This window comes from Bacillus paramobilis, from assembly GCF_038096195.1.
In the GTDB taxonomy this organism is placed as follows: Bacteria; Bacillota; Bacilli; order Bacillales; family Bacillaceae_G; genus Bacillus_A; species Bacillus_A mobilis.
In genome coordinates, this window is the sequence record NZ_CP151108.1 from 2,845,880 (window position 1) to 2,961,222 (window position 115,343).

Sequence of the window (115,343 nt, forward strand, 5' to 3'; positions counted from 1 at the left end):
ATACCCATACATTATGTAGGATTACACTACCTAACCCTAGGAAAATCGATAGAAAACCATACATAATACCAAATCCTCTGTCTTCAACCACTAATTTTTTCAATTCACGTAGTACCGATGGACGTACGAAAAGTATTCCCGATACAATAACCGTTACCCATCCCCAAAACAATCCTAAAAAAGTACTAGTTTCCATTATTAATTCACTCCCCTCAATTATTTATATTTCAGATATTCCCCCCTTTAGAACAATTCCAACATCTTTATATATAGGCGAAATTCTGCTCTTTTTTAATACAAATAGGGCATATTCTATGCCCATCCTTAATCACCTTATTTCTCTACGAAATGAAATTTTCACATCATTCTTCGTCATCATCTATCCGAATCAACCAAAGTCGCTTTGTACTATTACCACACACTTTTTCATAGCTTGGAGCTAACATGCACCGAAGCCAATATAATGATTTATTCGCCTTTTCACTAACCTCTAAAATTGTCCCCTCTTTAATAAAATGATCACCTTGATACAATGTATACTCGCTTGTCCCATGGAATCATCATTATTCCCCTCCCTATTAAAATAGCATTTTTGTTTCAAATGAGGCTCTCATTAATTCGGATGAATTCACCAGTATTTTCACCAAAAAATTCATGATATCTTTAATTAGTGGAGTACTTCATTACTTAACCATTATCTTCAAGAGCCCCATAGACAATCGGGGTTTCTTTTATTTAAATAAAAATTTTGTTTAAACTTTACAAAACTCACCTATATTAAAATATCTTCTAAAATCCCTATTGAACATTTATAATACTTTTAAATGGTTTAAATTCTACAATCAGTAATGGAGGCATTTTAATGGGAAACATCCCAAATGTATCATCACAACAATCAAATCCTAATATACCCTCACAGCAAGTGAACCCTAACACCCAACAAGGTAATAATAAAAAAACAAGACACCGTATTATAACTATTTTGGCTTTAATATTACCTATCATTTTTGTCCTTCAATATTCTCTTAATAACCAACAAGAAATGATTAAAGAAAAACAAATCACGCTTAATACGGAGCAACAAAAATTATCTTCTTTAAAGAAGGATGGTCATTCCCTTAAGAATGATGTTAAAGCTTTAACAGATAGTGAAGAAGAAATTTTAAAATTCGCAAGGAAACTGTATGGATTTTCCAAACCGAATGAAACTATTTTTAAAATAACTGAATAAAATTACACTGCATTACCCAAAAGGCGATTTGAAAATACTCGCCTTTTTATATTTAATTTCTAAAGGAATCATACTAATCTCTCTTTCTATCAAATAAAAATTTTGTTTAATTTACTAAAATACAACCGCTTGTCCATTTCACTTTGCTTTATCATTATTACTATTAGTAATACGATTTTTAGAGGTGATAAATAATGGACGAGTTTTTATCTTTTGCTGCACTTAATCCGGGGTCTATTGGACCTACACTTCCACCTGTTCAACCCTTTCAATTCCCTACTGGTCCCACCGGTTCTACAGGAGCTACGGGTTCAACCGGACCAACTGGTTCAACTGGACCAACTGGTTCAACTGGACTAACTGGATCAATTGGACCAACTGGATCAACTGGGTCAACTGGATCAACTGGACCAACTGGATTTAATCTTCCTGCTGGGCCTGCATCTATTACTTTGACTTCTAACGAAACCACGACATGTGTATCCACTCAAGGAAATAATACTTTATTTTTTTCGGGTCAAGTATTAGTAAACGGTAGTCCTACTCCAGGAGTAGTGGTCAGTTTTTCATTTAGTAATCCTTCTCTTGCTTTCATGGTTCCTCTTGCTGTCATTACAAATGCTTCAGGTAACTTTACCGCTGTATTTCTAGCCGCTAATGGGCCTGGAACAGTAACCGTTACTGCTTCACTTCTTGATTCTCCTGGAACAATGGCTAGCGTCACTATTACCATTGTGAATTGTCCGTAATGGTTTTATCTTTAAGTACTAAGCAATTTCTGATAAGATGAGCACTGATTTACAGTGCTCATCTTATCATTGGGATGTTCCTTTCAAATGAAATTTCGAAACACCCTACTAAAATAAAGCTTTTATTAAGAACTAATGACCTTTATATTTCTTAAACTTGTCATCACAAGTGATTTTTATAATTAGTTAAATTCTCAATATAGTTTATGTATATAATTCCATTCAAAGAAACATAATACCCACGTAACTATTTAAAAAGGAGCTACATAACATGGATAAAAAAAATCTATTAAGTCAACAACTTGATTATGTGTCATCGGATGCGCTGAATACTCCTAGTAAAGCCCAAGAGCAAATGCAAGAAACATCTCAGCAGGCACATGATTCAAACAAAAAGGACAGTACTCAAGCTTTACATGGCGACGATTTACCAATTTCAGATGTATATAGAACAACGAACAAGCAGTAAATTTGAAAGGGAAAAATCTTAAGAACGAGTGAACTTAATTCTTTTCCCTTTTCCTATTTAATTAACACTTTTATATGAAAACCGTACACATTTTTGACACATCCACTATCACAATCTCCTGAAAATTCGTGATAATATTAATTTGTCGAATACGCCAAATTTCGACATTGAACGACAATGATATCTCCTTTATTGAATCCCTGTCCCCCAGGGATTTCTCCTTTTATTCATTACTTTTTTCTTCACTAAATTTTCATTCTTAACAAAATTCAATTACTCCATTGGATAGATATGCAACAGTATCCTATTTTGATAAAAACTAAAAACAAACAGACATACTTAACACTAATAGTAGATTTTTTAACTTCAAATTTACTTTTTCTCTCTTATCTTTTTGTAAACATTAAAAATGAGCTCTATTTACATAGAGCTCATTCGTAATTTTATAGTTTGCTAGACTGTAACCCCTGAATAAACGGAACTATTTCAGGATTTACAAGTGATGATAAATCACCTAATTCTTTTCCTAAGTAAGCAGCTTTAATGACACGTCGCATCACTTTAGAATTACGTGTTTTCGGTAAATCCTCTACAACATGAATATCTTTTGGACATAATGCTTTTCCAATATGAGAGTTTACTAAACTCATTAACTCTTTCTTTAACTCTCCAGTGAATGTTACATTGTCCCTTAGTACTACAAAACAATGACAAACTTCACCTTTTACTTCATCAGGTACACCAATCGCAGCAGCTTCTATAACATCATTATGCTTTACAAGAATTGATTCGTATTCAGCAGGTCCAATACGTTTTCCAGCAATGTTTAACGTATCATCTGAGCGTCCTGTAATAATATATTGCTCACCATCATAAATCACCCAGTCACCATGAACCCATTTATTTTCAAAACGTGACCAATATGTGTTCACATAACGCTCATCGTCTTCCCAGAAACTTTTCGTCATACCAACCCAAGGCTTCTCTAAACATAATTCTCCAACTTCATCACGAATTGGATGACCTTGATCATCGAGCACAACTGCTGCCATTCCTGGTAAAGATGCATTAAAACTTATCGGTGCAATTGGTTTAATAAGTACGTTTCCGAAAATCCCACCAGAAATTTCAGTTCCGCCTGAATAGTTACAAATTGGTACATTACTTTTTCCAACTGTTTCAAATAGCCACATCCAAGGATCTGGATTCCAAGGTTCACCTGTTGATGCGAATACTTCTAAACTCTTGAGTGAATGTTTATTCACATATTCATCACCTTTTGCCATTAACGCGCGAATTAATGTTGGTGATATACCGAGATGTGTAATTTCATATTTATCAACTGTCTCCCATAACCGATCGGCTTCTGGGAAATCTGGAACACCTTCGTACATAACCATCGTTGCCCCATTAATAAGAGAACCGAATAGTAAAAATGGTCCCATCATCCAGCCCATATCAGTTACCCATAATACACGGTCACCTTGTTTGATGTTCATTCCAAATCCTGCATCAAATGCAGCTTTCAAAGGGAAACCAGCATGTGTATGTACCGTTCCTTTCGGTTTCCCAGTTGTACCTGATGTATAAATGAGCATTAAAGGATCATCACTATGCATTTCTTCAGCATGTACAAATGGCTTTTCTTTTTCTAACGTACTCCATGAGAAATCATAATTATGCGGTGTAAATTCATTTCCCGCGTGACGCACGATAACGACTTTTTCAACAGTTGGACAATGTTCACAAGCTTTATCTACTTCGTCTTTTAATGAAACAATTTTACCTCGGCGTGAAAAACCATCTGCAGTAATAATCATTTTCGATCCTGCCGCTTGCACACGTGTCATGACTGCATCAGACGCAAATCCTGAGAATATTGGTGAAATAATGGCTCCGATTTTCATAACAGCTAGCATCGCAACAACTGTTTCTGGAATCATCGGCATATAAATTGTTACTCGATCACCTTTTTCAATACCAGCATGTTTCAAACCGTTTGCAACGCGGCTTACCCAGTTATCAAGTTCTTCATATGTAAATGATTTTGAAGTCCCATTTTCTCCCTCATACTGAAGTGCTAGTTGTGTTCTTGTTTCATCATCTGCAAGCCAGCGTGATAAAACTGATTCTACAACGTTACATGTTCCGCCATTATACCACTGTGCAAACGGCGTACCATTCTCTAAGTCTAGCACGTCTGTATAAGGTTTCATCCATTGATAGCCTACCGATTTCTCAGCTTCTCCCCAAAACCAATCTGTTTCTTCGATCGACTTATTATAAAACGTTTCATAATCTTCATAGCCCAATGATTTCATCCAACCATATAAACGCGTTTTTTCTTTATACTCTTCTGTTGGAAACCAAACTGCTTGTTTCAATGTTTTCCCCTCCTTGACTTTTTGAGCAAGAAAGCCCTAAATAGGGCTTTTAAACTGGATAAACAGGGTGTTTACGATCCGTAAATACTTGATATTTACTCATATACATTTCGAATCGTCCTTTTAACTCTTCTCTTAAATTGTTTGGATGAACAATACCATCAATGACCATCTCTGATGCCAAATGGTAAATATCAATATCCTTCTTATACTCTTCGCGTTTTTCAGCAATGAAGCTATCACGCTCTTCTTCTGGTAAAGCTGCAATCTTATTTGCATATACAGCATTGACCGCAGCTTCAGGGCCCATTACGGCAATAGAAGCTGTCGGTAATGCAAGGCAGCAATCTGGTTCAAAGGCTGGACCTGCCATCGCATATAAACCAGCACCATATGCTTTACGAACAACGATAGAAATTTTCGGTACAGTTGCTTCACTCATTGCAGAAATCATTTTTGCACCGTGGCGAATAATGCCAGCACGCTCTACTTTTGTACCAATCATAAATCCAGGTACATCTGCAAGGAATAATAATGGAATATGATATGCATCGCATAAATTAATAAATTTCGCTGCTTTATCAGCTGAATCGTGGAATAATACGCCGCCTTTCATACGCGGTTGATTTGCAATAATACCAACTGGCTTACCATCAATACGTGCTAAGCCTGTAATTAGTTCTTGAGCAAATAATTTTTTCACTTCATAGAAAGAACCTTCATCAATAATTCTGTTAATGAGATCTTTCATATTGAAAGGAGCATTTTGATTTTCTGGAATGATTTGTTCTAACGTTTTTTCGAATTGTTTCGGTTCTTGAGGTGTAACCAATGGAGTCTTCTCTAAGTAGTTGTTTGGAAAATATGAAATGTATTGTCTTGCTTGTGTAATCGCATCTTCTTCGGTCTTACATAAAACATCTCCGCATCCTGATACTGAGCAATGCATACGAGCTCCGCCCATCTCTTCTAAAGTTACTTTCTCACCGATAACCATCTCAGCCATACGAGGAGATCCTAAATACATAGATGCGTTTCCTTCTACCATCATTACAACGTCACAAAAGGCTGGAATATATGCACCACCAGCTGCAGAAGGTCCAAATAATAAGCATACTTGAGGAACTTTACCTGATAATTTCACTTGATTGTAGAAGATTCTTCCTGCGCCACGGCGCCCTGGGAACATTTCTACTTGATCAGTGATACGCGCTCCAGCAGAGTCAACTAAATAAAATAACGGAACACGTAATTTTTCTGCCGTTTCTTGAATACGTAAAATCTTTTCAACTGTACGTGCGCCCCATGAACCCGCCTTTACTGTTGAATCATTTGCCATTACACATGCAGTGCGACCATGTATTTTACCCGTTGCCGTAATAACACCATCAGCAGGTAATCCTGCTTGTTCACAATTTGCAAATAATGCATCTTCTACATATTCACCATTATCAAATAAAAGAGCTAAGCGATCTCGAACGAATAGTTTTCCTTTCGCTTTATTTTGATCATGATATTTTGGTGCGCCGCCTTGTTTAATCGTTTCAACTCGTTCTTCAAATGTATTTGATTGTTGTTTTTGATCTAACATATTTACTCCCCCTTATACATTGGTGTGCGTTTTTCCTTGAATGCTTGTAATCCTTCTAATCTATCTTTCGTATGGATTACACCTTCATACGCTTGTTTTTCCATTTGTAATCCGGTATGTAAATCAACTTGAATACCGTTTGAAATTGCTTCTTTTGCTAATCGAACAGCAATAGGACCATTACTAGCAATTCTCTCTGCTATTTCAATCGCTTTCTCTTCAAGTAAATGAGCTGGTACAACAAATTCTACTAGACCATATTCTTTCGCTTCTTGCGCTGAAATACGTCTGCCTGTATAAATTAATTCTTTCGCTCTACCAACACCAATTAATCTTGGTAAACGCTGCGTACCACCTGCTCCTGGTATAATTGCAAGTGTAGTTTCAGTAAGACCAAAACTCGCAGTGTCAGAAGCAATTCTAAAATCACAAGCTAAACTTAATTCTGTACCACCACCAAGCGCGACTCCATTTACAGCAGCAATAACTGGCTGAGGTAATTGTTCAACCATTTCCATAGTAGCGCGAATCATACTAACAGCATGGCGAACTTGTTCCTCATTCATACCAGCGCGTTCTTTTAAATCAGCCCCAGCACAAAACGCTTTTTCACCAGCACCTGTTAGAATAACTACACGAGTATTGGACTCTTCATTTATTTGAGTTAATATGTTTTGTAACTCTTCTAATAACGCTAAAGATAAAGAGTTTGCTTGTCTTTCACGATATAACGAAATCTTTACAACGTGTGGTGTTACATAATCAACTGAAATGTTTTGTAATTGTAGCATCTTCTCACCTACTTATCGTTTTATGTTGAAGCGCTCTATACACATGACTCGGTAATTGGATATTTAATTTACTTTGAATAAATTGACTCGCTCTCAATAACTTCTCTTCATCAATATTCGTTTGAACGCCTAACTTATGGAGCATATGTACTAAGTCATCGGTTGCAACATTTCCTGATGCCCCTGGTGCATATGGACATCCACCAAGACCACCACAAGAACTATCAAATGTTTTAATACCATATTCCAATGTCTTAACTACATTCGCCAGAGCCATTCCATACGTATTATGGAAGTGCATTGCAAACTGTGAAGCATCATATTTCTTTAATAAATGTTCTAATACTCGCTCTACTTGTAACGGATTCGCTACACCAATCGTGTCACCAAGAGACACTTCATAAATACCATATGAGAATAGTTGATTACATAATTCGTCAACTGCTTCGACACTTATGTCCCCTTCATAAGGACAACCAAATACAGTAGAAACATAGCCTCTTACCTTTTTCCCTTCGAACGTTGCCTGTTTTGTTATATCTTCAATGACAACTAATGCTTCTTTAATTGATTTATTAATATTACTTTTATTATGAGATTCACTTGCTGATAAAAAAACATTCACCTCATCTACATTTTGCAAAAAAGCTCGTTCCAAACCATTTTGATTTGGAACAAGCGCTGCATATGTAACATTTGGATCCCTTTTCAGCTCAGAAAACACATCATTTGCATCTGCTAATGCAGGAACCCATTTAGGGTGAACGAATGAGGAAACTTCAACGTACGATAATCCCGCCTCTGTAAGTAGTTGAATCCATTTTACTTTATCTTTTGTGCCAACAATCTTTTTTTCATTCTGTAAGCCATCACGTGGCCCGACTTCTTTAATGACAGCAAAATTAGGTAGTTTCAATTCGCTTCCCCCTATATCTCCCTATTCAATTTCTAGTAATACATCTCCTTCATTTACAAAGTCGCCTTCTTGCACATTAATTTTCATAACTGTGCCAGCTTCTTCTGAAATGATTGGAATTTCCATTTTCATAGATTCCAAAATGACGACATCCTGCTCTTCCTCTACTGTATCTCCTACTCCTACAACAATCTTCCATACATTTCCTGCCATCGATGCATATACTTTCGTCATCATTTTTTCCCCCTTAATATTGTTAAACCTTATTTTTTAACAAGTTGTTTCGTTACAAAACCCGTTGTATAAATACCACCTTTGAACACATCATCTTCCAATACTTGAATTAGCATTGGCGTGTTCGTTTTAATACCTTCTACTTTTAATTCTTCTAAAGCATCATGTAATTTCGAAATTGCTTCTTCACGAGTTTCACCATGAGCGATGACTTTCGCAATCATTGGATCGTAGAAAGGTGTAATCGTTACTTGATTCTCTAAAAAGTGATCAATACGAACATTCGTTGGCAGCGTTAAATTTGTAATTTTCCCAGGTGATGGGAAGAAAGTTTTCGGATCTTCTGCATAAATACGCGCCTCAATGGCATGACCACTACGTTTTACATCATCTTGTGTAAACGATAATTTCTCACCACATGCAATTAGAAGTTGTTGTTCTACAAGATCTAAACCAGTAATTTCTTCTGTAACTGGATGCTCTACTTGTAATCTCGTATTCATCTCTAAGAAATAAAAGTTCTTCTGATCATCGACTAGAAACTCAACTGTACCAGCATTCGTATAACCAAGAGCTTTGGCAGCTTGTACAGCAACTTCTCCCATTGCTTTTCGCGTACCTTCATCTAAAAATGGTGAAGGTGCTTCTTCAATTACTTTCTGATTTCGGCGCTGCACGGAACATTCACGCTCCCATAAATACACTGTGTTACCGTGTGTATCTGCTAAAAGCTGAATTTCAATATGATGTGCATCTGCAATATAGCGCTCTAAATACATTTCTCCGTTACCGAAGAAGTTTTGTGCTCTTGTTTTGTTACTTTCAAATGCTTTGGTGAGCGTTTGCTCAGTTTCCATCAATTGCATTCCAATGCCTCCGCCGCCCGCGGATGCCTTCAGCATTAATGGATAACCAATTTGTTTTGCAATTTCAATCGCTTCTTCAGCAGTTTCAATATTTGTAGTAATACCTGGAACTACTGGGACATCTGCAGCTTGCATTGCAATACGAGATTCGATTTTACTTCCCATCTTCGTAATGATTTCTTCTGATGGACCGATAAATACAATCCCTTCTTCTCTACAGCGAACCGGAAATGACGGATTCTCTGATAATAATCCATATCCCGGATGAATTGCTTCAGCATTTGTCTTCTTAGCTACTTCAATAATTTTTTCAAGGTTTAAATAGCTTTCTTGGACACGCGGCCCACCTACTAAGTAAGCTTCATTTGCCATTTTTACATGAAGGGCATTTTCATCAGCCTCAGAATAAATAGCAACAGTACGAATACCAAGCTTTTGACAAGTTTTCATAATACGAACTGCGATTTCCCCGCGATTTGCAATTAATATTTTTTGAAACATAGTGATTCCTCCTTTTTATCTACATCCTAAATGTCTTGCAATTACGAGACGTTGAATTTCAGAAGTTCCTTCACCAATTTCTAATAGTTTTGCATCACGAATATGTCGTTCCACTTCATATTCACGCATATAGCCGTATCCACCGTGAATTTGTACCGCTTGATTTGCAATACGACTTGCTGCTTCAGATGCAAATAATTTCGCCATAGCCGCTTCTTTACCAAAAGGTTTATCGTTATCTTTTAACCAAGCTGCTTTATGTACTAAATTACGCGCAAGTTCTACTTCAGTCGCCATATCAGCTAATTTAAATTGAATCGCTTGGAAATTAGAGATTGACTTTCCAAATTGTTGACGTTCTTTCGCATATTGTAGCGCACGTTCAAATGCCGATTGTGCAATACCTACTGCTAATGCTGCGATTGAAATACGTCCTCCATCAAGTGTATATAAGAATTGTTTAAATCCTTTATTTACATCACCAAGAATATTTTCTTTCGGTACACGTACACCATCAAGTACGATTTCACATGTATTAGAAGCACGAACACCCATCTTATCGTAAGGACTTGAGATCGTTAACCCTTCACTTGTAGTCGGTACGATAAATGCCGAAATACGTTTTCTACCACTATCTTCAACACCGTTGATAGCGGTTACAATAATTGTATTTGCATACTCTGCATTTGTAATCCAACACTTTTCACCACTAATAACATACTCGTCCCCATCTAATACAGCTTTCGTTTGTGTGCCGCCTGCATCAGATCCAGCGTTCGGCTCAGTTAAACCGAAAGCACCTAATGTTTTACCTGATGCCATTGGAACTAAATATTTCTGTTTTTGTTCTTCTGTACCGAAATAATAAATTGGAGAAGCACCTAATGAAATTGTTGCAGCGTAACTTAATCCTGTCCCACCACAAGCACGACCAATTTCTTCAACTGCCAACGCGTACGATACAGTATCGCCACCTGAACCTCCATACTCTTCAGGGAATGGGATGCCTAATAATCCTAGTTCGCCCATTTTTTGAAATGTTTCATATGGAAATTCCGCAGTTTTGTCATAATACACAGCTTTCGGTGCGATTTCCTTTTCAGCAAAGTCACGTACCATTTCTTTAATCATTTGTTTTTCGCGAGTTAGAGTAAATTCCATTCCGCTACACACCCCTTATCGAATATTGAGTTTCGACAGCGTGCGAGTTTCTACTACAATCGTTACTACTTAAAGACAAGAATATTAGTTAGATAATTGTTATAATTCTGTCATAACTTAATTTTAAAACAGATTCTGTACTAATGCACAAAAAAATTCCTACATTGTTCTACAACAACATAGGAGTTTTCTTGTCGAAATATGTAATTTAATGTTTAATAATCTCTACCTTTACCCGAATCTGAAATCTCTACTAAGGCTTCAGGATATGGTTCGAAATATGTTTGTCTTAATAAATACTTTTCATCAAATCGAAGGGCCCATGATTTTAAAATTGCAAGTAAACTACTAAGCGGGATTTTCTTTTCTTTATACTTTTGTATCAAATCTAAAAAGTGATCTTTTTCTTGTTTTTTCAGCTTTGTTTTAAAATATCCGAAAATATGCTCACATACATTTACATTCGATGTATAGCGGGGTGTGCGCATAAATAATTCATATAAAGTCTTCTCATACTTATCAAATACCACTTCAATCTTTTCATTTTTTTGATTTGCAATAATACGCCCTAATTCCTTTTGTTTTACCTGATTGTATGCCATAAATAAATATTTATTTTCTGACTGAAACGATACAAGGTCTTTCATATTTTTATTATGTTTAATCATTTTGTAAAAGGCGATTGTAAATAACCTTGTAAAGAAATGTTCTCTAATAATGAAATTCGACAATCTACCTTCCTCTTCAATTGGAAGGTGCGAAAATTTTTTTATTACTGCTCCGCCAAATAAGCCAGATCCCTTTCCTTTTGCTGGCGCCTTTTCAAAACCAGAATAAATTTTCACATCACGCGTACCACAACTTGGTGAACGATTTTTTAAAATAAAACCATCCACGTCAGGTATCGTCTGTAAGAAATCATTTGAGAATTGCTCCATTTTCCCAGTGACATCTTCACGCGTCGACGGCTGTACAAGCTTATTCACACCATTTTCTTCTACAATTCGTATCGTTTCACGAGGAGTCCCCAATCCGATCTCGACTTCTGGACAAACAGGTATAAATGTAACAAATGGCTGCAAATTTCTTATTGTTACATCTGGAATCATCTCGCCATTATAACGACATGCATCAAATTCTAAACATTTACTTACAACAATTGTTGGTTTTGCAAATTGCCGCATTTCATTACCTCCATGGTATCAATCCATACAATCTAAATTGTACTGATATTAGTATCTTAAGCAAAGTCTGTTTATATTGATTATTTTTATAATAACTATAAATTTAATGCTATATCAACTGCAATTCAAATCTATTTCGTATATGTATTAACAAGTTCTTGTACAAACTTGTTAACACTTTTTTGTCTAAACACAATCCATCTTTACTAGCATAGTTACAGATTCTTTCCTTTCCTCTTTACATTTAAATTAAAATAAGCCTTAATATGAATTTTAATCCCAAGTTATTTAGAATATATTCTTTAAATTTGTACATTATAGACTGAGAAAGTATTACTTGTAGTTAGGGTGTTCCAAATGAGTTTTAGAAACCTACTTTCTTTATTACGGAACATTTTCAGAAGTATTTTTTCTTTGGTAAGAAATATTTCAAAAAATCCATTCAGTTTAAGGAGGCATATTAAAATGGGAGTATTAAGTGGTAATCCCCAAAATGAACCAATGCATTACGGAGAAGTCTTTGCAATTTGGAGTTATCTTGCAGGGGCACAAGGTGCAATTGCTGGTTACCAAGTTCTTGTCAATCATACTGGAGACGAGGACTTAAAAAAGTTTTTAGAAAATCTTATAGAAAATGATATCCAATCAGAAGTTGAAGAACTAAAAAACTTGTTAAAATCAAACGGTGTGGCATTACCACCAGCACCTCCAGAACGTCCAGTTGCATCTATTGAAACAATCCCTCCTGGTGCTCGTATTAATGACGCAGAAATTGCAGCTAAAGTTTCTATGGATCTTGCTGCTGGACTAGTAGCATGTAGCCAAGCGATGGGACAATCACTTCGAGAAGACGTAGGAATGATGTTTGGACAATTCCATATGAAAAAAGCACAAGCAGGTGCTACTTTACTACGGTTAAATAAGAAAAAAGGCTGGATTATTCCTCCCCCTTTACATGTTCTTCAATCTGATCAAGCATAACATGGCATAAGCGGTTAACTTTTGTTAACCGCTTCGTTGTATTTACCTGTACTTTTAATAATGGAGATTAAAGATAGTTCTAATAATTTTAACTTTATGATTTAGATACTGTGATACGAATAATGTACAAAAGCAATGGAAAAATTAATACATAAGAAAGGAGGGGAAATTTATGAAGAAAAAATTATCATCTATTTTAAGTGTTTTAGCACTATCTATTATGTTTTTAGGCACATCTGCCCAAGCTGAATACGATGGAAATCATATGAATAGAGTTAATAACACTGATATGTCAACTCGAGTTAATGACAATAACTTGAACAGAGTTAATGATAATAACTTGAACAGAGTTAATAATGATGTGAGAACTCGAAATGTAAATACGACAAATGATTTAAATAATAATCGTGATAGAAATAACAATTGGGCTTGGCTCGGTTTATTAGGTCTAGCAGGATTATTAGGTCTTAGAAGAAGAGACAAAGAAACACGCTAATTCAAAATATTTTTAGTAAACAAGTACTTATTTATCAAAATTGTATAATGAATATAAATCGCCTTTTTAAAGGCGATTTATTATTTGCTTAAAAATAGTATATGAAATTCACACATCAACATATTTTTACTTATGATTAAACCTATTAAATTACATTTATTTAAATACAAAAAATCAAACCCCTAAAATGTTGTTATAGTTAGATTCGTGGCGTTAATCCATACAATATAAATTGAATCGTATTTTCAATCTCCACTTCATCATCCCATTTTTCTTCAGGCAATAATAAAAACCTTGTTAATAGTAAACCTAATACAGCTGATAAAGTAAGACGTAATACAGAAGATGGAGGCATCTCAATAATTTCCCCTTCTTCTTGAAACTTTACAATCAACTTTTTAAAATGTGAAAGTAACTCTGTTTCTACTAAATGTTGTATTTCGTTTTTCAATTCTGGCTGAAATGGCACTTCTTGAATTAATATTTTTATCATTGGAAAATGCTTTTTTGCAAATTCAAATCTATTATGAATAACAACTCTTAGCAGCCCTTCATATGATTCATATTCCGATTTAAATATTTCCTTTGCGAAGGCTTGTACGAAAAATGGTGCAGCAAACTTTGTTAATGTCGGCATTACGACCGCTAACAATAAGTCTTTTTTCGTTTTATAGTAGCGGAAGATTGTTCCTTCCGCTACACCAGCACGCTTTGCAATTTCACTTGTTGATGTTGAAGCATATCCTTTTTCTCCAAACATATCAACAGCCGCCTCTAATATACGCATTTGACGTTCATTTCGTTTATCCGTATTTGTTGCGGCTATTAATTCTTCTAGCCAATCCTTCTTCATTTATAATGCCCCTTTGTATCATCATTATATTTTTCGATGTTTCTTTAATGCAAATACATTTCCTATTGCAAATAACAGAGAAAAAAGTAGCAATACAGTAAGATCTAATGCAATCTCTGTAAATCCTTGATTTCGAATCATCACTTGTCTCATTGCGTCAGCGCCATATGTAAGCGGGAATAATTTCCCTAACATTTGGAGCCACTTATTCATAGATTCAATTGGAAACAATCCAGAAAAGAAAATTTGTGGCACAATGACAAGCGGTATAAACTGAATCATTTGAAATTCATTATTTGCGTATGCCGATAAAAACGTCCCTAAAGTTAATGCCGTTAAAGAAAGCATGCATGTAATAAGTAGCGTTAGCCATATGGAGCCAGCTACATATAAGTCTAAAATATAGACTGAAAAACTTACGATTATAACGGATTGTATAAATGCAAAGATTCCAAAACCAACAATATATCCTACAACTATTTCCCATCTTCTTACCGGAGTTGATAATAATCTTTCTAGAGTACCACTTAAACGTTCTCTTACGAAAGACACTCCAGATAAAATGAATACAAAGAAAAATGTAAAGAAACCGATTAATACAGGACCGAGCCCATCAAACATTGTAAAATCTTTAGAACCATGTAAATAATTCACTTCAGGTTTCATAATCGATACATCGTTCTTCTCTGTACTCTTTTGTAAAACTTGAAGTACAGCACGATTTTTTGATGAATCACTTCCTTCTAATACAATATTCATTTTTCCACTTTCTAAATGAATGACTGCATCTATCTTTTGTTTTTCCAACTCAGACATTGCCTTTTCTTTACTATATTCATAAATTGTCACTTCCTGATTTCCCATCACTTTTACTACCTGGGCTGGCATATCAACAACTGCAATATGCGGTACATAGTCTTTTTGTGTAAATACTAGCGACAATAACCAAAGTAACAACATTGGTGCTCCAAACATCATAGCTAACGAACGCTTATCTCGAAAGAATTGGCGAATAATACGAATGATTACACCAGTAATTCTCATAATAGGGCCACCTCTTCCAGTAAAAAAACATCTTCAATCCGACCTGATGATACCCGCTTTTTCAATTCTTCAGGCGTTCCAGTTGCAACTAGCTTTCCTTCTCTAATCAATCCGAGACGCTCACAAAACTCAGCTTCATCCATAATGTGTGTTGTTACAATAATGGTAGTGCCTTTCTTTTTAAGATCATAAAATTTTTCCCATATCGTTTTTCTAAGAAGCGGATCTATCCCCACAGTTGGTTCATCTAAAATTAATATTTCAGGTTCATGAATGAGTGCTATCGCTAATGATAAACGCTTCTTCATACCACCTGAAAAATGCTGTACTTGCTTTCTCATATGTTGTGATAATTGTACAAGGTCAAAAACCTCTTCAATTCTTTCTTTTTTATGCTTTCCCTTTAACCCATACATCGTTGCAATAAAATCTGCATTTTCATATGCTGATAGTTCTTCGTATAATGCATCAGCCTGAGCCATATAACCAATTTTTTTCATTTCATTTAAATTAGGCATGTTCGTGTTGTAAACAAACACTTCACCTTTCGTTGCCTCATTAATACCTGCAATCAATTTAATAAGAGTCGTTTTTCCTGAACCTGAAGGCCCAACTAAACCAAATATCTCTGCTCTTTCAACTTGCAGTGAAAGATTGTGTAACACTTCTTTTTTCCCGAAACTTTTTGACACAGTTCGCAAAATAATGGAAGGTTGCTGCACGTTTTATTCCCCCTTTTCTATAAAATGAGTGAGTACTCACTTTTATTTTACTCTTGCGTAATTATATGTCAAACTTCATTAATTAGTATGTATTTTCAATCTTGAACAATGAAACAGAGTCGACATTAGAATATCATTTCTTAAAGTCGACTCTGTTTCATTTAAATTATATATTTTACTTTACGTTTTTAAATTCATATACTTTCTAATTCTAGCAACATCTAAAGAATATTCGATAACTAACTGCTGTAACGGTAAAATAACTGTGTCAGGATATAAATGTGCATATTGTAATGTTTCTGCATATTTTTCTAACCTTTTTTCTAAATACTTTATAATTTGATCAGGATGACTAACTAATAAACATTTACAATAATAATGTATTTGTTCCTCAATCGCCGTATATTCTTCAATTTCATATTCTTTATGCATGTGTACACCCCTTTAAGTTTTTTATGTGAATTACTTATCACAATTTTCACTCGAAATTTTTTAAGTTTTTTGATTATTTACACTATAACAAACTCTCCGGGTCAAATTTTGTTACTTTATGTAACGTAGAAAATTTTTAACAAAATTGTAATGTAAACTTGTATAAATTACATATGGCTTATTTTTTCTGCACAAAAAATCGTACAGTTCAATTTAACTGTACGACTACAAGTTCCGGCCTATTAAAAATTCTTTGTGGAATGATACTATTGCCTAATCCTCTACTTACTACCATAGACATATTTTGTTTTTCATATAAACCGGCTGTATATGTAGGGAAAATTCCTTGATTCGGAGCAACTAATCCTCCGATAAATGGCAATCTAACTTGTCCTCCATGAGCATGCCCCGATAACACTAAATCTATTTTCTCCTTAGCATACTCTGTCAAAAATTCCGGCCTATGGGATAGTAATACATTGTATGTATCTGGCTTCATTTCAAATTTCGCTTTTGAAATTTCATCTTTTACAACATCTCCTTCATCACGGTTTCCAGTTGTAAATTCCGGATCATCAATACCAAGTAAAGTTATTTTATGTTCTCCTTTTTGAATAGTTACATGTTCATTTTTTAAAACAATAACATGATGTTGCTTCAACTCTTTCTCTAAATCATTATATTTTCCTGACCATTTTTCATGATTTCCTGTCACAAAATAGACAGGATACTTCTTTACAAGTTCTCGGATTAGTTCCATACTAACTTCCGGATCGTATGATTTACTGTCAATTAGATCACCCGTAATAGCAATAATATTTGGATTTATGATTTTTACTTTTTGAATTAAAATTTCTTGACTGTCGCCAAATTTTTTATTATGTAAATCTGAAATTTGTAGAATTTTAAAACCTTTAAAAGAAGAGGGGATTTTATTAGATGTTATTTTAACTTCAGTTATACTTATTAAATTGTTCTGTAAATATAAAAAGATACTACTACCTACTAATGTAGCAATAAGTAATATGATTCTTTTAGCCTTCTTGTTCATATTTCCTCCTAAAATTTTGATCAGTACTACAATTCTCAATAAACATTCCGTGCCCTTCGAATTCAGAATAACTGAAACTTTTTAATTGATTTGAAGTATTTTCATAGTGTTATACGTCTCTAATGAACACTTAGCTGGTTTCCAATCCCATTCGTATTAACTGCTATAAAGTGGAGCTTTAATATCCTAGGTTTCCTTCATGAGTGTATGATATCATGCTCATTTTCTAGTGAATTTATAGCGAATCGCTGGAAGCTCTTCATCATATTATCATTTATCTTACTTAGTTTAATAACGATATAATGATAATTCCTATAGTTTTTTATAAAAAAATTGTGTATTTTTCTCGAAGTATATACGACATTTGCTTGCAAATATATTATTACCACTACGATTTTAATTTATTTAAAACGTACATAGAGAGAATTGAAACACTAAATTCACTTATGAAAAGTGATTATTACAATGTTAATCAGAAAATTGAAATAATATGTGTAGATAGATATCATTGTAAATGCATATATAATTGATTTTAATTTTCTGACATATTTTCACATAATTTTCAAACTAATTTTTGTGTAAATTATGAAATAAAATAATGCACCGTGTCAGTCTTTAAAAGATTATATATCATAACTTAAAAGGAGGAAGAAAACTATGAAGAAGAAAAGAAAAATCATGATGTCAACAGCACTTGCAGCTACATTAGCAACAGGTGCACTACCTACTACATCAGTGTTTGCTGCAGAAAAAGAGGCTTCTATCCAACAACAAGAGGCACTAATGAGTATTCAACCATTAGCACAAAATAATTTAGAAACAGCTGTTAATGCTGCCTTAAATGGTCCAGAAGTCAAAAAAATAAAAGTGTTTGAGCATGAATTTAACGTAAAAGAAATAGAAGTAGTAAATCTAGGTGCAGGAAAAAAATATGTTAAGGGACAAATTTCACATCATTTAAGTTTCCGTCCAGATGATCAATTTTATTATGAGTTTACTGTGCAAGATGGAAAAGTAGTAGATAAGCCTGTATTTAATATTGATAGAGGTGGTTGGACACCATTTGCTGCTCCACTTTTATCAATTCTTGCTGCGTATAATGGAATTCCAGTTAATCCAAATGATTTAAATACACTTGGTCAGCAGATTGGTAAAGTTATAGATGGAAGCTGGGAACATGCAGCCCAATCTATCGCAACTGTAGTTAGTCTAAGTTTTAATGAGTAAAATGTTTTAATTTTTATTAGCATTGTAGGGACCACTTTTCCTAAATAGCCTTGTTATAAGAAATTCCTGAAACAGCTATAAATAGATTTTTACCGCTCACTCACATTATCTTAATTTGTTAACCACCTTATCATTCATACTATGTCACAAAATAGAAGTCTTTTTAAGGCTTCTGTTTTGTTTGTATACAATACAGCAAAAAGCTTATTTTTACCTATCTATGCTTCAATTTTTTAAAAATCCGTTTGGCTATTAGATATAAATTATTACAATAAACTAATAATATCTTAAGTTAGCTCACTACCTCTTTTTAATTACAAAAATTCATTACATTAGGAATAAAAAACAATAAATATAGTAAAAAACCATCTTATTATAGCTATTGTTTAAAAGTCAGGAGAGATAAAATGAACAAAATAAAAATGAGAAATTTCTTTAAAATTAGCATCCTCACATGTTTTACACTAGCAAGTTTAAGTACACCATCTCCTATTTTAGCTGATAGTCATCCAGGTTATTCCTATGAATCCAATATAGGATATCAAAATCCATCGTGGATGTCGAAGGTAGCAGATTCAACAAAGTTAAGTGAAATATCTATTCCAGGTACTCACGGTACAATGGCTTTACATGGAGCAAGTTTTCTTGATGAAAATTTGACAAGAAATCAAACTATGAGTCTACCCCAACAATTAAATTCTGGAATTCGATATGTAGATATGCGTGTTAAACGTGTAAAAGATTCTTTTGCAATGTATCATGGGATTGTAAATCAAAAAGCAATGTTTGAAGATGTATTAAAAGAGGCAATTCAATTTTTAAAAGATCATCCTACAGAAACAATTTTAATGCGCTTAAAAGAAGAAACTACTCCTGAAAGCGGCTCACTATCATTTGAAGAAATACTTAAAAAATACAAAGACCTTAATTCCTCCTATTTTTGGGATTCAAGTTCTGTACCAACTTCAAAAAGAAATAATCCTACTCTAGGCGATATCCGAGGGCAAATTGTAATCTTACAAAACTTTACAGCCTCTCAGCAATATGGCATTAATTACGATAGCTTAAATATACAAGATACATTTGAAATTGAAAACGGACCAGACGGAATGTATGAAAAATGGAATGCGGTGAAAACCCACCTTCAAAATACAAATAATAATTTTAACAATGATAAAATCTATCTTAACCATTTTAGTGGCACAGGTGGTGCAGCCGCATTTTTAAATAATGTATATCCTTGGTTTGTTGCAAGTGGAAAAGAGAACAGAAATACTGATAGTAGTCCTAAGTTGATTCAAACGAATCTCACTAATGCGTGGAGTGATTTCCCCCGCGATAGAAATGGACAAGTATATTATGGTGGTATGAATACACTTGGGACCGAACTCTTGCAACAAGGTGGAATTAAACATTCTGGTATCATCGCAGCTGACTTTCCTGGGCCAGGTTTAATTGACAATATCATTAAATTAAATGGTATACATTTGAATGAAAAAGAAATATTAATTTCGCAGATTTCATCCGAATCTAGCCCTTTATCCGGACAAAAAAACCGATCCAGTCAAAACTTTAAAATTGATAGTTTACCTGTAGGTACTAAGGAATTAAAATGGGTTATTGAGCCTTCAGAAAAAGATCATCCTTCTACTATTTCTTTCAATGTAATGATTGATGTTTCCCTAGGTACAGATTCTACTCGTTGGAAAAATATTTCACATGGATCTAGGACTGAAGCTTACACGAATACTAAATATTATATTGCAAGTCCAATTGGTGCCACTAACAAATTTACAGTGAAAATATACGCTATTACAAATTAGAAAATAAAGAATCCCAATGGAATTCCATTGGGATTCTTTATTAATTTCATTTCGTATATGTTGAGATGGAGATTAAAAACTTCACCCCTGTTTCGGTATTGCACATAGAATTAGTGATAACTACCCTTCCCCGCTTATCATTTATTCAAAACTGGCTTCCAAAGCGATAGGGCAAAAATCCAATTTGAGTCGCCATTTCCTTGATGATTTTGAACCGCTTCATACACTTTTCCTTCATGTACTACTCTATCACCTTTAGTATATGCCTTTCTTGCATCCCATTTTTCATATGTGGAATCCTCTGACTTTGTCGTTACATTCAAAACATCACTTCTACTAGATTCATTTCCAGCTAAATCAACCGCCGTCACTACATACTTATACGATGTATTAGTCTTCAAATCTTTATCCATAAAGGATGTATTATCAGCTGCCCCAATTTTATTCATAACCCCAGCGCTTTCTCTATATACAATATAATGGTCAACACCTACATTATCTTCAGACGGACTCCACATCAAATCAACAGTTGTCGCTGTTTTACTCATACTATGTAATCCTTTCGGTTGAGTCGGAGCTTCTGTATCTGGAGTTTCATTTGTTGTCTTAACCTTTAGTTTTTCACTTTCTTTTGATATGTTTCCAGCAGAGTCTAATGCCTTTATAGTATAGGTATATTCCGCATTTGCTTTTAGTTTTTTATCAGTAAAAGTTGTACCTGGTACCGTATCAATTACTTCTCCATTGCGTAACACTTGATATTCTTTTACACCTATATTATCAGTAGAGGCCTTCCATGTTAGTGCAACACTATTGGCAGAAACTTTAGACGCATTTAATCCAGTTGGTTGACTTGGAGCTACTGTATCGGGAGTTTCATTATTTACTAGATTTACATCAATTACGTTATAAAACGCATTTGACGTATCTGCTACATCCCATACAGCTAAAATAACATGATAACCATTTCGATCAGTTGGTACATTAATTGTATGTGTTAAATTATTTGATGCGGCCGAACCGTCATGGTTCACAGTACCAATTGGTTCTAATTCAGCACGTGTTAATGGTTTATTAGGATCCCATCCCTTTTTTGTAATGTAATAATGCCATTTACTTGTAGAATGTGCCGCTGTGTATTTCCATGTAAATGTATTTGCTCCCCCCTTTATTGTGTTTTTGAACCAGCGATTTGATGTTTGTTGGTCAAGAATCCCTCCAAACAGTCCTCCTGCCGAAGCAATTTTCCCATCAATTGGTCCACCAGCTGGGAATCCTTTTGGTGCTTCTAGACTTTGAGGTTCGTACATTACATTTCCACAATTTAAATTTAATGCTCCATAATTCTGACTACATAAAGCAGCACGACTACTCGGCTTTTCAACAAACCCATGTGCATATGCACTTTGAGGAATCATTGTAATTGCCGTCACTCCTGCAGCTAAAACACAAGCACCAATTCCTTTTTTACTTTTTCTTAATCTTTCTAACTTAGATGTTAAATTCAAATTCATTCTTGTCCCCCCCCAATATATTATTGTTATCGCTAATATAATAGCAATATAAAGATAAACGAACAAATTACTAGTAAATATACTAATATCACTCATACATTGTTACATTTATTATTATTTTTAATCTCATATAAAAATAAAATAAATACAATAACTCTATTTTGTAACATTATGTATTAATAGAGGAATGAAAACCTCACTTAATTTCACAAAAAATTCAAATATTAATTTAAGGAATTATACCTTATTTAGAAAAAATACACTTTTAAAGTAAAAAAGTCTGGAAGGAACTGATAATATCAGTTTCTTCCAGACTTCACATTTCTATTATATAACTTGCAAATAAGTCATTTCCAAAGCTAAATTCACACATATTTTCTAAACCTTAAAAAACACAATAAATAATTTACTTATATTCACATGGTGAATGTACACAAATCCTTTTAATCTTATATTTCTTCCTATAAGATACCATAAGATATCCAACTTAACTTTATAGTACTGGTGAATAGTCATCTTCTACCCTGTAAATCCTTATTTTAAACAAATCATCTAGAGATTGATAATGTAAAAGAAAGGAATCGAAAACCCAATTTATTCCATAAAGTTTTATCAATTTATTATATTATTTTTACCTAATAAGGTACAGGAACAAACAAAAAAACTTCAGTTTGCTTGCAATTATTATAAATATAAACGTTTTTAGGGTGAAACGTTTAAAGGGTACTTTACTGAATTGTTATTAACTGCTCCTGTACCTAGTATTTAAATTAACTTATGTCAATATATTTTACAACACAAGTGTTAAACGTTACATATTTCTATATTTAATGATACATTTCATCAATATAGCCCCCTAATCTTTAGGCTAAATATAGAAATTTAGGCTCGTTAGGATTTAATTGTGGAATTCTCATCATTGCAAATGAATTGATTAGGCACATAACTGTCACAAATTAATTACTTATCTATTTTTTCAACTATGAAAATTTTATTACCACTTCAATATTTACTCTTAAACTAAAACACATTTATACCTACAATTAATTTATTATCTTTCAAAAGAGTCGATAGTTTTATATTTTTTATTTTTTTATTGTACATTTGTACATTTGATGTTAGGATTATGCCTATTAAAATTGAATCCTAACGATTCTTCTTTATAATTTCTATATTTTAAATACCAAATAAAAATATAGATTCTGAAACACGATCAAAATCAGAACAAAAATGTCGTTATTTTACAATGATGTCGTGGAATACCTTTAGAATGGAAAGATACATGCAACAACGTGTTAAGGGGTTACAGGGGGAACAAAAATGAGAGACTTTTTTGATGATAAGTATAAAAATATTGAATTAAAAAGGAGGTTAATAAATTTAATAAGTGACATTAGCGAGTTCAAAGGAAAATTAGCTGCTTATCAGGAACAAAACCCTGACATATTTAATAATTTAGAAAAAACTATACCACTACATTACATAAAAAATTTTACAACTATTTATGAAGATGTAAAAGTTCCTAATAAAAGATTAAAAGAGCTTATTTTAGATGATATAGTACCTCAAAATATTTCAGAAGATGCTATTTTTTGTTATTATCAAACACTTTCTTTTGTACATAAAAACTCCTGTACTTTATTAATTAATCCAGCAACTATACAGGAATTGCATTTTCAACTAATACATTACATTACCTCGGACAGTGCCAAATGGCGTGAAAAACCTTTTATTATTCCAGGAATTCCAGAACATGGAATGCACTTGAATAGTTACCGCATTCTTCCGCATGAACTTATTCCACAGTTTATGGAGCAATTATGTGATCAATACAACTCATTAAATACTAGTAAGGGGCTACATTCACTTTTATTAATAGCTCGTTTTATATTAAATTTTTATTGCATAGTCCCTTTCAATCAAGGTAATAACAGGCTGGCATTTATGTTAATGCAATTGCTGTTAATTAAGAGTGGACATACATTTGTAAAATATGTATGTTTGGATAAATATATTAAGAAACATGAATCTGATTATTACAATTCGATTTATAAATCTTCGGTGAATTGGTACTGCGAGGAACATAATAATAGCTTTTGGTTAAAAACGTTTTTAACAATTATATTAGAGGCTTACAAAGATCTTCATAACACAGTTCTAGATTCTATATGTAAACATACTAAAGTTGAGAGAATCCAGGATTTTATACTTAAACAAAAACAACCCTTTACTAAGGAAAGTATTCGTAACACTTATCCAGACATTGCAGAGAGTACAATCAGTAAGGCTTTAAATTCATTGCAATTATTTGGGCATATTAAGCTAGTTTCAAAAGGAAGAAACGCAAAATGGACTAAAGTTTGACTATACTTTTAAAACTCTTACAGTTCAAAAATTCAATGGTAACGTTATCAATAGTTTTCATGACTTTAGGTTCAAATTCATTGAATTTCATTTTAATTTTAGGCTATTATTACTACTTTAGTTATTTCTAATTCCTACAAAAAATTTATAGGAAAAGGTACGTTTCCCTCCACCTTTTCCTATAAAAATATTATATAAACACAAAAAAGTTGTCGAAAAAAGTCGCATTTTAATATTTTTTCTTTATTTTCTGGTTGTAAACGTTTCATTTTCATGTTACTATCTTAATCAAACAATAGAGGGTTATAAAAATGAAAATATTTCTTTCCCATAGAAACATATAAACGTACGGTAACATCAAGAAAATAAGGCCAAAGAAATATTTGATACCTACCAAAATAATCAATAGGAATTTTGCGCTTTAATCTTTCTGTCAATTCAGAAAAAACATTTTGTCCCTAAACAAAAATTGTTAGCATGCAAAGTTCAAATACACTAGAACACCCAAATAAATGTAATGTCCTTTTTAATCGAGCATTAAATTATAAAAAAGAATTCTTCCTACAAAATTCAGCTGATTAACTTAAAGACATCTAAATTACTACCTTAATTTCCCTCTATTGTTGACTACATATTTACCAACTATGAAAAAGAGCCTATCCAGGGCTCTTTTTTGTATAATCATTCAAATTCTATCTTGATACTTATATTTTCACACAAATTACCTCTACTTTTTTGCTCTTAATTATTAACTTCCATTCCCAATTTGTTTAAATTTGTGAATAAAATTCCATCATATAAAAATAATAAATACAACTAATCGTTATATATTAAAGAGGTGTCAATTTTGTCCTTAAATGAAGAGACCTTAGAAATTAAATCAGATAAAAACATTGAAAGGATCCAAACAAGTAACTTAGAAGAGCTTAAAAATACATTAGATAATATCTTTGATATTAGTGCAGATTTAATCGAACATCCTTTGCAATTAAAAACAAACACGAATATTTTACTATATTATTTTGAAGGCCTTACAGATGGTGTCGCTTTAAAAGGCAATGTTGTTACACCATTATTACAAAAAGTAAATGAGGACAGCCAAATATTTAATTCTAATATTATTGCTACTCATACCAAAATAGTATATACATGGAATGACATTAAAGAAGGATTACTTGAGGGTCAATGTGTTCTATTTATGGAAGGAGAAAAGCGCTCACTTCTAATAAATACAAAAGGCTGGGCAGAAAGAGCAATTCAAGAACCCATCTCAGAAGTTACTATTAAAGGCTCACATGATGGATTTATTGAGAATGCCACAAAAAATATAGGCTTAATTCGTCGATATCTTCCTTCAACAGAGTTAAAGATCAAAAAGCTGACAATTGGCGAACGAGCAACTTCAGTAGTCTATTTAATTTACTTAGGTGATGTAGCAAACGCAGATGTAGTCCAAGAAATAGAAACTAGAATCTGTAGAATTAATACGGATGCGGTATTGAGCATTGGAGAACTATCTAATTATACAAAAGATCAAAATTGGACTCCTTTTCCACAAGCTTATTTAAGCGAACGCCCAGATGCAATTTCAAATCATATTCTTGATGGGAAAGTAGCAGTGTTAATGGATAGATCCCCTGGTGCAATGATTGTTCCAATGAATTTAATTGGATTTTTTCAAACTCCAGATGATTATAATATCCATTGGCTCATTGCATCATTTTTTCGCTTATTACGATTTGCAGGATTTATTATAGCTATTTTTTTACCGGCATTTTATATTGCTATAGTCTCTTTTCACTTTGAAATCATTCCTATAGACTTATACACTTCTATTGCAACATCAAGAGTCAAAGTCCCTTTCTCCCCCTTATTGGAAGCTTTTATAATGGAAATTACACTAGAAATGCTACGTGAAGCTGGCATTCGCTTACCACAACCCATTGGACAAACCATAGGAATTGTTGGAGGGATTGTAATTGGACAGGCGGCTGTTCAAGCTGGTCTTGTAAGTAACGTTATGGTTATTATCGTATCTATTACAGCCATTGCATCATTTATTGTTTCTAATTATGATTTATCAAGTTCTATACGCCTTATTCGTTTTCCAATGATGTTATTGGCATACTTTTATGGGATTGTAGGGATTGTTAGTGGATTAATGCTCTTATTTGCTCATTTTGTTTCATTAACTTCCTATGGCTCACCATACGGATTGCCAATCGCGCCCTTTCGACTCAATGAATTAAAAGATTCTTTTGTAAGATTTCCTATTTCTATGATTACCACCCGCTCGAGTACAGGACAGCCGAAACAAAAAAAGAAAAAAGAAGGTGGTTCGCATGGGGAATCTTAAATTCCAAAACATAACTTTATTCGAATTTATTATTTTCATTCATTCACTGCAACTTGCATCAGGTATGTTAATTATGCCAAGCCCACTTGCTACTACGGCTGGCACAGATGGCTGGATTTCTATCATACTTGGATGGATAACTACTTCTATAATCGGCGTATTTATTATATTAATGTTACAAAAAAACCCTAACAAAAATTTCTCACAAATCTTAAAAACATACTTTGGTAAATGGATAGGGACAATTCTTTTTCTTTTATATGCCTTTTATCTATTCTTTGCTGGCTTTAATACTTTATTAAAGGCAACCGATATTGTAAAAGTGTGGATATTCCCTTCCACTCCTGCTTATCAAATCACCATATTATTACTATTGCCTTTTATTATTTTAGCCCTGAGTGGGTTAAGGGCTCTTACTAGTTATTCTATGCTTGTTTTCTTCTTCACTACTTGGATGCCACTATTTCTTCTTTTTTCACTACAGACTAACTACAACCCTTTACACCTACTACCTATTGTTAAAGATGGATTATACCCTATTGTAAAGGCAACAAAAGAAACCATCACTCCTTATGCTGGCTTAGAACTTGCATATTATATATACCCGTTTTTACAAAAAAAACAAAAAGCCATAAAAGGACTACTAATTGCGAATACCGGAACCATGTTTTTCTATCTATATGTGACTATTCTTTCTTATATATACTTTAGTCCAGAGGGGATAAAAGACGTAATCTGGCCAGTATTTCATCTGTTAAAAGGAGTTCGTTTTTCTTTCATAGAACGATTAGAAATTATATATATCGCTTACTATTTAATTGTATTCTCTACTACGATATATCCGTATTTATTTTTCAGTTTTGAATCTGTGACCATTTCACTTCAAAAAAACGCCCGCAATTGGGCGCTGCTTGCTTTTATGTTATTTATAGTTGGCCTATTTATTTTCCTAAATCCCGATGTGGATCAATATTTGTTTATATATTCTCTTATGGACATCTTAAATGTCGTTTTCTTTATTCTATTACCAATTTTATTTTTCGCTTACAGTATTCTTTTCACTTGGATTACTAGGAGGAAACAACTTTGATTCGAAAATGGATATGGATTGTGATTTGTTGTATATATATAATTGGTTGCAGTCAAAGAATTCCTCTTGAGAAGGTTTCATTAATACTGTTAATTGGCTTGGATAGAACCCCTAATGGAGACATAAAAGTTGGAACAAGTATACCACTCTTTCATCATAAACAGCCCAAAAGTACTATAGAACATTGGACACAAGCATCAACTGTATATACTGGATTCAGTAAGATAGATACGAAGTTAACGGGCTTTATGACAGCTTCCAAGGCTGAAATCATTTTAATTGGGAAAAAATTAGCGCAAGAAGCAAATTGGTTGCAGGAGCTTGATTCTTCTTACCGTGATCCTTACGCTACCATTAATGCTAAAGTAGTACTTGTAGATGGACCTGCAGAAGAAGTTTTTAAAATTCAGAAGCCTAGTAAACCATCACTTTCATCTTATATAAATGGTGTAATCGAATCGTCAATTCAAAATAACCAATCCGTCTCTTCTACAATTCAACAATTAATGAGAGAACAAAATGAAGAAGGAATGACGCAAACTGTTCCAATTATCAAAAAAACAAAGAATGAAATCGACACAGTAGGAATTGCATTTTTAAATCGAAAAGGGAAATATTTAACTCAAATTCCTAAAAAAGATGTTAAATTTTTCAATCTTATAAATAAGCAAAAAAGTAGCGGGCGAATGATACTACACCTTGCGCTTCCCCCTAAAAAGTCCAACAAAAAAATAAACACTTCTATCTTCGTACAGAACGCGACAAGAAAGGTAGATGTTAATTTTCAAAATGGAAAATTTGTATTTGATCTCGATATATATGCTAATGTAGCTTTAATAGAAAAAACCAATGCGAATTTAATTAAGGGTCACTATGATAATAAAAAAAATATAAATAGTTTAAAAAGGACTATTCAAAAAGAAATTAATAATAATTTACAAAATATAATAAATGAAATACAGCAGAACAAAATTGATCCAATCGGATTATCCCTATATGCTAGAGCCTTTCAATATAATGAGTGGAAAAAAGTAAAAGGAGATTGGTTGCAAGCGTTAGCAGAGGCTAAAATAAATGTAAAGACACACGTCAAAATAAAAGATACTGGGACCATTAGAAATTAGATTAGCCTATTCTTTTATTTGACAGCTTTTCTCAGTTGAATTTCCTTTCCTCAATAATTATTATGTAAAAGACGCTAACTCAAAGAAAAATTTTTCGGTTCTTTTAAAAGGGCAACAATTCAACTACGGTAATCAAGTACAAGTTTCTAATTTAAGGAACTGAAGAACTTATAATTCTGGTGCAGTATATATGCCAGATTCCATTCCAATTGCAACTCCATGACATAGCATCAAAGCCGAAGTTCCTAAATGAAGGAATTTCGGCTTTTTGAGGTCGTACGAATATCTTGGTTTTGGTTTTATATACCTTGATAGAATAGATACATATCAGCATATTTGTGCATAATGTTTTCGTTTAATGTGGCTTTAATAAATCATTTTTAGTTTAAATATCCTATACTAATAACAATGGAATTTTATTACTTATCCCTTTAAATTATTTCAAATCTCTTTCTTTTCTATATCAATAACTAATTATTATCAGATATCATATCCATAAAAAGCTACAAGAAATAATGATTTATTATTAAAAAGCAAAAAAATACTGCCCTTATGCCTTACTGTTGTCCCCTTTATTACGTATCAGATTTCTATCTATATGTGATGAGGGTTTTCATCTTTTTCAATAATCAACTTTATATAGAATATTTAACTGGGTTATTACTCTTAATGGATATCATGCTTTTTAAAGTTTCCACCTTTTACTTCCGCAACATCATATACAGTTACAAAGGCATTTTCATCAATTTCATGAATAAGTTCTTTCATTTTATTTTCTTCTAAACGACTGATAACACAGCTAACTTCTTTATAAGCTTCTTTCGAAGAGCCTCCATAAATTTCGTTATAGATTGCACTTCTTCCGAGACGTTCCCAGATTGCATCTATCATTAATTTAGGTTCTTTTGTAACAATTTTAAATGTTTTAGAACCACTTAATCCAACTTCAATAATATGAATTACTTTAGAAGCAATAAAGTAAGCTATCGCTGATAAAATTCCACCTTGAAGACCAAACACAGTTGACACAAAAATAAATACAAACATATTTAAAAACAAGATTAGATCACTTGTACCAAACGGTAATCTTCTAGACAACAATACCGCTAGCATATCAATGCCATCTAACGCTCCGCCATTACGAAGAGCCAACCCCATACCAAAGCCGATAATAACACCACCAACAACAGTAACTAACAATGTATCTCCTTCAATAATTGTAGGCACATTATGCATGACCACAGTACCTATTGCAAGTGATATAATACCAATAACTGAATAAATTGCAAATCCTCTACCAATTTGTTTATAACCTAGCCAAACAAATGGGATATTAATAAATCCAATTAAAAGACCTAATGGTAACCCAAATAGCTGAGAGCTAACGATACTTATACCTGTTACACCACCATCTGAGACATTATTAGGAATTAGTACAGCCTCTAATCCATACGCAGTTATAAATGCTCCAATAATAATCAATATTGCTTGCGAAAATTTTTTCAATTTATTTACATTTTTCTTTTTTCCACTTACCATTTCAATTCCTCATTTCACACATTTTTCTCTTTTTGTCTTTTCATAATTACATCAGATTCTATATTCTTTGTGTCGCACCTATTATGTAATTTCTCTCAAACTATAACTTCCTATACTAAATTAGAGGGTATTAACAAGCTAAACGGTATTTGTATCGACTGTTATAACTAGAATCTAATTATGAGCTGCACTATTAAATTCTTCTTTACCAACCACAAATATATAAATTCCTATAAGAATAATTGGTTAAATTAAAATCTTTTTTGTTTAGACTACTTTCCCCCAGCATAGAGGTTTACACTTCTTTTGGCTCTGATGCTAATGTAAAAACGTTTCTCTAAATGTAAATTTCCAATAGATTCTCCCAAAATCTAACTGCAAAACATGCTAAACCTAGAACTGTCGCTGCATTGAATATTTAACACTCTTCAGAAACTTATAAAATATCCATCATGTCGCCATTACATTTCAAAATCTACTACAAAAATATTTCCTCCTAATACGTCTTCACTTTACCATTTAAACACCATGAAATTATTGTTAATAAACCACACACAGAAACTACTGGATTTTCCCCCTGTTTATAGGATTCAGATCATTTTTAAGAAGTCAAACTCTGTCATTTCCTCAAAGCTCAAATTACTTCCGTTCATTCGTCAATTGTAAAATATCAAAACCATTGTTTGTGTAATCCTTTCCATAAACGTAGTGAGTATAATTTTATAAGTTTTAATCCAGTACTAACTGACCGATGTGCTCATTCGGTCAGTTATACTATACCTAAAACTAAAATAATATGCCATTCGATAATATTATTTCTTTCTATTAATTTCAGCTTCGTATTGTATGATTATTTAAGTATTTATAAAATAAGTAAGTTTTACAAATACCTGTGTTCTCAATGTTTTCATAAAGTGATAACTATTTATAACAACCTTGATCGAGGGTGCTTTTTTCTATTTATTCTCCCTCTTCTCCCTTGTATTTTATCTTCATTCGTGTATTATATGATGAAAGAATCTTCACAAGAAGAAAACTAGTATCAATGAGGTGTATCATATGGAGACAAAGAATAATGTTACAATTGGTTCTTACGTACAATTTCCCTATCGTAATAATTCCTCCTTACAATTAACAGGTTATGTAGTAAATATCTTACAGAACACGATTGTAGTTGATATTGCTGGAATTGCTGAAACACATGCTATAGACGAAACAAGGCAAGTTGTAAAACATGGTTATTACCACAAGATGCAGTAAAGTGATAACATATAAAAAGATCCTAGTACACACTAGGATCTTTTTATATGCCGTTGTTTTTATAGTATTTTAATTTACACCCAACATACTCTATTTTTAAATTTGATAATTATGTCGCGTCCTTCCATTCAGACTTTAATATTGAATATTGATATTCATCAATCCACTGCCCTTTTAGCATGTAATTCTGAAATAAATGACCTTCTCTCCTCATCCCCACACGTTCCAGCACAGAAATAGACTTGTTATTTCGAACATCCGAAAATGCAATCAATTTATGTTTCCATAATGAATGAAATATGTAATTCAATAAGGTGCAAACAGCTTCAGTTGCATAACCTTTCCCCTGATATTCTGGAGAAAGAGTAAATCTAATTTCTACGATGCGAGGCTCATTTAAACGCGTGTGAAGTGCACAATCTCCAATTATTTTGTTATTTTCAGCCAAAGCAATTGCGAACTGGAACCAAGTTCCTGGTTGATTAGGATTATTATTAAGTTGTTCATTTACAAACATTTTAGCCTCATGATATTGATAATTAACCCATGACTAAAATTTAGTCACTTCTGGATTAGAACGATAAAAATGAAAGTAGTTAGTTTCATCCGTACTAAACCTTCTCAAAATAAGACAATCTGTTTTCCAAAATACTTTATTGTCATTCTCCATAACTTTTTTCCCCTCTTTTCTACATTACATATAAGTTGCACTTCGTTTTTAGTTTTATTTTTATATTACATAGGGATAAATTTATAGATTTTGTGTTTTGTACTGATTTTTAAAAGAACAGAAATTCATTTTTGAAAAAGTTTAATATACATCTTATATTTAAAGATAATTTGATTAAGCTAACGAGGGTTTCTGTTTCTGTTAATAGCTGAATTTTAAATCTATTTTCCGGCACTATATTTCTTAAAAATCTTTAATCTTGTCCTTACATTTGTCAAAATCTTCTTATAGCTATACAAAAAATATATGCTATTATGATTTTAAGAAACTATGCGTTCCCTTACCCCTGTATGTTTACAGGGTCTTTGTTTATTTTATTTACTTTTATTTTACTTATAAGAGTTCATACACACCCAATTTCAATTAAAATCGTTTACATGTTAGTTAGGCTTTGAAATCATATATCTATAGGCTTTTTTGGCACATGAAATCTAAGATTGGACATATATAACCAACTTGGGGCTATTATTAGATTTCTAAATGTATACTGCACTAAACACCTATTAAAACTATACACATAGTGTTAACCATTTTAATTGAATATTAATAATAGTAAGTATAAACATTATAGATTTACTATATCTTACATTTATGTAAAAATAGATGTATGTTAAGCTTTTTCAAAATCTTTCCCCTAATAAAGATTTGAAGTAGCATTTCATGATTCTCCTTACAGTTAATATGCCTTGAAAAAGAACCCTATAGGGTTCTTTTTCTTCTTATTACATCTACAGCAGTTACTTATTTAACATACAAAAAGGACTGACAATTACTTGTAGTCCTTTTTGCACCTAAATATACACTTGTCTTAAGTACTTAATCCTTTATTTTATTATGCATTATTATTAACTAAACATGTCATTATCATTTAGAAATATAACACTTCCAAATTTAGAAGTACACAATAACAAATCTTTCCCAGCTTCCAGCTACATAACTATTAGCTGTTAAATCTCTACCACCATTTGCTGATATAAATCTACCATTACTTAGCGCTTGTAATACATATATCCTATTGTCTCCACCATTATATAAGATAAATTTTTCCCATGCCCCAATTGATGTACGATCTGCTACTACTCTACCATTTGGCTCAAACGAAACGTACTTTCCATTACTTTTCGCTTTTAAAGCAAACGTATATAATTCCCCAGTCGGAATTAATTCAAATTTCTCCCATTCATTAACTGCACTACGATTTGCTACTACATTTCCCGATGGCTCAGCAGACACATATTGTAAATTTGCAGCTTGTATAGCAACAGTCCAGCTTCCATTAAATAGACTCACACCTTTTAGTGAACTTGCATTTGATTGGTTGGCTGCCAATGCATCATTTGATGGGGTTATCATCATTATCATTAGAACCATTGGTAACACCATTAAAACTAACTTTTTAAAGATCTTATTACCATTTGCATGAGTTATGAACCTCTTCATTCCCATTCCTCCCTTAATATATAGCACTCATATATATCATACCAAATATGTAAAATATCGTAACAAGAGAGGGTCTTTATCAACAAATACCTTATTATTCTGTTTCTTTTTTCTCAAATCTATAGCACCTAAACATCATTCAGTCCTCAAACATATTTTTAAAATTAATTTCACTTTATATTAAATAAATGCCAAATAGCCGTTCATAATGAACGACTATTAAGCATCTAACTAAAAATTTGAATGTTTTTCATGTTAATCTATTTTGTTTAATCCCGTTGAAGTAACTTGATAGATTCTTTTTTTGCCTATATATTCTTGTTTATTATTCTCAAGGTTAGTAAGTGTAGCCCGTGTCTTTTCATTTACTGCTTCCCCTTCTATATGGGTAAACTCGATATAATCTCCCACTTTGACTGGCACAGTTTGGCTTTCAGCAGTTTGCTGTCTATTTCCTAATATTTCCTTTTTGTACACAACACTACCGGATGAATTCTGTACTTTGATACTCGCATACGTATTATTAAAATAAGAATGTGGTACGCCTGCTTCTAAATCCACCTGCATTTTCTCTGTTACCCTATTATAATTTACTTTTGTAATTTCTCTATCACTATATCCTTTTAAAGACCAACTAAATTGATTTCCGTCTAAAACCGTTGTTTCTGGCATTTTTTCTACTTTCTTCAGACCTTCTTTTGTAACTTTGTACATTGCTTTTTTTCCAAAGCTTTCTTGTTTACTATTATCTACATTTGTTAAAGTAGCTCTATGCACACCTTCTAGATGTGTTAACTCAATATAATCTCCTACTTTAACTGGGACTTTTTGCGATTCAGCATTTTGTTGTTTGTTTCCATAAATGTCTTTCTTGTATACTACTTTGCCTGATGCATTTTGTACTTTAATATTCGCATATGTTTCATTAAAATAATGATGCGGTACGCCTGCTTTTAAGTCCACTTGCATTTCTTCTGCTGACTTATTGAAATTGATTTTAGCAAACTCGAAATCACTAATTCCTTTTAGTGACCATGCAAATTGATTTCCATCTAAAATTGTTACTTCTGGCATTTTTTCTACTTTTTTCAAGCCTTCTTTTGTAACTTCGTATATTGCTTTTTTTCCAAAGCTTTCTTGTTTAATGTTATCTACATTTGTTAAAGTAGCTCTATGCACACCTTCTAGATGTGTTAACTCAATATAATCCCCTACTTTAACTGGAACTTTTTGCGATTCAGCATTTTGTTGTTTGTTTCCATAAATGTCTTTATTGTATACTACTTTTCCTGATGCATTTTGTACTTTAATACTCGCATATGTTTCATTAAAATAGTGATGCGGTATTCCTGCTTTTAAGTCCACTTGCATTTCTTCTGCTGACTTATTGAAATTGATTTTAGCAAACTCGAAATCACTAATCCCTTTCATTGACCATGCAAACTGTTTTCCTTCTAAAATATTATTTGCATTAGGCACATCTGGTTTAATCGGATTAGAATCCGTCCCCTTCCAAATCTCTGCTGTTAAAATTGGATATCCTAATGCAGCCACATTTTGAATGGTATCATTATTTGGACGTAATCCCCACTTCTCAAAGAAAGGCATCAAATTTTGTTTGGCTACTTTTGATGCTGAGATCATAAATAATTGTTTTTTATTTTCATCTGTTTGTGGAAGTTCATCAGAAGGCATATCTCTATACAATTGATGCAGTTTAGGATAGAAGTCTTCTCCATATGCTAATTGTAGTTGCCAAAGCATAACAAGCTTAACAAAAGCATCACTAATTTCATCATAATTTTTATTAGATTGTTCTAAGTATTGAAATGCCTTAGTATAAGCACCCTCTTGTTGCAATCTAAAAGGTTGATTAGATGTAAATGCTTTTTCTACAGAAAGGCTGTAAATATTATTTTGTACTTCTGTCATATTATAAAACTTCCAAGGTGATTGCTGTCTCAAATGCCCTGCCTCATGCCATGGACCCCAACCATCTTTTATAAATTTATTAATATCTAACACGTATTGGATTGCGTCTCCCACATATGCGGTTCGATAAGAAGTTGCATACATATAATAATCAGGAGAATGATTTTCTTCTACGTAATGAATATAATGTTTATCTGCTTGTTCTTCAGATAATCCAGCTACTTTGTCTTGAATTCGAGTAGCTTCATCCATCTTTTTTAAGAGTTGTACAGGATCTGTATTAGAACCTAACAAATATTTCTTAACACGTGCCGGGCTGGCCGTAATTAATACACGTTCTCCTTTTAACTCCACTGCATGTGCATTTGGATATTGGTCCAGCATGTTTATTAAATCTTGTTTCGTATGTTTGCCTAGTTCAAAGAAAGGAGTAGTCGCTCCACCCATTGTGACTGTTGTTCGAATAGTGCCACCTTGTTGTTTATTATAAAAATAAATCATCCCCCCATTTGGAGATTGGATTGTGTTTATACCAGGTTTTAATGTAAATGATTTTATTTTAGAATCTTCTCTCCAAGAAGCATCATACGAATACGTTCCAATGTATGCTTGAATATTTTGATTTCCTTCTACATTAATCGTTATTTGTTCATTTGGCTTTGCATATAAACCAGTGGGTTCATATGGACTAAATGCCATACTTTTTCTTTCCTGTTGTTTCAGTATCTCAACATCCCCTTTTCCTGGGACTGTATATATTCTGTTTTCTGATTTAACTGACTTTTCCTCTTGCAGTGATGTCGATATTTTTTTTTGCTGCTTTGTTTCCTCTGCAGTGATATCTGTTGTAGAAATCATTGCAGTTGCAAGCATAGTTACTGTAGCGGTGGCTGCAAGTATTTTTCTAGTTTTATATTTTGCGTTATTCCCCATATTATCTCCCTCATTTTCCTTTAGTACATGTAAGGACTATTATTTTATTTATCATGTTTTTACATCAAAAACTATTTACGCTATTTATGTTGTATCTAATACTCTATTTTTTCTCATAATAGTCTCCTTTTCTTTATTTCTAATTGTTTATAAATGTTATTTGATGACACATAAAATAACAACTTTACGATAAACTCATCAATAACAACCTATTATGTTTTGATTTAGTATTCTTAACTTGCATCTAATTGTATAAAAGTATTCAATTAGGAAAATAAGAATATAAAGCTCACTAATCATAGATTAGGTTTTACGGAAAAATTCATAAAAATCATTCACCTTAAAAATTCAAACTTGTATAACTACTTTCTACATATAGGATTGAATTGTAAAAATATTTCAATAAAACAAAAGACAGAGGCCTGATTATACCTCCGTCTTTTCAATTTATAAAGAACAAAAAATCATTTTATAAATGTATAAATGCCCTTGCAACAAATACCGTATTCCGCTATTTTTTTGAAGAAACAGGATCCATTTTTAATATTTTTATCCCTTCTTTTAATGTAAACGCATCCGCTCTCAATGTTTTCCAACTATCTTTCGCTGCATTCAAATTAGGTTTTAGGAATTTGAATTTATTTTGATCCGCTTTTTGGGATGCTTTATCAATATGACTAAGCACTCCCGAATATTGAGAATCTAAATCATGCCATTGTGCAGACATATAGGTAAGTGCATTAATAGCCGATCCAATCGCATTGTGCATTTCATTAATATTATTATACGCAACACCAACTACACGATTTAATGTTACTTTATAATCTATAGTCTGACGTAATTGTGCTAACAATGGCTCTAACGTACCTAAATTATTTCTTGCTACCCCTATCATTACACCACCAGCAATCCACGTAGGAATTGAGGGGATTGATACAGTTATTATTCCATCTGATTCTACTTGTTTAAAATGTCTTACTTGCTCTAAAACTTCATTTAGGCGCTTTTCATCTTCATCAATTCCAGCTGCTTGGTTTTTCAGAATCGAATGCAAAATATCTTTATGACCTCCAAATGCCCTAACATCTTCTCCAATACTATCTCTTAACTTAGCTAGTTCTTGTATTAAATTCTGTGTATATGCTTGATTTTGTTTAATCTCACCTTGTAAATCTGTAATGCCTTCTTTTAATGTGTCTGCATCCCCTTCATTAATCGCTTCTACTAATGTGTCATAATAATTGTCGAATTTAGTATCATACTCTACAATCCCCGTCAGTGTATCTAAAAGTTGTTTTTTTATGTGTGAATCCCATTTCGTAGCATGCTCTCTTGCATTCTTTTGATCTTGTAGAATTTGACTAGGTAGATTTGTATATCCTTTAATGTCAATTCCTTCAAAGTTAACATCTGGGTTTATAATTAACAAATAAGAGTAATCATTCATAGATTTTGCAAATACCCCAGCATCTTGCAAAGCTTTTTTCATCTTTTCGCTGTTTACAGAAAGATATATATCTTCGGTACTAGTTTGTACTATTTTGCTTTCACTTGCGAAGGCTGCCACTGGAGAAACTACAGTAGTTGTTGTCAGAGTTAAAAACGTCGATACAGCAAGTAGTTTATAAGGAAAGTTTTTATTCATTCTAATTCCTCCTATACATATATATTGATTTTCAATTTGTTTTTTCTTGTTTAAAAGCAATGTCTTTTGAAATGAATTCTGCATCCTTATGAATATCATTCCAACTTTGTTTTGCAGCCTTTAAATCATCAGGTATTAAAGAAAGTTTATGTTCTTGCATTTGGTCGATATTATCATATAGATCTTTATAATTCGCTCCCATCGTATTCCATTGTTGCTGAATATTCGTTAGAGACATGATTGCTTGATCCACTGTTTGATACAAATATGTCAACGTGTCTTTTGTATTAGTAAGTGAAATAACTGCTTGGTTAGCAAGATCGGCTTTCATACTTAATTCTCCGATTTTATTAGAAATTTCATTATAAGAGTTCATATGATTAGATGCCGCAACACCAGCTGCTGTTCCTAAACCGATACCAGCTGCCCCTAGAGCTGTTAGACCACCAACAACAGCTGGTGTCGCTGTGCCACCGGTCACAACAATTACTACCGCTCCTGCAATCGTTCCAATAACTAAAATAGCTGCTCCTAATCCACCACCAATTGACCAGGCTAATACATTATCAAAATGAGCTTTCTGCGTAGAACGTAAATTCTCAATTTCGGCCTGAAGTTGTGGGACTAGTGCTTGTTTCCCCGCTAATATAGCCGTTAATCCCCCTTGTCCATCTGGACTTCCAACATTATTTTTAAAATCTACAGTATTTGTATACAACTTTGTTTTGAAAGCTTCTAACATCTTAATAACTTCCGTAACTTCATTTGAATTTGTATGAATTGTACCGATTAAATCCCCTATTCCTTCTTTGAGGCCTGCCTTATCTTTCTTTTTTACAGTATCTACTAGTGTGTCGTAATAATTTTGAAATTGTTCATCATAATTTACAATATTACGTGCTGTCTTTTGAATGTTTGGCTTCGCTGTATCTAACCAGTAATTTGCATTGATTCGTGACAGTTCCTGATTCAGGTGAATGTTTTTGATTAATTCTCCCCCTCCTGAACCTAATTCAATGTTGGATAAATTTACATTCGGTTGCTTAATCATTGTTTTTGCGTACAAATCCATTACAAGAATATGAGAGCCTGTTTCAGCCAATACTTTCTTTAACCCTTCAGGTCCTAACGCATAACTTTCTATTTGCTGTTCTTGTGCTGTCTGTTCTTGTGCAAGTGCATGAATAGTACTACCATTCGTAGCAGTTATAACCGTTGCTAAAGTGGCCAAAGTTATGACCTTAAATGGAAATTTCATTATTTGATTCTCCTCCTTATTTTCAGTTGCATTATAATTTTTTGTTAAACCTGATTTCTTAATATTAAAATTTATCAACTTGTTCTTCGAGTTGATTTGTTACATTCTTTAGTCGTCTTAATGTATCTTTTTGAGACTGAGTGTTATTCGTATCAACTTCATTCGATAATTTTGTAATACTATTATTTATTAAATTCAAATCCTCTTTATAACGTTTCATTAGCTCAATCTCTCCATCTACTTGATTAGCAAATGTATGCAAATCATTTTGCATGAAAAGAATCATTGATTTTTGTAAATCTGCTACTGTTAATTTAGTTGTTAAGTCATATAATTTTTGATTTTGTTTCTCTAAATCATTTAAATATGCTCTTTGCTCTGCTGTTAGTTTATTAATTTCGGCAAAGGTACTATATGTTTTTTTAATTTTTTCAGGATCAATCACTTTCATAAGATCATACTCTTTCGTTTTTGTGACTGCAGCTGCAGCAATTTCACCTTTTTTACTTTTCTCTATCGCTTCACGTGCTTCTTTTTTGGCAGCTTCAATTTCTATAACTGATTTTCCCTTTTCTGTTGCTTCTTGCTCTGCTTTCTTCTCTGCTTCTACAATAGCATTGTTTATTTCTTTTCCTTTGTTATACGCCACTACTGCGGTTTGAGCAGCCGGTTCAATGATATCTTTTGATAGACTATAAATTTCTTGGAATACCTTTAGCCCTTGTTCATTTAAAGCTCCTGGTAATAATGCTATTTGCTGTAAATCATTTTGAATTGATTTTTTTGTATTTAGCATTTCATTTTTTAACTTGTCTATTTTTCCTGTTCCCTCTGAACTAAGTACACTCTGTGCTTTTACCACATCTGTATCAAGATTTTTCAGTTTCTTATCTACCTGTAGTTTAAGATCTGTTAACTCATTAATCTGACGTTGCACGTTTTCTTGGTTTGTTATAGTCATATCTTGAAGAACTTCCAGTCTATCTAAAAACCCTTCTTTATCTTCCTTATTATCTACAAACCCTTTTAATGTTGGATAATAGCTATTAAATTTGGTTGCAAATCCTTTGCTTTTTGAATTTAATAGAATTAATTTTGGATATAGTTCTGATGACCACTCTTTCATATCTTGTTTAATTAGAAATTGAGTTGTATTTAAAGATGGAACTTCTTCAAGTTGCACATTCGGACTTGCTAAGGCTCCGTCTATAAAGGTTTGTGTTAATTTGGAGTGTGCACCTATTTTTCGTAATGCTGAGGAAATATCTATATTTTCTTGTGTCGTTTCTGCCTGAACGGTTGGCGTTGCGAGAGTATTGATAGGAATAGTCGCTCCAGTAACGATTGATGTTATTAAAAATCCTGTCATAATTTTATTCTTCATTCCGTACACCTCTTCACTATTGTTTTTTACAGTTTTAATCGTAAATATTGTACAACCTAACGTTAAGATTTCTTCACACATACTTGAGGATAGAGATTTTTTCAAAAAAGTAATTCCATCTCGTTTTTTATTTATTTTTGAAAGAATATAAGGACCTTACTTCCCCCTCATTTTAAACACTATGTTTTTCATAAGTAAACCTGAAAATCACATTGATTAAATTTGATTTTTCAGATATTTATTATTCAAATTATAAAATATTATATTTAAAAAAGTTAAATCCCAATTTCATTTCATAAAGTGAAATAATTATACTATGATAATTAAACGTAAAAATCCTTTTATTCACCAAAACCTATATCAAGCCCTCACCCAAAAATAATTTCAATATAATTTAATAGTGATTGACACATATGTGTCTTTTAGATGGATATGTAAAATTACATATCCATCTAGGAGTAACTAGCATACATACGCCAATAAAATTATTATCGTATAAATAATATTATTGTTACTACGAACACCACAGGAGAAAACTCCCCTCATGCACTCTAGGGGATAGAATGTCTATCTAATAAAATTTTTCACTTATATACTTTCTATTCATTATAGAAATACAAAAAAGGGATTCTTTTCACATGAAAAGAATCCCTTTCTAGGTTCATATTTTCAATTACGTTACATAAAGAATTGAGAAATTATCATTTAAGAGCCTTAACTATAACTTCAGTTGCCTCTGCAATGAGTTGATTATCATAAGTAGCTTCTTTCTCATCTTTACTAGATAAAATTGCAATAATAATTGGTGCTCTATTTGGCGGGCAAATGATAGCAATATCATTTCGTGTCCCATAACTTCCAGCACCTGATTTATCTGCAACTATCCAGTCAGTTGGAACGCCTGCACGAATAAGTTTGTCTCCTGTAGCATTTCCTTTCATCCACTCTGTAAGAATGTTACGTTTATGAGCTGGAAGCGCATTTCCGACCGTTAAAGCTTTCAGATTCGTAGCAATTGCTTTCGCTGTACTAGTGTCACGAATATCTCCTGGAATAGCCTCGTTTAACTCTGTCTCAAAGCGATCAGCCATAGTAATCCGATCACCCATCTGTCTAAGCGCTTTTTCATATCCTTTAGGTCCACCTATTTTATTAAATAAAATGTTCCCTGCAGTATTATCACTGGTACGAACGGCGGCCTCAGCAATTTCTCCTAGTGTCATTCCGGTATCTACATGTTTCTCTGTAACAGGTGAATATTCCACTAAGTCGTCTTTCGTATAAGTGATAACTTCATTTAATTTATTAGTTGAGTTTTGCTGTAGTAATACCCCTGCCGCTAAAGCCTTGTAGGTTGATGCAAAGGCAAACCTTTCGTTAGGTCGATAAGAGATTGTTTGATTTGTACCAGTATCAATCGCAAATACACCTAATCGAGCATCAAATTTTTTTTCAAGTTGAGAGAATTCTTTATGCGTCGCCTGATGTTTATGTTTCACTTGTCCTTTCTTTTCTTTCGCTTCAACTTGCAGTGCCCCTCCTGTAAAAGCTTCTAGGGTTGTAAGGCTTAAACCTAATATACCAACGCATATACCTATTTTTAGCATCCTATTGTTTTTCAAAATCATCATTCCTTTCAAATTTTCAATACTGAAAACAAGTAGTAAATTCAATACAATGTATCTATTTGAATACCTGTTTTTATACGTACACATAATAGACCATCTAAGAAACAAGTTTGTTCCATAAATTTAAAACCTTTTTTAACTAGTAACCAAGATATTAACAAAAATAAGAGATAGCAACTATGATAGCTACTAACTCTTATTTCAAATCTTACTTTTTCTTTAACTTATAAAGGCTTTTATATAAACAGGAACTCTTCCCCTGAGAAAAGTACACAAATTATTAATGGTTTTGATTCGAACTCTCTGTACTAGCAGTTTCACCTTGTATACGTTGCTTTTTCAAATCAAAGTATACATCTAAAACTTCCTTTCCAATTATAGAATTAATACCATTTTTATCATCATGAAGCCATGGGACTACTACTGAGAATGCTACTTCTGGATTATCATATGGGGCGTATCCAACTAACGTTAAGTTGTAACATTCCATACGTTCCCCTTTCGCATTTCTACCAATTGGATCATCTCCACCATATACAGTTTGAGCTGTCCCTGTCTTTCCTGCTGGTTTATATGGAGCATTTTTGAAATATTTCACGCCAGTTCCATCACCTTCTTGGAATACCCATCTAAACCCTTCTTTTATTCGATTAATATGTTCTGTCTTCATATCAATTCGATTTAATACGACAGGCTCTATAGAGCGTATAACTTTGCCAACCTCTTCTTCTTTTATTGATTGCTCTCGTATTTCTTGTACAATTTGAGGTTGCATTCTATAACCTCCATTAGCAATCGTTGAAATATATTGCGCCAATTGCAACGGTGTATACGTATCATACTGCCCGATAGAAAAATCTAGTAAAAACCCAGGCTGACTATCTACTTTTCTAGTTTGTCCAATTATTTCATTCGGTAAATCAATACCTGTTGGGACACCTAAACCAAATTGCTTGAAATAATAACGCATCGTATCAAAGGCTCCTTGTTTAATATCCAATGAGCCATTTGGTACGTAATTAACTCCCGCAATTTTTAAAGCTGTCTGGAACATGTATACATTCGAAGATACTTGTAGAGCTCGTAAATCATTAATATTACCAAATCCGGATACATTCCACGATTTCTTAGCTTGTGTACCTTTAAATTTCATAGGTGCATCATAAAATTGATCTCCTGGATGTATTGCCCCTGTCTCATATCCAGTTAATAAAGTAGCACCTTTTACAGCTGACCCTAGCTCATACGAAGTTGTCATGTTGCCTAATGCCAAATCCTCAATCTCTATTTTCCCTTCTTTTTCTACAATCTTTTTGCCTGCCATAGACAAAATCTGGCCATTATTTGGATTCGTCATGACGACAAAAGCTCGGTCCAACAGTGGCTCTGAACTCTTAAAAGCTCTCAAGTTTTTCTCTATACTTTCTTCCACTTTCTTTTGTAATTCCATATCAATCGTTAATGTTAAACTATTTCCACTTTTCCCTTTAGAAATTACTTCTGTGTTTATAATGTTTCCTGATTTATCAGTAATGTTTTTCACTTCTTCTTTTGTACCGTGTAATACATCTTCATATCGTTGTTCAATATAACTTTTTCCGACACGATCATTACGGTTATATCCACGTACCAAATAAGAATCTAAATTTTCTTTTGGTAAACCTTCTTCGCTACTCGTAATATTTCCTAATACGGAACGAAATAAATTACCGTTTACATAATTACGTTCCCAATCAACTGTTGCATCTACCCCTGGAAACTCCGCAAGATTTTCACTTATTCGCGCATACTCTTGATCTGTTACATCTTTTTTTATAATTTGTGGTGTTAGTTGATAACCTGAACTCATTTTACTTTTAATAGCTAACACCTTTAAATCTTGTGTTGTTAATTCTGCCAATTCAGCTTCTGTAACGCGACTTCGTCTTAAGTCTTCAATTTTTTTATCTAACTCTTTTCCCTCTATTCTCTTATCTTTTAACTTTTCTATATCTTTTTTAGTAATCTTTGTATCAGCACGTTTCGTATTCAACTGCATCCAAAAATCTTTTTTATCGATATCTGTTAATTTATTTATATCTTGTTCGGGCATTTCAAGTACTTTCGCTAAATCTTTTGCTGTTTTTAAAATATCGTCACTCGTAACCCCCTTCACCCTTGTATACGTAATTGTGCGAAGAGACTTATTATTAACAACTGTTTTCCCTTCTCGATCTAGTATTTGTCCACGCGGAACTGGAATACTAGTTATTGCATTTTGACTGCTTTCCACTTGATTCTTATAAGCCTCTCCCTCTACGATTTGCACTTTTCCTAGCTGCATAATAATAACTGAGAATAGTAAAAATATGCAAAGGAACATTATATTTAATCGAATAGATATATACGTCTTGTTCTTTCCTTTTTGTTTTTCCATAAATCCTCCATTTAATTCCTTATATGTTACATACCGATGACCGATTATAAATATCGTTTCGACTTTTTTGCTAAATCCTTGTTAGCACCCATCCCTTTTCGTTTAGCTACGTAATTCATAACTCTCCTTTCCTGTTTTCTCTCTATTTTTTGTCGCTAGCATTAGAAATGCTAAACTATATAATGGCCCATATAAAACTTACACATAGATTTGCTAAAAACTTTTCATACTGATTATTCCTTTCTTCATGCTGTAATACTTAATAGACAACCTAAATAATAAAGTTGTTCCACATTTACAAAAAAAATAATTAACTATAAGATGAAATAAGCTAAAAAGGGAGGGTTTTATGTTACATACAAAAATAAAAAGATGGAGATTTATATCGATTCTTTCTATTGTAGGTTTGATATTAATAATTTTGTTAAAAAGCCATTTCTTTTCAATTACTATCGAAACTTCTTCGGCCGAAAGAGGACAAATACTTGATCGAAATGGTGTAATACTAGCTACAAATAAGAAAGTTAAGTCTCTATATTGTACTTTTAATGATGAGAAGCTATCGAAACAAGATACAGCGAACACATTAGCTTTTTTCAATCAATTTTCAAGCGAGTTTCAACATGACATTTCTACAGAGGACATAAAATCTCAATTACAACAATCTTGTAAAAAGCAGACTATGAATGATATACCGTTATACTCTGACATAACTGAGAATGAACTTGCATTCATAAACAAAAACAAACCCAATAATGTAATAATCAAAGATGAAGTGATTCGATATTATCCTAAACGTGAAATTGGTTCACAGGTAATTGGGTATGTAGAAAATGACCTTAATTCAAAGCATTTGGCTATTGGAAAAAACGGGATTGAACTGCAATATGAAAATGATTTAAAAGGAAAACCCGGAAAAACTCTTATTTTTAAAGTGAATAATAAAAAGTTCTTATGGAACATGCAAAAAGTACACAAAGGAAAAGATGTCCGGCTAGCTTTAGATTCTAAGTTGCAGCAAAAAACAGAGGAAGCATTAAGATCTCAAATTAAGAAAACACCTGATGCTAAAGCTGGTTATGCTGTAGTGAGCGATGTAAAAACTGGCGCAATTTTAACTATGGCCAACTCGGCAGTTTTTGATCCAAATATATTACATACACATGTATCACCTAAAAAAGAAAACATAAAATCACTTTCGCAAAATAAAGCAATTCAAAAATTAAAGTATGGTGAATCTTATGTAAATATGGCTTCTACTATAAAGCCACTTACTATTTTAATTGGATTAAACGAAAAGCTTTTTCAACCTGAAGATACTTATTTAGATAAGGGTACTTTTCAGTATGATAATCAAAATAACATTACGAATGCACCTGGAACGCCAACAGGTGAGATTACACCGAGGCAGGCTATCATTAATTCATCTAACACATTTATGACAGCAAAAGTAGCTTTGCCCTTATTCAACCAAAATAATGGGAATATAGAAAAAGTGGCACATATATGGACAGAGTATTTAAAGCAATTTGGCCTTCGTTCTAAAACTGGGATTGATTTACCCTTTGAAGAAGACGGACAATATGAATTCCATCCTTCTAATAAGTTTGAAAATGGAATCTCCGCCTTATTAAATGCCTCTTGGGGAGGAAATGAAGTACACACTCCTCTTCAACTTGCTCAATATGCAGCAACTTTAGCAAGTAAAGGTGATAAATATAAACCTCAAATCGTAAGTGCTATTATTGATCAAAATGGTAAGGAAACAAAAAAGTTTAAACCAATTTTAGAAAGTTCAAATCGTTACCCTGTGAAATTTTGGAGTGTCGTGCAAGGTGGAATGAGTCAAAATATAGAGGAAATTAAAAACTTACCCTTCCATGTCGCAGGTAAAACAGGCATAACAGGTGCTCCGAATGAGCAAGAAAGAATGATAAACCATTCTCTTTTCATTGCATATGCTCCTACCGAAGATCCACAAATTGCCGTTTCTGTCGTTATTCCTGGTAGTAATTCAGAAAAAAACATTGCTGCTCTCGTTACATCAGAAATTTTAGAGTATTGGAATACTCTTCAATAAGAGAATAAAAACAAAGAGGAAGGTTCATTAAAGTGAACCTTCCTCTTTACCATATAGAATCTATATTTATTATTTTCCATATACCTTCATTACTCTTTTCGAACATAAATGAATATTTAATATCAGTTAAAACATACTCTTTTTGTACATATCCAGTATTACCGTTAATAGTCGATATTTTTATATATCCATTATTCTGCACTTTTTCTGGAATCCAAGCTTTTACCATTTCATTAGATACTTCATATAAAACTTGTGATTCTCGCTTTGGTTCAGCTAAAATTTCCGTTTTATTTCCAGTAACCGTTGCATATATATAATGCGCTTGCTTTGGTTGGTTACTTTCTGTCAATCCACTTGGTACTTTGTATGATTGCTTTGTATCATTTGTAAACTCTCCCCCCATTGTAAGAGCAACTTGCAACTCATGAAAAATATCTTCATCAAATTTCAATTCATCCTTCTTATAACTCTTCCCTTTAAATAGAACTTCATCATTTAACGCTCTATACAAGTCATTTTCATTTTTTGAATTTGTACTTTGATATAATTCATTCATAAATTGTTTTAATGTTGGATCTTGAGCAGACTCATCTTTAGTTTTAGGCTTAATTTGTGTACTACTTTGGACAGGTGATTTATTATCATCAAGCCATGGTTGTTGAACGATAACAAATAACATTGTACAAACAAAAACAACTATAATAGGCAGACCTTTTTTACGAAACGGTCTTTTATGTTTTACAAGATCCACTTCATTATTTTCATATATAGACTGCTTTATTTTAAAAATAAATTCTTCTTCATCGTTACGATTCTCCATTGGACCTTTTTTTAATTTACTATACCAGTCAGGATTTTTTTTATTGTTCATCACTACTACCCTCCCCTATTAATTTTGAAACCTTACTTCTCGCTCGGCTTAATCTAGATTTAACAGTTCCAATGGATACCCCTAGTGTTTCAGCCATTTCTTCATAAGATAATTCATATTTTGCGTCTAAAATAATTATTTCACGGTGTTTTTTAGGTAGTTTTAAAACAACATCCCACACTTCATTCATTTCCTCTTGCTTAAAAAATTCTTTTTCTGCCGATGGAGATTGCTTATCATCACTAAAAAAACCTACTAATGATATCCTTTTAAAATAGGAGGATTTCAAATAGTTTATTGCTGTATTTCTTGTAATTTTTAATATCCACGTTTTAATAGATGACTCCTTTCGAAATGAATTCCAATTTTTAAATACCTTTATAAACACATCTTGCGTGATATCATCTGATAAGTGTGGATCTTTCGTAATAATAAATGAATAATTCCATACATCTTGCCAATAGTCTTTTATAACATAGTCAAGCTCATCATGAATACACTTTTCAATAAACGTCTCTTCCATTTCCACACCTCGAACTTATTTGAATAAAGATAAAACTGCCCTCACTTTTATTATGGTTTCAATATATAGACAAGATACAAGTTTCATTTGTTCCATTGTTTATCTTTTTTTGATAGAAAAATCCTCCTAAAAATGTAAAGGTGTCCAATTACTTTCATAAAATAATCATCTATATATTCTTTTACATGACAGGCTCCTAACAACAAGTAAAGCATACAATGTTAAAAATACACTCAAAAAAAAAATCTGATTATTATTTTTTCATTTCACGCAACACTCCACTTGTATCACCTTTTTTCTTAGAGCATACTTATTTGTGTGCTCTATTTATGTTTTACTAAATAACTGTTTTGTTACAGTTTAAAATTCCCCTCCCTTGTCCCTTTCAATTTGTTTTACTCTTCTATTTACTATTAGCAATACCAACCTTTCAAAAATGAAAACAAAGATGGGTTATCATCTTTATTCAGCCACAACGAAAAAGCATTCTCGATTAAGGAGAATGCTTTTTCGAAACTTAATTGTTCTTTGTATTGCTCACTTTACACCTCCGTGTTAAGCAAACAATGAATGTAGTAAAAAATTTCACCTTATAGTTACTTATTATTTCTGAAAAACATGTTTTACTTTTTCGCCTGGAACGTTACTCCCCCCTCTTCCTTTTACATCTTCGATCATCATGGTAACAATCATATCGGGCGCATTTGCATCAAAAGCTGCAAACCATCCAAGTTCTTTTCCGTCTGCTTCTTTCGACTCCTTCAGTTCTGCTGTACCGGTTTTACCAGCAAGAGTTATACCATCAACCTTAGCAATTCTCCCCGCGCCATCAGGGTCATTAATGACTTTTATTAATGCGCTCTTTAATATCTCTCGATTCTTTTTAGAAACCACATTTTCTTTCCAATTCCCCGCTACTTTTGTTTCTTTTAAAAGATGAGGCGACGGAATATTCCCTTCATTCACAATCGGTGCATATGTTAATGCTAAATGAAGTGGTGTCATTAATACTTGTCCTTGTCCATATCCCGTGTCTGCTAGTTGAATATCATTTTTTATCCCATCTCTTGCAATGATTGAAATAGGAAATTCGTATTCGATTGGTAATTTTTCATGAAATCCGTATTTCTTAAATTCATTTACATACTGATCTTTTCCCATTTTCAAAGCTTGTTGAGCAAAATAAATATTATCAGAGTATTTCATTGCCTTATCAAAATCAATTGGACTAGCTTCCTTCACACGTGTTACATAATAATTTCCCCAAGATGAATCTTTTGTCCACTTTAATCCTTGAATTTTAAATTCTTCCTTAGGGTTTATAGTGTTTGTTTCCAAACCAATTGCACCAGTAATCGTTTTAAATACGGAACCTGGTACAAATGCTTGTGTGAAACGATTCATCATTGGTAGTTTCGAGTCGTTATTCCATGCTTCTCGTTGGGCTTTTGATGCTCCTCTAACTATTGTATTTGGATTATAAGCAGGGCTACTTACAAGTGCAATTGTTTCACCCGTTTTCGGATTGACCGCTGCACTAGATCCTGCTTCATTTTTCATCTCATTAAAGATTTTTTCTTGAATTGCAGCATCAATTGTTAACGTAACATTTTCCCCAGCTTTTGCTTCTTTTTTTGCTATGTTTTTAATCTCTTTCCCGTTCTCATCTTCCATAAATACGCGTCCACCCTTTTCACCACGTAATTTATTCTCTAATACTTTCTCTAAACCGGTCTTACCTACTAAATCATCTGCATGATAACCTTTTTTTTGAAGCGATTTTAACTCCTCTGCATTCACCTTTCCTATATATCCTGTTAAGTGTGCCGCTGCTTCTCCTAATGGATACGTACGAATATTTACTGGACGAGATGAAACTCCTTCTAATTCAATATAATCATTCTGTCTAGTTCCCTCTTTTAATATACCAATTGGTACAAAGGAGTCTGGTTTTATCCATTTCGCTGAAAGCTTCTGATCGACCTCTTCTGTAGACATATCCAGTAACTGTGCTACTATTTCTTTTGTTTGTGCTGCCGTTTCGCCTAGTTTCTCCGGAATAATTCCAACCTCAGTCGCTTTACCATTCGTTGCTAGACCTTTCCCATTTCGATCGTATATTTCTCCACGTTTTCCTTGTTCTGTTTGCATACGTACTTTGTAATCTTTTTTCATACCTGGAAAAATGAAATCTGGTGTCCAATCTATTTTCCAAGATTCTTTTTCTTTCACAAGTTTTGCTTCATGGATAAATGAAGCTGTTCCTCCATCCGTATCCATCTTAACTTCAAAAAGAAAAAGTTCTTTATCTTTAGCATTCTCTCCTTTCGTTTTAATTTTTAAATCCTTAACTCCAATACCCTCATAGATTTTTTGATATTTCTCGGTGAATTCCTTTTTAGAAATCGTTTTTTGGGCATGTTCTGATAAATGATCATACATATTTGCGAATTTTTTATCATTCCATAAATTTATATATTCTTCAAATGCTTGTTTTGGCGGTTCGTTTTGATTACATCCTACCAACATAACTGCGAAACAAATGAAAAACAGCATCCATAATTTTTTCAATTCAATCTTCTCCCTTAATTAAAAATCATTATTCCTTTCTTAATTTATTAAATAAAAAATGTTTCAACGCTTAATAGACATTGTAAGTAATGACATTGTTCCATATTTACAAAAAAATTTAATTTATGATTAAGCTGCATTCGAAGGGGAAGATTTTAAAATTCTTACAAATAAAAAAGCGGACCTATTTAGCAATCGGTGTCATTATTAGTGCTGTTTTAACAATTTTATTTAAAATACCTTTTAGTTTGAGTTCTCCGCTCTTATCTTTTTTGTAGATATTTGAAACAAAAAAGACCCCTTATACTAAGGGTCCTACAATAGAAAATAACTAAGTATAAACAATAAAAAGAATTACTGAAAGTATAATTTATAGGCGCTTTATATCCTTCTATTTCGCATCAAAACCCCTGCGCTGTATGCGACAGGGGATTCGATGCCTTCATTCTAAAGCTTATTTAGAAGAGTCATGTACAGGCAAACTACTAAAAATCAATTCAGCAACTTTTACATATCCTTTTGAGTTTGGATGAATTAAATCCGTAGACCAAAGCGTATTATCATTTACTAAATGATGATTCCAAAAATCAACATGATGAAGCTTATACTCTCTACTCAATGAAAGAATAATTTCATTTGCCTCTAATAATTGTTCTTTTAACACTTGTTTTTTTTCAGAAGAAATAGGAAGCCGAACTGTAAAATCTGGAAGGTTTGCTATAATAATATCAGCATCTGTTTTACTTAATGTATCTATCATAAATTCCATTTCGTTCTTATATTCTTGATGATTCCAACGTCCTTTTAATACATCATTTGCACCTGCAATTAAACTAACCAAATCTGGATTAAACGTTAATGCCTTTTCCAATTGCTGTGAGCGAATTTCTTTAGTTACTAACCCACGCTTTGCAAAATTAGCATATTCTATATCGTTTACACAGAGTTGAACAAAGTGATCTACCCAGCTTTTTAATGCTATTCCCTCAACTTCATCCCCTATGCCCTCTGTAAAACTATCACCAATCGATACAAATCGCTTCCACATATGTAGTCCCCCTTTATTATTAACCATATCTATACTATACAATAGCTCACACCGTAATTGTTATTTCTAAGTGGTTTTTGATTTCAATTATATTCCACTTTACTATATTTACATTTAGAATCCAAAATTGACCGATTCCCAATATACTTAGGAATCGGTCATATTCGTATATTTACTAAAGAGATAAAATCTCTCTAGTCATTATACTTTTTTCAAAAAATTTGTTGTTCTTTGTTTTGCCCAGTTGATACATTTCTTTTCGATTAAATGATACGAAACTATAGAAAAAAGGAGTGTCATTGTAATGCACAAAGTAAGAAGGAATAAGATAGATATCTTTGTATACAAAAGTTTAAATAGTACCATCATGATTGGAAAATGACACAAATAGATACTGTATGAAATTTCTCCTAAATATACAAACACACTCTTATTTAAAAATGCTTTTACTTTTAGATTACTCATGGCCATTATAATAAATATACTAACACCCATTACGACACCCCAATCTTTTAATAAGAAAGTAGTATCATTACGGGAAATACCATAAATTAAAATGGAATATAAATATAAAATAACCCCTAGTGCAATAAGAAATCCTTTATTAATTTTTTTCATATTCCTATATGAGTAGATAAGTTTTTCCTGATGTTTAAAAAGTAACATCCCAACCATAAACATAGATGTAAAATGCAGTGTATCAGCATAACCATTATAAAACCCCTCAGCTTTCCCAATATGCAACATATTAAGAAAAACATTAATTAAAGAAAAGCTCAAAGCAAATAGTATCGTTTTCTTCCAACTCAGTTTATAAAAACGAAGGAATAAGAAAGGAAACACAATAGATATACGCATTTCTTGAGCCAATGACCAGATAACTGGATTATAATTTTCCGTAAAAAAGTTATTAAGAAGCACAAAATGGTTTATAATATCTAATTTTGTTATAGAACCTTGCCACCTATCATAGAACCAATCCCGTAGTCCTACCACTTCATACGGTGAAAATAAAATAAATAAAGCAAAGGTAATGATTATCCAAAAATAATAAGGGATATAGATTCTTACAAATCTCTTAATTAAATATCCCCAATAATTTGTTTTTGAATGGTAAAGTGCCATAGATAACACAAAACCACTGAGTACATAAAAAACGATTACAGCTTCTCCACCCGCCCATAAAATCCTAAGAGGGGAAAATTTAATAGAATTAGGCAACGATGGTAGCATTAAACAAAAATGTCCAAATACCACGGTAAGTGCTGCTAACCCTCGTATGGAATCTAATTCTTTTATTCTCTTACTCATAAAATGTTCTCCTTGTAAATTGTAAATTTTGCTGTTCATAAAAGCCACTATACAAATGTAGTGGGAGAATTGTACATATTGTTTCTTTAAATTCCTAATATAAGCAGTACAAAGTTAATTTGACCTCCATTTCTTTATATACATAATTTAAAACAAAATATTTAATACAAAGAAAAGATTTTATTAAATTTTTATAAAATCTAATTACAGAAATACGTACCGGATATTAATTTTTTATTGTCATTTGATGGAATAGTGGGTGGTTTTTCATCATGTAACTTTATGAAACTAACCTTGCACCTGAACCCTTTAAATCGAAAGATTCATAATAAACGCCATCCTTTCTGTATATTTCTACAAAAAGAATAGCGTTTTTTAATTTATGGAAACAAATGTATGTTAGCTTTTTACTATATCAACCGCACTATCCCACATACCATTAAAGAAAGATCCGATTTTACGCATAAATCGTGTAAACCAATTTGCTTGTTCTACATCAGATTTTGTTACAAGGTCTATTTGTAATGATTTACCTGATAAGAACCCAGGATCTGTATTATCTTTAGGCGAGATAATCATTTTACTTATTGTTACACCTTTTTTAATAGGAGCTTCTTGTTCTTTATTTGATACTTTAAATTCTTTTTTATAAACATCTTTATTGCCCTTTGGCATTGGAAGTGAAACAGCTTGCTTCGTTTGAACTACTACATCTTTGTCTTTCGCATTTGCAACTCGCAAAGTTTCATGCCCTTTTACTACTGAATCTTTTCCGTAGATATTCTTCACTTCAAAATTCGCAAATCCATAATCATATAATTTCTTTGTTTCATCAAAACGTGCTGTATGAGAGTTTGCTTTTATTACTACAGAGATTAGACGCATACCGTTTCTTTCTACTGTACCAGTGAAGCAATCACCGGCTTCTGGAGTAGTTCCTGTTTTCAACCCATCTACACCTTCGTATTGCTTAATTAAACCTTTTAACATCATGTTAAAATTCACCATATCAATTGGATACTTGCCACCCTTTTGGAATGTTTTTTTGGGTATTTTTGCTGTATCTAACATTTTTGGAAAATCTCGAACGAGACGTTGTGCTAAAATCGCACAATCTCTTGCGGACATTTTATTTTTCTCGTCTGGAGTTGTCCCTTCTGGATGATGTCCTTTTAAATCATAGTTTGTTAAGCCAGTAGAGTTTACAAATTTATAATTTTTCATTCCAAACTCTTTTGACTTATCATTCATCATTTTCACGAAATCGGCTTCTTTTCCAGCAATTTCTTCAACTAAAGCGATTGTTGCACCATTTGCAGAGTAAATTGCCATTGCCTCATATAACTCTTTTACTGTATAAGAGCCACCATTTTCTAATGGAACGTTTGATAATGAGCGATCTTGTGAAATCTTATATGCATATTCAGAGATTTTAACTTTTTGATCCCATTTAAGTTTTCCTTTATCCACCGCTTCATGAACTAAGTATTCACTCATCATTTTTGTCATACTAGCAATTGCTAGTGATTCATCCGCATTTTTTTCATATAAAATTTTTCCGGAATTTGCTTCTACTAAAATTGCTGATCCTGCTTCTACGTCTAAAACAGGAACTGTTTCCGCTGATGCTCTTCCAGATGTAACAATTATGCTACAAAATAGTGTAAGCACTGTTACTATTGCAATAAATCTCTTGCAAAACATACCTTTCACTTCTGTTACCTCCAATATCTTTGTACTCAAAAAAAGCGTTATTCTAACATAATCCTTCAAAAAATAGACAGCGATATCAAATTCTATATACATATAAGACATTAGGACGACTTTCATATAAATCATCTCATCCCACCCTTTTAGGCACACTGACACTTAGTATTCCCACACATATCCCTCTTTTTAATACCTTTGTATTTTTCAAAATGATTCGTACTTTCATATTTTTTAGGATTACACTTAATAGACAATATAAGTAATACATTTGTTCCACATTTATAAAAAATAAAACCAGTGTGTCCCGATTAAATTTTGAGGCACACTGGTTGCTAAACTTACTATCGTTTCTTCCATTATTCATATCAATGAACTCTCCCTCATTCTATTAATTATTTTATAAAAATAAAAAAATTAACTTATCAGTATCATGCCTACTATGAATGACCTATTTGAATTATTAACTTAAAAAGTTTCTTAAGTTTAAAAAAAAGCTTATGGAACCTTTCATTCCATAAGCCATTCTATATGATCGGATGTTCAACAATAAAGGATATCCAACCTTCTTTATATTCTGCATGTATATTACCATTATGAAGTTCAACAATTCTTTTTGAGATAGCGAGTCCCAGTCCATTTCCTTGATTATCTTTTCTTGCCTTATCACCCCTGAAAAATCTCTCAAATAATTTATTTGGATCGCTAACAGGTGGTTTCTCAGCTTTATTTGATACTTTCAAAATTGCCTTATTATCAATTACATCAAGACATATTGATAATTCGGATGGCTTCATGCTGTAATTTATCGCATTCATAAACAGATTTTCATAAACACGTACCATTTTTTCTACATCCATGAAAATAGGTATTGATTCTTCCGTTATTGATTTTTGAACAATTAAACTTTCCTTTTCAAATATAGGAGTGTATTCCCCAACTATTTGCTCCAATAAACCCGATAAATCAACTTCATTAAAGTTTAACTTGGCATCGTTGTCTGATAAACGGGTATACTCAAATAATTCATCAATTAGATATTTCAATCTCTGTGATTTTGAATAAGTGGTTTCGAGATATTCCTGTAATTGTGCTTTACTGTCGTATTGCCTTCTTTTTAATAAATCTACATAACCGATAATAGATGTCAATGGTGTGCGTAAGTCATGAGATACGTTGGTTATGAGTTCATTTTTTGTACGTTCCAATCGTCTTTCCTGTTCAAATGTATTCTCCAATTCCTTGGACATGTAATTAATATTTTGAGCAAGTTGAGTCAATTCGTCTTTTCCCTCGATCTCAATTGTCAAACCCAGTTTTCCATTGGCAATATCATTCACATTATCAGAAATGAGCTTCAAATATACTATTTTCTTTCGAACCAATATTAAAAAAATGATTATAAAAGTAAAGATCGCTAACGCGAATATAAGAAATGTAAGTATATTATTTTCAAATGCACTAAGATTATCAAGATAGTGATTTAGAGTTAATGGAATTATGATATATATAAAAGTGAGGATTGTTAAACCAAACGAAACAAAAAAACTAACTGCAACAGCACCAAGAAGTTTTATAATTATCTTATTTCTAAACCTAACCTTCTTCATATTTTGTACCCAATCCCCCAAACAGTTTTAATATAAATTGGATGTTTAGAATCTTCTTCAATTTTGTCTCTTATTTTTGTAATATGTACCATGACGGTATTATCCGATTTATAAAAAACCTCTTTCCAAACTGCTTCATATATTTTTGCAACACTCAGAACAATTCCTTTGTTACGAGCAAGTAGTTCGAGTATATCAAACTCTTTTGGAGTTAGCCTTACTTCCGTGCCCCTTATCCATACTTGACGTGTATCTGTATTTACAGTCAAATCACCAATTTCTAGTATACTTTTATTATTATCTGCATTTGTATTATATTTTTTAAACCTTCTTAATTGGGATTTTACTCTAGCGATTAACTCCAACGGATTAAACGGTTTTGATAAATAATCATCGGCACCAGAGGCTAAACCCTGAATCTTGTCTATATCCTCTGATTTTGCAGAAAGCATGATAATAGGCATATTTCTTTCTTCCCTAATCTTCATACACGCTTCAATACCATCCATATTTGGCATCATAACATCCAAAATAATAAGATCGAATCGCTTTTCTTCTAACAGTTCTAACGCTTCAATAGCATCTTCAGCCTTTTGAGTTTTCAGACCTTCATTTTCCAAATATACAGAGATAAGATTTCTAATCTCTTTATCATCATCAACAATAAGAATTTTTGACTCCATATGATTCCTCCACAATTTTCTCGTATTGAACAACTAAAGGCATAAGCAAGTGGTACATTTTTATACGCCTTTTTGTAAACCTCTAATTGAAAGAACAAAAATAATATAATCAGTATAAAAGATAACGTCTTACAATTTTCTTGAGATCCATTTACAATTAATATTTTTTTCTCCATAAAATTTAACTTTTAATAAAAAATAATTGCTTTATGACTCCTTATTTTAATTAATTTTTTTATTACACCATTATTTTATAAAACTTATAAAAAGAAAAAATATCCTCTTCAATACGATCTTAAAGGATATTCTTTTGCAAATCTCATTTTTTACTTGTTACTTATTTTCACCAGTTTTTCTCCTTGTTCTAAAAGTGTTTCATAGTCATTATTCTCTTTAATTTCTTTAATTTTATTTTCAATTGTGGGTGTATTATTTATATTAAAGTACGTATTTAATACTTCATATGGTGTCTTTCCTTGTTTGATTGCACTATCTTCAATAGCTTCTTTCCATGGTATATTTGCTTTATCCATGCTTAATTCAAGCGCTGAACCAGTCTCATATTTCATATTCCGTTCTAAAAACTTTGGAGATTCTGCCTGTCCATTAGCAATAAAGTTGAACGCCTCCATAAAAGTAACATGATATGGCTTCTGTTTCTTTGCAAGTACCATAAGATTTCCACCAGTTAAATTACTATATCGATACTCTAAGTATCGTGCTGAACCTTCTATCGCTTCCGTTTTTGTTTCTCCAATTAATTGAGGCCATTTTTTCAAGCGATAGTTACGTACAATTGTCCAATCATATAATACCTTATTAATACTTTCTGGGTTCATATCAATCATCGCTTTATCTAATAACTTAAATTCTAATCCCATTAGCGCGTAATTTTCTTTATTACTCGGATATTCGTAAATAAACTCTCTACCATTTGCATCATATGTCCAATCTTTTTGTTTATAAGCATGAAAAGCTTCATGTAATAAGAAAGACGAAAAATCAAAATATAAATCTGGATTACTAAACATTTTAGGATAATATTTTAAATAAAATACATCCATATCGTTCATATTTATTGTCCCAAAGTTCCAAGGAATCCAGGTAGAAATTGTTCTAAAATCAAAACGAGTTAAGCGATAGACTTTAGGTAAATGCAGAGAATTGGGAACTTTTATTTCTTTTGCAAAAATACTATTTTCTAATCCCGTTACATTAACTGCATAAGCTTCTTGTCTAAAGAATCCCCCGTCTTTATTACTACGTATCAGAACCAATGGCATTTTTTCGAAGCGATAATCTTCATTCCAAAGTTTATCACTCGATTCTTCGAAGCTCTTATAAATAGTATATAATTCTTTTAACATGTTTTGATCTGTGTTATCTAAAGACTTAAACTCAGTATGATATGTTTTATTTAAAATTATGCTTCCCAACATACTTCCTATAAATATTACTAATAAGATTAAAATTACCTTTAAAAATTTTTTCAACATACACTCCTTTTCTAAAACGATAATCCTTATGATGAATAAGGTTTACAAGTTTTATGTTAATTAACACTTTTTTGGTGCAGGCCTAATTTGAAATAATAACTACAATAGATACCATGAATACAAGGTAGTTATTGTAGTTAACAATTTATATTGGATGATAATTCAATTTTATTGTAAGGGATAGTGCAATCGTTCCTACAAATGAGGATAAATTAGTACTCAATGTAGGAACGATGCTATCTGGCCCCTTCATGATTAAGATATAGAAAGAATAGTATTTTTCTCTTTTAATTGCTTATACATATCTTCTTGTAAGTTATAGATGAAATGGCCCCCTACTTGTATTTACTTTTCTTCTAACACTTTCTGCCGCTCATTGCTGCATATTTATATCTCAAATTCACTTTCTATTTTGCTTACATGGTATTTTTTCATTTCAGCATAACGGAGGGCAATTCTGTCAATATTTAGTATACATAATATTATTACATTAACCTTCTTTCGGAAGTACAATTCTTTTATACAATTGAACTGTAATCACATAGTAAATCGAGTAAATCACTACGAAAATAATAATTGGTAGCCAAATACGAAAGTACGGATCAGCCAAAAGAACGCTGAACATGTTCATACCAACTAATATGTGAACAATACCCACAATTGCTGGGACTAAAAATACGAAGAATAACTCCTTATAAATTGATTGTATTAATAACTCCCGGCGAACACCGATTTTACGAAGCATTTGGTAACGTGTACTATCTTTGGATGCACCGGATAAAATTTTAAACATTAAGCAGCTTGCCATCATTGCTAAAAATGCAACACCAACGAAAAAACCCATAAACATTAGTCCGCTGGCAAAATCATGACTCACAATATACGCTTGATACTTACTATCCAATTCTTCCGCTTTCACATTTTTATATTTTGCTATCTGTAATTCATCAAGTTTTTTCCATTCTTTTATGTATGATCCAAAATCATCTGTTTTCCCCATAAACACAGTACTTTCTTTACCCTTCAGCCCATCGTAGATGTTTTGATTTACAATTTTTATTTCATAATCAGGATACACATAATTTGACTGGATCGTTCTGAAAGCCTGGATCCATTGTTTTGTGTTCATCTCTCCTTTAACCCACTTTATTGAAAATGCACCAATGGGTATTTCCTCTGAAACTTTCTCTATTTTCATACCTTGCAAGAAAGGGCGATTTTTTTCTAAATCTTCTTTAAGATAATAAACATACCTATCATCAACTTTGTAATGATATTCAAGTTTTTCTTGAAATAAGATATTATCCAAAATTGTCTTTTCTTCTGCTGTTGGATTATGAATGACTGAATCGTAAATTCGTATTTGATCTGTCATGTTTAGGATGTTGTTTTTAAATGCCATACCACAAGCAATTCCACCAGCACCAAGAGCCACTAAGATTGCTACTGTTGCAAGCACATTTGTTAGACCATTAATGCGGAAATTTAATTGTGCAAAAGTAAAAGCATTGAGGCCTTTTTCACTACGTTTTTTATTACTCTTTAGCTTGTTAATCATAACTGGGAGAAGTGATCCAAATATTAGGTAAGTACCAACGGTTGCTGAGATTAATCCAACGGCCATTAATCCCAAAACAATTAGCGAATTTGCATATGACATATAAATCAGTGATGCATAACCAATACCTAATAAAAGAATACCAAGGAATGCAATTACAACGGTCATTTTTCCTTTTATGGCAACACGTTCTGTTTGTTCATCTGCATGTACAAGTTGCAGTACAGAAATACGAGATAATTTAATACTATTCATAATTGCTGATAATATAAATAGTGCAAAGAAGAAGACGCAAGTAATAGCTATAGATGGCAGATAAAGTGCTTTATAACCTTCGCCAGCAAACTCGAGTTGTTTCATTAATAGCTGACCGATACCTTCTGCAAGTCCAACACCAATTGTAATTCCAATCAAAAGAGATGTGGCACCTAATATAATTGTTTCGATAAACATAAGTAAGGTAACTTTATGCTTTTTTGCTCCTAACATCATATACATACCAAATTCTTTTTGACGAAGAACTGATAAGAAAGAGTTTGCATATAAAATATAGAAAAATGTGATAACCGCTAACAAAAAGGAACCAATTTTAAATACAGACACAATATCCCTAATAGAAGAGTTAGATTCAAGGAACGTTTTATTGGATGCTAGCGTTTGAAACATATAAAAAGTTGAAATAGAGACAATAAGACCAACAAGTAAAACAATGTAATCTTGCAACTTACTTTTTAGGCCTGACATAGAAAGCTTAAATAACATGATTGAACTTCCTTCCTTACGCTTTTTGTGTGCCCAAGTTTGCAAGCACGTCTAAAATTTCTTTATAGAATTCTTCACGGGTACCACCGCGATGAAGTTCTTTATATAACTCACCATCTTGAATGAATAAAATACGCTGGCAGTAACTTGCGCTGTAAGGATCATGCGTAACCATCATTATGGATACACCTTGCTCTTTATTTAGGCTTGTCATGGCATCAAGTAAACTCGTTGCATTTTTGGAATCTAGAGCTCCAGTTGGCTCGTCCCCTAAAATAATAGCAGGTTCATGCACTAACGCACGTGCTGCTGCTGAACGCTGCTTTTGTCCACCAGATACTTCAGATGGGTACTTTTGAAGAATTTCTGTAATCCCTAGCATATCCGCTACTTTTTCTACTTTCGGTCCAATATTACGTGATGAAACACCTTGAAGGGAAAGTGGAAGTGCGATGTTTTCATAAATAGATAAGTTCTCTAATAAGTTAAAGTCTTGGAAAATGAATCCTAACTTTTGCGAACGGAAATCAGAAAGCTCACCTTGCTTCATTTTCGTAATATCCGTTCCTGCAATTTCAATAACGCCATCTGTCGCTTTATCAAGAGTCGAAATTACATTTAATAATGTTGTTTTGCCAGAACCAGATGGCCCCATAATTCCTACAAACTCCCCCTCTTGAATCGAAAATGAAACACCTTTTAATGCGTGTGATTCATTCTCACCTTTTTTACCGTACACTTTTTGAATGTTTTTTATGTCTACGACTGGTTTTATCATATATATCCTCCTACGTTTCTATGATTGATAAGCTACTGTTTGGGTTGTTTCTTTTTCGTTTCCACTTGCAATGCCCCATCTGTAAAAGTATTAAACTTGTACCCCACTAATATATATCTTTTTATTTTTTAAAATAATAAGTCCTTTCATATTTTTGCAATACATAAAAATAGATATCAAGCCGGATAAATAGTATTTAATTTGGACATCCATTTTTAGGAATACACGTAATAGACAATCTAAGTAATAAATTTGTTCCTATTTAGATAAGAAAGCATTAGGTATTTTGTTAAGAAAACAAAATGAATTGCATAAAAAAATCCCTTTTCGCTATCTCAAAAATAGAATCATTGCTGCAGATTTTATAAACTATATAATGCCCAGCTTATACATAAGTGCAAATGTTGCCGTCCACCAAATACTTCAGGTGAATACTTTTGGAATATCGCTGAAATTTCTAATATATGGGCTAGCTTTTTTCTACTTCCTAGCAAATACTTCGTGATGGAAAACCTTGAAGGGAAAATGAAGAAACAATTTTGTTCAATCATTTGAATTATAAATAAAACATATTAAGAACCACTGGTTATATTTCTTAATTTTTCTTAAGATAATTTATAAAAACTAGACCATAACAGAGAGATTATTTCTAGTACAAATAATAAAAAACTACACCCTATTTAGGATGTAGTTTTTCTAACTGATTTATTTATTTTTCACTTCATTGTTATAAAAAGCAAATAATGGTTCAATGGATGGACTAGATAACAGAGGAATTGCCCTCTCAATCAATTCTCTATCCCAATCAAACCAACGCATTTCCATTAGCATATTCATTTCTGTATCAGTGAATCGTTTCTTTATTTCCTTAGCAGGATTTCCACCAACTATTGTATACGGCGGAACATCTTTACTTACGACAGATCCTGCTGCAACGATTGCACCTTCACCGATTGTAACGCCAGGCATTATTATAGCATTCATTCCAATCCAAGCATCACTTTTAATGACTGTATCGCCCTTCGGTTCATATGAATGTTCAATTTGCTCAGCGAATGGATATACTGTAATCCATTCTGAGTGATGATTGTGATTACCCCCCATTAAAATGACTACTCCACTCGCAATACAAACATAGTTCCCAATAATGAGTTTATCAAGATGCCATCCCATCTGTTCAATTGGATTGAACAGCGCTCGGGACTTAGCATCCCCCCACAAATACCTTACACAGCCATCTTCAAAATTTTGATGACCATAATAACCTGAATAATAGGAGTACTCTCCTACCTCAATGAGTGGATTTGTTACTATATCTTTTATATACTTTGTTTCTGACCAATGATTAAATAATGGATGCTTCATAACTTTATTCCTCGCTTCTAAGTATTATATATTTTGCTATTTACTTAGAAGCTTACTACGACTGCTACATTTTTTAGCTTTCTCAAACGACGAATCATTATCTTCAAGCCTTTCTTTTATTATAAAGGAATCATATCGTGATAAATTATATAAGTCAAATTGTAAAATTATGTACTGAAACTTGAATTATGAATTGAAATTTCAGCATTAAAACAATCGAGTTTTCAAATAACAAATCCCAATTACATATAATAAAGATTTCTTAGCTATACATCTAACTTCTTTCTTATATTAGCCTTCACTCCCTCGATATAGTTTTATTATTTATTAATTTGTCTGATAAATCAATAAATGTTAATATGATTATAGAAGATATTATCATCCATTAGATTTCACAGCTAGTTTTTCACAAAAACGATTTCTGAATCCTTAAGTAAATAGGAGGTTTAGAACATGAAACTTTTAAGGCAATCAACAATTATTGGTGCATTGACTGTTGGAGGATTTTTATTTTCAAATACAATTAGTACAATCACACCTGTGTCTGCTGAATCGCAACTTACACAAAAAGAATCACGAATTTTAGATAATTGGCGGTGGCAAAGCTATTTTTTATTACATCATAATGCAGATTTTATAGAAGAGTTAGCAGTTGGTGAGTTAAAGCATGGAGATACATTCGATGTTACTATATATACTGGTGGTAAGGATACTGGTATTGTAAAAATATATCAATTGAGTGGAAATGAAAATGACGAAATAAACCTGCATAGATATAAAACCATTTATGACTCAGGTCTAAAACATAATTATGGTAGATTTGTAACACCTATTACTAAGGTTTATACTCCAGGAACATATGTAGCTGTTATGAAACTTGGAGAAAATTATTATTATGGGGGTAGCTTTAAAATCTCAAAATAATTAACGTTTATCTCACCAGTAAATATATATTGGATACTATTTTTATTAGACAAAAATCATTTTAAAAGCTCTTCTATCTCATATAAGATAGAAGAGCTTTTTGATTGTTTGCCCTTTTTAAGGTTTAAAAAACCTTACTTTCTTTATAAATTATATTTTTTATTCAACAACTGTTTTCACCTTATTAAGTTCTACAATCTAATATGAAATATTGCATATTCTATATGTTCAATCTTTAAAAATGCGATAATTTATCTATAAAAATATTTAAAATTAATATTGAAAGGAGAATATTACATGTCTTTCTATTCTTGGTCTCCTCTTATTTTCTTAATAGTTGTTGCAATTATCATTTCTATTCAAAAGGCTAAGAAACAATAATTTATTATGTGGAGGTGTAATAATGTCATTTGCAGCATGGAGTGCTATTTTTATGACTTTAATCGGAGCAATATCTGGAGCAATCTTTGGTACAATCTCCTCTAGAAATAAAAGCAAAAATTAAATGCTAACGTAAAAATGAATTTCTAATAAAACTCTATACAAAAAAGTAGCCTATAAAGTTTTATAGGCTACTGTTCTTTCATCAAAATTATTTAGCTAATTCTTTTGTCCCCTTCATTACATCAACAAAGAATCCCCAGTTATTCACAACAGAAGAAATACTAATATGTTCATCTGGAGTGTGAACATTGAATATATCTGGCCCGAATGAAATTGCATCTAATTCAGGCATCTTTTGAACGAATACACTACATTCAATTCCTGCATGTACAGCAAAGATTTCAACATCTTTATTGTATTTTTCTTGATGCACTTTTTCAAACAAATTACGAATTTGTGAATTCGGATTGTATGGCCATTCTGGATACTCTGACTCTATTTCAAATGTTGCACCAACTAATTCGGCAATACATTTAATTTCATCTGCAACATGTTGTTTTAAACTACTTACAGAACTTCTCACTTCGTTACGTAATTTAATTTCATCTTGCAACGTTTTAATAACGCCTAAATTTGTTGAGCTTTCTACTAGACCTTTAATATCCATGCTCATGCTTTGAATGCCGTTCGGAATTAAGAATAATGATGAAATAAGCTGCTTTTGTGTTTCTTTAGCAAATACTTTTTCTACTTTCTCATCCAATTTTGTAAGTGTAACATGAACATCTGGATCAACAGCACGCATTTCTTCTTGTAATACTCTTGTCCATGATACTAGTTTTTCTTCTACTTTCTCTACATCTTCTGTACGTAATACAATTGTAGCTACACTTTCACGCGGAATTGCATTCGTTTTTAATCCGCCATGAACTTCACTTAAACCAAATTGAATATTTACTGATAAATCATGTAATACTCGTCCTAATACTTTGTTCGCATTACCACGTTGTTTATCAATTTCCATACCAGAATGTCCGCCTTTTAGACCACCAACATATAGACGGTATGCATCCATATTCGCTGGCGCTTCATCCCAAATTACTGGAATTGTTTCAACAGCTTTCGCACCACCTGCGCTACTTACAAGTAATTTATGATCTTCTTCAGAATCAATATTAATAAAGATCTTTCCTTCAAAATGATTTGAATCAACAGCGAAAGCCCCGCCCATTGTTGTTTCTTCTTCAGTAGTAATAACTACTTCAAGTGCTGGATGCGGAATGTCTTTCGAATCTAATAGAGCCATTGCATACGCAACTGCAATACCATTATCAGCGCCTAAAGTCGTTTGATTTGCATATAACATGTCCCCAATAATTCGTAATTCAATTGGATCTTTTTCAAAATCATGTACAGTCGCTTGATTTTTTTCACATACCATATCCATATGACCTTGAATAATAATAGCTGGTACATTTTCATAACCAGCAGTTGCTTCTTTTTTAATAATGACATTCATCGCTTCATCTTGAATCACTTCTAAATTACGCTCTTTTGCAAAGCCCACTAAATAATCACTAATTTCCTTTTCATTACCAGATCCTCTAGGAATCTTTGAAATTTCTGCAAAATGATAAAATACAGGGTGCTTTGTTAATTGTTCTAAAGTAGAATACATTTTTAAGCTCCTCTCAAAATGACAAAATAATATGTAAGTCTTTTATCATTATACCATGATTCGTTAGTTTCCCTTTCTATTTCATACTTTAAAATCCTCGCGTTAAATATTTAATCCTATAAAAAAACGAAAGAAAATGCACTATGCATTTTCTTTCGTTTTTTTTGCTTTCATATATTTTGAAGTACTATTATTCATTAATTTCTCTAAACGATTTATATTTTCCGTTAATGCACCTTTCACAAGAGAGAAATCTGTATTTGGTTCTTCTTTTTTTTCTTTAAAAAATGAAGACTTTTGTACATTTACTTCAGCCATCTCTTCTCCCCCTTTTCAAAAAGATACAACCTTTTATTTATATTATATAGCAAATACAGACAGGGTGTACACGTATCATTTTCTTTTTAATTCTTCTTCTAATTCTTCTACTTGCTGCAAAGTATCTCCTTTTATTAAAGAGAAATCTGTTGTATCTTCACTATCTTCTTTAAAAAAATCTTTGTCATAATCTTTTATCACTACAATCACCTCTACCTACTAGTGTAGGAATGATTGTCCGAATTTATACAAGTTTGTCTTAATTTGCTTTCCCTTTATGTATAAGTAAAAAGGACAGAAGAAAATCCTGTCCTTATTTAATAAAATAACTATGATGTATTGTTAAATTATATACATTTTCAAAATCCCGATCTTGCAGATTATTTTTCTTCCCATCAATAACAATGAAAACATCACTCACTATTTTTGCTGGTATAATTCCGACATTTTCTACTTGCACCGCTTTCTGCTCATTTAATTGCTCAATGTATTCTAACGGAACGATAGTACTAAATTGAGATCGAATACCACGAAAATTTGTATTTAATTCCTTTGCAGCTTCAAATACAACAATTTTCGCTCCAATCTTTTCCCCATACGAATCTAAAAATGCGTTTAAACTTTTTGTATATTCTTCTTCCGTATGCCATTCCATTGTACCGAATACTGCTGGATTGACATTTTGAATAATTGTTGTGTATATTTCTCCTCTTGCTTTAGAAGCAATTAATGACCGTTTTATCGATTGAACAGTCTTGCCGATATCGCTAAATTTCGCTCCCCATATTTCTGAAATATTAGGTGTTAAAATAAATGCAATATCAACGAAAATAACCATTGCAGTGAACATTAAAAGATTTTTCCAGAGGGTTAAATCAATTCCTTTTATCATGAAATACACGGTGACTGATACTATAAACAACCCATACCAAGTCTTTCTAATACGTTGCTTCTTCTCTTCGTACAACTCTTCATTTCTCCAGTAAAAGAAAACAAGAACTAGAAAAACGATTGCTAAAATAAATAAGCCGATTCGAATGTTAGAGATCACCAATGACATCACCCTCCATTCAAAAACTACTCCCGATATCATTACATGCACAAGCAGCTCTCTTTATGACAAAAGACGTGGACAAGCTTCTAAATTTAGCAATATCGCATATACATTAGAAGGTCCCACGTCTTTTATCTTGAATCTACATTGTATATGTAGACAAGCATGCGTTTCAAATTTTCATGTTAAAAAGAAATATGTTTTGGAATTTCCCCTTCTGGTACTTCTCCGTCCATACTTAAGTAATAATGACGAATTGGACGTAAATCTTCGTCTAATTCATACACGAGTGGTATACTCGTTGGAATATTTAATGAAACAACACCATCACTTGAAAGGTTATCTAAGAATTTCACTAGCGAACGAATCGTATTACCGTGCGATGAAATAATTACCTTTTCCCCATTTTTTAATGACGGCGCAATTTCTGAATGCCAATAATCAAGAACTCTTTTCTCCGTGTCCACTAAACATTCAGTCAATGGAAACTCACCTTTTTTAAGTGCTTTATATCTCGGATCATTCATTTCATACCTTGGATCATCCTCAGTAAGAGCAGGTGGTCTTACATCGATACTACGTCTCCAAATATGAACTTGCTCCTCACCATATTTTTTCGCAGTTTCATCTTTATTCAATCCCTGCAATGCACCATAATGTCTTTCATTTAACTTCCAACATTTATGTACTGGGACCCAGGCAAGATCCATCTCATGAAGTACAATCCATAACGTCCGGATTGCTCGTTTTAATACAGATGTATAAGCGACATCAAAAGTATATCCATTTTTCTTTAATATTGCTCCTGCTTCTCTCGCTTCACTTAATCCATTCTCTGATAAATCTACATCAGTCCAACCTGTAAAGCGATTTTCAAGATTCCATAAACTTTGTCCGTGACGAATAAGTACAAGTTTTATCATAATAATTCCCCTCTCGGAAATGTGAATTGTATTGTTCCATTGCGTACACGTATAAAGTATCTAGTAATGTATCTTTTTATCCATTCACTCTATGACCAATCCATAGTTGCCAAATGTATGGATAAAATTTGTTCTTTTTCAAACTATAAAACAGATATATTTCTTATTATGTTTGATCGATTGCAACTTCTCGCTTCGACATCCAAGTATCAAAACCTGATCGGCTATTTGCCATTTCATTCATAACTTGATGCCAATTTTCTTCACACGATTCACCAAATTTCGAAAAAATAGCAACCATTTGTTGTCTTTGTACATCGCTCAATTTTTTCTCTAATTCGGTACCTTTTTCTGTTAATGATAACTGTTTCACACGACGGTCATGTGTAGCTTCATTACTCTCAATTAAACCCTTTTCCACAAGTTGTCGTAGTGGTCCGTGAAGAGCTTGTTTACTTATTTCTAATAGTGATAATAACTCATTTACACTTACCCCTGGAAAGCGTGCAATAAAAAATAAAATTCGGTGATGTACTCGTTGTATGCCATACTCTTTTATAATTTCATCTGGCTTTTCAGTAAATGTTTTATATGCAAAGTAAAATAATGCTAATGCTTCATTCATCTGTTCTTCTTTATGTTGTGTCATCTACTTTCCCCCTGTATGTAAATTATACCACAATCCAGTAATCAATATTTTAATGAACGCATTGGAACTTCTTTAGTCTGTTGAAATATTCATTACATAAGTAGGAGATGATTCACTTGAAAACGCAATATACTGTTAGTACATATTTATTAGACCGACTAAGCGAATTAGGAATTGAACATATTTTTGGTATCCCTGGTGATTATAATTTGGCTTTTTTAGATGATGTAGTAGCACATGAAAAGTTAAAGTGGGTTGGTAATTGTAATGAATTAAATGCGGCATATGCTGCTGATGGATATGCTCGTATAAAAGGAATCTCCGCTCTTATTACCACTTTCGGTGTTGGAGAGTTAAGCGCCATTAACGGTGTTGCTGGCTCATACGCAGAAAACGTACCAGTTATAAAAATAACTGGTACGCCAACAACTAAAGTAATGGAAAATGGAGCACTTGTTCATCATACGTTAGGTGATGGAAAGTTCGATCACTTTTCTAATATGTATCGAGAAATCACAGTAGCACAAACAAATTTAACAGCTGAGCATGCCGCTGAGGAAATAGACCGTGTATTACGTGCATGTTGGAGTGAGAAACGCCCTGTTCATATTAATTTGCCGATTGATGTGTATAATAAACCAATTAATAAACCTACGGAATCAATTTTACATAAACCAGTTGTAAGTAATAAAGAAGCGCTGGATAAAATGCTGATACATGCAACTTCAAAAATTAATAGTGCCAAAAAACCTGTTATTTTAGCTGATTTTGAAGTGAATCGTTTTCATGCGGAAGAATATTTGTATCAATTTGTAAAAAAAACAGGATTTCCTATCGCAACGCTAAGTATGGGGAAAGGAATATTCCCTGAAAAACACCCTCAATTTGTAGGAATTTATACTGGTGATGTTAGTTCCGCATACTTACGAAAAAGAATTGATGAATCTGACTGTATTATTAGTATTGGAGTGAAATTAACTGATACTATTACTGGGGGCTTTACACAAGGTTTTACGAAAGGGCAAGTAATAGAAATCCATCCCTATACTGTAAAAATCATAGATAAAACATATGGGCCTGTTGTAATGAAAGATGCTTTAGAACAATTAAGTGATTTAATCGAACATCGCATAGAGGAAACACTTGAAATTAAGCCCTTTATTTCAGAATCGCTATCGATTACTGAAGAGTTTAACCCAAAAGCACAATTAGTTACACAAAAACGTTTTTGGCAACAAATATACCATTTCTTACAAGAAAACGATGTTTTAATTGCAGAGCAAGGAACACCTTTCTTCGGTAGTGCTGCTATCCCTTTACCAAATAACACTACATATGTAGCACAACCATTATGGGGATCGATTGGCTATACATTACCTGCTCTACTCGGTACACAGCTCGCTGATTTATCGCGGCGTAACATTTTAATTATTGGTGATGGTTCTTTCCAATTAACTGTTCAAGAGTTATCGATTATACTCCGTCAAAATTTAAAACCGATTATATTTTTAATTAATAACAATGGATACACTGTTGAACGTGCAATTCACGGCCAAAATCAACTGTATAATGACATACAAATGTGGGATTACACAAAACTCGCAAACGTATTGGGATCAGAAGAAAAAAGTCTAACATATAAAGTGGAAAATGAAACAGAGTTAGCAGAAGTTTTAACGAATATATCTTTAAATAAGAATCAACTCATCTTTATTGAAGTTGTAATGAGCCAAGGGGATCAGCCTGAATTGTTAGCTAAACTCCGTGAAAGATTCGGTAAGCAAAATTCTTAATAAGAAAAAGCGTAGCTATAAATGGGCTACGCTTTTCTTATCTTATTTTTTATTCCGCCAGCGTCAACTGCCAAGACACACCATATTTATCATTTAACCAGCCAAACTTTTTGCTAAATGGATAGGAACCTAACGGCATTAGTACAGATCCATCCTGTGCTAGTTTATGAAAGACCGTTTCAATCTCTTCTTCTGTCTCACAAGTTACATAAAGAGACATAGATGGTGTAAATGTAAAACCATGCTTGACATAACTATCAATGCACATGAATTCTTGGCCATTTAACGTAAAGGTTGCATGAATGACAGAACCCTCTTTACCAGGTCCATTTTCATCGTAACGAGAGATATTTACAATTTCTGATTGATCGAATAGCGACGTGTAAAAATTCATCGCCTCCTCAGCTTTACCTTCGAACATTAAGAACGTAGTAATTTTTTGATTTGTAGTACTCATGTAAAGACAGCCCCTTGTTATGTATTTATGCAAAACATACATCGGCCACCAAAAACCGAACGTATATTCCTATAAATATATTGTCTATAAAAACGATACGTTTGTCAATTATCTACTTTCTTATTTCTTCTTACATAATGCTGTCCAAAGAAATGATTCTCCAAACATAGTATTTGGTTGTTTGATTTGCCTCATCTTTCGAATTTCAATTACTTCAAATTCTTTAAATATCTCTCTCAGTTTTTCTTCAGAATATGCCAGACCACCTTGTAGACTCCACCCTCTATATACGTCCCAATCTGTTATTTCTGAACCATTTCGTTCATCTAAATCACCTGCTGCAAAACATGTTACTCCAAAATAACCACCCGATTTCAATGAGTTTATAATTAAATTCACATAATGTATTCTTCTATGTGGTGGAATATGATGTAAACAGCCTGAATCGTATACAAAATCAAAATCATTTTGACACTCTAGATTAAAAATTGAATCACAAATAAAATCAATTTCTATTCCTTTTGCTAAAGCCCTCTCTTTGGCCCAATTAATGCCCTCTATAGATAAATCCACTGCGGTTACATCAAACCCTTCAGCCGCTAAATAAATAGCATTTCTTCCTGGGCCACATCCAAGCTCCAGCACTTTCCCTTTGGAAACCCATTCTGTTTCTACATATGAAACTAGATTTTCATCTGGAACATTTTCAAAAAACGGAACATCTTTTTCTCTATTCGCATAAAATTCATTCCAAAATGGTTCTGCCGGTCTTAATAATGAATCAAGCATTAGAATAATATCTTCTTGCGTGTGCAACGTTTCATTTTTCATTTGTATCCCTCCAAATTTTAATAGTCAGAAAATTATTATATATCTTTCAGAACTTTCATACAAAGAAAAACTCCTACATTTAATAGGAGTTTTTATCTTTAAAATCCAAGTACAGCTAACCATTTTAATAGATTCTCTTCTCGCACTTTCAACTCATTATTCCTAAGCTTACCTAATTGAATTTCGCTAACAATTTCTCCATCCAACATAAAAAGAACTCTTTCTGTTTTCGCAGCTACCTTTACATCATGAGTCACTAACATAATAGTAGTTCCATCACGATTAATATTTAGTAATATTTGCATTACCTCTTCTGTTGATTTTAAATTTAGAGCACCAGTTGGCTCATCAGCAAAAATAACATTTGGATTATTGATAAGCGCTCTACAAATAGAAACTCTTTGTAATTGGCCTCCAGATGCTTCGGTTATATAATGAGACGCTATATCACTTATCCCCATTTTCCTCATTAGCTCCAGAGCACGTTGATTTACTGTTTCCTTACTCTCGCATTTCGCTAAATATGCTGACAAGATGATATTATCAAATAGATTCAAGTTTCTTAGAAGGTTGCTCTGCTGAAAAATAAATCCTATTTCAGTAAGGCGCAATTTGGCTAACGCTTCTTCTTTCATACATGATATTTCTTTACTATCAATTTTCACACTTCCTGATGACATTTGATCCATTCCACTAATATTATATAATAACGTTGATTTCCCAGAACCAGAAGGGCCCATGACCGATATAAATTCTCCTTCATTAATCTCTAAATCTATATTTTTTAGCACGTGATATTTTGTATTTCCATCTATTGAATATGTTTTGTTTAATTGCTTTACTTCTAAAATTTTTTTCACGTTACACCCCTACTCTCCACTTCGTTTTAAATCATCTGTTTGTTTCATATTAAAACTACTGAAAAGTATTGTTGCAGTCACAGATATAAATAAAATAGCTGGACATATTACATAAGAAACGATAGGGTTTACGGCAAACTTTATATGAGCCGCTCCCATAAATGAGCCTAACCAACTTACTAACATTTCACCAAACGTAGCAGCTAGTAATGTCCCTATTACAATGCCTATTAATACAATGACAATAGAACGAGTTATATACTGTATACGAATATCTTTGTTAGAAAAACCAATACTTTTCATAATTAATATTTGTGAAGAGTCTTTTGCCAATAACATTTTAAAAAACATCGCAGTAATTAAAACTGATATCAATATAGCAATCAAAATTGCCACTTGCGTCACGAGTCTTAATTGTTTAATTGTCTCTCCTAAAGTTTGCGTTAAATAATCATCTGTATCTGTTATTTTTGCAAAACTAAAATTATGCTTATACTCCTTCACTTTTTCTTGTAAATTCACAGTAGGCTTAATATCTACGTTTACTACATACCATAATATATTTTCGCTATTATAAGAGAAGCTCGCTTTAGCTGTTTTCCCACCATTCGTTACATCTTGATATATCCCACTAATAGTTAGTGCTTTTTCTTTTCCTTCTACAAATAAAACGATTTCATCCCCTACATTCTTTTTTAATTCATTTGCGTTCATATACGAAAGAGCAATTTCATCTTCATTTTTTGATGCCATGCCTTGAATATAGTCTAATGGGAATTTAGTGAAGTCTCCCATTTCTACATTTAAGTTTTCATGTGTACCATCAGCGTTTACTATTTTAAATGTACTCGTAACAAATGTTGCATATTTTTCTACTTCTTCATCATTTCGTATATATGAAATAACGTCCTTAAATCGTTTCTCTATATTTTCAGATTGCTGTATATCTATTCGAATGTCACTTTTTCCTGTTCCCATATAATTTACAAACTTCGGTGACTGAATTGTATACAAAAAGTTAACAGGTACAACAACCATAAACACGGCTATGATTAAAACGATACTTAATACGCGATATAACTTAAAGCGTTTTACGACATCTTGTATACCAATAAATATATTTACATTTATAATTTTAGTTTGAGAAAGAGAAAAAGAACTTTTCACCTTCTCCTTTCCTAGATTATCTCTTGATCGTAAAGCTTCTATTGCTGTAATTCTCCTGAAATTCCGCAAAATAATACGACAGAAAAGGATAACAGCTAGAAATATCAGAGTTGTGACTATTAATGGTACAATAAAATGTAAAACACTTGTATTTGCTGTTCCCATATAAAGTGAGATATTAGAGGTAAATATTTTTGTAACAAATAATGAAAGAATATATCCACATATACACCCGCTAGCAGCAATAACAACATATTTTGTTACATATAATTTTTGGATCTCTTTGCTTGTAATGCCAATAGCTTTCATAACACCAATTTCCCAATAATCTTCTTCCATAGAAGTCATAATTGTAAATCTAATACATAAAATTGCAATTAACATTAATAATGCACTTATTATGATAAGTACTGCAGCTATTATTCCATCTGTTAATGAATTGAGTGTTTTAAAGAGTGAATACGTAATAGAGGGACCTTTTTGAGGTAAGTTCGATGACTGATATAGATTTTCAAATTCATTTATTTTATTTGCATCTGTTAGCTGGAATTCAATAAGATATTCACTTTCTCCAAAATTCCCCTTTATTCTTTCGAAGTCTTCATCGCTTATTACAAATCGTTTTGAACTAACAAGTGATGGGTTCATTTGAACATCACGAACAAATGCCGAAATAGTCAATGCTAGTTCATTATTATTTTTAACAACCCATATTTTATCTCCAATACGCAAATTATATTTTTGCATATAATAAATTGGTACACCTATTTCCCCTTTTCTAACATCGATCACTTCATTATTTAAATCTAATAAAAAGTCAAAATCACTATTTTGTTTAACGAAGCTAATGTCCATTACACTATTATGTTCCGTTTGATTTTTCTTCTTTATAAAAATGTTAGACCCACCTATTTGAACCATCTCAGCCGTTTGCTGTTTTTTTACAAAAGGAGTTTTCGCTACAAATGAGTCGATTGACTTTTGATTTATTTCTCCGGTATGCATTTGTACGAAGTGCGGTGCGCTTGATACTTTAAACAATTGATCCATCGAGTTCAATAGATTTATAACATTACTTGAAGCACTAGCCATTAAAAGGCTTGATAACATGATAAACATAAATAAAATGGTAATTATCAATTTATTTTGAGAGAAATCTCTTTTTAACATTCTCCTAATCATATTAAGCTAGTTCCCCTCATTCTATAATATTTTCTTCGTCACTATCGCTATTATTATCATTATGAAACTAATAGCTAATATAGGTAAATAAATTTTCATATTGAATTCTTCAAACATAAAACCATAAATGACTTGCCCAATTGGTGCCATACATTGAGATACCGCTGTTATAATTGCCATTACTTTTCCTAGGTTTTCATTCGGTGTTTTCTTTTGGACTACAGTAATTACATAAATGGATACAATTGTCATGATCATTGCAATTAGAATAGAAGAGAGTATAAAGAGGAGAAATGATGGATAGTATCCTAAATTAAGAATAACTGGCGTAACGGATAGTGCCATTGGTATTACTAATAAAGCTATTAACAGCATCCAGTAATGCAATGTTTTCATCTGTATCTTTTTCGCAATAAAGCCTATTGATAATGCACCTAAAATAGTAGCAAAATCGATCAATCCCATTCCAATTCCGTATAACATATCGCTACTTTCTATTGTTACTCGTATAATAATTGGAGCACCAACTACAAATAGCGGCGTCAGTATTAAATTTAATAATGCAGCTAAAAGCATAGATTTCAAAATAAATGGTTGTTTTAAAACGAATACGAAGCCATCTTTCATATCCTTTACAATTGTCGGTATGATATGGCTTTCTTGTGCTCTTTTTATAAAAGGTATTGTAATAAACATTTCTAAAATCGCAGATAAAAAGAAAGCAAGACAGCTTATTATTACGAGCGTTTTCAAACCAATTATGCCGTACAATATTCCTCCTAATACAGGAGCAACTATGTTAGATAATGCTTGCACACCATTTACGATACCGTTCGCTTGTTCTAACTTTTTCTCTGGAACTAATTGCGGAATACTCGCCATTACAACTGGTGAGTACATTGCACTAATGACTGCTAGTAAAAACATAATTGTCCCAATCAATATAATAGATACCGATCCACTAAATAATAAAACTATAAAGCTTAATACAATCGCAGCGTTTATAAAATCAAAAGTGACCATTAAATTACGGCGATTGAAACGATCAGCTATCGCTCCACCAACAGGGGATAACAAAAACGGAATACTCGTTACCGCATATAATCCTGCGAATATATCAGCACGCCCTGTTATATCTAATACATATAAAGATAGGGCAAAACGTAAAAGTGTTGAACCCAAAATAGTAATAATTTGCCCACTCACCATTAAGCGAAAATCTTTCATAGAAGATTTTATACTTGCTGGCATACTCATCACACCCTTCATTTAATTTAGACCGACTGTCGGTCTATAATAACTAAACAGAAATCATGATTTCTGTTTAGTTAAAAACTCCAGCATATAATCAAAGGATCCTTCTTTCGCTCCAACAGATGCTTCCATCATTTTTATATAAGCTTTCGCTCTTCTCATCATTTCTTCCGGCTTCCACTGGAATAAACCTTCATCAAATATGACTTGTGCTGAAGAAAGTAATAATTCAATCGTTTCTTGTGGGTATGGTGTAGAAAATATGCCTTCATCGATTCCTTGTTCTAAAATCTCTGCTAAAACAGGAGATAAATGAATAATGGATTGCACTATGCTTTTTTGATGCATTTCCGCATTATTTGGCTGATGAAATTGTTCAATCATTTTATCTTTGACATCTCCTGATTTTGGTGATTGCTCCATCAAGACTCGAAATAACTTTTCTAAAACTGGGATATTTGGATTGGAGACGATTACTTTCGCTTTAGCAACATCATCTTTAACGATCCTCATGATGATCTCATCCATTACTTCTTCTTTCGACTTAAAATAGTGATAAAACGTCCCCTTCGCTATCCCTATCTCTTTTAAAATGTCATTTACTGTTGTTTTCGTATAACCTTTCGTAATAAATAAACGTTCAGCAGTTTCTAAAATTTCCTTTCTACGCTCCTCATACTCCTTTACTATTCGCATTCATGTTCTCCTTCCCATCAGACCGACTGTCGGTCTATTTAAATTATATGTTTAGTTAGTAAAAAGTTTCCTATTATCGTACATATACAACACCCTACTTTCTATTTCCTTTATAAATTTTTTATTTTTTTAATACGGTAAATGAAATTTTAAAGGGTGTTTAAATGCAATCATCCTTGTACTTATATCGATTTCGTTGTGTACAAACAAAAAAAGAGCCGCAACAATCTGCGGCTCTTTTCAATAATAACTATTTAACGGCCACGTCTTTGCTGACCTTGTTTTGTACTACCTTTTTTATTACTTGGCTTGTTAAATGATCGGTTGTTATCATTTCTCGAACTATTTCTTGAGCCACCTTTTGAACCACTTCTTGAACCTTCGCGGCTATCTCTTTGACGATATTGATCTGATTTCTTTGGAGCCGGCTTTGGTACCGGTTTTCCATTTTCATCTACACGTTTTATCTTCGGTTGTTCGATTATTTCTCTTTGCAATGGTGCACCAAGCGTTTTTTCAATTTCTTCTAAATGTTTTTCATCTTTCGCTGCAACGAACGTAATTGCAAGACCAGATCCACCTGCACGTCCTGTTCGGCCAATGCGGTGAATATAACTTTCTACATCTTCAGGAATATCAAAGTTAAATACGTGCGTTACACCATCTACATCAAGTCCACGAGCTGCTACATCTGTTGCAATTAAGTACTGAATTTTAGCTTCGCGGAAACTCTTCATAACTCTCTCACGTTTCGCTTGAGGTATATCACCATGAAGTTCAGCACAATTATAACCTAATCCTTTTAAATTATCATAAAGCTTACTTGCTCTAACCTTTGTACGACAGAAAATAACAGCTAAAAATGGCTGATCACGGTCCATAACGAAACGAAGTGCATCTGGCTTTGCACGATCAGTCGTCTCAATGACACGCTGCTCAATTGTATTTACCGTTACTTCTTCACTTTGTACTTGAACCATTTGCGGTTCATCCATATAACGCTTCGCTAATTTTTTAATATCTTTTGGCATCGTTGCTGAGAATAACATCGTTTGTTTACTACCAGGTGTCTCATCTAAAATATCTTCAATATCATATAAGAAACCGAAATAGAGCATTTGATCCGCTTCATCTAGTACAATTGTTGAAAGATTACTTAAATCAATTGTTTCACGACGTATATGATCTAATAATCGTCCTGGTGTCGCAACAACAATATGTGTATTGCCTTTTAATTTTCTCAATTGTTGTGCTACATCTTGCCCGCCATAAATCGCTAGTACATTAATATCTTCTCTTTGAACAAGCATTTTTTTTATTTCAGTTGTAATTTGCAGTGCTAGTTCCCTTGTTGGTGCGACAATTAAAGCTTGAACATCACTAGACTCTGGATCGATTTTTTCTAAAATCGGTAACACGAATGCTAACGTTTTACCCGTCCCTGTTTTCGCCTGCCCAATAATATCTTTACCTGACATAATAACAGGAATTGCCTGCTCTTGAATTGGTGTTGCTTCTGTAATTCCATTTTCACGTAATGTATGATTAAAAGTTTCACTAATTCCTAATTCTAAAAAGTTTTTCAAATAGACCACTTCTTTTCCTTATTTTTCACATTAGCTTTCATTGTACCATTTGTTTCGCCAAATATGAAAAATAAAAAAATTCTTATCTTCTTTTTTTATATTCATCGTGTACTAGTTGGACAAATTCTATTTGTTTTTTCTCTGATTTTATTAATGCTTCCATGTTAGTAGGAGACAAAATACACTTTTTAATTTTTCTATTACTCCAAATTAATTTTGTATACTTTGCATCTTCGTGTAGCCTTCGAAACCACTCGAATTCACTTAACTTTGCAATATGATGTTTTAGTTTCATGTCATTTCGAGGGTAAAATGTAATTATAGCCATTATTACATCAAGCAATAAACTCATCTTCTTCCCTCCTATACATATATATTTCAATGTTAAGGAAACATAGTTACAAGGTGATAAAATTGACCAATACATTCATAAAAATTTTTTGCGTATTTTTCTTACTATATTTTCAATCCAACACAATTATAATGGCGAAATCTCAAACAGATGTAATAAGTGAATTCAAACATGCTTTACTCAAAAATGATAAAAAATTAATGAGGTCATATGTAACAGATGGAGTTGAACTACCTACTTTCCAAACAAATAAACAAATTCATGAAATTAAAATAGTACCGTCTCCAAAAGAAGATACTACAATTCTTATTTCTTATTTCAAAGACACTGATGATGAATTTACTATCGGTTACATTTTAGAAATAATAACAAAAAACAATAAAATATCTCAAATTAATCAAATTTATGATGGAACGAATCCTCTTATGAAAGAAGCTACTATTGTAAAAGAATATGAAATGAAGTGTATGGAACATATACTTACTCCTACAAAATTCCCGTTCGAAATTCACGAATTTCAAGGGTACATCTATAACGATTACTTAAACCTCCAATACTACAATGAAGATATGAATGGGATTTTTAAAATCACTGTTTCACCAGTTCAAAACAAATTAGGCTTCTATGCACTTAGGGGAGCTAAGCTCTACACCTTAAAAAATAATATAAAAGCATTATATAATCCTCATTTTGATTCAGCATATGAGCTTATCTTTCAGCAGAATGGTTTTCAATATACAATTGCAATTGGTAACAAACGCTATATAAAAGGAAAATATAACGTAAAGGATTTAATTCAAATTGCAGAATCTATGAATTAAAAAAACAATCTTTTCGATATGGGAAAGATCGTTTTTTTATTATTTTATAAAGTAAGCTTTCCTCCATGATAGCAATAATACTTTACGGCTTTAAGGTTTTTAATTCTCTTTAAAGACTCTTCCGCTTTTTCTAAATCTAAACAAAAACTTGGATTAGCTATTACTAATTCATGATTATCTTGAACAGCCGCATCCCCTGTAATTACACAGTTTGAATTCGGGAAATATAATGAAATATGCCCCGAAGTATGTCCTGGAGTCGCTACTATTTGACATTCATCATTCAAAATCATTTGACCATCATATACTTTTTCATCGACGGAAATATGTCTTATATTTTTTAACTGTTGTATAAACCATTCACCAAATTCTTTCTCTTCAATTGGCATACGTTCTAACATTTCTTCAGCTTGAACTAATCTCTCCGATTTTATTTCACCATTAATGTAGTGACATTCAATTTCACTAGCAATAATATTAACTTGAGGATATTTCACTTTGAAATCATATAAAGACCCTATATGATCATCATCATAATGAGTAATAATTATATTTTTTAAGTTTTTCATCTCATACCCATGTTTTAAAATTGCTTCTTCAATTAAAGGTGAAAAATTGATATAACCTGTATCTACTAAAGTTAATTCATTGTTTGCTATAACTAAACTCGGATAAATAAATTGTTTTTGCCCATTAAATTCATATTCAATTGGTAGTTCTATTATCTTCATTTTTATTCCCCCATACCCGTTATTAAATGTTTAATAATATATAAATCATCCACATACATTTTACTGTACATACTTATGTAACGAAACACTGTAAGTCGTTACATAACAAACATTCTATTATTTTGAACAGGTAATTCCTTATTTTTATGGAAATATACAATAAGATAAATAATAAAATTGATTACTTCCCCACTTTTTTGTCTATCCTTTTAAAAAAATCTCTGTTTTAGTAAAAGGAGTGTTTATATGGAGAAACAGACACTTTGGAAAAAATTCAAAAAAAGCTCAGCGAACCTCGGGAAATCCAGCGTATATGAAAGTATTATTTTATACTACACAATGAGAAAAAAAGAGCTACCTACTAAAGCGAAATTCATAATATTAGCCGCTTTATCCTATTATGTATTAGCAATCGACTTCATTCCAGATATAGCTGCTATTATTGGAATCGGCTTATTAGATGATGTTTTAGCAATTGCTATAGCGCATAAATTTGTAATGCGCCATGCGGACGCTGAAATTCGAGAAAAGAGCAAAGTAAAAATGGAGTCATTATTTACTTCAGCACAAGTATAATTATACCGTCCAGTCATTTACCTAGCTTTTTACTTTCAAAAAAGCTAACTTTAATTATTGATAGTTCTATTTAACCTTCACCATGAGATCATTACAGAATACATTCTTAATTTCTCTTAGCTCTCAAGCCGTAAACAAATAGGATGCCAGTACTTGTTCCCAAGTTCTGACACCCTATTATTTGTTCTTATTCATTTTATTTCAATTAAGGAATATAGAAAATATTAGTACATGTAGTTTATGCAGTTACATGTGTTCCCCTATACAAAACTGCTATTGCCACTACTATAAGAATCATCCCCATAAAAGCAGGTGCGGCATGACCAAGTGATACATAGAATTGCCCTCCAATAATTGGACCAAGCATTCTTGCCAAAGCTTGAATAGATTGGCTACCGCCTTGAATCCTTCCTTGTTCACTAGAATCGACAGACTTTGAGAGCATCCCATTAAATGAAGGTCCGAAAATTGAATCACCAAAGCCAAACATTAACATTCCAATGATAAGAAGAGGATATAAGGAAAACAAAGCAGATGCTGCAATAAAACTGTAGCCAATAATCTCCGAAACCATTCCAAGCATAGCTATTTGTTTATCACTAAGCTTGATCAAAAGCTTTGGCATTATAAAAGCTTGTGAAATGATATCTTGAAAGCCCATAATTGAAAACATAAGTCCGATTAGTGCAGGCTTCCAGCTAAAAGTATCCATCGTAAATTGTGTGAAAATTGCTTGTAAAGATCCGTTAGGTATCCAAAGTAAAAACGCTGAGACGAGTAACCATTTTAAGTGTTTCATAGAAAGTATGTTTGCAAGTTGTACAAAAGGATTTAACCTTACAAAAGTAATCTCTTTTAACCTATTATTTTTGTCAAGACTCTCAGGCATATATTTCATCCCATATAATACATTGAATAAAGTTATGAGCGCTCCAAAATATAAAGGTACAGAATGACCAAACTTTGCAAGTAATCCCCCAAGAGTTGGTCCGATAATAGTTCCTGCACCTACCACTGCACTCACCCACCCAAAATACTTCGTTCTCTGTTCTGAGGGAATGATATCTGCAAAATATGCCAAAATTGTACTGATGCTCCCGCCTGTTATTCCTTCTACTATACGTCCAGTAAATAGTACCCATAAAGCCCCTCCTATACCAAAAACTAAGTACCCGATTGCAGAACCGAAAAGGCATATTAAAAGTAATGGACGACGACCATATTTATCGCTCAAAGCTCCGAGTGCAGGAGCCGTGAAAAACACGCAGACCGCATAAACAGAGGTCAGTAGTGTAACAACTAGAGCCTGTTCTTTCGGACTACTTATATATGGCTGCACTAAGAATGGCACTACAGGCATGATGATACTGAAACCTATACCACAAAGAAATACCGAAATAAGACCGAATATCAAAGCATGTTTATCAATGTTTGTTTCCGTTTCATTTTGTGATCTAAATATAGACATTTAACTTCTCCTCTCAAAACTTTTTGTTGCTTTGTCAACAAAATAATAACTTCATTTCGTTGATTAGTCAACAAAAACACAATAATAAAAAGGTAGCCTTACTGTGAACAGGCTACCTTTTTATTATTTAAATGTACCTCGCATGAACGGGCAAACAAGTTAGTTTTTCGGGATCAACTGCCCGAATGCTTCAACTTTATTACGACTTTATATGTATCCCTTGTTTCTTTATTTCTGCATCCAAATGCCTACTATACTTTTCCACGAAGTTAATAATACTGTCGAATTCTGCCTCGGTTACTTGCTCAAATACAGCTTTATCCCGCTCTTGAAACTCATTGTGCAACTCTTCGTGAATTTTATATATTTCTTTCCCTTGTTCAGTAAGCCTAAAATATATTTCTTTTTTATTCTCTGATTTCTGGTAACTTTCGATAAGGCCTTTGTTTATGAGCTTCTTAGTCATTCTACTTATTGCACCGCGAGTCACATAAAAAGCCTCTGCAAGTTGTGTCACGTTAGAATCTGCATTATTTTCAATATATTCAATGCAATGTACTTCAGAAGACTTAAAACCTTTAAGACCTTCTTCCATCTTATCTTTATTAAGCCAAACTAGCTTATTATATAATTCCCTGAAACCGTTCATGACCTGTTCTTCCTTATTCATGGCCTATCCTCCTAACAGCTCATTCATACATTAAAACTATTATATTAAATTTATGCTTACGTTTCGACAATATTGATATAATTATTTGAGCTCTCTTTGAAAATAGACGATTGCATATAATAATTCACTATACATTAGAAAAAAAGTAAGAGCTAAGATTAGTTGTCTTAGCTCTTCTTCCATAAAATTTATATTTTTTAAATACTATTTCACTTCATTGGCTACAAAAAATTGCTCACAAACACTTGAAATGCGCTGCAAGTCTACGTTTCCACCAGATATAACCGCGACTACCTTTTTCCCTTTAATATATGGATCCACTTTCCCTGCAAGTAGAGCAGCAGTAGCTAATGCGCCAGCTCCTTCTACAACAGCTTTACCTCGTTGTAATAAGTCTTTCATCGCTACTTCTAATTCACCTTCTGATACTGTTACAATATCATCTACTAATTCTTTTACTACTTCAAAAGTTAAATCGCCAGGTATTTTAACTGCGCAGCCATCTGCTATTGTAGGTGCCTCATAATGCTCTACAATCGTACCTTTTTCATAAGATGCCTTCATCCCATGAACATTATCTGCTTGGACACCAATAATATTAATGGATGGATTAAAAGATTTTAATGCAACAGCAATACCAGAAATAATTCCACCTCCGCCAATTGGTACAATGACAGTATCAACATCCCACATATCATCAAGAATATCTAATCCTATTGTACCTTGACCAGCCATTACTTCTACATCGTCATACGGATGTAAGTATGTTTCACCTGTTTCCTTAATAATCTCCTCACATTTTGCCTTCGCATCATCAAAAGTTTCACCATATAAAATCACTTCTGATCCGTATCCTCTAGTTGCTTCAACTTTCGCCTGAGGGGCAGAAATCGGCATCACAATTTTACTCTTAATACCAAGTAAATGAGCAGATAAAGCGACTCCTTGCGCATGATTACCAGCGGAACAAGCAATTACTCCTCTCTCTTTTTCCTGATCTGTCAGCTGTGACATTTTATTAAATGCACCACGGAATTTAAAAGAACCCGTTAATTGCATATTTTCTAATTTCAAGTGAATCTCTCCGCCTGTTTTACTAGTCAAATAAAATGATTTTACTAATGGCGTTTTACGAGCATTTCTGTCTAAAATGTTTTGAGCTTTTTTAATATCATCTATATGTAACGGTAGTTTTTTAGTTATCATACTAACACCTCTTCCAATGATCTATTCCTAAGTTTTCGTATGTAGCAACTCCTTTATACGAAACCATCTATATTAAGAAAAAGTCTTTATATATGTACCTCACTCTGTAATACACACAGTTGTAAACAACTCAACATCCTCTTCATATCACGTTCTTTATAATGATTTAGGCATGCAATTTGGATACAGTTATTCTTTTGTAAATACGCTGATTCATAATGGATGATATATCCTTGTAACGCTAACGCATCTCCTAACGCTTTAGAAGAAAGACCTTTATTTAATTGAATGGTAAGTATAATTGGCGCAGCATGTTCTTTAGGTGAAACAAGTTTTAAACCCATAGTAGCAATAGCTTGTTCAATATATGCATACGCCTCTTTAATTTTTTCAAATGTCATTTCATCATCAAATCTTTTTAAGGCTTCTTGCAATGCATACATTAAATTCCATGAATGTGAATATGGAATACTTTCATTTTCTTCGTACATACCAATGTCTATATAGGCCGGTAATGTCTCATTTACTTTCACATTGTGATTATGAAAAACAAAAGATAATCCAGTAAACGATTTAATTGCCTTTCCACTAACACCGCTTGCAAAATATACATCATTCAAATCTATCGGTATTGCTCCAATTGAGCTAATGCAATCTACACATAGTTTCACTTTATACTTTTCACATAAAACATTTAGTTCTTCTAAATCATTTAACATTCCGGTTGATGTTTCATGGTGAACAAACCAAAGCCATTCATAATTGTCAGTTTCCATTATTTTTTCTAATTCGGTATAAATAAACGGTTCTCCCATTTCTTTTTTATACGTATCAAAATGTAATTGCGCGCGTGCTGCATGTCCAACTAATCTATTACCAAATTCCCCATTTGTTAATACTAGTCCTTTCCCTTTTACAGAACGTAACTGTAAAGCAATGGCATCATTCGCTAGCGTCCCTGTACCTAATAGTATTTGCACACGTTTCGCTTTTGTCATTTGCAGTAAACGTTTTTTCACATTTTCCATCGTCACTTGAAATGACTTAGAACGATGCGAAATAGGCTTAGTAGAAAATGCCTTTCGAACATTCTCTTCAATATCTACTGGACCTGGTAAAAACGTAAATTCTTTCGTCATTATCCCCCCAACACTCGACGCTTCAAACATAGCAGGGGTAACATACATTGGCTGGAATGCTGCTGCTTCTGTACCAACTAACGTATGGAAAGATTTGAATCCCATTTGCTCATATAAAGGAAGTTCACGTGTTGTAGCAGAAATGAGTGCCAATTCATATCCATTTAGAAGTAAATAACGATGTAAAAAGCGAATTAAACCTAATAACGCTCTTCCATTTCTATATTCACGTTCTACTGAAAGTAAACGAATTTCATATACATTTTCTCCATATTCTTGCAAATAAAAATCTAAATTTGAAATTTTATAATCTAACGAGAATGGTCGTTTTCCTCGCAACGCGACCATTCCTACTAACTTATCGTCATCTAAACAAATTAAATATGTATTTTCTTCATGAAAACGATCAATACGAATACGCTCTTGCGTTTCTTCATGTTGCGGAATTTCTTCTACAAATGTTTTATAATTCAATTTATGTATACGTTCAAATTCCCAAGCTTGATCAGCAACTTTATAAATTAACCCCATGTTGTATCTCCTTTATATATTTAATAAAAATTATAAGTGGAGATTAACCCCACTTATTAACAGTTCATTTCATTCTCGATTTACATATAAAATAAGTACAATGATAAGAGCACTTAAAATAGTCGAAACAATAGAGTAAGAATAAAAAATCATGCACACTGGTAAACAAGCAATTGTAATTAATCCTGGCTTAGTAAACCCTTTAAAGATTAAATAAAATATAACGAAAACAGCAACAAGAGTAAGCGCTATCAAATAATCGAATGCGATTAATCCTCCAATAAATGTTGAAATGCCTTTTCCGCCCTTGCCTTTAAATACAATTGGGTAAATATGTCCAAGTAAAACAGCCAGTAAAGCTAACATTACAAATGTAGAATCTCCATAAAGGTATTTTGCAATAGAAATTACGATTGCCCCTTTGATTGCATCACCTAAAAATGTAGCGATAAAATACCCTTTTCCGTATACGCGCCCCATATTTCTTGCGCCAGGATTACCGCTTCCTTCATCCCGAATATCAACGTTATGTCTCCATTTCGTTACTATATAAGCGGTCAATATGTTTCCAAATAAATAAGAAGCCACCAAATACAAAAATTGCATACTATTAATCATGTAATCATTCACTTTCTACATGGGAATACATATACAATATTCAAGAACTATGTATATTGTACTTTTTTATCCACATCCCTTCATACATTTTAACATCATATATTTACAAATCATACAAAAATTCTCATACAGTTATATTTTAAAATATTTATTCTTCATTAAATAATATGTTCCTTTCACTGCTGGCTCTGATCGTGATACAAATGTTACTTCCCCTATACTCTTCTCACAGCATTTCTTAAATTCAGCGTATATTTCTGGAACGAAACGCAATATGCTGCCACTTACTGCAATTGAAGTTGTTACATCAAACTGCATTTTATTATAAATATTCACCGTAATTTTCGTTAATTCCTTAGCCGCTTGCACTATAATTTCATGTGCATCAACATTCCCATTTCTCGCTTCCTCAATAATGAATGGTGCAATTGCTGCCACTTTATCTTTTGAAGAAGTATATACTAGTTGTTTTATATGAGACGATGTTAAAAGTTGAAACTCATCTTGAATCCTTAAACTTAATGGACAAAGTGTAACTCCTTGATCAAGTTGATTTGCCATTCTCTTTAAACCTTGTAATGCAATCCAATATCCGCTTCCTTCATCTCCTAAAATATGTCCCCATCCACCGCTATACTCGTACATTTCTCCTTTCTTTCCAAGACAAATCGCACCTGTACCACCAATTGTTAAAATTCCATCCTTCCCTTTTAAAGTAGCTGCATGTGCAATCATTGCGTCATTAAATACTTCAATTGGTGTTCCAAACTTCTTTTTTAGACGTAATGTTAATTCATTTGTATTTGCTCCACTTACACCCGCTAATCCTAAACAAATACAAACGCAATCCCCATTTAACAACCCTTTCTGGCATTGATCAATCGCTTCCATAATATGCAAAAGAGCTTCTTCAAAATCTATTAATATATTTCCAAAACCACTTGTAGCTCTTACGAATTCATTTCCGTCTTTATCAAATGCAGTTGCTTCTGTCTTCGTTCCCCCGCCGTCTACTCCAATCATATACTTCATACTTTCGCCTCATTCTCTTCAAATTGGAGGGAATGTTATGTTCCCTAAAACTACAGATTGCTTTGCACCTGTTGCACTCGGCACATTACTCGGATTACGATGATGCGTTTCGTTTGCTAAAATGGCAAAGGCGATTGCTTCCTTCGCTTCTGAAGAATAGCCTATATCTTCTTGAAGGAATAATGCACATTTTTCTTCTTTTAATCCATGCCGTATCATTTCTACAAGTGTATCATTATAACTTCCACCACCACCTAGAATTACCTCATCGATTTCATAATATGGCAAAATAAACTCCTTATAATGATAAACAATTGAACTTGCAGTAAACATCGTGACAGTCGTCAATATATTTTCTTTACTATGCTTTTCAAACCGCTTCAATAATTTACTTACAAATTCTTCTCCAAACTGTTCTCTACCAGTTGATTTCGGTGGATTCATCTTCACAAATGGATGGTTCAGACAATATGCCAAAATTTCATCTACAACTACCCCTTGATTTGCAATTTTACCATTATGATCATATGGCAACCGAAATAACCTTTGACATACTTCATCCATTATCATATTCCCTGGCCCTGTATCAAAAGCTATTACGCTCTTCTCACTTAGTTGACTTGGTATTACAGTAACATTACCAATCCCACCAATATTTTGTAGTATTCTATTTTTAGTTTGGTGACGATACAAAATAATCTCTGAATATGGTACAAGTGGTGCACCTTGTCCCCCTGCTGCCATATCCATCGTTCGAAAATTAGAGATAACCGTTGTTTTCGTTTCATACGCTATAACTGCTGGTTCTCCAATTTGTAACGTGGAAGGAATCATAGTGCCATCTTGCTTTGGCTGATGATAAATCGTTTGTCCGTGAGAACCAATTACATCTAATTGTCCCAAATGAAAATTGGCCTCTTTACAAACTTCCTTTACAGCACCTGCGAAGCATAAACCGAGTTTGAAATTTAAACTGCATATGAGTTGTACATTTGAATTTTCTATTGATAATGCCTGCTGGATCTCATTTTTCATATCATCACAAAATGGCACAGTAGTAAAATGGATTAGTTCAACTTTAGAACCTACACCGCTTCCTTCTATATGAACGAGCGCTACGTCTATTCCGTCTAACGATGTACCGGACATTATCCCTGCAATATACATAACATGCATCACCTCTCCTTTACTAAAAAACAATCATGTAAGTTACAAACGTACAACCGATCGAAAATAATATAAATCTAAAAAATAACTGAGTCTTTGATGCAATTGATCCATCAATAAAAGAAACAACTACTGTAAGTAAAATACTTGCCGCAATGCTTGTAACAAGCCATATACTATGCATTTGTGATAGATTTAGCATTCTTAATAAAGGTACAAATAGTAAATTCGCACATATCACCCCAAATAGTAATAAAAATACACCTTTATAACTAAATTTTATACCCATTCCATTTCATCCTCTCTGGACTTCATGTGAAAGAAGTGATAGGCAAAATACCTATCACTCAAAAATAAAATATAAAACTTACGGATTAACAGATTCTCCATCACCATTTTTCTCAATTTCAAGCATGTTTTTGTCGTACATTTTAAAGAATGGTAAATAAATAAGGAATGATATTGTTATGTTTATAAATACGAGTACAATCGCTCTCCAATCCCCACCTGTTGCTAAATATGCACCAATTGGAGCTGGTAATGTCCATGGAGGCATTATATGTGTTGGTGTAACAAACCCCATCGCAGTTGCTGAGTATGCAATAGTTGCTGTTACTAGTGGTGTAATGATAAATGGGATAATTAATATCGGGTTTAGTACAATTGGCAATCCAAAAATAACAGGTTCATTAATATTAAAGATACCAGGCACAATACAAGTTCTTGATAATGCCTTCGAATATTTTGATCGACCAAATACAATCATAGCTAATACAAGTCCTAACGTCGCACCAGAACCACCAATCCATATAAACCATTGGTATAATGGTTCTGGTGAAATGAATGGTAACTGATTTGCGCCACTAGCAACTGCTTCACCATTTTTCCCTAAATATACTTCCCATAATGGCCGGGCAACAGTTCCAACAACCGACACACCATGTATTCCGAATGACCAAAAAAATGTAATTAAAAATACTGGAATGATTACACCGAAGTAACTATCACCAGCTTTTACTAACGGTGCCGCTAATTTATCAACTACATGATGTAAATCAATACTAAAAACGACAGTTACTAAACTCATTAAAATAATAACGAATGCAGCAGGTATAAGTGCTTCAAACGAACGTGAAACAGACGGCGGTACTTGTTCTGGCATTTTAATCATTACATTTTTCGTCTTACAAAATCTTAAAATCTCAACTGATAAAATAGAAACAATCATCGTCACGAATAATCCATGACCACCGAGATTTGTCATCGGAAGCATAAACCCTTTTTTATCAATTAATTCAGGCGTTAATGTTAATAGTAATGAACATACTGCAAGCTGTGCTCCTGATAAAGCATCTAGCTTATAACTTTTCGCTAAATTATACCCTATTCCAAATGCTATATATAAAGACATAATAAACATCGTTAAACGATATGGTATTAATATACTGGTTTGATTCTTTAATGCCCAAACGGATATGAAACTATCTTTCGGTAAAGGTGGGAATGCTACGATTAAAAAGAAACTTCCTACAATAATAAATGGCAAAGCTGAAATAACTCCATCACGGATTGCTTGTAAATGCCTTTGCTCAGAAAGCCTTGCCATCGGTCCAGATAAGTTTTTATCAAGAAACGTGACAAACTTATTCATAACACTTCCCCCTAACTAATTAAATCATTTACAGTTTTTAATAAAGTCGGTCCACCAAGCGGCGTATATGCTTGCGGCGGTATGATACCGCATGGAATAGATTCCTCTTCTGCAAATTTTTTAACTGAATCAAATCGATGTCTTACTTGAGGTGCAACCATTACAACATCCCAACCATTCTTTACTTCTTCCTCTACCTCACTTGTTCCAATTGCATGCACTTCCATGTTCATACCTTTTTTCTCCGCTTCTTTTTTTAAAGCGTTTACAACAATTGCGCTGGACATCCCTCCAGAACAAACGAATAAAACCTTCATTTATTAATCCTCCTATACTTATAATTTATCCCCTTCGAATGAAAGGAAGTTTCACTTTACTAACAAGCATATGAAGAAGTGAAAGAATTTAGTTATGATGAAAGTAAATTTCAGTGAAAATATTTTTCCTATTAAATTAATGTTTCAATATGTATTTTTCTCAATTGTAAGAACAACCTCAACTCGGATATCATATTAGTTAACCATATAATAGGGGGGCGTATAAATGATCGTTAAACGTTTATTAATGATATGTTGTATCGTCATCTTTTTTATTCCTTTCTCTTTCATTTCTCCTCACTCTACTTATGCTGTATTAAATGCTACGTACAAAAAACATGAATTACGTGCTGTATGGATTGCATCTGTTCTTAATATTGATTGGCCCTCAAAAACTGGCTTACCCATCGAAAAGCAGAAACAAGAGTTTATTAAATTATTAGATGATGTTAAAAATACTGGAATGAATGCGGTTGTTGTACAAATAAAACCAACCGCTGATGCTTTTTACCCTTCCCATTACGGTCCTTGGTCTGAATACATTACAGGTACACAAGGAAAAGATCCTGGATACGACCCGCTCGCATTTATGATTGAAGAAGCACATAAAAGAAATATAGAATTCCACGCATGGATTAATCCATACCGAATAACGATGAATCACACTGATATAAATCGATTATCAGATAATCATCCTGCAAGACAACATCCGGATTGGGTTGCACCTTATGGTGGAAAGTTATATTACAACCCTGGTATTCCAGAAGTGAAAAAGTTTATAATAGAAGGTGCTTTAGAAATCGTGCAAAATTACGATATTGATGCTTTGCATATGGATGATTATTTTTATCCATATAAAGTAGCAGGTGAAGAATTCCCCGATCAAAAAACGTACGAAACATATAATAACGGTAGATTTACAAATATAGAAGATTGGCGACGTGACAATGTAAATGAACTTGTCAAAGGTTTAAACACTGCTATAAAACAAGAAAAATCATACGTAAAGTTTGGTATAAGTCCGTTCGGCGTATGGCGAAATATAGCCGACGATCCAACTGGCTCTAACACAACTGCAGGTCAAAGAAACTATGATGATCTTTACGCTGATACACGTGAGTGGATACAAAAAGGATACATTGATTACATTACACCGCAAATATACTGGAATATTGGTTTCACACCAGCTGCATATGACATATTAGTAGATTGGTGGGTAAAAGAAACAAATAATAAACCGATTCACCTATACATCGGTCAGGCGGCTTATAAAATTAATAACAACTCTGTCCCCGCTTGGTCTGATCCAGAAGAATATCCAAGACAAATTGCATTAAACCGGTTATATCCTGAAATAAAAGGTAGTATGCATTTTAGCTTAAAAGATATTAACAATAATCCACTTGGAGTTAAATCTAGACTCGCAGAAGACATATATAAACATCCTGCACTAATCCCGCCTATGCCTTGGCTTGATCATGATCCACCAAAACAACCGACTTTAAAAGGGGCCATTCCAAGAGATGAAGGTATTGCTGTAGGTATCATTGATGATAGAGAGAATGACTCTGCTTATTACGCCATTTACCGTGTAAAGGGGAAAAATGAAGTGGATACAAAAAATCCAAAAAATTTACTTACTACTGTAAGAAAAACAAAACTTGGAGAAATTTATGTAGATAAAACAGCGATTTCTGGAGAAACGTATACGTATGTAGTAACCGCAGTTGATCGATTGCATAATGAAAGTGTTGCTTCTAGTAAGACCACTATAACAGCAAAATAATATACAACAAAAAACTACCTATTCATTTATGAATAGGTAGTTTTTCTATTATCATTTATAAATTAAACTACATAATTTCTTTTAATAAAGAGTTAGCACTTTTAAGAATTTCTCCACCATCATTCATTAAATTTGTAGCTCTTTGCATTTTATTTGTATTTCCTTCATCCAAAGCTTCTGGGGTTAACTTCGCAGATTGATTAAATTTCTCTAAGCTTTTTACTTACTTATTAATACTTCAACTAATTCTGTAATTTCTGATTGCAGGATACTTTCTAACAAAAAAGAGATTCCCTTAAAAAAGCTGGACGTGCCAACTCTTCCAAGGAAATCTCTCCTACTTATTCTTAAACTTCTCAGTCGCTGCTCTCATCTTCACATTCAAATCGTGATCAATCGAGTCACGAATATCTCGCTCGACTACTTCCATTTCTTTTTGGAAATTTTGCAAGTAGATTTTTAATTCTTCTTCTTTTTCTGGTCGTTGTGAAGGTGGTAATTGTACGACTAACGATAGCATCGCTGTTAAATCTTTCATTAAGAACGTTTCAAGTTTATGTTGTTGTTCAAACATACGCTGCTCCTGATAATACGGCAAGGCATTTAATACTGAAATTGTAATTTCATCAACCGTTCTTTGTAATGAAGGATTTATTGAGCGTTTATACGCCTGAATTGTATTTAATGCATCTGGATATCGATCATAAAAATACAATTTATAAAACGAAAGGTCTGATGGTTTTACTGTTTGCTGCGTTTCTTGTCTTAAAAAATCTTTTACTTTCATCGCCGCTACATCAATATCTTCATTTGTAAGTTTTTTCGTTGTTTTTGCCATTACATGTACTTTTTTCTGTTTTTCTTTCGGTAACATTGAGAATACTTGCTCTCTCGTACGTTGACCCGATGCACAGAAAAGAGTGTTTAATGTATACTGTTCTTTCTTTCCTTCTGTACGAATCCAGCGATAAAAGAGCGGATGTTGTGTAAATTCTTGTAGAAACGGTAATGATTTATTCGATAACTTATCTAAAGAATCATGTGCTCTTTTATATGGTTTCGTCCATGAAAAATACAGTTTACGTCCGAAATATACAACTAAAACAACGACAGTAAATGCGATTAAAAGCAATGTACCCAATAGTACTAATACTGTTTGAATGAAACTCATTTTTTCACCTCCTCTAAAAGTCTGTTATTTCCTTGGACGCTGAATGAGTTTTTGTTTCATTTCATCATTAAATGTGTCTAATTCAATTACAAACTTCTTACTTGACTCGATAATACGTTCTGATGATTTCTCAGAAGCTTCAATCGCAGCAAATACATTTTGGAATGATTCGCGTAATTTATCCATGCTAATAGCAGGATTTTCAAGAAGTTTTGTTGTTTCTTCTGTGTTTTGTTTTAATGCTTGCGAGTTACTTAATACCATTGATTCAATTGCTTCATTTGTCGCATTCACTGCATCAATTGTTTTCCGTTGATTTGTTAATGCTAGCTGAATAGCAGCTGATACCGTTACGACGTTTTGCGTCATCGTAATTGCATTACGAATTGCCTCTGTTAACTTTTCATTATTTTTCTTAATAATGTCTACAGATGCGATAGATTGTAATAAAACACTTTTCGCTTGCTGCATATTACGTGTACGCACGAGAATCTTTTCTAATGCATCGTTAATTAATGGAATATCTCTTTGACGTTCTGGATTTTGTTTCTCAGCTTCCAGCATGCCAGCGAGTTTTCTACCTAAGTATACTTGCTTATCAAGTGCGTGAATTTTATCGTGCGATTGCTCTTTAAGCATTTCAAGACCAACTGTATCTTCTTGTAAGTTGTCACGACCAATTAGAAGGGATCTTATAATCTCCTCAATTTGCTTATCTATAGATTGATATTTATGCACATATGTTTCAAGTGGATTTTTCTTGAATACTTTAAACATAATTTTCTTCATACCACTTGCTTTTAATGAATTTGGATCAAGCTCTGATACCACTTTGCGTAATTCTAACAATGTATTTGGAATTTCTTCGTTCTTTCCATTCATCATCGCTGTTACAGGACGTTTTAATGCTGACAACGTTTGTCCTGCTGCTTGTTGCTCTTTATCTCCTAAATCTCCTAGCTGAGACAATACTTTTGATAAATCTGTATTTTGCTCGCTATTTAACTTTTGTACATAAAGATCAGCTTCTTTATTCAGTTCCTCTAATTCTGCATCTTTTATAACTGTATCAACCACTACTTCTACATTATTATCTTTCACAATCGATACAGGTTCTTTTTTCTCGAGTTCAGTCAACAAAATCGCTCCTTTATTTATATGTGCGAATTTATATGCACTATATTTCATCTATTATATCGTATTTCATATACATTCTGATTGCTTGAAATCGATTTTTTTAGAAATGCCTGTTTATGCAGTCATTCCCTGTTTCTTACTATAAGTATACCTGTAATCAACATAATTTTCCTCAGACTTAAGACCTAGAGAATGACATGCTGAAGGCGGATTCTTAGTATATTACATATATAAATTATGTTCTTCTTATCCTATTGTACGTAATCTTTTGACATACACCCTTTTTCAATGTGATAATTAAATTGCGCTCACTCCTATTTCTTCTTGCGCGCTACAAATGCTCCATTTTGAAATGCCAATAACACCGTTTCAAACATTTCATCTTCTTCAATCATCTTTATAAACTCGGCTAACTCACTCGTATGAGAAGTAGCATTATCAACAACAAGAAAACCCTTTGGTTGTAAAATGCGTTTTATATGCTCAAGCCACCACATGTATTGCGTACGCTCTGAATCTAGGAAAATAAAATCAAATGAATGGTCTAGTTGCGAATCTAAAAATGCCCCTGCTTCTTGATTATGAACATCAATCCTTTGCAAAAGGTTTGCCTTTTCAAAATTGACAAGTGCCTCTCCAACTCGTTCCGAAGAAAGCTCCACAGTTGTTACATTTCCATTTGTTTCTTCTACCGCGTTAGCTAACCACAATGTAGAATAGCCATTAGAAGTTCCAATTTCTAAAATATTTTTTGCACTACATCCTCTTACTAAAATTGATAAAAATTGCCCCATTTCACGAGAAATATTCCGTAATTTTTCTTCCCGTGTTTTTTTATTTCGATCATGCTCTTCTCCATATTGTTCAAGTTGAAATAATAATGAATCTAACGTATCCATTTTTTCATCGCCTTTCCAAAGCAATATGATGAAAAAGCTCTTGCTGCCCGTCTACTTTCATTATATGCGAAACGAAAATCTTTTTCTCGTTATACGACAAAGATTTATATTTTTTTATAGCATATTGTTTCGTTTTTTGGTAAAGTTAATTTCTACGTGCAATTATTCCATTCATACTATTTTTAATTCAATTGCAGTTGTTAAATCATATAAACCCCAATTAAATGAATCGGTATTTCAAATTCAATTAAGCGCCCTTTCCGGACGCATTTTCTTTTGTTTATATATTTCTAGAAGAAAGGATGCTTACAATGAACGTGATTAGCTTAGATGCTGCTCGAAAACGAAAACAGCATAAAAAATTAATGATTACTATACCGATTATTTCACGTATTTATGAAGAAGATGGGGAAATTAAATTTGAGATAGCCGGCGAAAAAGATGTACCTCTTGAAATGTTAGAGAAATAAAAAAAAGACGCACTTCTAAAGAAATGCGTCTTTTTTTATACTGTTACATTTAAGTGCATAAGTTTTTCAGGATTAACCATCATATAAATGTTTGAGATTTTCCCATTCTCAAATGAAAATGAAAGCACATAAGTCACTTTATTATTTACTTTAACAATAACGCCTGGGGCACCATTTACCATCTTATAATCAACATTGTACTCTTCCGGGAACTTCTTCCCAATTCCAAAGAATAAACGTATAATTCTATCTGCAGAATAGATGGGATGGATTGCAGTTGTAGCTTTACCACCACCATCAGCTTTTAATATCACATCTGTTTTTAATACTTCTAACATGCCTTGCGCATCCCCACACTGCAATGATGATACAAATTTCTCCACATAAGCAGCCATCTTCTTCGTACTTAACTTTGACTGCTTCGGCTTATCCAAAATACTTTTTCGTGCACGTTGAAAGATTTTTCGGCAGTTCACACTACTCTTATCAACAATTGAAGCGATTTCTTCGTAATCATAACTAAAAACCTCTCTTAATATGAAAACAACCCTCTCTACCTCAGTCAATTGTTGTAAAAGTAATAAATATGCTGTAGAAATTGATTCTTTCATTACAAATGACTCTGATGGATCATCAATCTCTTCCACAAATGGCTCTGGCAACCACATTCCGACATATACGTTACGTTTATGTGCTGCCGAACGTAATTTATCAATTGAGCGGTTGGTTACCATTTTACATAAATAGGCTCTCATATTTTCTATAGATTGAACGTCCTCCATATTATTAAGCGATATAAATACGTCATGGACGATATCTTCGGCATCCATAACACTCCCAAGGATTCGGTATGCTAACGAAAATAATAATGATTGATACGTTTCATATAATTGCTCCGCTTCCATTATGAACTGCCTCACTTTCAGATTGCTTTAAAATGTGTAACGCTGCACGTTTTCCACTTGCTACCGCAGCATCAGCTAATATTTCATCATGCCCAACCCAATCTCCTGCAACGTAAACACCTGGTATTTCAGGTATATTAGGGCCTGGTTTTTCAACACGGTCAATATGAGGAAAATCATGTACTACCGTAATTTTCGGTAAATATTGCTGTGCAACAACTTCTCTTTTCCAATTCGGATGTAACAATTCCATTACATTTTCTAACTGTTCTTTATCTTCTTGAATATGATTCAGCCCTAGCACAGGGTTATGATACTTAATTAGACTCACTGCAATTGATCCATCTTCACTTAATTTAGCTGCTCTCGATTGATTCGTGAAAAATATTGGCTGATCTAATCCTAATGCAAAATGATGCAAAGGGTTCGGTAAATGTTTTAAACCGATATCTAACGCTGCCGCGGTCACTTGTATCGATTGTTCACTCCATTTTTGTAAACTTGTTCCTTCTGCACCTTTTATAATTTTACAAGCTTCTTTCGGCGGAGTTGTTACAATGACCGTACCTGCTTCAAATATTTCATCGTCAAAACATTGTATTCTTTGTTTCCCTTCACAATACTCTATTTTCAACACATTCTTTTTAGCTAGAAATTGCACACCACTAGTACTTGCAATATCCCTTAAATTTGTTGTTATCGTCTCCCAACCACCATCTACATAAAGTACTCCTTCTTTCATTGAAAGCTGTATTTGCTTTAGTACGGAAGATGCTAATTGAATTGTAGGAGCATACGTATATGTTGTTGTTCGGCATAATGCATAAAATATATTTCGAACCATTGGATCTTTAATTTCATTTTCTGCCCATGTAGATAGGCTCATTTTCGGAACTTTTCCTACATCTAATTTTCCTAAATGAATCATAAGACGAGAGAACTGTACTTTTGCAGACCATGAAAGTAACGGTGTTGATAAAATTGAGCGAAAATCTGTTGGGATGGTAAAAATATCCCCTTTCCATATTCCATGTGCTTTTGTAGATGGGATTCCACCTGGAAGATTTACACCTAACTCCTGAAAAGTTTTAAACGCTTCTCCACCTCTATATAAAGCATGTGCACCAAGATTCATACAAATACCCTTTTTATTTATAGTCATCCCTCGACCACCGAAGTGACTGGACTTTTCTAATACAATAACTTTCCTTCCAGATTTCGCTAAATATATAGATGCTGTTAATCCAGCAAGCCCACCACCAACAATTACTACATCCAAATTTTTCATAACAAAATCCCTCCTTATCCGTTCTACATACAAGACGAACGATTAACGAGGGATGTGACATTCAGTGATACATAATTTATTTTCTAATCCATTACATACTGATGCCAAATTTCTCTTTCTTCTTCACTCATTCCTCCAATTATTTTTGAAAAATCTATTTTTCTATCAAATGAGTTTTTTAACTTATAAAATTGTTCAAACGAACCTGTAAATATTTTTAATGAATGAGAACAACAAATCGTTTCAAGGTTATCAATTGCTGTGCCATCTAATTCTAATTCCTTTAGTCCTTTCATTTTACCTAATGCAGCTCCATCCTTTACTTTTGTATCTGTCAACTTTATATTTTGAATTGATGAATTGTGTTTTAAGCAATTTAAATTAGCAATGATGCTATTTTCAAATCCAATTGTTATTAATTTTTTTAAATTTTGCAATACAAGCAAATCCAATTCACTAACATTCTCTAAACTTAAAATATATAAATGCTTTAAATTATATACTTTCGAAATCGCATAGAGCTGTTCACAATTTGAAATAAGTACTGTAAGAGATTCTAAATTTTGAAACTTCGGTAGCAACGAAAAATCTTGAATACTAGTATGTGAAATGTCTAATTTTTTTAATGATGACATTTCTACAAGTTCCGATAAATTATTTATCTTCGTATTCTTTATATTCATTTCTTGTAAGTGCTGCAAACGTAATAATGGCGTTAAATCTTGAACCGGGTTATTTACTAAATACAACTTCTTTAAAGAATCCACTTGTTCTAATCCTGTTAAATCTTTAATTTCATTTCCAGATAAAATTAGTTCTCTCACTTCCGTACACATCTGTAACGGACTAATATCTACTAATCCATTTCCACCTAAATATAATCTCTTCTCTCTAATAAACTTGCCTGCACACTCAGGTGGACCCACTATATTTCTCCAATTCTCATCTAAACTATTGTACCAATCTTTAATGTTATTTTCAGATTGAAATATAAATTGAGGATGTAAAACAGGTAATTCAATATTAAATAAAGCGTCTAAAAAGTGTATATTATCGTTAGCACCATAACTCCAATATAAATAGTCTTCTTCTTGGTGAATGGTAAATTTTTTAACTTTTAGTGTTTGTAAAATAAATAGTAACAAGTCTGAAATTCTATTCGCAATTACATATTTTACTTCTTCATCTCGTCCAAAATTAATAACTTGTCCCACTTTCCCCTTTTCATCCGGGTCAACATCTATTCCTATATTGTTACCGCCATAATCTTTACTAATAGGTATCCAATTGTGATTCACATATCTTTCCTTAATACATTCTGCCGGTATTGAAAATGCATCAAAATTTAAAAAATCATCCTCTTCAATTCTTTTCCATATTCTCCACTCATCCAAAACTTGATTTAATGAAAGAAATGGCAAACCAAAAAATAACCCTGGTCCTGATTTATCCTCACCGTTATGTGCAAGATAAAGAGTACGTAATTCATCTGGAAACGCAATTCCCATTTCATTTTCAGCATCTTGAATTTCTTCTATTGTTGCAGGCTCATTCAAAAACGGTTGAAAGTAATTTTTTAATTCAACTTCCAACTCTTTTAAGATAGTTTGATTCATTTTCTGTACTCTCCTTATAATACAAATTAAAAAACCGCCATCTTTTACATTAATTGTAATTAATTGCACTTTTTTTCACAATGAAACTATTGTAATTATATTGAATACAAACGAACAATTTTATCACTTTACAAACCAAGAGCAGCAACGCTTTCACATTTCAATAACTAGACTCATATCCTAAATTCAAATTGCATGAAAATATAAGAAAGGCAGGTAATATAAATGACTTCTAGTATCGACTACACTTCCCCCTCAACTAATTTCACCTATGATGTAAGTAAAAGTAATTTTTTTAAAAAAGATGCCCAAAATTATATAAACGTACTTGGCGTGAAACAATTAAATACGTTAGAAAATACTTCTTTATTAGATATTTATTTAAGTACAGGAAATATTGTAGAGCCGCATATTCATCAAAATGCAGCTGAACTTGTTTACTGTATTTCCGGATCTGCTGTTGTTTCTTTACTGAATCCATTTACAAATCAAATATTAAACTTACCGATAAAACCAGGGCAAGTTGCCAACATTCCAAAAGCGTGGTGGCATTATGAAATTGCTACAACAGATAGTACTCATTTATTAGCTATTTTCGACGCCCCAACCCCAGAAGTTATTTTTGGTTCTGATATTTTAAGATTAACTCCCGCTAATATAATGGCTCATACTTACTGTCTCGATGAACAACAATGGAAACAAGCGGTATCCCCTATTCAATCCACTACAGTAATTGGTCCGTCAGCAAACTGTAATCAAAACCGTGGAATGATAAATCCACCAACTCAGCCTCCTAGTCCACAACAAAATTTATATTACCAAGATTCATATTATTTCCCTCTCTACTGGGGATATTAATCTATATCATGAAAAGAACACCATTATCTCCTCGGAAAATACGTAGGAGATTTTTTTATTGTATACCCTCTATTCCTATTTTTTATCGTAACAATTAATAGAGTACATACATATAATATTTATATATTTAATTGGAGGTGATAGTACTATGAGTAATTATAACTATCGAAAAAACTACTCTAATAATAAAAATAGTAGTTCATCAGCATCCTCTCAGTCTTCGAATTCTCAATCTTCCAATTCCCAATCACAAAGAGATTTAGCCGAACAAGGCTATGTAAAGAAAAAAGGATGTAACTGTAATAAAAACAAATAGTTTATTACTAATTTGAACTATAACATTTCAACGTTCACGATAAATACCTTACTTTCCTTGTATACCGTTTATGTAATGGATGAATTCTATTAAAAATAGAATTCATCTTTTTTATTTATAGGTAATTTTTTAAGCTATATAACTTATTCGATAAACAATAAAGTGTAAATCATACATTTTGATTTTCCTTTTATACCAACCTAACAATGAGGAATTTCTCAATTCATTTATCACCTATCTTCCCATAAAATATAGCCCTTCCTAATAAAATTAGGAAGGGCTATATACAGAATACATTACCACAAGTTATTCGATATTAATACCTGCACTTACAAATCCAGCTACTGCAGCTATTGGACTTGCTGCTGTTAATGAAACATACAGTAGTATTTTATCTCCAGCAGCTACCGGAATAGCTTCAGGTATGATACCCGATGCTGTTGCGCCAATCGCTATTACAGCAAATGCTGGTGCTAATAATAGAGGTGCGCCCTGTACTGTAAACGTATTACTCGCTGCAGGTGCAGTTAATATTTGTATCTGCACTTGCACAGGTGATAATGGAGCTAATGCAGCTGTTGCACTAAAGAAACCTGCTAACGACGTAATAGTTCCTGCCCTTGGTGCTACGAATGCATAATCACCTACACCTAACGCTAAAGTGATACTAGTTCCACCAGTTAAAGCTACACCAGGCTGACTAAATCCAAATCCAAGTAGAGTTCCTGTATTAGCTATTAATGCGTTAACTAACGCAGATGGTGTTGTACCTGAAGCGAATGGAATAATAGCTCCGCCACCTGTTGCTCCTGTTGCTCCCGTTGTTCCTGTTGGACCTGTGTCTCCCGTTGGACCTGTTGGGCCTGTTGCTCCTGTCGGGCCTGTGTCTCCTGTTGGGCCTGTTGCTCCTGTTGCTCCTGTGTCTCCCGTTGGACCTGTTGGGCCTGCTACTCCTGTGTCTCCCGTTGGACCTGTTGGGCCTGTCGCTCCTGTTGCTCCTGTGTCTCCCGTTGGGCCTGTTACTCCTGCTCCTGTCGCTCCTGTCGGGCCTGTTGCTCCTGTTGCTCCTGTTGCTCCTGTTGCTCCTGTTGCTCCTGTTGCTCCGCCTCCTGGACCTGTTGGACCTGTTGGACCTGTTGGGCCACCTCCTGGAGTAGCACCAATTAGTTGAACTAATAAGTTTAATAGAAGTTGTAAACTTGCAGGATCAATAATTAAAGAGAAGAAGAATGGTGCAAGAGCACTAAAGAATTGTTGTAATAAAGAAAGTAATTGACCTAGATCTGGGTTAGGAGATTGTAGTAAGTTAATAATACTTTGAATTAATTGTTTTAAGAAATTCCCTTCTGGAGAAGGTGCTAATTCATTTAGTAAATTCAATAGTTGCGTAAACAAATTGAGTAAAGCTAATCTGTTTGCATCACTTGGATTTGCAAAAAACGCTGCAATAGCCGCAATTAAAGAGTTTAGTAAAGTGATTAATCTACCTAATTGTTCGCTAGTAATCGGAACCGTTTGTGGATTGTTACAACAATCTGGAGTGAAAACAATCGGATTATTGCAGTTGTTATGACCAAAACAATTATTATGTGACATTTATTTCCTCCTTACTTATTTTATAATTGAGTATTTTCCTATTAATAAGAACTATAAAATTGTGTATAGGTTTACTTAAAATAGGAAACATGAATTATAATTAAACTGAAAAAACGATATTTAATTATGTTCATGACTCACATATTAATTATATGTTTTTAATAATTGACTGCTTAGATTAAACACCTAAACTTAAGAGTTTATTTTAATTTTCCACGTTTATCTCTTAGGTCCAAAAGCACATTTTAATTTAAATATTAAAACTAAGCATATAATCAACAAGTAACAACACCATCTTTTCAGATAAGTAACAATATCTTTACTAAAATTATGTTCTCTCAATAATTAAGAAGCCGTTTCTATTATAGAAAACTCTCATACAATATATCGGACAAGTTATTCTATACTTCGTTCAAAAAATAATTTAGGAGGTGAGAATGAATTGCCAATCATCCAACCATTTATGGCATCTAGAAGATTTACATCTACACTAGGAGCTGGAACAGGAACAGGTGCAGCTTTTGCAATTGCTGCTACAGCTTGTTTAAACGATGCTGGTACTACTGCAACTGCTTTTCCGACTTTTACGTATTACAACTTTTATGTAAACGGCATTCTTCAACCTAGTGTGAACTCCAGTATTACTACTGGACCTACTGGTGCTATTACAATTCCTGGCGGAGATGCATTAGACGGCGGAATTCCAATTACAATCGAATTTATCGTCACTTAGTGCTAGTTACTTTAAAGTAAAACAAAAAGACAGCTTCTTTTTATTTAAGAAGCTGTCTTTTTTAATTAATAATGATAAATTGCAAAATAATTGATGAACCTTGTAATGGTGGTTGATCATCCAATAAAGTTAGCTGACCAGTACTAACTTGATAAAATGGTTGTGGTTGAAGTATTCCATTAATAAACAAGTTAATATATGAAACTTCATTAGGAGATAATATGTGAGTTGTACCATATTGAGCTATTCCATCTGAATCTGTATATATAAGTTTCTCTCCATCTGAAAAAGTGTAAAATAATAAATTAGTTGTTGTTATGGGACCAATAACTCCAGTTGGACCTGTTGTTCCCGTTGAACCTGTTACTCCCGTTGAACCTGTTGCTCCTGTTGAACCTGTTACTCCCGTTGAACCTGTTGCTCCTGTTGAACCCGTTGGACCTGTTGCTCCTGTTGCTCCTGTTGCTCCTGTTGCTCCTGTTGCTCCTGTTGTTCCCGTTGAACCTGTTGCTCCTGTTGAACCCGTTGGACCTGTTGTTCCTGTTGAACCTGTTGCTCCCGTTGAACCTGTTACTCCCGTTGAACCTGTTGAACTCGTTGACCCCGTTGGACCTGTTGCTCCTGTTGCTCCTGTTGCTCCTGTTGCTCCTGTTGCTCCTGTTGCTCCTGTTGCTCCTGTTGCTCCTGTTGCTCCTGTTGCTCCTGTTGCTCCTGTTGCTCCTGTTGTTCCCGTTGGACCTGTTACTCCCGTTAGACCTGTTGCTCCTGTTGCTCCTGTTGCTCCTGTTACTCCCGTTAGACCTGTTGCTCCTGTTGGACCTGTTACTCCCGTTGGACCTGTTGCTCCCGTTGGAATATAAATTGGCGGAAGAGCTGGAAAGGTAGGTCCAATATTTTCTGGTCTTATCATACCTTTATTCAACGATAATTTGTCATTGCGGTTCAATTTAATACCTCATTCCACATTTTGTTTACTACTTAACAAAATAATACATCTATCATTTTGGAAGAATTCCATAACTACTTTTTCATTCTCAAATGATTTTTACATATAGTAAACTTTTTACCGTTGCTATAACTAGTAGTAATAATATAATAAAATGATAGTTCCATTTCAAAATACTAAATCGGTGACGTTCTAATTTAAAAATGAGGTGATTTATATTCAAGATAAGAATGAAGAAATGAAAAAAGAACTATTATCACTGGCTCTTGAAATTATTCTTCCATACAAACTTACAGGTCCTACTGGGCCTACAGGCATTACTGGACCCACAGGTATTACTGGGCCTACAGGCATTACTGGACCCACAGGTATTACTGGACCTACAGGCATTATTGGATCCACAGGTATTACTGGACCTACAGGCATTACTGGATCCACAGGTATTACTGGACCCACAGGCATTACTGGATCCACAGGTATTACTGGACCTACAGGCATTACTGGATCCACAGGTATTACTGGATCCACAGGTATTACTGGACCTACAGGCATTACTGGATCCACAGGTATTACTGGACCTACAGGCATTACTGGATCCACAGGTATTACTGGACCTACAGGCATTACTGGACCCATTATTACAACAAACTCTATGTTCGCTAATAATACATTAGGTGGTCCCATCTCAGTCATATTAGGTGGGACTAATATTCCACTTTCTAATAACCAAAGTCTCGGTAATTTTACAGTGAACGCTACAAATGATATATATACAATTCCTGTTACTGGAAGATATTATTTAACCTATCAAATTAATACAACAACTTCTCTACTTGCTGGTACAAGGCTACTATTAAACTCTTCGACTCCACTTCCCGGATCTATTTTTTCACCCGCGATATCAACTTCAAATTATAATAATAATTTAATAACCAATTTATTTGCCGGTAATACAATTTCCCTTCAACTATTCGGCGTATTATCCATAGTTAATTTAGTTGGAGGTGGTTCAACAGGTGCCTCTTTAACAATTATACGAATCGATTAATAAATGATTCATTCTTTTTTATAATAAACTTTCTTAGCTGCTAAAGTAGTAACTATTACGTCATTCCTAAAACTAATAATATTTCAATAATTTCACGACAGTGATTAAGCAAAAAAATAATTTGTACTATATTCATAGTAGTAACCATCTATACTAAATTTTCCGTATATACATTATCAATTTACACTTCTCCCTGCCAATGTTACATTGAATAAGAAGACAGTTTCCCAAATGCGAACCATCTCAAAACGTATTTGAGAAACATACTCCAATCCTATACGCGAGAGCAATACTATGTTGACACTCAAAAGAGTGTCTTTTTTTATGAATTAATAAAATAAAACCATCTCTTATAGATGGTTTATCAACACACATTTCTTTATATTCTTGATGCAATTGTAAGTTTATGCAGCTGGATAATAAATGGTCATACTTAACCGTGTTAGCGTACTTCCGGAATTATAATAAGAGTGCGGTCTATCCGCCTTAAAGCGAATTGCATCTCCGCTATTTAATGTATATTGACAATCATTTATTTCAATTATCAATTCCCCTTCAAACACCGTTATAAATTCTTCAGTCCCTTCTTTATGGCCTTCCGAACTTAATTTTCCTTCTGTTTCAATTTCAACCGTATAGATTTCAAAGTTCCTATCATCTTGAAAAGGAAAAGAAGGATACACTTTATATCTCCCATTGTCTTCTGATAATACTTGAACGTCTTTTCGTAAAACAACTTTCGTATCTGGTTGCGGATCATTGATTAAAGAAGTAAAAGACACTTTCAAACCATTAGCAATTTTCCATATCGTTGTTAATGTTGGACTTGACTCTCCTCGTTCAATTTGTCCAATCATCGTTTTACTCACACCTGTTAATTGCGAGACCTTTTCCAAACTCATTTTCTCTTTCTCTCGTATTGTTTTTAAATTTTTCGCCAAAATAAGTTGAATTTCTTCCATAATAAACACTCCTACACTATATACAATATAACGACCGTTATGTATAATAAAAAGCACACGTTATATTGTTCTTTTCGGTCATTATAACACACGATAAATCATTAGGGGGTTTTGAAATGCCTATATTTTCTTTTTTGTTATTTGTTTTTATAAGTAGCTTCACACCCGGTCCTAACAATTTTTTAGCTATGACATACGCTAATCAACATGGTTTAAAAAGGAGTATGCAATTTTGCTTCGGAGTAGCTTTCGGGTTTTTCATCCTCACTTCTTTATGTAGTTTCTTTAATATTGTACTAATTAATATCCTACCCATAATCGAATTTCCTTTAAAAATTTTAGGTGTAGCATATATGCTATATTTAGCTTTAAAAATACTCACTAGTAAAACTAGTACAGATCCCAATGAAAAACATAATAAAAACTTATTTACAGTGGGGATTTTTCTTCAGTTTGTTAACCCTAAAGGGATACTATTCGGCCTGACTGTAGTGTCAACTTTTATTCTCCCTTACTATAATTCATATTCAAGTTTTCTACTCTTCTCATTATTTCTAGGTGTAGTCGGGTTAATGAGTACATTTAGTTGGAGCTTATTTGGTTCCATGTTCCAAAAACTTTTATTAAAACATACTAAATCTTTTAACATCATTATGGCCGTTTTATTAGTTTTCAGTGCTATTTCAATTGTAATCAATTAAATTCGAATTCTACATTTCTTTTCTTTTCTTTTCTTTTTAAAAGTATATTTTAAAAATTTTGCTAAGATGCCCAATTAATATCCCACTTACATGCAATACTTATCAATTTTCAAGGTAGAAGTCTCCTATATCTAATCCTATTTATACAAGATAAAATTATAAAAAGAGGATTACTCATAATAAGTAATCCTCTTTTTATGTCCTATCATTTTTTAAACATTCTGTTCTACTAAACTAGAGCCTTTACTTAACTTCATACCACCAACCTTTGCGATCAAGCCAGCCTTTCATACCATTTAATTGATCATCTGATGTTGGATCAGAAATAAAATATGTTAATCCATCAGGCTGTAAAATAAATTTAGCTGTCATTTTAACTGAATTTAAAGCTTGCATAGCTTCAGGAACTTCATATGGTGAGAAAGCGCCGGATTGGATAATATTTTGTTTAGATGGCGGAGTTGTCCCACCAGATTGCCCAGTTAATGCATACACAATTGAATTAGCAATCTTATCTGGATTCCATTTTGCCATATCTGCTTCATTATCAATGAATCCAAGTTCAATTAAGATTGCAGGTGCTTTCGTTTTCGATAACACATAAAGGTCTTTTCGTTCCTTTGCACCACGATTTGACCAGCCAATATCTTTTGAAAGTTGCGCTGCTATCTTTGCTGATAAAGCTTGTTGGTCATAATACAGTACTTCAACACCATTAGCATTCGTATCATATGAGTTTAAATGAAATGAAACTACTAAGTCTACATCATGTGAGTTTGTTTTAGATACAATGTTATTTAAATTTTGCGCTTGTGTTGTCCCTACTTCATCAGTATCATCATAAACTGTATGCCCTAATGCTCTTAATTTAGCAACAACTGCATCCTTAACTTGGCGATCCATAATATGTTCTTTCCGATTCCCATAATTTGCACCCTGTACAATACTATTGTGACCTCCATGTAAACTATATATAGCCATTGTTCAACATCCCCTTTTTTATTAATATATTCAAAGCTCGTCTTATTGTCCGGCCAAATATCCAGTAAAGCTCCAGCAAACAATAATAAGGGCACTAATCTATTTTTAAATTTTTAACTCTAGATTATCTATTCTCTAAAACAAAGGACTCATAAATAAAAACCACAACTAATATTTTTTAGTTGCGGTTTTTACGCATTTAAACTATTTATTTTGAAATCTTTTTATTATAATACATAAAAATACGTTATAATATAAGCTACTGTTCTTTAGGAGGGGTTTAATGGCTGATAAATATAAATTTTTGATTCTCTTTGTTACAGCATTTGTTTCTTTCTTTTCCTTAATAAAAGATTTCCGTAACATTTCAAAAAGTTTCTTTTGGGGGAGCTTTGCAATCCTAACAAGCTTTATATTATTATTAACTCACGCTTTAGAATTAACTCCGATACTTCTCTATTCAGCTCAGATGGCTCTTGAGATTATTACAATACCACGTAAATTATTTCTTCCACCTGTCACTGAAGTTGCTAGTTTTTGCTAACAATTCATGTATCTTAAAAAATCCAACTCTATATTTTTAATTATCTTTACAGATTTAATATAGTGCGGTTTCTCCTTTCTAGAGAAACCGCACTATATTAAATTTACATTAGGCAATGCATATTACTGGTTAAACGGTATCCTAACTGGCGGGTTCCTTATATCCTTAATTATCAACATAAAAGATATTATCACGAAAAACTACACAACTTCTGACTCGAATTAAGGAGCCTCCTATGCTTCCTTTTTCTATGTAAAATAAAAAAGCAGCTATTAGGCTACTTAAAGTTTGTCTTATCACCAAATAAAATGATATATATATTCTCCCGTTTTACTTTCATCAACTCCTGCAACCCTAGCAAATCTCATCATGTCAGCACCCTGAAGGAAATACATCGTTAGCATAACTGGCACCCGTGACCACATAAATCGATAAAGCTCATCTACTCTTTTCCTAGTCTTAACAATTAAATCATTCGCAGGTCCATTAATCCATGCAGTTGTCCTAACTGAAGTAAACGGAAGATCTATCCCATTAACAACTATTCTGCCATACTTTGTGTTATATCCACATCGATCCCCTCATTCCAAGAATCAAATCTGTTTCCCATATTTACATAAGTATTCTTAGCTATAAGAAATGTTTAAAGAGAATTTCTTTTTATTTTTATGGACTTCCACAAAATCACCTCAAAAGAACCTTATTTTATAAAATCCAAAAAGAAAACTAATTTATGCAGGGAAATTAATATTTCATACATCGCGGGTTTTCAGCAACTAATCACAATTACTTCTTGCATAATTTGAACCTGGTTAATTACCTGCACTTTTTATTTAATACATGCTCAAACAACTTAAGTTTTATATTTCAATTTGTTTAAAACGTATCTCATAATTCTTATCGTCACCTTTCATTTTAGGAAAAAGAACAACACATCCAGCTTGATCCTGTTCTTCTTGATTCTTCATCCGGATGCACAATGCTTTGTAGTTTTTCAGCTCTTTCATCACAAGTCTTCGTATCTCTCCTTCTCATCGATGTCTTCGAAAAATGACAATTGATTGATTCATACGATACGATTCCCCTCCGTTCGATCTACTCTGCTGAACTTTTACTTCATTTCCTTTTTACATTATTCAAGAAAATCGATGTCTTCTTAAGTCTGCACTCTCGTAGAAAGTAATTCCATTACATCGTCTTCTGTGTTATAAACACGAATTGTTCTTTCCTTGAACTCCATCCCTAACATCCCATCATCACCTAAAAGCTTTACGTTACCTTCCATTCTTTTAACCTAGCTTTCTTTTCAAAGGATTATTTTGTTAAAAAATGTTCTACAAACATTACTTCATGGATTATTTTCACTGCCGCCTATTGTAAGTCGATCTTTTATACAATTGAAGCTATCCTCCAATACTACAATGGGCAATTTAGTTTGAATTCTATATATTGTTTTTAATATGTCATCATAATCTCGCTCTCTATCAATAAATTACCATCAAAATTCCTGGTATTCACTTGGCATAAATAACAAATTTTTCTAAATATATTGAAAAATTGTATTTTCTATACTATCATTTACTTTTAAGGAAAATACAGGAAAAGGTGGGATATTCATGTTTAATCTAAAACGTTTTAACTTCAACAAATTTGTAGCATCTCTATTAGTGGTAATTTTATTTACCATACTACCCTTAGAAGCTCCAACAAAAGCGGCCACAATAACCGAAGCACCACAAGAACAACTCCAACAAATCGCTAACAATATTACCGAAGAACAATTTAATAATAGTTTAGAAGCTATACGTAATGGCCTTTACTCTGAAAATGATGTATACAAATTTGATAGAGAAAAAGCAGGAACTACACTTACTCCAGAACAACTTAATAATTTAGAAACATTTTTTTCACAACAACCACAAAATGTTATGAAGGACATTTACGAAGGAGCAAACAATCCTGATGAACCTGTATCACTTAATACTTTAACTGATACAGTTGCTCCAGATGGCGTTCAACATGTCGTACCAATTGTACTTGCATTTACTTTTAAAGGATTAGTTGCAGCTGCCTCTGCTGTTGCTGCTTTTGTAGGAGCTACTATCGCTGCATTAATAGTAGCTGACCTATATAAACTCGCAGTAGCTGGTTACTGCCAGAAATACAAAAAGTATAGTCAGATTAAAAGAGTTTGCAACACTTTAGGTTTTAAATAATACTAAAAAGGGAGGTAACATATGAAAGACCCTGTATTGGTATTGGTAGTCATACTTATAGTCGCTTTAGTCATAACCACGTTGAGTCTGACTGTAGTTTTTTCATATTTTAAAAAGAAATAGAGTCCCAAATGGAGCTCTATTTCTTTTTTATTCCCCCCAATTACTATTAAAATAGCGTTTTTGTTTCAAATGAGAATCTTATTAATTTGAACGTATTTACCAGTGTTTTTACCAAAAAATTCATGATATCGTTAATTAGTTGACGATTACCCTTAGGAACCCCGCAGACAATCGGGGTTTCTTTTACTTAAATGAGAGTTTTATTAAAAACTTACATATATATATTTTTCGTTATATAATTAAAGTATCGATATATTAGGAGTGTTAATTATGTCAGGAACGATAATAATTTTGTTATACATTTGTTTCGGATTAAGTGCAGTTTTCAGCTTAATAAAAGAATTGAAAAAGCCACAGAAAAACCAGTTCTTGATTTTAGTTGATTCTCTAATTTTGCTAGGAGCCTTAATCCTATTAGGTAGTATCTTCATCTAAATTACATAACTAGAACTCCAGTTGGGAGTGGAGCAGTTAGCGAAAGCTAACTACTTTTTATAAATTAACTATTTTGTTTAAATTCACCTTAATTCACATCATTTTTTCTTAACATTCGAATTAATAACTATATAATTTAATTAAGCTATTTACATGAGAGGTGATTATTATAAACTGGAAACAAAAATACAATCCAAAATATCTCTTTTACCGCATGTATAGTTATATTTATAAAGCCCTTGATGATATATCATGGTCCTTAAAATAATTTAGATTGTTATGAGTACACATATTTTGTGTACTCTTTTCACATTTCTATAAAATAACGCTGCCATTTCAAAGTTATATTGTTTTAAATTATCTATTCTATTTCTCTTTTCTTGTTCATATGCCGAGTTGTTTATTCATAAATTAAAAATAATTGACATAACTGAATGGAGGCTAACTATGTCTTTTTCAAATATTATTAAATACGGACGCGTTCCCCTCTTTAATTCTAACTTCCCTTTGATTTTATTTTGGAGTCAAAAAAGTGGCTGTACCTCTCTTGCACATTGGTTTTTTTATCAAATAAATTTATTTAAAGAAGCCATAAAATACGATTCTTTCATCCATAATTATGAAAATGAAATATACAAAAATTCCTCGGACTACTTTATTGAACTAGCTGCGGCTTTATATACCAACGGAAAAGATTCCTATAAATTAGTGAGAAACCCCTATACAAGAGCTGTAAGTTCATTCTTCTCACTAATTGCCCCCCCTCACATAGTAAACCAAGCATGGAATCCTATTCGGAATTTTTATTATGGTAATGAATTTTGTAATAAGCCTATTTCATTTAAAATCTTTCTCTACTACTTAAAAGAGCAAATGATAGATTTAGAACAAGTAGATCCACATTTAATGCAGCAATATGAACCAGGTGAGGAAGAGTTTGTTACAAAGTATATCTACCTTGAAAATTTCTCTACTGAAATTGCGCACTTAGAACAAACATATCAATTAAAAACTTCTCCTTTACACATACTAACCAAATCATGGCATCATCAAAAGGACAGGGCGATTTTTAGAGGTGATTTTGCAGATGCTGATATTACCGATCCTTTATTCCCACGCCTCCCAACATACGATAGTTTTTATGATCATGAAACTATCCAATTAGCACAAGATATTTTTAATAAAGATTTTAGCACGTACAATTACCCATTAACTCCTTTAAAAAACAAGTGATTTTCTAATTGTAGTTTCATATATTATAGAGAAACTTAAATTCACCTATTTAAGTTTCCTCATAAAACTCTCGTAGTAAGTTGAGGCACTGGAAACAGTGTCTTTTTTTGATAAAATTCAAATTGTATTATTTATAAAATTATTATTATATATAAATATAAAGTTAAATAATCATTAAGGTTGTCTTCATTCTCTCTATTTATTCCACTGCCGTTGTATAATCAAAGTTCAATTATTTCACTATTAAATACAAAAAATTCGATTTCTAAACGATTAGTCTCAATTGTTGAAAAAACAATTGAAGCATTATAATAACAGAAAATTATAACACCCACTGATAAAGCAATACTTGGTCAAGCGTATTACGGACTGTGATTTAGTTGTTAGCATCAAAAAGCTACATGAGGTTGCCGCAGGGAATTTCATGATATTTTTAAGGCTTATTTAATAAAATCTGAATTTAAAAAATTCGATTTCATAGTTTACGTCATAATCACGCAACACTTTTGGAATAATTTTCAAATCAAAAAATTACAAGTGAACGATTGAATCATAAAGGTGTTTTCATAACCTTACGCATGTTTTACCTTGGATGCAAGAATACGCAGTTCAAAAATTTAGTGAACAACTATTTGGATAATAATGTTTACAAATATAAAAATGCGGTTTCTCCTTCCTGGAGAAACCGCACCATATTAAAGTTTTTATTAGATTTTGAACTGACTCGTATACAGATCAAAGTAAAACCCTCTATCTTCCATAAGAGATTCGTGATTCCCTCTTTCAAAAATACTTCCATCTTTTATAACAAGGATTTGATCTGCTTTTTCAATCGTTTTCAGTCGATGAGCGATTACAAAACTTGTTCGACCTTTCATTAAATGATTTAGTCCTTCTTGAATTTGTAATTCTGTTCTCGTATCAATATTAGATGTTGCTTCATCAAGAATTAGTATATCTGCATCTGCTAAAATTGCTCGTGCAATCGCAAGAAGTTGTTTTTGCCCTTGACTTAAATTCGATCCTTCTGAAGCAATTTTTGTTTCATATTGATTCGGTAAATGCCTTATAAAAGAATGTGCAGATGCTGCCTTAGCTGCACTGATTACCTCTTCATCACTTGCATCTAGTCGACCATAACGGATATTTTCCATAATCGTCCCAGCAAATAAATACGTATCTTGTAAAACTACTCCTATTTTACTTCGCAACGAATTCATTTCATAATCTTTTATACTTTTTCCATCGATATGAATTTTCCCTTGCTGTATATCGTAAAAACGAGTTAACAAATTAATAATTGTTGTTTTGCCCGATCCAGTGGGACCAACTAAAGCAATTGTCTCCCCTGGCTGCGCCTTAAGACTCACTTCTTTTAAAATCGTTTTATTTCCCTCATAACCAAATGAAACATTCTCAAGTGCAACATGCCCTTGTAAATTTTGTACAACGAACGCATCTTTTTTATTTTGAATTTCCGGTACTTCATCCATAATTTCAAAGACACGCTCTCCACCAGCAACTGCCGCTTGAATCGTGTTCATTAAAGTTGCGAATTGACTGAGTGGTCTTGAGAATTGACGGGAATAATTAATAAAAGCCGCAATGACACCTACTGTTGTCATTCCATTTAAAACCATAATTGATCCAGTCCCAATT

At 32.9% G+C, this 115,343-nt stretch carries 100 protein-coding genes and 3 pseudogenes (2 of these 103 running past the window's edge); 26 read left to right on the forward strand and 77 right to left on the reverse strand.

The annotated features are described in order from the left end of the window. Positions 1 to 196, reverse strand: partial view of a hypothetical protein gene (locus tag AABL52_RS14730; RefSeq protein WP_341517789.1) — the 5' portion only. 185 nt of this gene lie to the left of the window's left edge; 196 of the gene's 381 nt are visible here — the first part of the coding sequence; its start codon is at positions 194 to 196; its stop codon lies off the left edge, out of view. A 666-nt stretch (positions 197 to 862) separates the two neighbouring features. Here AABL52_RS14730 and AABL52_RS14735 point away from each other — a divergent pair. Continuing rightward, the gene (locus AABL52_RS14735) at positions 863 to 1,231 is read left to right on the forward strand and encodes an FtsB family cell division protein (RefSeq protein WP_016087800.1); all 369 of its coding nucleotides are present in this window, start codon (positions 863 to 865) and stop codon (positions 1,229 to 1,231) included. A gap of 194 nt (positions 1,232 to 1,425) precedes the next feature. Next, positions 1,426 to 1,482: pseudogene (locus AABL52_RS14740) on the forward strand (exosporium leader peptide-containing protein); the annotation flags it as partial. 17 nt (positions 1,483 to 1,499) lie between these two features. Here the strand turns inward: AABL52_RS14740 and AABL52_RS14745 are convergent. Together AABL52_RS14745 and AABL52_RS14750 are read right to left on the reverse strand one after the other, a co-directional pair. Then, the gene (locus tag AABL52_RS14745; protein ID WP_341517790.1) at positions 1,500 to 1,703 is read right to left on the reverse strand and encodes a hypothetical protein; all 204 of its coding nucleotides are present in this window, start codon (positions 1,701 to 1,703) and stop codon (positions 1,500 to 1,502) included. Positions 1,704 to 1,748: 45 nt separating this feature from the next. Then, positions 1,749 to 1,964, reverse strand: a complete 216-nt coding sequence (locus AABL52_RS14750; RefSeq protein ID WP_000237380.1) for a hypothetical protein — start codon at positions 1,962 to 1,964, stop codon at positions 1,749 to 1,751. A 287-nt stretch (positions 1,965 to 2,251) separates the two neighbouring features. On the opposite strand from AABL52_RS14750, the gene AABL52_RS14755 reads away from it, so the two are divergent. Further along, a complete protein-coding gene (locus tag AABL52_RS14755; protein WP_098131679.1) occupies positions 2,252 to 2,449 on the forward strand; it encodes a hypothetical protein in 198 nt (65 codons plus the stop codon). A gap of 443 nt (positions 2,450 to 2,892) precedes the next feature. On the opposite strand, the gene AABL52_RS14760 is transcribed toward AABL52_RS14755, so the two are convergent. From AABL52_RS14760 to AABL52_RS14795, 8 genes are all read right to left on the reverse strand, one after another. Beyond that, the gene (locus AABL52_RS14760; protein WP_341517791.1) at positions 2,893 to 4,833 is read right to left on the reverse strand and encodes an AMP-binding protein; all 1,941 of its coding nucleotides are present in this window, start codon (positions 4,831 to 4,833) and stop codon (positions 2,893 to 2,895) included. Between the two features lie 49 nt (positions 4,834 to 4,882). Next, the gene (locus AABL52_RS14765; RefSeq protein WP_341517792.1) at positions 4,883 to 6,424 is read right to left on the reverse strand and encodes an acyl-CoA carboxylase subunit beta; all 1,542 of its coding nucleotides are present in this window, start codon (positions 6,422 to 6,424) and stop codon (positions 4,883 to 4,885) included. A 2-nt stretch (positions 6,425 to 6,426) separates the two neighbouring features. Then, positions 6,427 to 7,215 (reverse strand): enoyl-CoA hydratase, encoded by a 789-nt coding sequence (locus tag AABL52_RS14770; RefSeq protein ID WP_097844979.1) that lies wholly within the window; start codon positions 7,213 to 7,215, stop codon positions 6,427 to 6,429. Between the two features lie 4 nt (positions 7,216 to 7,219). Further along, positions 7,220 to 8,131 (reverse strand): hydroxymethylglutaryl-CoA lyase, encoded by a 912-nt coding sequence (mvaB, locus tag AABL52_RS14775; RefSeq protein ID WP_341517793.1) that lies wholly within the window; start codon positions 8,129 to 8,131, stop codon positions 7,220 to 7,222. A gap of 21 nt (positions 8,132 to 8,152) precedes the next feature. Then, positions 8,153 to 8,368 carry an acetyl-CoA carboxylase biotin carboxyl carrier protein subunit gene (locus AABL52_RS14780; protein WP_001987345.1) on the reverse strand — a complete coding sequence of 72 codons (216 nt, stop codon included), beginning with the start codon at positions 8,366 to 8,368 and terminating at the stop codon, positions 8,153 to 8,155. 26 nt (positions 8,369 to 8,394) lie between these two features. Then, complete coding sequence (locus AABL52_RS14785) at positions 8,395 to 9,732, reverse strand: acetyl-CoA carboxylase biotin carboxylase subunit (RefSeq protein ID WP_341517794.1); 1,338 nt, start codon at positions 9,730 to 9,732, stop codon at positions 8,395 to 8,397. Between the two features lie 15 nt (positions 9,733 to 9,747). Then, positions 9,748 to 10,893, reverse strand: a complete 1,146-nt coding sequence (locus AABL52_RS14790) for an acyl-CoA dehydrogenase (RefSeq protein ID WP_341517795.1) — start codon at positions 10,891 to 10,893, stop codon at positions 9,748 to 9,750. A gap of 215 nt (positions 10,894 to 11,108) precedes the next feature. Continuing rightward, complete coding sequence (locus AABL52_RS14795; protein ID WP_341517796.1) at positions 11,109 to 12,077, reverse strand: YbgA family protein; 969 nt, start codon at positions 12,075 to 12,077, stop codon at positions 11,109 to 11,111. Between the two features lie 465 nt (positions 12,078 to 12,542). Between AABL52_RS14795 and AABL52_RS14800 the strand changes: the two genes are divergently transcribed. Further along, positions 12,543 to 13,058 (forward strand): DUF3231 family protein, encoded by a 516-nt coding sequence (locus AABL52_RS14800; RefSeq protein ID WP_000538613.1) that lies wholly within the window; start codon positions 12,543 to 12,545, stop codon positions 13,056 to 13,058. Between the two features lie 172 nt (positions 13,059 to 13,230). After that, a complete protein-coding gene (locus AABL52_RS14805) occupies positions 13,231 to 13,554 on the forward strand; it encodes a WGxxGxxG family protein (RefSeq protein WP_000728149.1) in 324 nt (107 codons plus the stop codon). A 199-nt stretch (positions 13,555 to 13,753) separates the two neighbouring features. Here the strand turns inward: AABL52_RS14805 and AABL52_RS14810 are convergent, their stop codons facing one another. From AABL52_RS14810 to AABL52_RS14830, 5 genes are all read right to left on the reverse strand, one after another. Next, on the reverse strand, positions 13,754 to 14,407 hold the full coding sequence (locus tag AABL52_RS14810; protein ID WP_341517797.1) for a TetR/AcrR family transcriptional regulator: 654 nt from the start codon (positions 14,405 to 14,407) through the stop codon (positions 13,754 to 13,756). 24 nt (positions 14,408 to 14,431) lie between these two features. Next, complete coding sequence (locus tag AABL52_RS14815; RefSeq protein WP_341517798.1) at positions 14,432 to 15,451, reverse strand: ABC transporter permease; 1,020 nt, start codon at positions 15,449 to 15,451, stop codon at positions 14,432 to 14,434. After that, the gene (locus AABL52_RS14820; RefSeq protein WP_341517799.1) at positions 15,448 to 16,173 is read right to left on the reverse strand and encodes an ABC transporter ATP-binding protein; all 726 of its coding nucleotides are present in this window, start codon (positions 16,171 to 16,173) and stop codon (positions 15,448 to 15,450) included. The genes AABL52_RS14815 and AABL52_RS14820 overlap by 4 nt, the downstream gene beginning before the upstream one ends. A gap of 180 nt (positions 16,174 to 16,353) precedes the next feature. After that, complete coding sequence (locus AABL52_RS14825; RefSeq protein ID WP_000548621.1) at positions 16,354 to 16,605, reverse strand: hypothetical protein; 252 nt, start codon at positions 16,603 to 16,605, stop codon at positions 16,354 to 16,356. 208 nt (positions 16,606 to 16,813) lie between these two features. Beyond that, positions 16,814 to 17,656 carry a metallophosphoesterase gene (locus AABL52_RS14830; RefSeq protein WP_341517800.1) on the reverse strand — a complete coding sequence of 281 codons (843 nt, stop codon included), beginning with the start codon at positions 17,654 to 17,656 and terminating at the stop codon, positions 16,814 to 16,816. Positions 17,657 to 18,313: 657 nt separating this feature from the next. Here AABL52_RS14830 and AABL52_RS14835 point away from each other — a divergent pair. Together AABL52_RS14835 and AABL52_RS14840 are read left to right on the forward strand one after the other, a co-directional pair. Then, complete coding sequence (locus AABL52_RS14835) at positions 18,314 to 18,883, forward strand: hypothetical protein (protein ID WP_061672043.1); 570 nt, start codon at positions 18,314 to 18,316, stop codon at positions 18,881 to 18,883. Positions 18,884 to 19,290: 407 nt separating this feature from the next. Then, positions 19,291 to 20,706 (forward strand): phosphatidylinositol-specific phospholipase C, encoded by a 1,416-nt coding sequence (locus tag AABL52_RS14840; RefSeq protein WP_061672044.1) that lies wholly within the window; start codon positions 19,291 to 19,293, stop codon positions 20,704 to 20,706. Positions 20,707 to 20,843: 137 nt separating this feature from the next. Here the strand turns inward: AABL52_RS14840 and AABL52_RS14845 are convergent, their stop codons facing one another. Beyond that, positions 20,844 to 22,220, reverse strand: coding sequence for a lytic polysaccharide monooxygenase (locus tag AABL52_RS14845; protein ID WP_341517801.1), 1,377 nt, complete (start codon positions 22,218 to 22,220; stop codon positions 20,844 to 20,846). 1,320 nt (positions 22,221 to 23,540) lie between these two features. Between AABL52_RS14845 and AABL52_RS14850 the strand changes: the two genes are divergently transcribed. The 4 genes from AABL52_RS14850 to AABL52_RS14865 all read left to right on the forward strand — a co-directional run bounded on the left by AABL52_RS14850 (position 23,541) and on the right by AABL52_RS14865 (position 29,154). Next, complete coding sequence (locus tag AABL52_RS14850; protein ID WP_016087816.1) at positions 23,541 to 24,584, forward strand: Fic family protein; 1,044 nt, start codon at positions 23,541 to 23,543, stop codon at positions 24,582 to 24,584. 847 nt (positions 24,585 to 25,431) lie between these two features. Further along, a complete protein-coding gene (locus AABL52_RS14855) occupies positions 25,432 to 26,940 on the forward strand; it encodes a spore germination protein (RefSeq protein WP_341517802.1) in 1,509 nt (502 codons plus the stop codon). After that, on the forward strand, positions 26,927 to 28,030 hold the full coding sequence (locus AABL52_RS14860; protein ID WP_016087818.1) for a GerAB/ArcD/ProY family transporter: 1,104 nt from the start codon (positions 26,927 to 26,929) through the stop codon (positions 28,028 to 28,030). The genes AABL52_RS14855 and AABL52_RS14860 overlap by 14 nt, the downstream gene beginning before the upstream one ends. Beyond that, positions 28,027 to 29,154: a Ger(x)C family spore germination protein gene (locus tag AABL52_RS14865; RefSeq protein WP_016087819.1), complete on the forward strand. Its 1,128-nt coding sequence runs from the start codon at positions 28,027 to 28,029 to the stop codon at positions 29,152 to 29,154. Before AABL52_RS14860 ends, AABL52_RS14865 begins: the two co-directional genes overlap by 4 nt. Positions 29,155 to 29,820: 666 nt before the next feature. Here AABL52_RS14865 and AABL52_RS14870 read toward each other — a convergent pair. Continuing rightward, positions 29,821 to 30,693: a YitT family protein gene (locus AABL52_RS14870; RefSeq protein ID WP_341517803.1), complete on the reverse strand. Its 873-nt coding sequence runs from the start codon at positions 30,691 to 30,693 to the stop codon at positions 29,821 to 29,823. 1,059 nt (positions 30,694 to 31,752) lie between these two features. On the opposite strand from AABL52_RS14870, the gene AABL52_RS14875 reads away from it, so the two are divergent. Beyond that, complete coding sequence (locus AABL52_RS14875) at positions 31,753 to 31,953, forward strand: hypothetical protein (RefSeq protein ID WP_016087821.1); 201 nt, start codon at positions 31,753 to 31,755, stop codon at positions 31,951 to 31,953. 109 nt (positions 31,954 to 32,062) lie between these two features. Here the strand turns inward: AABL52_RS14875 and AABL52_RS14880 are convergent. The 8 genes and pseudogenes from AABL52_RS14880 to AABL52_RS14915 all read right to left on the reverse strand — a co-directional run bounded on the left by AABL52_RS14880 (position 32,063) and on the right by AABL52_RS14915 (position 45,319). After that, positions 32,063 to 32,623 (reverse strand): annotated as a pseudogene (locus AABL52_RS14880) (GNAT family N-acetyltransferase). Between the two features lie 951 nt (positions 32,624 to 33,574). After that, positions 33,575 to 34,123, reverse strand: coding sequence for a fascin domain-containing protein (locus AABL52_RS14885; RefSeq protein WP_016087823.1), 549 nt, complete (start codon positions 34,121 to 34,123; stop codon positions 33,575 to 33,577). A 255-nt stretch (positions 34,124 to 34,378) separates the two neighbouring features. After that, positions 34,379 to 36,988, reverse strand: a complete 2,610-nt coding sequence (locus tag AABL52_RS14890; RefSeq protein ID WP_341517804.1) for a putative mucin/carbohydrate-binding domain-containing protein — start codon at positions 36,986 to 36,988, stop codon at positions 34,379 to 34,381. A 511-nt stretch (positions 36,989 to 37,499) separates the two neighbouring features. Next, positions 37,500 to 38,633 (reverse strand): HBL/NHE enterotoxin family protein, encoded by a 1,134-nt coding sequence (locus AABL52_RS14895; RefSeq protein ID WP_341517805.1) that lies wholly within the window; start codon positions 38,631 to 38,633, stop codon positions 37,500 to 37,502. Between the two features lie 31 nt (positions 38,634 to 38,664). Further along, entirely contained in the window at positions 38,665 to 39,894 is a 1,230-nt protein-coding gene (locus AABL52_RS14900) for an HBL/NHE enterotoxin family protein (RefSeq protein WP_341519725.1), read from the reverse strand. Between the two features lie 61 nt (positions 39,895 to 39,955). After that, complete coding sequence (locus AABL52_RS14905; protein ID WP_341517806.1) at positions 39,956 to 41,275, reverse strand: HBL/NHE enterotoxin family protein; 1,320 nt, start codon at positions 41,273 to 41,275, stop codon at positions 39,956 to 39,958. Positions 41,276 to 41,976: 701 nt separating this feature from the next. Then, on the reverse strand, positions 41,977 to 42,903 hold the full coding sequence (bla, locus tag AABL52_RS14910; protein WP_423250480.1) for a class A beta-lactamase Bla1: 927 nt from the start codon (positions 42,901 to 42,903) through the stop codon (positions 41,977 to 41,979). 280 nt (positions 42,904 to 43,183) lie between these two features. Then, on the reverse strand, positions 43,184 to 45,319 hold the full coding sequence (locus tag AABL52_RS14915; RefSeq protein WP_341517807.1) for a peptidoglycan D,D-transpeptidase FtsI family protein: 2,136 nt from the start codon (positions 45,317 to 45,319) through the stop codon (positions 43,184 to 43,186). Between the two features lie 349 nt (positions 45,320 to 45,668). Between AABL52_RS14915 and AABL52_RS14920 the strand changes: the two genes are divergently transcribed. Next, positions 45,669 to 47,399, forward strand: coding sequence for a peptidoglycan D,D-transpeptidase FtsI family protein (locus AABL52_RS14920; protein ID WP_341517808.1), 1,731 nt, complete (start codon positions 45,669 to 45,671; stop codon positions 47,397 to 47,399). Positions 47,400 to 47,445: 46 nt separating this feature from the next. Here AABL52_RS14920 and AABL52_RS14925 read toward each other — a convergent pair whose 3' ends face one another. The 12 genes from AABL52_RS14925 to AABL52_RS14980 form a co-directional block, all read right to left on the reverse strand. Then, complete coding sequence (locus AABL52_RS14925; RefSeq protein ID WP_341517809.1) at positions 47,446 to 48,273, reverse strand: SH3 domain-containing protein; 828 nt, start codon at positions 48,271 to 48,273, stop codon at positions 47,446 to 47,448. Next, positions 48,263 to 48,796, reverse strand: a complete 534-nt coding sequence (locus AABL52_RS14930) for an RNA polymerase sigma factor (RefSeq protein WP_048546904.1) — start codon at positions 48,794 to 48,796, stop codon at positions 48,263 to 48,265. Before AABL52_RS14930 ends, AABL52_RS14925 begins: the two co-directional genes overlap by 11 nt. A gap of 603 nt (positions 48,797 to 49,399) precedes the next feature. Then, a complete protein-coding gene (locus tag AABL52_RS14935) occupies positions 49,400 to 51,367 on the reverse strand; it encodes a penicillin-binding transpeptidase domain-containing protein (protein WP_341517810.1) in 1,968 nt (655 codons plus the stop codon). Positions 51,368 to 51,821: 454 nt separating this feature from the next. Next, the gene (locus AABL52_RS14940) at positions 51,822 to 52,442 is read right to left on the reverse strand and encodes an SGNH/GDSL hydrolase family protein (protein ID WP_116480648.1); all 621 of its coding nucleotides are present in this window, start codon (positions 52,440 to 52,442) and stop codon (positions 51,822 to 51,824) included. A gap of 174 nt (positions 52,443 to 52,616) precedes the next feature. Further along, a complete protein-coding gene (locus AABL52_RS14945) occupies positions 52,617 to 53,765 on the reverse strand; it encodes an acyltransferase family protein (RefSeq protein ID WP_341517811.1) in 1,149 nt (382 codons plus the stop codon). Positions 53,766 to 54,125: 360 nt separating this feature from the next. Next, positions 54,126 to 55,439 (reverse strand): D-alanyl-D-alanine carboxypeptidase family protein, encoded by a 1,314-nt coding sequence (locus tag AABL52_RS14950; protein ID WP_033658848.1) that lies wholly within the window; start codon positions 55,437 to 55,439, stop codon positions 54,126 to 54,128. A gap of 521 nt (positions 55,440 to 55,960) precedes the next feature. After that, complete coding sequence (locus AABL52_RS14955; protein ID WP_341517812.1) at positions 55,961 to 57,043, reverse strand: sensor histidine kinase; 1,083 nt, start codon at positions 57,041 to 57,043, stop codon at positions 55,961 to 55,963. Next, the gene (locus AABL52_RS14960) at positions 57,040 to 57,726 is read right to left on the reverse strand and encodes a response regulator transcription factor (RefSeq protein WP_341517813.1); all 687 of its coding nucleotides are present in this window, start codon (positions 57,724 to 57,726) and stop codon (positions 57,040 to 57,042) included. The genes AABL52_RS14955 and AABL52_RS14960 overlap by 4 nt, the downstream gene beginning before the upstream one ends. 326 nt (positions 57,727 to 58,052) lie before the next feature. Beyond that, positions 58,053 to 59,219: a hypothetical protein gene (locus AABL52_RS14965; protein WP_341517814.1), complete on the reverse strand. Its 1,167-nt coding sequence runs from the start codon at positions 59,217 to 59,219 to the stop codon at positions 58,053 to 58,055. 493 nt (positions 59,220 to 59,712) lie between these two features. Then, the gene (locus AABL52_RS14970; protein ID WP_341517815.1) at positions 59,713 to 61,542 is read right to left on the reverse strand and encodes an ABC transporter permease; all 1,830 of its coding nucleotides are present in this window, start codon (positions 61,540 to 61,542) and stop codon (positions 59,713 to 59,715) included. Between the two features lie 16 nt (positions 61,543 to 61,558). Further along, positions 61,559 to 62,320, reverse strand: a complete 762-nt coding sequence (locus AABL52_RS14975; RefSeq protein ID WP_000595163.1) for an ABC transporter ATP-binding protein — start codon at positions 62,318 to 62,320, stop codon at positions 61,559 to 61,561. 705 nt (positions 62,321 to 63,025) lie between these two features. Further along, positions 63,026 to 63,685, reverse strand: a complete 660-nt coding sequence (locus AABL52_RS14980) for a CatB-related O-acetyltransferase (RefSeq protein WP_341517816.1) — start codon at positions 63,683 to 63,685, stop codon at positions 63,026 to 63,028. A gap of 453 nt (positions 63,686 to 64,138) precedes the next feature. Here AABL52_RS14980 and AABL52_RS14985 point away from each other — a divergent pair, with 453 nt between their 5' ends. Next, on the forward strand, positions 64,139 to 64,609 hold the full coding sequence (locus tag AABL52_RS14985) for a DUF5065 family protein (protein ID WP_341517817.1): 471 nt from the start codon (positions 64,139 to 64,141) through the stop codon (positions 64,607 to 64,609). Positions 64,610 to 65,201: 592 nt separating this feature from the next. Here AABL52_RS14985 and pepD read toward each other — a convergent pair. The 6 genes from pepD to AABL52_RS15015 form a co-directional block, all read right to left on the reverse strand. Further along, a complete protein-coding gene (gene pepD, locus AABL52_RS14990) occupies positions 65,202 to 66,671 on the reverse strand; it encodes a beta-Ala-His dipeptidase (protein ID WP_341517818.1) in 1,470 nt (489 codons plus the stop codon). A gap of 141 nt (positions 66,672 to 66,812) precedes the next feature. Continuing rightward, positions 66,813 to 66,989, reverse strand: a complete 177-nt coding sequence (spoIISB, locus tag AABL52_RS14995; protein WP_016087849.1) for a stage II sporulation protein SB — start codon at positions 66,987 to 66,989, stop codon at positions 66,813 to 66,815. A 75-nt stretch (positions 66,990 to 67,064) separates the two neighbouring features. Beyond that, positions 67,065 to 67,190, reverse strand: a complete 126-nt coding sequence (locus tag AABL52_RS15000) for a D-alanyl-D-alanine carboxypeptidase (protein WP_341519727.1) — start codon at positions 67,188 to 67,190, stop codon at positions 67,065 to 67,067. Positions 67,191 to 67,302: 112 nt separating this feature from the next. After that, a complete protein-coding gene (locus tag AABL52_RS15005; protein ID WP_341519728.1) occupies positions 67,303 to 68,040 on the reverse strand; it encodes a type II toxin-antitoxin system SpoIISA family toxin in 738 nt (245 codons plus the stop codon). A 188-nt stretch (positions 68,041 to 68,228) separates the two neighbouring features. Beyond that, entirely contained in the window at positions 68,229 to 68,966 is a 738-nt protein-coding gene (gene gpmA, locus AABL52_RS15010) for a 2,3-diphosphoglycerate-dependent phosphoglycerate mutase (protein WP_341517819.1), read from the reverse strand. Between the two features lie 166 nt (positions 68,967 to 69,132). Continuing rightward, on the reverse strand, positions 69,133 to 69,615 hold the full coding sequence (locus tag AABL52_RS15015; RefSeq protein ID WP_341517820.1) for a MarR family winged helix-turn-helix transcriptional regulator: 483 nt from the start codon (positions 69,613 to 69,615) through the stop codon (positions 69,133 to 69,135). Positions 69,616 to 69,722: 107 nt separating this feature from the next. Here AABL52_RS15015 and AABL52_RS15020 point away from each other — a divergent pair, with 107 nt between their 5' ends. Further along, a complete protein-coding gene (locus tag AABL52_RS15020; RefSeq protein WP_341517821.1) occupies positions 69,723 to 71,408 on the forward strand; it encodes an alpha-keto acid decarboxylase family protein in 1,686 nt (561 codons plus the stop codon). 49 nt (positions 71,409 to 71,457) lie between these two features. On the opposite strand, the gene AABL52_RS15025 is transcribed toward AABL52_RS15020, so the two are convergent. The 8 genes from AABL52_RS15025 to AABL52_RS15060 form a co-directional block, all read right to left on the reverse strand. After that, positions 71,458 to 71,865: a VOC family protein gene (locus AABL52_RS15025; RefSeq protein ID WP_000108374.1), complete on the reverse strand. Its 408-nt coding sequence runs from the start codon at positions 71,863 to 71,865 to the stop codon at positions 71,458 to 71,460. Positions 71,866 to 71,985: 120 nt separating this feature from the next. Beyond that, entirely contained in the window at positions 71,986 to 72,696 is a 711-nt protein-coding gene (locus AABL52_RS15030; RefSeq protein ID WP_341517822.1) for a class I SAM-dependent methyltransferase, read from the reverse strand. Positions 72,697 to 72,794: 98 nt separating this feature from the next. Continuing rightward, positions 72,795 to 73,556, reverse strand: coding sequence for an ABC transporter ATP-binding protein (locus AABL52_RS15035; RefSeq protein ID WP_341517823.1), 762 nt, complete (start codon positions 73,554 to 73,556; stop codon positions 72,795 to 72,797). 9 nt (positions 73,557 to 73,565) lie between these two features. After that, entirely contained in the window at positions 73,566 to 75,905 is a 2,340-nt protein-coding gene (locus tag AABL52_RS15040) for an ABC transporter permease (protein WP_341517824.1), read from the reverse strand. Between the two features lie 21 nt (positions 75,906 to 75,926). Next, positions 75,927 to 77,174 (reverse strand): MFS transporter, encoded by a 1,248-nt coding sequence (locus AABL52_RS15045; protein WP_341517825.1) that lies wholly within the window; start codon positions 77,172 to 77,174, stop codon positions 75,927 to 75,929. A 42-nt stretch (positions 77,175 to 77,216) separates the two neighbouring features. Then, on the reverse strand, positions 77,217 to 77,855 hold the full coding sequence (locus AABL52_RS15050; RefSeq protein WP_341517826.1) for a TetR/AcrR family transcriptional regulator: 639 nt from the start codon (positions 77,853 to 77,855) through the stop codon (positions 77,217 to 77,219). A 254-nt stretch (positions 77,856 to 78,109) separates the two neighbouring features. After that, positions 78,110 to 79,450, reverse strand: coding sequence for a DEAD/DEAH box helicase (locus tag AABL52_RS15055; RefSeq protein ID WP_341517827.1), 1,341 nt, complete (start codon positions 79,448 to 79,450; stop codon positions 78,110 to 78,112). A gap of 73 nt (positions 79,451 to 79,523) precedes the next feature. Then, positions 79,524 to 79,793 carry a hypothetical protein gene (locus AABL52_RS15060; RefSeq protein WP_046955885.1) on the reverse strand — a complete coding sequence of 90 codons (270 nt, stop codon included), beginning with the start codon at positions 79,791 to 79,793 and terminating at the stop codon, positions 79,524 to 79,526. A gap of 29 nt (positions 79,794 to 79,822) precedes the next feature. On the opposite strand from AABL52_RS15060, the gene AABL52_RS15065 reads away from it, so the two are divergent. Continuing rightward, the gene (locus AABL52_RS15065) at positions 79,823 to 80,614 is read left to right on the forward strand and encodes a hypothetical protein (protein WP_341517828.1); all 792 of its coding nucleotides are present in this window, start codon (positions 79,823 to 79,825) and stop codon (positions 80,612 to 80,614) included. A gap of 44 nt (positions 80,615 to 80,658) precedes the next feature. On the opposite strand, the gene AABL52_RS15070 is transcribed toward AABL52_RS15065, so the two are convergent. Continuing rightward, on the reverse strand, positions 80,659 to 81,345 hold the full coding sequence (locus tag AABL52_RS15070) for an MBL fold metallo-hydrolase (RefSeq protein WP_341517829.1): 687 nt from the start codon (positions 81,343 to 81,345) through the stop codon (positions 80,659 to 80,661). 246 nt (positions 81,346 to 81,591) lie between these two features. On the opposite strand from AABL52_RS15070, the gene AABL52_RS15075 reads away from it, so the two are divergent. Further along, positions 81,592 to 81,921: a YkvA family protein gene (locus tag AABL52_RS15075; RefSeq protein ID WP_000415073.1), complete on the forward strand. Its 330-nt coding sequence runs from the start codon at positions 81,592 to 81,594 to the stop codon at positions 81,919 to 81,921. 238 nt (positions 81,922 to 82,159) lie between these two features. Here the strand turns inward: AABL52_RS15075 and AABL52_RS15080 are convergent, their stop codons facing one another. From AABL52_RS15080 to AABL52_RS15125, 10 genes are all read right to left on the reverse strand, one after another. After that, on the reverse strand, positions 82,160 to 83,389 hold the full coding sequence (locus AABL52_RS15080; protein ID WP_341517830.1) for an MFS transporter: 1,230 nt from the start codon (positions 83,387 to 83,389) through the stop codon (positions 82,160 to 82,162). A gap of 199 nt (positions 83,390 to 83,588) precedes the next feature. Continuing rightward, a complete protein-coding gene (locus AABL52_RS15085) occupies positions 83,589 to 84,059 on the reverse strand; it encodes a MarR family transcriptional regulator (RefSeq protein WP_001030894.1) in 471 nt (156 codons plus the stop codon). Between the two features lie 204 nt (positions 84,060 to 84,263). After that, positions 84,264 to 85,265 carry a bifunctional threonine ammonia-lyase/L-serine ammonia-lyase TdcB gene (gene tdcB / locus AABL52_RS15090; protein WP_097845047.1) on the reverse strand — a complete coding sequence of 334 codons (1,002 nt, stop codon included), beginning with the start codon at positions 85,263 to 85,265 and terminating at the stop codon, positions 84,264 to 84,266. 86 nt (positions 85,266 to 85,351) lie between these two features. Then, on the reverse strand, positions 85,352 to 86,935 hold the full coding sequence (locus AABL52_RS15095) for an aminotransferase class V-fold PLP-dependent enzyme (RefSeq protein ID WP_144563620.1): 1,584 nt from the start codon (positions 86,933 to 86,935) through the stop codon (positions 85,352 to 85,354). A 69-nt stretch (positions 86,936 to 87,004) separates the two neighbouring features. Continuing rightward, positions 87,005 to 87,553 (reverse strand): glycerol-3-phosphate 1-O-acyltransferase PlsY, encoded by a 549-nt coding sequence (gene plsY, locus AABL52_RS15100; RefSeq protein ID WP_000610851.1) that lies wholly within the window; start codon positions 87,551 to 87,553, stop codon positions 87,005 to 87,007. 132 nt (positions 87,554 to 87,685) lie between these two features. Beyond that, positions 87,686 to 88,585 (reverse strand): BadF/BadG/BcrA/BcrD ATPase family protein, encoded by a 900-nt coding sequence (locus AABL52_RS15105; RefSeq protein ID WP_000876633.1) that lies wholly within the window; start codon positions 88,583 to 88,585, stop codon positions 87,686 to 87,688. 18 nt (positions 88,586 to 88,603) lie between these two features. Then, complete coding sequence (gene anmK / locus AABL52_RS15110; protein ID WP_033656342.1) at positions 88,604 to 89,752, reverse strand: anhydro-N-acetylmuramic acid kinase AnmK; 1,149 nt, start codon at positions 89,750 to 89,752, stop codon at positions 88,604 to 88,606. Between the two features lie 22 nt (positions 89,753 to 89,774). Next, the gene (locus AABL52_RS15115; protein ID WP_097845049.1) at positions 89,775 to 90,041 is read right to left on the reverse strand and encodes a hypothetical protein; all 267 of its coding nucleotides are present in this window, start codon (positions 90,039 to 90,041) and stop codon (positions 89,775 to 89,777) included. 78 nt (positions 90,042 to 90,119) lie between these two features. After that, complete coding sequence (locus AABL52_RS15120) at positions 90,120 to 91,403, reverse strand: PTS sugar transporter subunit IIC (protein WP_097845050.1); 1,284 nt, start codon at positions 91,401 to 91,403, stop codon at positions 90,120 to 90,122. 11 nt (positions 91,404 to 91,414) lie between these two features. Continuing rightward, positions 91,415 to 91,720 carry a PTS sugar transporter subunit IIB gene (locus tag AABL52_RS15125; protein ID WP_098760740.1) on the reverse strand — a complete coding sequence of 102 codons (306 nt, stop codon included), beginning with the start codon at positions 91,718 to 91,720 and terminating at the stop codon, positions 91,415 to 91,417. 226 nt (positions 91,721 to 91,946) lie between these two features. On the opposite strand from AABL52_RS15125, the gene AABL52_RS15130 reads away from it, so the two are divergent. Further along, positions 91,947 to 93,506 (forward strand): glycoside hydrolase family 10 protein, encoded by a 1,560-nt coding sequence (locus AABL52_RS15130; RefSeq protein WP_341517831.1) that lies wholly within the window; start codon positions 91,947 to 91,949, stop codon positions 93,504 to 93,506. 337 nt (positions 93,507 to 93,843) lie between these two features. Here the strand turns inward: AABL52_RS15130 and AABL52_RS15135 are convergent, their stop codons facing one another. From AABL52_RS15135 to AABL52_RS15145, 3 genes are all read right to left on the reverse strand, one after another. Beyond that, positions 93,844 to 94,677 (reverse strand): DUF3974 domain-containing protein, encoded by an 834-nt coding sequence (locus tag AABL52_RS15135; RefSeq protein WP_097845053.1) that lies wholly within the window; start codon positions 94,675 to 94,677, stop codon positions 93,844 to 93,846. 24 nt (positions 94,678 to 94,701) lie between these two features. After that, positions 94,702 to 95,814: a toxic anion resistance protein gene (locus AABL52_RS15140; protein WP_000137398.1), complete on the reverse strand. Its 1,113-nt coding sequence runs from the start codon at positions 95,812 to 95,814 to the stop codon at positions 94,702 to 94,704. A 314-nt stretch (positions 95,815 to 96,128) separates the two neighbouring features. Further along, a complete protein-coding gene (locus AABL52_RS15145) occupies positions 96,129 to 96,713 on the reverse strand; it encodes an O-methyltransferase (RefSeq protein ID WP_341517832.1) in 585 nt (194 codons plus the stop codon). 311 nt (positions 96,714 to 97,024) lie between these two features. Here AABL52_RS15145 and AABL52_RS15150 point away from each other — a divergent pair, with 311 nt between their 5' ends. Then, entirely contained in the window at positions 97,025 to 97,183 is a 159-nt protein-coding gene (locus AABL52_RS15150; RefSeq protein WP_341517833.1) for a hypothetical protein, read from the forward strand. A 35-nt stretch (positions 97,184 to 97,218) separates the two neighbouring features. Here the strand turns inward: AABL52_RS15150 and AABL52_RS15155 are convergent, their stop codons facing one another. The 3 genes from AABL52_RS15155 to AABL52_RS15165 all read right to left on the reverse strand — a co-directional run bounded on the left by AABL52_RS15155 (position 97,219) and on the right by AABL52_RS15165 (position 100,992). Continuing rightward, positions 97,219 to 98,088, reverse strand: coding sequence for a sigma-70 family RNA polymerase sigma factor (locus AABL52_RS15155; RefSeq protein WP_097845055.1), 870 nt, complete (start codon positions 98,086 to 98,088; stop codon positions 97,219 to 97,221). Next, positions 98,066 to 99,376 carry a phytoene desaturase family protein gene (locus tag AABL52_RS15160; RefSeq protein WP_341517834.1) on the reverse strand — a complete coding sequence of 437 codons (1,311 nt, stop codon included), beginning with the start codon at positions 99,374 to 99,376 and terminating at the stop codon, positions 98,066 to 98,068. Before AABL52_RS15160 ends, AABL52_RS15155 begins: the two co-directional genes overlap by 23 nt. A gap of 83 nt (positions 99,377 to 99,459) precedes the next feature. Beyond that, the gene (locus AABL52_RS15165) at positions 99,460 to 100,992 is read right to left on the reverse strand and encodes an SMI1/KNR4 family protein (RefSeq protein WP_341517835.1); all 1,533 of its coding nucleotides are present in this window, start codon (positions 100,990 to 100,992) and stop codon (positions 99,460 to 99,462) included. A 225-nt stretch (positions 100,993 to 101,217) separates the two neighbouring features. Here AABL52_RS15165 and AABL52_RS15170 point away from each other — a divergent pair, with 225 nt between their 5' ends. Then, complete coding sequence (locus AABL52_RS15170) at positions 101,218 to 101,850, forward strand: cupin domain-containing protein (RefSeq protein WP_341517836.1); 633 nt, start codon at positions 101,218 to 101,220, stop codon at positions 101,848 to 101,850. A gap of 622 nt (positions 101,851 to 102,472) precedes the next feature. Here the strand turns inward: AABL52_RS15170 and AABL52_RS15175 are convergent. Next, a complete protein-coding gene (locus tag AABL52_RS15175) occupies positions 102,473 to 103,762 on the reverse strand; it encodes an exosporium glycoprotein BclB-related protein (RefSeq protein WP_341517837.1) in 1,290 nt (429 codons plus the stop codon). A gap of 442 nt (positions 103,763 to 104,204) precedes the next feature. Between AABL52_RS15175 and AABL52_RS15180 the strand changes: the two genes are divergently transcribed. After that, a complete protein-coding gene (locus tag AABL52_RS15180) occupies positions 104,205 to 104,495 on the forward strand; it encodes a DUF4183 domain-containing protein (RefSeq protein WP_001121646.1) in 291 nt (96 codons plus the stop codon). Between the two features lie 61 nt (positions 104,496 to 104,556). Here the strand turns inward: AABL52_RS15180 and AABL52_RS15185 are convergent, their stop codons facing one another. Next, entirely contained in the window at positions 104,557 to 105,441 is an 885-nt protein-coding gene (locus AABL52_RS15185) for a DUF4183 domain-containing protein (RefSeq protein ID WP_341517838.1), read from the reverse strand. A gap of 208 nt (positions 105,442 to 105,649) precedes the next feature. Between AABL52_RS15185 and AABL52_RS15190 the strand changes: the two genes are divergently transcribed. Continuing rightward, a complete protein-coding gene (locus tag AABL52_RS15190) occupies positions 105,650 to 106,489 on the forward strand; it encodes a BclA C-terminal domain-containing protein (protein WP_423250467.1) in 840 nt (279 codons plus the stop codon). 404 nt (positions 106,490 to 106,893) lie between these two features. On the opposite strand, the gene AABL52_RS15195 is transcribed toward AABL52_RS15190, so the two are convergent. Continuing rightward, entirely contained in the window at positions 106,894 to 107,508 is a 615-nt protein-coding gene (locus AABL52_RS15195; protein ID WP_341517840.1) for a helix-turn-helix domain-containing protein, read from the reverse strand. A gap of 59 nt (positions 107,509 to 107,567) precedes the next feature. Here AABL52_RS15195 and AABL52_RS15200 point away from each other — a divergent pair, with 59 nt between their 5' ends. Next, complete coding sequence (locus tag AABL52_RS15200; protein WP_341517841.1) at positions 107,568 to 108,152, forward strand: LysE family transporter; 585 nt, start codon at positions 107,568 to 107,570, stop codon at positions 108,150 to 108,152. Positions 108,153 to 108,395: 243 nt separating this feature from the next. Here AABL52_RS15200 and AABL52_RS15205 read toward each other — a convergent pair whose 3' ends face one another. Continuing rightward, positions 108,396 to 109,133, reverse strand: coding sequence for an N-acetylmuramoyl-L-alanine amidase (locus tag AABL52_RS15205; protein ID WP_097845092.1), 738 nt, complete (start codon positions 109,131 to 109,133; stop codon positions 108,396 to 108,398). Between the two features lie 283 nt (positions 109,134 to 109,416). On the opposite strand from AABL52_RS15205, the gene AABL52_RS15210 reads away from it, so the two are divergent. Next, positions 109,417 to 109,677 carry a hypothetical protein gene (locus AABL52_RS15210; protein WP_061672984.1) on the forward strand — a complete coding sequence of 87 codons (261 nt, stop codon included), beginning with the start codon at positions 109,417 to 109,419 and terminating at the stop codon, positions 109,675 to 109,677. A 296-nt stretch (positions 109,678 to 109,973) separates the two neighbouring features. Here AABL52_RS15210 and AABL52_RS15215 read toward each other — a convergent pair. From AABL52_RS15215 to AABL52_RS15225, 3 genes and pseudogenes are all read right to left on the reverse strand, one after another. Continuing rightward, positions 109,974 to 110,287, reverse strand: a pseudogene (locus AABL52_RS15215) (hypothetical protein). 250 nt (positions 110,288 to 110,537) lie between these two features. Then, positions 110,538 to 110,687, reverse strand: coding sequence for a hypothetical protein (locus AABL52_RS15220; RefSeq protein ID WP_002071722.1), 150 nt, complete (start codon positions 110,685 to 110,687; stop codon positions 110,538 to 110,540). 146 nt (positions 110,688 to 110,833) lie between these two features. Beyond that, a complete protein-coding gene (locus AABL52_RS15225; RefSeq protein WP_341517842.1) occupies positions 110,834 to 110,962 on the reverse strand; it encodes a hypothetical protein in 129 nt (42 codons plus the stop codon). A gap of 331 nt (positions 110,963 to 111,293) precedes the next feature. On the opposite strand from AABL52_RS15225, the gene AABL52_RS15230 reads away from it, so the two are divergent. Together AABL52_RS15230 and AABL52_RS15235 are read left to right on the forward strand one after the other, a co-directional pair. Continuing rightward, positions 111,294 to 111,893, forward strand: coding sequence for a hypothetical protein (locus tag AABL52_RS15230; RefSeq protein ID WP_341517843.1), 600 nt, complete (start codon positions 111,294 to 111,296; stop codon positions 111,891 to 111,893). Positions 111,894 to 112,898: 1,005 nt separating this feature from the next. Then, positions 112,899 to 113,684 (forward strand): sulfotransferase family 2 domain-containing protein, encoded by a 786-nt coding sequence (locus AABL52_RS15235; protein ID WP_341517844.1) that lies wholly within the window; start codon positions 112,899 to 112,901, stop codon positions 113,682 to 113,684. A 707-nt stretch (positions 113,685 to 114,391) separates the two neighbouring features. Here the strand turns inward: AABL52_RS15235 and AABL52_RS15240 are convergent. Further along, on the reverse strand, positions 114,392 to 115,343 hold the 3' portion of the coding sequence (locus tag AABL52_RS15240) for an ABC transporter ATP-binding protein (protein WP_341517845.1). The gene runs 845 nt beyond the window's last position; only the last 952 of its 1,797 coding nucleotides appear in the window; the start codon falls outside the window, past its right edge — the gene reads right to left on this strand; its stop codon occupies positions 114,392 to 114,394.

Bases quoted from the DNA above. Each gene is read 5' to 3' on its own strand.
- AABL52_RS15075 (WP_000415073.1), top strand. From the start codon at position 81,592: ATGGAGAAACAGACACTTTGGAAAAAATTCAAAAAAAGCTCAGCGAAC.
- AABL52_RS15030 (WP_341517822.1), bottom strand. From the start codon at position 72,696: ATGAAAAATGAAACGTTGCACACGCAAGAAGATATTATTCTAATGCTT.
- AABL52_RS14940 (WP_116480648.1), bottom strand. From the start codon at position 52,442: ATGGTTAATAATAAAGGGGGACTACATATGTGGAAGCGATTTGTATCG.
- AABL52_RS14755 (WP_098131679.1), top strand. From the start codon at position 2,252: ATGGATAAAAAAAATCTATTAAGTCAACAACTTGATTATGTGTCATCG.
- AABL52_RS14885 (WP_016087823.1), bottom strand. From the start codon at position 34,123: ATGAAGAGGTTCATAACTCATGCAAATGGTAATAAGATCTTTAAAAAG.
- AABL52_RS14825 (WP_000548621.1), bottom strand. From the start codon at position 16,605: ATGCATAAAGAATATGAAATTGAAGAATATACGGCGATTGAGGAACAA.
- AABL52_RS14795 (WP_341517796.1), bottom strand. From the start codon at position 12,077: ATGCGGCAATTTGCAAAACCAACAATTGTTGTAAGTAAATGTTTAGAA.
- AABL52_RS14750 (WP_000237380.1), bottom strand. From the start codon at position 1,964: ATGGTAATAGTGACGCTAGCCATTGTTCCAGGAGAATCAAGAAGTGAA.
- AABL52_RS15120 (WP_097845050.1), bottom strand. From the start codon at position 91,403: ATGAATAAGTTTGTCACGTTTCTTGATAAAAACTTATCTGGACCGATG.
- AABL52_RS15065 (WP_341517828.1), top strand. From the start codon at position 79,823: ATGTTAAGGAAACATAGTTACAAGGTGATAAAATTGACCAATACATTC.
- AABL52_RS14845 (WP_341517801.1), bottom strand. From the start codon at position 22,220: ATGAATTTGAATTTAACATCTAAGTTAGAAAGATTAAGAAAAAGTAAA.
- AABL52_RS15155 (WP_097845055.1), bottom strand. From the start codon at position 98,088: ATGGAAGCGGAGCAATTATATGAAACGTATCAATCATTATTATTTTCG.
- pepD (WP_341517818.1), bottom strand. From the start codon at position 66,671: ATGTATTCTACTTTAGAACAATTAACAAAGCACCCTGTATTTTATCAT.
- AABL52_RS14875 (WP_016087821.1), top strand. From the start codon at position 31,753: ATGGAGACAAAGAATAATGTTACAATTGGTTCTTACGTACAATTTCCC.
- AABL52_RS14955 (WP_341517812.1), bottom strand. From the start codon at position 57,043: ATGAAGAAGGTTAGGTTTAGAAATAAGATAATTATAAAACTTCTTGGT.
- AABL52_RS15205 (WP_097845092.1), bottom strand. From the start codon at position 109,133: ATGGCTATATATAGTTTACATGGAGGTCACAATAGTATTGTACAGGGT.
- tdcB (WP_097845047.1), bottom strand. From the start codon at position 85,265: ATGATAACTAAAAAACTACCGTTACATATAGATGATATTAAAAAAGCT.
- AABL52_RS14870 (WP_341517803.1), bottom strand. From the start codon at position 30,693: ATGGTAAGTGGAAAAAAGAAAAATGTAAATAAATTGAAAAAATTTTCG.
- AABL52_RS15210 (WP_061672984.1), top strand. From the start codon at position 109,417: ATGGCTGATAAATATAAATTTTTGATTCTCTTTGTTACAGCATTTGTT.
- AABL52_RS15175 (WP_341517837.1), bottom strand. From the start codon at position 103,762: ATGTCACATAATAATTGTTTTGGTCATAACAACTGCAATAATCCGATT.
- AABL52_RS14970 (WP_341517815.1), bottom strand. From the start codon at position 61,542: ATGTTATTTAAGCTTTCTATGTCAGGCCTAAAAAGTAAGTTGCAAGAT.
- AABL52_RS15135 (WP_097845053.1), bottom strand. From the start codon at position 94,677: ATGAGTTTCATTCAAACAGTATTAGTACTATTGGGTACATTGCTTTTA.
- AABL52_RS15150 (WP_341517833.1), top strand. From the start codon at position 97,025: ATGAACGTGATTAGCTTAGATGCTGCTCGAAAACGAAAACAGCATAAA.
- AABL52_RS15020 (WP_341517821.1), top strand. From the start codon at position 69,723: ATGATTCACTTGAAAACGCAATATACTGTTAGTACATATTTATTAGAC.
- AABL52_RS15070 (WP_341517829.1), bottom strand. From the start codon at position 81,345: ATGAAGATAATAGAACTACCAATTGAATATGAATTTAATGGGCAAAAA.
- gpmA (WP_341517819.1), bottom strand. From the start codon at position 68,966: ATGATAAAACTTGTACTTATTCGTCACGGACAAAGTTTATGGAATCTT.
- AABL52_RS15050 (WP_341517826.1), bottom strand. From the start codon at position 77,855: ATGCGAATAGTAAAGGAGTATGAGGAGCGTAGAAAGGAAATTTTAGAA.
- AABL52_RS14835 (WP_061672043.1), top strand. From the start codon at position 18,314: ATGAAGAAGAAAAGAAAAATCATGATGTCAACAGCACTTGCAGCTACA.
- AABL52_RS15225 (WP_341517842.1), bottom strand. From the start codon at position 110,962: ATGGAAGGTAACGTAAAGCTTTTAGGTGATGATGGGATGTTAGGGATG.
- AABL52_RS14805 (WP_000728149.1), top strand. From the start codon at position 13,231: ATGAAGAAAAAATTATCATCTATTTTAAGTGTTTTAGCACTATCTATT.
- AABL52_RS15080 (WP_341517830.1), bottom strand. From the start codon at position 83,389: ATGTCTATATTTAGATCACAAAATGAAACGGAAACAAACATTGATAAA.
- AABL52_RS15040 (WP_341517824.1), bottom strand. From the start codon at position 75,905: ATGATTAGGAGAATGTTAAAAAGAGATTTCTCTCAAAATAAATTGATA.
- AABL52_RS15025 (WP_000108374.1), bottom strand. From the start codon at position 71,865: ATGAGTACTACAAATCAAAAAATTACTACGTTCTTAATGTTCGAAGGT.
- AABL52_RS14850 (WP_016087816.1), top strand. From the start codon at position 23,541: ATGAGAGACTTTTTTGATGATAAGTATAAAAATATTGAATTAAAAAGG.
- spoIISB (WP_016087849.1), bottom strand. From the start codon at position 66,989: ATGGCTGAAGTAAATGTACAAAAGTCTTCATTTTTTAAAGAAAAAAAA.
- AABL52_RS14890 (WP_341517804.1), bottom strand. From the start codon at position 36,988: ATGGGGAATAACGCAAAATATAAAACTAGAAAAATACTTGCAGCCACC.
- AABL52_RS15095 (WP_144563620.1), bottom strand. From the start codon at position 86,935: ATGGGGTTAATTTATAAAGTTGCTGATCAAGCTTGGGAATTTGAACGT.
- AABL52_RS15045 (WP_341517825.1), bottom strand. From the start codon at position 77,174: ATGAAGGGTGTGATGAGTATGCCAGCAAGTATAAAATCTTCTATGAAA.
- AABL52_RS14765 (WP_341517792.1), bottom strand. From the start codon at position 6,424: ATGTTAGATCAAAAACAACAATCAAATACATTTGAAGAACGAGTTGAA.
- AABL52_RS14830 (WP_341517800.1), bottom strand. From the start codon at position 17,656: ATGAACAAGAAGGCTAAAAGAATCATATTACTTATTGCTACATTAGTA.
- AABL52_RS15060 (WP_046955885.1), bottom strand. From the start codon at position 79,793: ATGAGTTTATTGCTTGATGTAATAATGGCTATAATTACATTTTACCCT.
- AABL52_RS15230 (WP_341517843.1), top strand. From the start codon at position 111,294: ATGTTTAATCTAAAACGTTTTAACTTCAACAAATTTGTAGCATCTCTA.
- AABL52_RS14735 (WP_016087800.1), top strand. From the start codon at position 863: ATGGGAAACATCCCAAATGTATCATCACAACAATCAAATCCTAATATA.
- AABL52_RS14945 (WP_341517811.1), bottom strand. From the start codon at position 53,765: ATGAACAGCAAAATTTACAATTTACAAGGAGAACATTTTATGAGTAAG.
- AABL52_RS14770 (WP_097844979.1), bottom strand. From the start codon at position 7,215: ATGCTACAATTACAAAACATTTCAGTTGATTATGTAACACCACACGTT.
- AABL52_RS15115 (WP_097845049.1), bottom strand. From the start codon at position 90,041: ATGGGTATAAAATTTAGTTATAAAGGTGTATTTTTATTACTATTTGGG.
- AABL52_RS14905 (WP_341517806.1), bottom strand. From the start codon at position 41,275: ATGAAGAATAAAATTATGACAGGATTTTTAATAACATCAATCGTTACT.
- AABL52_RS15200 (WP_341517841.1), top strand. From the start codon at position 107,568: ATGCCTATATTTTCTTTTTTGTTATTTGTTTTTATAAGTAGCTTCACA.
- AABL52_RS14915 (WP_341517807.1), bottom strand. From the start codon at position 45,319: ATGGAAAAACAAAAAGGAAAGAACAAGACGTATATATCTATTCGATTA.
- AABL52_RS15145 (WP_341517832.1), bottom strand. From the start codon at position 96,713: ATGGATACGTTAGATTCATTATTATTTCAACTTGAACAATATGGAGAA.
- AABL52_RS14790 (WP_341517795.1), bottom strand. From the start codon at position 10,893: ATGGAATTTACTCTAACTCGCGAAAAACAAATGATTAAAGAAATGGTA.
- AABL52_RS15165 (WP_341517835.1), bottom strand. From the start codon at position 100,992: ATGAATCAAACTATCTTAAAAGAGTTGGAAGTTGAATTAAAAAATTAC.
- AABL52_RS14925 (WP_341517809.1), bottom strand. From the start codon at position 48,273: ATGAACAATAAAAAAAATCCTGACTGGTATAGTAAATTAAAAAAAGGT.
- AABL52_RS15130 (WP_341517831.1), top strand. From the start codon at position 91,947: ATGATCGTTAAACGTTTATTAATGATATGTTGTATCGTCATCTTTTTT.
- AABL52_RS15160 (WP_341517834.1), bottom strand. From the start codon at position 99,376: ATGAAAAATTTGGATGTAGTAATTGTTGGTGGTGGGCTTGCTGGATTA.
- AABL52_RS14975 (WP_000595163.1), bottom strand. From the start codon at position 62,320: ATGATAAAACCAGTCGTAGACATAAAAAACATTCAAAAAGTGTACGGT.
- AABL52_RS14785 (WP_341517794.1), bottom strand. From the start codon at position 9,732: ATGTTTCAAAAAATATTAATTGCAAATCGCGGGGAAATCGCAGTTCGT.
- AABL52_RS14895 (WP_341517805.1), bottom strand. From the start codon at position 38,633: ATGAATAAAAACTTTCCTTATAAACTACTTGCTGTATCGACGTTTTTA.
- AABL52_RS14860 (WP_016087818.1), top strand. From the start codon at position 26,927: ATGGGGAATCTTAAATTCCAAAACATAACTTTATTCGAATTTATTATT.
- AABL52_RS14800 (WP_000538613.1), top strand. From the start codon at position 12,543: ATGGGAGTATTAAGTGGTAATCCCCAAAATGAACCAATGCATTACGGA.
- anmK (WP_033656342.1), bottom strand. From the start codon at position 89,752: ATGTATATTGCAGGGATAATGTCCGGTACATCGTTAGACGGAATAGAC.
- AABL52_RS15235 (WP_341517844.1), top strand. From the start codon at position 112,899: ATGTCTTTTTCAAATATTATTAAATACGGACGCGTTCCCCTCTTTAAT.
- AABL52_RS14920 (WP_341517808.1), top strand. From the start codon at position 45,669: ATGTTACATACAAAAATAAAAAGATGGAGATTTATATCGATTCTTTCT.
- AABL52_RS14980 (WP_341517816.1), bottom strand. From the start codon at position 63,685: ATGAAGCATCCATTATTTAATCATTGGTCAGAAACAAAGTATATAAAA.
- AABL52_RS15170 (WP_341517836.1), top strand. From the start codon at position 101,218: ATGACTTCTAGTATCGACTACACTTCCCCCTCAACTAATTTCACCTAT.
- AABL52_RS14840 (WP_061672044.1), top strand. From the start codon at position 19,291: ATGAACAAAATAAAAATGAGAAATTTCTTTAAAATTAGCATCCTCACA.
- AABL52_RS15125 (WP_098760740.1), bottom strand. From the start codon at position 91,720: ATGAAGGTTTTATTCGTTTGTTCTGGAGGGATGTCCAGCGCAATTGTT.
- plsY (WP_000610851.1), bottom strand. From the start codon at position 87,553: ATGATTAATAGTATGCAATTTTTGTATTTGGTGGCTTCTTATTTATTT.
- AABL52_RS14960 (WP_341517813.1), bottom strand. From the start codon at position 57,726: ATGGAGTCAAAAATTCTTATTGTTGATGATGATAAAGAGATTAGAAAT.
- AABL52_RS14930 (WP_048546904.1), bottom strand. From the start codon at position 48,796: ATGGAAGAGACGTTTATTGAAAAGTGTATTCATGATGAGCTTGACTAT.
- AABL52_RS14985 (WP_341517817.1), top strand. From the start codon at position 64,139: ATGAAACTTTTAAGGCAATCAACAATTATTGGTGCATTGACTGTTGGA.
- bla (WP_423250480.1), bottom strand. From the start codon at position 42,903: ATGATTTTGAAAAACAATAGGATGCTAAAAATAGGTATATGCGTTGGT.
- AABL52_RS14810 (WP_341517797.1), bottom strand. From the start codon at position 14,407: ATGAAGAAGGATTGGCTAGAAGAATTAATAGCCGCAACAAATACGGAT.
- AABL52_RS15105 (WP_000876633.1), bottom strand. From the start codon at position 88,585: ATGAAGTATATGATTGGAGTAGACGGCGGGGGAACGAAGACAGAAGCA.
- AABL52_RS14815 (WP_341517798.1), bottom strand. From the start codon at position 15,451: ATGAGAATTACTGGTGTAATCATTCGTATTATTCGCCAATTCTTTCGA.
- AABL52_RS14780 (WP_001987345.1), bottom strand. From the start codon at position 8,368: ATGATGACGAAAGTATATGCATCGATGGCAGGAAATGTATGGAAGATT.
- AABL52_RS15015 (WP_341517820.1), bottom strand. From the start codon at position 69,615: ATGACACAACATAAAGAAGAACAGATGAATGAAGCATTAGCATTATTT.
- AABL52_RS15085 (WP_001030894.1), bottom strand. From the start codon at position 84,059: ATGAATAAGGAAGAACAGGTCATGAACGGTTTCAGGGAATTATATAAT.